Origin of the sequence: Aeromonas sp. 3P (assembly GCF_051919745.1) — a bacterium.
GTDB lineage: Bacteria > Pseudomonadota > Gammaproteobacteria > Enterobacterales > Aeromonadaceae > Aeromonas > Aeromonas veronii.
The window spans coordinates 1,440,270-1,555,612 of the sequence record NZ_JBQBED010000001.1; the positions used below are offsets into that span (position 1 = coordinate 1,440,270).

Sequence of the window (115,343 nt, forward strand, 5' to 3'; positions counted from 1 at the left end):
CTATATGCTGCTGGCCGGGCTGCTGCTGCTCACCACCTTCTGGAGCCTCAGCTCCCTGCGCACCATCGCCCGTCAGATCGACGATATCCGGGCCGGCAAGCGCGATGACCTTTCAAGCGATTTTGAGCGGGAGCTGGCCCCGCTGACCGACTCCATCAACCAGCTGCTGGAAAACGAACGCCAGCAGACCCAGCGCTACCAGCACGCCCTCAACGATCTCGCTCACAGCTTGAAAACCCGGCTGGCGCTGATCCAGATCACCACCCGCGAAGTGAAGCTGGGGCGGGAGATCCACGACAACATCAACGAGCAGATCCTCACCATGGATCAGATGATCCAGTATCAGCTCAGACGGGCCGTGACCGGCCGCCAGCGCCTTGCCAGCAAGGGCACCGAGCCGGTGCCGCTGATTGAAAAACTGCTGGCCAGCCTGACCAAGGTCTATCGCCACAAAAAACTGCAAACCCACTTCAAGTTCGATGATGACGCCCTCTTCCACGGCGAACAGGGCGACCTGATGGAGCTGATGGGCAACCTGCTCGACAACGCCTGCAAGTTTGCCATCAGCGAAGTGAAGGTGACGGTGCGCCGTCATCTCGAGCGGCTGCGCATCGAAGTGGAAGATGATGGCCCGGGAATCGATCCGGCCAAATCGGAGCAGATCTTCCAGCGCGGCGTGCGGGCAGACAGCTCGCCCGGTCAGGGCATAGGTCTGGCGGTGGTGACCGAAATCGTCCACAGCTACGGCGGCCAGATCCGGGTCGATGAATCCCCCCTCGGCGGCGCCCGCTTTACCCTGGATCTGCCCTAATCGGCATTACCCTGCCCAGCCTCACCAGTGATGGCCCTACCACAAGGCCTCCGACCTCGGGTGCCTTGTCGTTTCTACCACCCAAGTTGTTTTAATTTATTGATCCGGCACTGATTATCGCCCCTCTGCCCTTCCACCACCGGCTTCAATCGGTATCATGGAAGCGCGGCACAAAGCCTCTTACGGATCTACGCCATGAGCATTCGCTGTCAGAAGGGAGTTATCCGCAGAACATGGGTTAAAAGCAGCAAGCCAGGGGCGGCGGCATTTTTTACAAAATATATTCATAACAGTATTTTTATTAATGGAGGTGGTTTTGGGAGATTATATTTTCATCGTCCCACTTATCGGTTTATGTGGAGTAATAATCGGTGCAATAATTCAAGCAGCTCTTGGCAGAAGAAATCAAAGATCAATGCATCTTTCTGAACTACAGAACAAATCTTATGCAGATTTTTTGAATTCAATTTCAAGAATCGCTGTTGCACAGAGAAAAAATGACTCAAAAGAAATCAGAGATGCACTATCTCAACTAGCAGATGCAAAATCTCGCATTTGTATTTATGGTGAGCCAACCGTAATTCATAATCTTGCTAAATTCTTACGCTTAGGTGGCACCCTGCAAACAGAACAAGAAATTTTAGCATTCACCAATCTGTGCTTAGAAATTAGACGTTCAAATGGGATATTAGATAAATCCATTTCGCCTCAAGACATATCACAGCTACTGTTTAACGTTGATATTAAAGATTGACAGCGATAAATCAATAACATGCGAAATCAGGAATAATTAATGAGCCACGCAATATTAAAAGGATTTATTATCGTTCCCCCCAACGATTTGGCTGCGGTCAAGGATGAGCTTGATAACCATATCCAGCTCACTCGTGCTGAAACAGGCTGCCTAATCTTTAAGGTGACTCAAGATCCTCTCAATCCCTGCCGATTCGATGTCTATGAAGAGTTTGTTGATGAGGCGGCTTTTCAAGCGCATCAGGCCAGAGTCAAATCCTCCCGCTGGGGGGAAATAACCGTCAATGTCGAGCGACACTATACGGTAACAGGGATTGTATAAATCACAGCCTTGCCATTTTGGCCAAGGTGGCGAACTGGGAGTGGCGCAGAACTCTCCCCCCTCTCGCTACCGCGAATGCCCGATTACGCTGCGCTTATCGAGCCTGCGTTACTTCCACCCTTTGTTATTAAGGCCACTATGATCCGCCCATTATTAACAACCGATCTGGATGCCGCCGTCGAGCTCTGGTATCAGGCATCGGTGCAAGCCCACGACTTTATTCCCACCGCCTTTTGGCATGAGCAACGGGCAGCGATGCGGGACATCTATCTGCCCGCCAGCAAGAGCTGGGTCTATGAGGAGGATGGACAGCTACTGGGCTTTATCTCCTGGTATCAGGGCTCTGTTGCCGCCCTGTTTATCTCCCCTGCTCACCAATCACACGGGCTGGGTCACCAACTGCTCGATCACCTCAAGGCACACTATGACCGGCTCGAGTTGACGGTCTACGCCGAGAATAAGCAGGCGCGGCGCTTCTATTCCCGCAACGGTTTCAAAGAGGGCGAGCAGCAGTTGTGCGAGCATAGCGGCCCCCCCGAGCTGGTGATGCATTGGCAACGAGGATAAGCGGGTCGCCCATAGCGATGGCGAGCACGCTTTGCCTGTTTTGTGGCCGCCTTGAATGCCATGGCGGCATTCTCTACAATGACCCACTTTTTATTCATTTCGGGTTATATCGATGAGCGATACCAGCACCAAACCGGCTCTGCCGGATCACCTATCCTGCAATCCCCGCAGCCCTCACTATGTGGCCGCCTGCTTCGAGCACCCGATCGGTATTCGCCTGAACGGTAAAGAGCGCACCGATGTCGAGGAGTACTGCATCAGCGAAGGTTGGGTAAAGATCCCCTCCCCCAAAGCGCTGGATCGCCGTGGTCAGCCCATCCTGATCAAGCTCAAGGGCACCGTTGAAGCCTTCTACAGCTAATCAGCGCGCTGCTGCTTGATAACAATAAGGCCACCCTCGCGGTGGCCTTGTTGTTTCCGGCATTGCTGCTGGCGTCAGCGTTATCTAAGCGGCACCCACCAGCCCACATTTCTCGCAGAGCGGCTCTTATACCCCCAGCCGGTCGCGCAGGGTGTACCAGGCGGCGCCCGCGGCGGTGAAGGGGATACGGAACAGGCGGCCACCCGGGAAGGGGTAGTGCGGCAGTTTGGCAAAGGCATCGAAGCGCTCCGCCTGACCGTTCAGCACCTCGGAGAGCAGCTTGCCTGCCAGATGGGTACAGGTGACGCCGTGGCCGCTGTAGCCCTGCATGTAGTAGATGTTGGGCCCGATGCGACCAAACTGCGGCAGCCGCGACAGGGTGAGCAGGAAGTTGCCAGTCCAGGTGTACTCCACCTTGACGTCGGCCAGCTGCGGGAAGGTTTTGAGCATCTTGGGGATGATCAGCCGCTCGATATCCGCCGGATCCCGCGCCCCATAGACCACTCCGCCGCCATAGAGCAGCCGGTGATCGCCGGAGGTGCGGTAGTAGTCGAGCAGGTAGTTGCAATCCTCCAGACAGTAGTTCTGTGGCAGCAGTGAACGGGCCCGCTCCTCTCCCAGCACTTCGGTGGCGATCACCTGGGTGCCGCAAGGCATGCTCTTGCTGGCCAGTTCCGGCACCAGATTGCCGAGGTAAGCGTTGCCCGCCACCACCACAAAGCGTGCCTTCACCGCCCCCTTGGCGGTCTTGACCAAGGCTGGCTGCCCCGGGGTGATACTGGTGACGGCGGATTGTTCGAAGATCTGCCCGCCCTGGATGCGGATGGCTTCCGCCTCCCCCAACGCCAGATTGAGGGGGTGAATATGGCCGCCACTCTTGTCGAGCAGGGCGCCGACGTAGCGATCGCTCGCGACCACCTCGCGCACCCCCTTGGCATCGAGCAGCTCCAGCTGGTCGTTGCCCCACTTCTGCCAGCGGGCGTATTGGGATTTGAGCTCGTGCAGCTGCTTCTCGGTCTCGGCGGCAAAGACACCGCCCTCCTGCAGATCGCACTGGATGTTGTAGCGCTTGATCCGCTCGCGGATGATCTGTCCCCCCTCAAACAACATGGAACCGAGCAGCCTGGCCTGATCCGGCGGGCAGTTCGCTTCTATGGTGTCGATGTCGCGGCTGTAGGAGTTGACGATCTGGCCGCCGTTGCGGCCGCTGGCGCCAAAGCCGACTCGTGCGGCCTCCAGCACCACCACCTTGTAGCCCTTCTCTACCAGATGCAGGGCGCTGGAGAGGCCGGTATAGCCCGCACCGATGACGCAGACATCGCACTCCAGCTGCTCGGTCAATGTCGGATAGGGCGCGTGTTTATTGGCGCTGGCTGCGTAGTAACTGTTTACATGTTCGGTCATGATCCCTGTTTCCTTACCGGTTCGGTTGCCAAACTACTGTCAGGATTAAAAGCTCGCCGGGGTGTGGGCGCTGACGATGCGACAGGTCTCCCCCGACGGATTGCTGAAGCTGTGGGGCTCGCCGGTGTCGATCACATAGCTGTCGCCCGCCTCCAGCTGATAACTCTGGCCCGCCACCGTCAGGATCACCGACCCCTCCAGCACGGTGCCGACCTCCTCCCCCTGATGGGTCACCTGACCGCCGGTGTCGGTGCCGGGGGGATAGGTCTCCAGCATAAAGCCGAGCTGGCGGCGGTTGTTGCCGTTGTGCACCAGCTTGAGGGAGACCCCCTGACTGCCCAGCTCGATCAGCTGATCCGCCTTGATCACCACCTCCGGAGTGCGGCTCTCCTCCTCGGCGAAGAAGCGCGACAGCGGCAGGCCGTAGATGGTGAGCAGCTTTTGCAGGGAGGCGACCGAGGGGCTCACCTTGTCCTGCTCGATCATGCAGATGGCGCCATGAGTCAGGCCACTCAACTCGGCCGCCCGCCGCTGGGAGAGCCCCAGCTGATGGCGTACCGCCGCCAGCCGTTCCCCCATGGTGCGCGCCCCGGCGTCAGCCCCACTCAACGGCCGAGCCACGCTCTCCCGGCTCTGCGGCCCGCTCACCGCAAGCCTCCTCTTGCTGCGCTATCTCTGCATCCTTGCATCATCAGCCTCTCCTGCTTGCGCGTGATCGCATCGGATCAGGCGCTGCCTGTTTACCCTGCTGGTTAAAATAGCCGACCAGCTTTCCCTTGCCGTTCACTATGTTACACAGCGAAACCGTTCATTATTTTGCACACCTGATTTACCATCCCCCAGTCGTCTGCCCACTTGCAGCCTGCAAGCGAACTGGAGAAAGCGCGCTACACAGCCCATTTTCTAGCATGGCGCCCCCCAGCAATTCAAATATATTTAACACTTGAAAAACATTTCAGCTCAAATTATGGTCTTCCTGTGCTTATTATTTTATACGGCAGCGGCGCAGGAAGGGTCGGCTCACTCCGGCAACCAGCTGCTCTGACCCACACTCGAGGCTTCTCATGTCAGGAACAACATCCCACTCCAGCTTGATCACATCCCGCGCCTATATAGATGGACAGTGGTGCGAGGCCGCCAGCGGCCGCACCTTCGAGGTCACCAACCCCGCCAGCGGTGCCGTCATTACCCAGGTGCCCGACATGGATGCCGAGGATACCCGCCGCGCCATCGCGGCCGCCCACGCGGCGCAACCCGCCTGGGCAGCGCTGACCGCCAAGGAGCGCAGCAACAAGCTCTACGCCTGGTTTGCCGCCATCACAGCCCACAGCGACGAACTGGCCCGCATCATGACCTGCGAGCAGGGCAAGCCACTGGCGGAAGCAAAGGGAGAGGTGGCCTATGGCGCCAGCTTTATCCAGTGGTTCGCCGAGGAGGGCAAGCGCGCCTATGGCCGCACCATCCCGGGCTTTAGCGGCGATCGCCGGTTGGCAACCATCAAGCAGCCGGTCGGGGTCGTCGCCGCCATCACCCCGTGGAATTTCCCGATTGCCATGATCACCCGCAAGGCGGGCCCGGCGCTGGCAGCCGGTTGCACCATCGTCATAAAACCTGCCGCCGAGACCCCGCTCTGCGCGCTGGCACTGGCGCTGCTTGCCGAGCAGGCGGGCATCCCCGCCGGTGTCATCAATATCGTCACCAGTCATCAGGCTAGCGCGGTAGGCAACGAGCTGTGCAGCAATCCGGTGGTGCGCAAGCTCTCCTTCACCGGCTCCACCCGCATCGGCAAGCTGCTGATGCGCCAGTGCGCCGACACCATGAAAAAGCTGTCGCTGGAGCTCGGTGGCAACGCTCCCTTTATCGTCTTTGACGACGCCGACCTCGATGCCGCGGTGGCCGGGGCGCTCGCCTCCAAATACCGCAACGCCGGGCAGACCTGCGTCTGCGCCAACCGCATTCTGGTGCAGGCCAGCGTCTACGACGCCTTTGCCGAGAAGCTGACTGCCGCCGTCAAGGCCTTCAAGGTGGGGGATGGCATGGCGGAGGGCACCCAAATTGGCCCGCTGATCAACCCGGCTGCCGCCAGCAAGGTGGCCGAGCTGGTGCAACAATCGGTCGCCGCCGGTGCCGAGCTGCTGCTGGGGGGCGAAGCCCATCCCGCCGGCCCCCTCTTCTACCGCCCCACCATTCTGGGCAAGGTGGATAAAACCAACCCCATCCTGCAGGAGGAGATCTTCGGCCCGGTCGCCCCGCTGGTGCGCTTCGAGACGGAAGCCGAGGCCATCGCCATTGCCAACGACACCCCTTATGGCCTGGCAGCCTACTTCTATGGCCGCGATATCGCCCGGGTCTGGCGCGTCGCCGAACAGTTGGAATACGGCATGGTCGGCATCAACGAGGGGATCATCTCAACCGAGCTGGCCCCCTTTGGCGGCATCAAGGAGTCGGGTCTGGGCCGCGAAGGCGCCGCCGAGGGGCTGGAGGAGTATCTGGAGACCAAATACCTCTGCTTTGGCGCCATTCGCTAGGGCTGCAACAGAGAGACAAGGCGCCGCCGAGCTGGCCCGATGGGCTGATCGGCGGTGATGGGCGCCAAAACGCCTGCCACATTTTCAGGGAATATCGGGGGCTGCGGCCCCTCAGGGAGGAAAGATGAGTCAGTCAGAATCAAACAAGGCGTGGCAAGCGCGCCGCGAAGCGGCCGTGGTCAATGGCGTCGGTACCCTGCTGCCGGTCTTTATCGACCGTGCGCAAAATGCCGAGCTGTGGGATGTGGAGGGCAACCGCTACATCGACTTTGCCTCCGGCATCGCCGTGCTCAATACCGGCCACAACCACCCGAAAGTGGTGGCGGCAGTGCGTGAACAGCTGGAAAAATTCAGCCACACCTGCTTTCAGGTCACCCCCTACCCGGGCTATATCGAGCTTGCCGAGAAGCTCAACGCCCTGGTGCCCGGCCCGACGCCGAAGCGCACCCTGTTTCTCTCCACCGGCGCCGAGGCGGTCGAGAACGCCATCAAGATTGCCCGTGCCCACACCGGTCGCAGCGGCACCATCGCCTTCAGGGGGCTTTCACGGCCGCACCATGATGGGGATGGCGCTCACCGGCAAGGTGGTGCCCTACAAGACCGGCTTTGGCCCCTTCCCTGGGGAGGTCTACCACATCCCCTTCCCCGCCGATTATCTCGGGGTGAGTGAAGAGGATGCCCTGCACGCCCTCGAGCTCTGCTTCAGCGCCGATATCGAGCCGAATCGCGTCGCCGCCATCATCATCGAGCCGGTACAGGGCGAAGGGGGCTTCTATCCCGCCTCCCCGAGCTTTATGCAGAAGCTGCGCAGCGTCTGCGACCAGCACGGCATTCTGCTGATCTGCGACGAGATCCAGAGCGGTTTCTGCCGCACCGGCAAGACCTTCGCCACCGAGTATGCCGGCATCGAGCCGGACATCATGACCCTAGCCAAGAGTCTGGCGGGTGGCTTCCCCCTATCAGCCGTGGTGGGCAAGGCGGAGATCATGAACTCAGCCAAACCGGGGGGCCTGGGTGGCACCTATGCCGGTTCCCCCATCGCCTGCGCCGCCGCGCTGGCGGTCTTGCAGGTGATCGACGAGGAGAAACTCAACCAGAAAGCGCTGGATCAGGGGGAGCAGATCAAGGCGGGGCTGGAACGCATAGCTGAGCGTTTTGACTGCATAGGTCAAATTCGCGGCCCCGGTGCCATGGTGGCCATGGAGCTGGTGAAACGCCGTGATGCCAGTCAGCCCGATCCCGACCTTACCAAGCGACTGGTGGCCGAGGCGGGCAAACGAGGTCTGGTCCTGCTCTCATGCGGGGTGCGCGCAAATGTCATCCGTTTTCTCGCCCCCCTGACAGCCCCTGCGGCAGTGATTGACGAGGGGCTGCAACTCCTTGAAAAATCACTGGAGGCCGTGCTGGCCTGACCAGCAGGAAAGTGACCACTTACCTGTGCAAATAAATGCAATTTTGCCCCCTTTTTTTCTTGTCAAGGGGGCCCTGCAAATGCACAATGCGCCGCCACTGAAAGAACCGATGTAAAACAATGGCATCGGTTCTTTTTTAGACAGTGAACAAACCCATAAACGAGGCCGGATCACCCCCGGAAAAGATAGCGAGATTGGCAGCAGTCTCCCGACACCAAGTCTAGTGAGGAACAACATGGGGCATCTCAATGCTTTCCAACCGGCTATGGCCGGTGTGCGCCGCCCTGGCGCCCTTGATTCCCGGGCCTCTCTCCCGGTTTCGTTGATGGACCGTGCCACTCTGGCACTGCATGAGGAACATGCATAATGGCGGCCCAGCAGGTTGGTCTGAAAAAGACCCTCAAACTGTGGCAGGTCGTGGTTATGGGACTGGCGTACCTCACCCCCATGGCGGTGTTCGACACCTTCGGCATCGTTACCGAAATCACCGAAGGCCATGTGCCGACCGCCTACCTGTTTGCCCTCATCGGCATGCTGTTCACTGCCCTGAGCTACGGCCATCTGGTGCGCAAGTTCCCGTCAGCCGGCTCTGCCTATACCTATGCCCAGAAGGTGTTTCACCCCTATGTCGGCTTTATGGTGGGCTGGACCTCCCTGCTCGACTACATGTTCATGCCGATGATCAACATGCTGCTGGCCAAGATCTATCTGGAAGCCCTCTTCCCGAACGTAGAGCCCTGGACCTATATCTTCGGTCTGGCGGCGGTGATGACCGCCCTCAACCTGCGCGGCATCAAGCTGGTGGCCAACTTCAACAGCCTGATCGTGGTGATGCAGTTCAGCATCATCGCCATCTTCATCGGCCTGATCGCTTGGGGCGTTCACAACGGTGAAGGGCTGGGGACCGTGGCCAGCAGCCGTCCATTCTTCTCCGAGCAGATCCAGGTGTCACCGCTGCTGATGGGGGCCTCCATCCTCTGTCTGTCGTTCCTCGGTTTTGACGCCATCAGTACCCTGTCGGAAGAGACCCCGGACGCGGATCGGGTGATCCCCCGCGCCATCGTGTTGACGGCGCTGATCGGCGGTGTGCTGTTCGTAACCACCTCCTACTTCCTGCAGCTCTACTTCCCGGACATCTCCCGCTTCCAGCATCCGGATGCGGTACTGCCGGAGATCGCCCTCTATGTCGGCGGCAAGCTGTTCCAGGCGGTGGTGCTGGTCTGCACTACTGTGGCGGTGCTGGCCTCGGGGCTCGCCTCCCACGCCGGTGTATCGCGCCTGCTCTACGTGATGGGTCGTGATCGCGCCCTGCCCGCCCGCTTCTTCGGTTACATCCATCCGAAGTGGCAGACCCCGGCGTTCAACGTGCTGCTGGTCGGCCTGCTGGCCCTCTCCGCGGTGTCGCTGGATCTGGAGATGGCGCTGGCGCTGATCAACTTTGGCGCCCTGGTGGCCTTCACCTTCGTCAATCTGGCGGTGATTGCCCACTTCTATGTGAAGCTGGGCCGCAACAAGTGTCTCAAGGATCACCTGATGTACCTGCTGCTGCCGCTCTGTGGCGCCGCCTGCATCGGGGTACTGTGGCTCAATCTCGAGCCCTCCTCCTTCGAGCTGGGGCTGATCTGGGCAGCGCTGGGGGCCATCTACCTGTTCCTGCGCCTGACCGTGTTCCGCATCCCGCTGCATACCGCCGACAAGGTGGAGATCGCCCAGTAACCGCTGGCGCCCCTCCCCCCGATAGCGAACAAGGAGCCTGCGGGCTCCTTGTTGTTTTTGCGGTGTTCTGGTTGCCAGCTGCACGGGTTGCCAGAAATGCGGTTTCTGCAGGAAGTGTGACTGATTTCAAATAACTACCCAGCCGGGCTGCTCCCCGTGCCATGGCCCGAGCCGCGTTGCCTTCTATCCTCAGTCATTAATGTGAATGGATATGCAATAGATCTTTTTCCACTTCACCCCCTCCCATCCCCCGCCAGTCGGTAAGCTCGCAGGACTCGAGCCCGGGGGAACACCGCCAAATATGATCAGGATCAATGTTGAGGCGCTATGCACCCTGCAGCCCCGATTTGCCGATTTTTCATACGCCATGACAGGGTTCTCTTCTCCCCCGAAAAAGGGGGAGCGGCTCGGGGACAGCTGCAGGGGGCGAGTGACCACTTACCTGCCACCCGGTTATGCAAAAAAATGCGGTTTTTCGGCCATTATTGCTTGTCAAGGGGGCTGACCGAATGCACAATACGCCGCCAATAAAGGACCGATGTTCACTGCGACATCGGTTTTTCTATTTTGAAGTGCAGTACAAACCCACCACAAGAGGCCGGAACGTTTCCGGAAGTGATATTCGAGATTGCCAAACAATCTCCCGACGTTGAGAGGATAACAATGGGGCGTTTTAATGCTTTCCTGCCGGTACAGCCCGGTATGCGCCTCCCCGGCGCCCTTGATGTACAGGCTTGCGAATCCATCGTATCCCTGTGCTCGTTGCAAGCACGTGCTGCGGCACTGATTGAGGAGAAAGCGTAATGGCATCGCAAAACGCCAAGCTGCTCAAGACCCTTACCCTGACACAAGTGATTGTGATGGGTCTGGCCTATCTGACCCCCATGGCTGTCTTCGACACCTTCGCCATCGTCGGTGACATCACCGAAGGTCGGGTCGCCACCGCATATCTGCTGGCTCTGGGTGGCATCCTGCTCACCGCCTTCAGCTACGGTCATCTGGTACGCAAGTTCCCCTCTGCGGGCTCCGCCTATACCTATGCCCAGAAGGTGTTCAACCCCTACGTCGGTTTCATGGTCGGCTGGTCATCCCTGCTCGACTACATGTTCATGCCGATGATCAACATCCTCTTGGCCAAGATCTACCTGACCGCCATGTTCCCGGGCGTCGAGCCCTGGGTGTTCATCTTCGGTCTGGTGACCGTGATGACCTTCCTGAACCTGCGCGGCATCAATCTGGTGGCCAACTTCAACGGTCTGATCGTGGTGATCCAGCTCGCCATCATCACCCTCTTTATCGGCCTGATGGCGTGGGGCATCTACCACGGTGAAGGCGCGGGCACCCTGATGAGCAGCCGTCCGTTCCACTTCGACTCTGCCCAGATGGTGCCGCTCTTTACCGGTGCGACCATCCTCTGCTTCTCGTTCCTGGGCTTTGACGGTCTGAGCTCTCTCTCCGAAGAGACCCCGAACGCCGGCAAGGTGATCCCCAAGGCGATCGTGCTGACGGCCCTCATCGGTGGCGTCATCTTCGTGGTGGTCTCCTATTGCCTGCAGCTCTACTTTCCGAGCCTCTCCCGCTTCCAGCATCCGGATGCGGTACTGCCGGAGATCGCGCTCTACGTTGGCGGCACCTTCTTCCAGTCCGTGGTACTGGTCTGCACCACGGTTGCGGTGCTGGCCTCCGGCATGGCGGCTCACGCCGGTGTCTCGCGCATCCTCTACGTGATGGGGCGTGACCGGATGATCCCGGAGCGGGTGTTTGGCTACATCCACCCGAAATACCGCACCCCGGCCATCAACGTGCTGATGGTGGGCGGTCTGGCCCTCTCCGCCGTGTCGTTTGATCTGGATACCGCGCTGGCGCTGGTCAACTTCGGGGCGCTGGTGGCATTCAGCTTCGTCAACCTGTCGGTGATCGGTCAGTTCTGGGTGCGCGAGAAGCGCAACAAGACCCTCAAGGATCACGTCATCTACCTGTTGATGCCGCTGCTCGGCGCCGCCACCATCGGTGCCCTGTGGATCAACCTGGAGCAAAGCTCGCTGGAGCTGGGCCTGATCTGGGCTGGCCTCGGCGTGACCTATCTGTTCCTGCGTCTGGCGGTGTTCCGCATCCCGTTCCGTCAGTACGAGGAAGCGGCTGACGCCTGATCCTCTGCGGATAACGGATACACAGAAGGGGAGCCATGGCTCCCCTTCTTGCTATTTGACGGGCTGAATATGGGGTTCGACTATTGCCACTCTCCCGCACTTGCTTGGTCGGCAAGGAACAGACAGGGTGGATGGCGCCACCAGCCATATTTCTCGCCATCCCCATCATCTATTGACGAGCAAACCACCAAAGCAAGTCATAAAACCATCATAAAAGTGTCACCTTGTCATATTTCTGTCATTAACCACTGATTAAATGCGCGGGTCATCAACAACCCAAGACGGAACGACCGTCTCAAGAGGCTTTATGCAACACCATCACTCCTTGTCACAGCCGCCCGCGACCCGCGCCCTGTTCAACTGGATGAGTGTCATCGTACTGGTCTACCTGATCCTGGTTGCCGTGGGCGCCATCTCCCACGGCTTCAAAGATTTCTCCGGCGGGGCCGAGGGCGCAGCCCAGATCTTCGCCTTTGCCAACAACCCCTTTGTCGCCCTGCTGCTGGGTATTCTCGCTACCGCGCTGGTGCAATCCTCCAGCACCGTCACCTCGGTGATCGTCGGTCTGGTGGCTGGCGGCCTGCCCATCGGCATGGCCATCCCCATGGTGATGGGTGCCAACCTCGGCACCACCATCACCAACACCATCGTCTCCATGGGCCATGTGCGGGATCGCGCCGAGTTCCGCCGCGCCTTCGCCGCCGCCACCGTGCACGACTTTTTCAACCTGCTGGCGGTGTTCATCTTCCTGCCGCTAGAGCTGATGTTCGGCCTGCTGCAACACAGCGCCGAGTGGCTGGCCAACCTGCTGGTAGGCTCCGCCAATATGTCGATGAAGGGCATGGACTTCATGAAGCCGCTGACCGCACCGGCCCAGCAGCTGATTGACAGCGCCGTTGCCTTCCTGCCGGGCAAGGGTGCCGCCATCGCGACCATCATCATCGGTATCCTGCTGATCCTCGCCTGCGTCACTTATCTCGGCAAAGTGCTGCAACAGGTATTGGTTGGTCGTGCCAAAGAAGTGCTGCACAAGGCGCTGGGCCGTGGCCCGCTGACCGGCATCACCTCCGGTGCGCTGGTGACCATCATGGTGCAGTCCTCCTCCACCACTACCAGCCTGATGATCCCGCTGGCCGGCGGCGGCGTGTTCAGCACCCGTCAGCTCTACCCCTTCACCCTGGGGGCCAATATCGGCACCACCATTACCGCCCTGCTGGCTGCCACCGCCATCAGTGGAGCCGGTGCCCAGCTGGCCCTGACCATCGCGCTGGTCCACGTGCTGTTCAACCTCTTTGCCGTGGTCATCATCTATGGCATCCCCTTCCTGCGTGACCTGCCGGTGCGCGCCGCCGAGGGGCTGGCCCGGGTAGGCAGCGAGAACAAGCTGCTGGCTCTGGGTTATGTAACGGGTCTCTTCTTCGCCCTGCCCGCCCTGATGATGGTGGCCGCCAAGTAAGCGCAGCTGCCATGAAAAGGGGCGAGTCACCGACTCGCCCCTTTTTGCGTCTGCGTCACCGGGCTTTGCCTGCCCGCTCACATCCTCCCGCCCTGTGGCTCGCCATCAGGGGCGGTGCGCGATAAGATGGCGCCCTCATTGCACTTTTTACATTTCATGGAACAGGAAAAACCGATGAAATTCATACTGATCGCGCTGCTCATCGCCGGTGTGGCCTACTACTTCTACTCCAGCAGCAACAACAAGAAGCTGGCGGCCGACAACGTGCGGATTGGCGCCGAGTTCCTCGCCAGCAACAAGGACAAACCGCTGGTGACCACCACCGCCTCCGGCCTGCAGTACGAAGTGCTGACCCCGGGCACCGGCACCGTTCACCCCACCGCCACCAGCAAGGTGAAGGTGCACTACGAGGGCAAACTGCTGGACGGCACCGTCTTTGACAGCTCGGTCGCCCGTGGCGAGCCCATCGAGTTTGGCCTCAATCAGGTGATCGCTGGCTGGACCGAAGGGGTACAGCTGATGGTGGAAGGTGAGAAGACCCGTTTCTACATCCCCGCCAACCTCGCCTACGGCGACCGCGCCGCTGGCAAAATCCCGCCGGGATCCGTCCTGATCTTCGACGTGGAGCTGCTGGGTATCCAGTAACTCGCTCTGCCATGCACCATCAGCAACAAGGCCAGCATCATGCTGGCCTTGTTGCTATGGGAGCCTCACTCCCCCTTGGCGATCCCTTCCCGGCGCGGATCCGCTGCGCCAAACCAGCCGCCAGCGTTGCGCTCAACCCCCTGCAGGCCGGAGGTCTGCTCGTTCAATACCACCTCGTGTCCCCTCGCCTTCAATCCCTCGACCACCGACAGGGGGGTGCGCCCCGCTTCCAGCTCGGTGGGGCCGTTGCGGCTGCCAAAGTTGGGCAGGTTGATGGCCTGTTGCAGGTTCAGGCCCCAATCCTGAGTGCCGAGCAGGGTCTTGCCCACGTAGTTGATGATGGCGGAGCCCCCCGGCGAGCCCAGCGTCATGGTCAGCTCGCCGCTTGGCTTGTCAAACACCAGCAGGGGTGACATGGAGGAGCGGGGCCGCTTGCCCGGCTCCACCCGGTTTGCCACCGGCAGACCGGCGGCATCCACCGAGGTGAAGGAAAAATCGGTGAGCTGGTTGTTGAGCAGGTAGCCGTTGACCATCTGACGCGATCCGAAACCATCCTCGATGGAGCTCGTCATGGAGATGGCCATCCCCGCCTTGTCGACGATCGAGACATGGCTGGTGGAGGGAAGTTCCGGAGTCGCATCCTTGCCGCGCGCCAGCGCCAGTGGCGGCGTGCCGGGCTTGGCAATCCCCATGGAGTGCTGACCGACAAGCTTGCCCCGCTCGGCCAGATAGCCCTTGTCCAGCAACCCCTGCACCGGCACCCTGACAAAATCGCTGTCGGCGACGTACTGGTTGCGATCGGCGAAGGCCAGACGCGCCGCTTCGCTGTAGAGGTGGATGGCCTCGCTGGAAGCAGCCAGTCCCCCCTCCTTCGTGGTGATCGGCTTGAGGGCCGCCATATCGCGGCTCTCCAGCATGCCGAAGATCTGGCCGAGCGCCAGAGTGCCGGACGAGGGAGTGGGAAAGCCGCAGATCTTGCTCTGGCGATAGTCAAAGCAGAGGCCATCCCGCACTTTGGCCTGATAGCTGGCCAGATCGGTGGCCGCCAGTACCCCGGGATTGGTGGGATGTTGGCGTACCTTGGCCACCATGGCATCCGCCAGCGGCCCCCGATAGAAGGCATCCGCCCCCTCTGTGGCCAGAGTGCGCAACACCCTGGCCAGCGCCGGATTGGTCAGCCGGGTACCCGCCGTTTTGGGGCTGCCACCCGCCTGATAGAAGTAGGCACGCGCCTCCGGATCCCGTGCTAGATAGGGATCCTTGGCCAGCAATGTGGCCAGCCGTGGACTTATCACAAATCCTTGTTCTGCCAGCGTGATGGCGGGCTCGAACAGCGCAGCCCAGGGTAGCTTGCCATAACGTTGATGGGCCAGTGCCAGAGCGCGCAGGGTGCCGGGAACGCCGACCGAGCGGCCCCCCACCACCCCGTCATAAAACGCCAGCGGCTTGCCATCTTGCATAAACAGCTGGTCGGTGGCAGCGGCCGGCGCCGTCTCGCGACCATCCACCGCACTCACCGTGCGGCCATCCCACACCAGCAGCAGGGTCCCGCCACCGATCCCGGAGGATTGCGGCTCCACCAGCGTCAATACCAGCTGCACCGCAATGGCGGCATCGACGGCACTGCCACCGGCCTTGATGATCTGGTAGCCCGCATCCACCGCCAGCGGGTTGGCGGCCGCCACCATGAAGTCATGGCCCTGCCAGCCCTGTTTGTCGGTCCAGCCACTGGCGGCTTCCGGCGCGATCAGGGTCTGGGCTGGCGGGGTGTAGTGAAAGCCGTTGTCACTGGCACAACCGGCCAGCAGAGCAAGGGCAACAGCCAGCCCCAGAGGTTTGCGCAACATGACACTCTCCTTGTCTGTTTTATGACCATGAAGAGGGACTATGTCACGATTGGCGCTGACAGCTCAAGTTATTGAACAAGATCAATATCTTACTCATCTATCAATAATGGCTATCCGCAATAGATATTAAAAAACCGCCCGAAGGCGGCTTTTACGATGGGATGGCAGAGGCCAAACAGGCGCAAGTCCGGTTAGATGGACTGCTCTTCGCCACCCAGGGCGGCAAACAGCGCCGGGATAAACTGGGCCAGCTCAGCGGTGACCAGCGCGAAGTCCGCATCCAGACGGGCGGCCGGATCTTCGCTGGTGACGTCGTCGTTCTGCTCGCGCAGCTCTTCGCTGAATTTCAGGCGCTTGATGGAGAGATCATCCCCCAGCACGAAGCTGACGGTCTCGCCCCAGTTAAGGGCCAGCTTGGTCACCAGCTTGTCGTTTGCCAGATGGTTCTTGATTTCATCCGTCATCAGATCCTGCTGCTTGCAGCGGATGATGCCGCCGTGCTCCATGGCACTGCGCAGCTCGGCTTCATCTTCCAGCGTGAAGGAGGCAGGCAGGTTGCCCTCGTTCAACCACTCGGTCATGGTGATCTCCGGCGGGTTCTTGAGAGCCACCGGCACTACCGGCAGGGAGCCGATGGATTTGCGCAGCAGCGCCAGCAGATCGTCTGCCTTCTTGGCAGAACCTGCGTCCACCACCATCAAATTGTCGGCCGGATTGATCCAGGCGAAGGTCTGGCTGGTACGACTAAAGGCACGGGGCAGCAGAGTGTGGAGGATCTCCTCTTTCAACGCCTCCTTCTCTTTCTTCTTGGGGCGCGTCCCTGTTCGAACTCGATCGCTTCTACCTTCTCGGCCAGCATCTCCTTGACCACGGTACCGGGCAGCATCTTCTCCTCTTTGCGGGCGCAGATGAGGATGTGGCCGGAGGCAGAGTGGGTCAGGGTTGAGCCGAATTTGCCAAGGGGCTTGACCCACCCGAAACGGGAGATGTCCTGACTGCCGCAAGGGGTGAAGGCACAGGCTTCCAGCTGGGTTTCCAGCTGATCTACGGTCAGGTCAAAGGGGCGGGTAAAGCGATAAATCTGCAGGTTTTTAAACCACATGGCGTCCTCGGTCTCTAGATTGTCCGGCGGGCATTGTACTAGAGAGGCGCTTTGTGATCAGCCAATCATTCTCGCTAAATAAAGGGCGATCGACCTCACAGGGTCTCATTTATGTCACCTGTTTGTTCATCAAGTTCTCCTAGACTGCGAAAGTAAATTGTTAATAAGGATGAAGGTATGTTGCGGCCCAGTCGCCCGGAAGACATGGAAGAGATCGTCGAAATCTGGTTGCTGGCCTCCCTGCAGGCCCACGATTTCGTCGATGCCTCCTGCTGGTGGCAGGCCCAGGAGGATCTGCGTACCCGCTATCTCGATCGCGCCGCAATCTGGGTGTTCGAGGAGCGTGGCGATCTGCTCGGTTTCATGGCGATGGTGGACAACTATCTCGCCGCCCTGTTCGTACGCCCCGACCGTCAGGGCCGCGGCGTCGGCCACGCCCTGCTGCAGGAGGCCAAGCGTCAGGGGGCGTCGCTCCACGCCCGGGTCTTCGTCGAAAATGATCAGGCGGTGCGTTTCTATCGCCGCCACGGTTTCGTTATCGAGGCCGAGGAGTCCGATCCCCTTACCGGCCACCCCCAATACCGGATGTGCTGCGAACCTGCCTGAATCGATGCCAGCCCCCTGTTTTACTTGAAAAAAGCACGGGGCATCCTCATCTTGTCCTCATCGGGTGCCACAGGCACCGTCCCTGCAACCGGGCTGCTTTCCAATGAAAATCCTCCATACCGCCGACTGGCACCTTGGCCACCAACTTCATGGTCATGACCGCCGTTTTGAACACGATGCCTTTCTCGACTGGCTGAGCGACACCCTCAAGGCGCGCGAGATTGACGCTCTGCTGGTAGCGGGTGATCTGTTTGATACCGCCAATCCCCCCGCCAGCGCCTGGCAACAGCTCTACCGCTTTCTGGCCAGACTGCGCGCCGAAATGCCCCGCCTCAACATGGTGCTGATCGGCGGCAACCACGACTCCCCCTCCAAGCTCGATGCCCCCCACGAGCTGCTGCGCGCCTTTGATCTGCATCTGGTGGGCAGCATCAGCCGCGACAGTGAGGGCAAGCTCGAGACCGACCGCCTGCTGGTACCGCTGCAAGACCGGGAGGGCAACATTGCCGCCTGGTGTGCCGCCGTGCCGTTCCTGCGCAGCAGCGATCTGCGGGTGGAACAGCTGGCTGAGGGGCAAGACAGGCTGATCGAAGGGGTACGGCAGGTCTATGCCGAGGTGCTGGCTGAAGGGCGCGCTCGCTGTGGGGAGGCGCTGCCACTGATTGTCATGGGCCACGCCTATCTGGCGGCGGGCCAGCTCTCGGAACTGTCAGAGCGGCGGGTGCTCGGCGGCAACCAGCACGCCCTGCCCGCCGAACTCTTTGCCGGTGCAGACTACACGGCGCTCGGCCACCTCCATCTGGCCCAGAGCCCGGCCGAGGGGGTGCACTACAGCGGTTCGCCACTACCGCTCTCGCTTGCCGAAGCGAACTACAACCATCAGGTGCTGGAAGTGACCTTTGCAGAAGGCAAACTGACCGGATTGGAGCGGATCCCGGTGCCCCGCGCGGTGGAGATGATCCGCCTGCCCCAGAGCACCCTCGACGACGCGCTGAACGCCATCGCATCGCTCGAGCTGCCTGCTTGTCCACAAGAGGCACAACCCTTCCTCGAAGTGCGGCTGCTGCTGCCCAAGCCCGAGGCGCGCATCCGCGAACGCATTCTGGCCGCCATCGCAGACAAACCGGTGCGTCTGGCCCGCATCAGCACCCAATATCAAGGCTCCGGTGAAGGGCTGGCCGATGGCCGCGAGCGGCGCAGGCTCGATGAGCTCTCCCCCACCGAGGTGTTTCGCCTCTGCTATCAGCGCCAGTTTGAAGGGGAGCCCGAGGCGGGGTTGGTTGCCTCGTTTGAAGAGATCCTGGAGCAGGTGAAGGAGTCAAACCAATGAAAATCTTGTCTCTGTCAGGTGAGAATCTGGCCAGTCTGACCGGCCCCTTCACCATCGACTTTACCAAGGGGGCGCTCGGCGCCGCCGGCCTGTTTGCCATCACCGGCAACACTGGCGCGGGCAAGAGCACCCTGCTCGACGCCATTTGTCTGGCTTTATACGACGAGATGCCGCGCTTTATCGCCAATCGCAAGAATGTGGCCGAAGTGGGCCGCATGGATGACGAAGAGAAGCTCAAGGCCAACGACGTGCGCGGCATCCTCAGTCGCGGCCACGCCAGCGGTTTTGCCGAGGTGCAGTTTCGTGGCTGTGATGGCCGCATCTGGCTGGCCCGCTGGGCGGTGCGCCGGGCGCGAAACCGCTCGGAGGGGCGTTTTCAGGCGCAAGAGCGCACCCTGACCGATGTGGAGTCAGGGCAGGTTTTCTCCGGCAGCAAGCGGGAGCTGCAGGATCGCATCGACGAGCTGGTGGGACTCTCCTGGGAGCAGTTCCGCCGTGCGGTGATCCTGCCGCAGGGGGAGTTTGCCGCCTTCCTCAAATCGGACGCCAACGAGCGCTCCGCCCTGCTCGAACGGATGACCGGCACCGAGCTCTACTCCGCCATCTCCATCCAGACCTATGAACGGGCGCGGGAGGAGCAGCAGAAGCTGGCCACCATCGCCCAGCGCCTCGGCGACGTGGCGCTGATGGACGAAGCGACCCGCGAACAGTGGGTGAGCCAGCAGATGAGCCTCTCCACCACCCTCAAGCACGAGCAGCAACAGCAGCAGCTGATGCAGGACTTGCGCGACCTCAATAGCCGCATTGCCGCCCAGCTGCAGGGCTGCGCCGAGGGGCAGGCGGCGCTCGATGCCGCCCTGCAGGCCCACGGCGCTGCGGCCCCCGAGCGCGAGGAGTTTGCCCGTGCCGAACAGGCCCAGGTGGCCCGCGCCGATCACGACGAGCTGGCCCGCCTCACCCTTGAGGTACAGCAGCAGGAGAAGCTGATCGCCGAGCTGGTACCAGAGCTGGCCAAACTCGAGGAGCAGACCCAGCAGAGCGCGCTGACCGAGCAGCAGTTGCTGGCGGAGAAGATCGCCGCCGAGCGGGAATGGGGTGCCCTGCAACCCGAACTCAAGCGGGCACAAGAGCTCGATACCCGCATCCGGGAGAAAGTGCAGCAGTTGCAGAAGATCCAGCAGGAGGGGGCACAGGAGCGAGAAGTGCAGCTCACCCTGGAGCAGGGCTGGCGCGAGCAGAGCAGACAGGTGGAACTGCTCAAGCAGCAGCACCAGCAGTGGGGCCTTTGGCTCGAAGAGCACAAGGAGCTGGCACCGGTTGCCCGCCAGTGGCAGCCCCTGCTCACCGCCATGCAGGATTGGGCCGAGGATGCCGACAAGCTGCAGCAACTGCTCACCCTGCGGGATCACAAGCTGCGCGCCCTGCAACAGTTGCAGCGCCAGCTGGAGCAAGGCCAGCAAGAGCGCGACTACTGGCAACATGAACAAGCTCGGCTGCAACAGCAACAGAACGAGCTGCAGGAGCAACAGTGGGAGAGCCGCCTCGCCAAGGCGCAGGAGCAGTGGCAGCAGCAGACCGAACAACTGGGTCAGCTGCGCCAGCTGCTGGAGCTGGCCGATTACGGCCGCAACCACGGCGAGCAGCATACCCGCCTGCAACAGGAGATTGGCCAGCTGGAGCAGGCCCTTGGCAAGCTCGCCACCCTTGGCGAAGAGCTGGCCCCCGCACGCGAGCGGCTCGCCCTGCAGCGGGACGAGGCGCGCCATGCGCTGGAGCAGTCCCGCGCCATCGCCAGCTTCGAGCAGTATCGCCATATCCTGAGCGATGGCGAACCTTGCCCGCTGTGCGGTTCTGGGGAACACCCCTACAGCCAGAGCCAGCCCCAGGTTGCGGGGATCCTGGGTCAGCTGGCGGAACGGGCCCGCAGCCTCGAACTGGAGTGGGATCGGCTCAATCATCAATACATCCAGTGCGAGAGCGAGCGTCAGGAGCTGGCCCGCCAGCTGGCGGTGCGCCAGCAACATCTGCCGGAGCTGGAGGCACGCGCCGAGCAGCTGACCCAGCGCTGGCAACAGCTGGGGGGCGATACCCTGCTCGGCCATCCGCTGCCGCTGCGCCAAAGCCCCATTGAGTGGAACGAGCTGATGAGCACCCTGCTTGGCCGTGGCCAGGCGCTGGAGCAGGGGTTGGCCCAGAGCCAGCAGCAGCTGCGTCAGGCCCAGCTTGGTCAACAACAGCTGCAAGGGGTGCGTCAGCAACTGAGCCAACTGGCTGCCCAGCACCAGCAGTTCGAGCAGCAGTGGCAGGAGGCCGACCGTCATCGCATTGCGCAGGAAGGGGAAGTGAAGGCAATGGGCGAGCAGGAAGCGACCCTGCGCCAGCGCCTCGAACAGGGGGGCAACCGTCTCGATGAACAGATGGCTGGCCAACCCTGGCGCCAGTGGCTCGGCAGCCAGCAGTGGCACGAGTGGCAGCGAGCCTGCGAAGCCTGGCTGCACGGCCAGAGCGAGTGGGAGCGGCTGGCCAGCGAGATCGCCAGCCTCACCCCGGCACTAAGTGCGCAGGAGGCGCGCCTGCAGACCCAGCGCGAGCTGCTGCACAAACTCGAGCGGGACTACAAGGAGCACGAGCAGCAGCGGCAGGGGCTGCTCACCAGCCGCAGCGGTTGTCTCGGTGGCGAGGAGATCCCGCAGGTCGAGAGCCGCTGGCAACAGCGGCTGCAACAGCTCGCCAGCGAACTGGAGCTGATGCAAAGCAGCGCCCGCGTTCTGCGGGAGCGGCAGACCGAACTCAAGACCCGTCTCACCCATGTGGAGCAGGAAAAGCAGACCAGCAGTCGCCGCAAGCGGGAGGTGCTGGGGCGCTGGGCTGCCCACGCCAGTACCCTCGGCATTGCCGAATACGACCTGCGCCGCCTGCTGGCCATCACTCCCGATGAACTCAAGGCTCGCCGCACCGCCCTGCAAGGATTGGAAGATGCCCTTGGTGAGGCGCGTACTCGTCTTGCCGAGCGGCAACGGGCGCTGGCGCTGGAGGAGAGCAAGCGGGATCGCTATCGTGAGCATCACCCCGAGCTGGCCGCCCTGCCGGATGCAGAGCTGAGCGATCTACTGGCGGCACTCGATGCCCGTTGTCGCGCCCTTGAAGAGCAGCTGTTCGAGTGCAAGAGCAAACTGGCACAGGCCGAAGCCGCCGCCCTCAAGGCGGGCAGCCTGCAACAGGAGCTGGCCGCCCAGCAGGCGGTGGCCGACCACTGGCAGCAGCTGTGCGATCTGATTGGGCAGGCCAACGGCGCCAAGTTCCGCACCTTCGCCCAGAGCCTCACCCTTGAGCGCCTGTTGCTGGAGGCCAACGCCCAGCTCGCCGAACTATCACCGCGCTACCGGCTGGAGCGGGTACCCGGCACCGATCTGGCGCTGCAAGTGGTGGATCTCGACATGGGGGATGAGGTGCGCTCGGTGGACTCCCTCTCCGGTGGCGAGAGTTTTCTGGTGTCGCTGGCGCTGGCGCTGGCCCTCTCCAGCCTCTCGTCACGGCAGACCCAGGTCGAGTCGCTCTTTATCGACGAGGGATTTGGCACCCTGGATCCGGACAGTCTGGATCTGGCGCTCGCCAGCCTCGACTCCCTCCAAGCCGCCGGTCGCCAGATCGGGGTCATCTCCCACGTCCAGACGCTGGTGGAGCGGATTGGCGTGCAGATCAGAGTCGAAGCCCTCGGCGGCGGCGAGAGCCGGGTAGTGGTTCCCTGAGAGCCTTCGGCTCAATCACCAGTATCATCGGCACCCCCACGCCGTAAATAACAAGACCCCGCCAATTGGCGGGGTCTTGTTGAGAGGCAATCAACCGAAGCGGTAGGCGCCCATATAGAGGCTGCCGCCATCCCAGCTCTCGTGCAGCCGGGTGGGCGCCACACCATCAGCGGCCCCCAACGCCACAAAGAGTGGGCGCAGATGATCGTCGTGGGGATGGGACTCCACCGCGCCTGGAGCCTGCTGGCGATAGTTGAGCAGCGCCAGCCGATCCTCGTCGGCCATCTTCTGCTCCAGCCAGTCGACAAACTGGCTGGCCCACTCTGGCACCGGCGAGCCTTCCGGTGCCAGCGCCCGCAGGTTGTGGGTGATGGCGCCAGAGGCGAGGATGCCAATCCCCTGACTGCGCAGCGCCCCCAATACCTCTCCCAGTTGCCACAACTGGGCCGGAGTGAAGCTCGCGGGAATGGAGATCTGCACCAGCGGGATCTCGCTGTTTGGGTCGATCAGAGATAGGGGCGACCAGACTCCGTGATCCAGCTCGCGCCGCACCGGGGTGGCGGTCAGTCCGGCCAGTGCCAGCTGGTCGCTCACCCCCTGCAGCAACCACTCGGGGCTGCTGGCAGGCCAGCGCATCCGGTAGAGGGGCTCGGGGAAGCCGTAAAAGTCGTACATCAAGGCCGGTTTGGGCTCGACGTTGATCTGTAGCTCGCGGCTGAACCAGTGGGCGGAGATGACCACCAGCCCCTTTAGCTCACCCAGACGCAGGGTTCGCAGAAAGCGGGTGGCGGGTTGCTCACGCAGCACCAGATCCGGTGCGCCGTGAGAGATAAACCAGACAGGGGCGAGGGACATAAAGCGGACTCCAACAAAATATCAGGGGGCGATACCGGAGGGGATATCGCTGTTGGAATCGATTATCCTCCCGCCATGAAAGGTGGACAATCCAGCAAGATAGATAAGAACTATCAACTAATTGTTGATAATTTCACGCCTTCACGACCGGTAAGCAGCAATAGATATCAAGGCTGCGGAGCATCCGGCAGCGGTCGGGCTGCACGAAGCGCCATCCGGGTCGCAGCACTGTGATCCTGCCACTCTCGCCACGCCAATCCCTCGGTGGCCGCCTCCCCTTTCACCGGATGGGAGAAAATCGCCAGCAGTCGCGCATTATCAGGCCAGTAGCGGGCTGGCAGCATCTGAACCAGCAGCAGGGCGGCGCCCAGCAAGAGCAGAGCCCATCCGGTTTCATGGCTGTTTTTCATCCCGGCCTCCTTCACCCGTGCGCCAATGAACTAACATTTTTGCGCAAGCCGGTGACAAGACGGTGACAGCGGACGGGTGGTCATTTTACAACATCTGAACCTCAACCCGGCCAAACAACCACAGATGGCAACATTTGTATCCCTTCAGCCCGAACCTGTGGCCGTATGCTCTAAAATGTGACTCACAGGAAAACGTTATCCCTGAAAAGAAAACGTTATCTGGTCAAAACGTTGTTTCTGGATCATAAAAAGATTCCAAAAACTGGTGTATATTGCTCGGCGGAAATTCCTTAACCATGAAGATTGACATGAAAAAGACCAAAATTGTCTGCACCATCGGTCCGAAGACCGAATCCAAAGAAATGCTGGCCAAAATGCTGGACGCCGGCATGAACGTCATGCGCCTGAACTTCTCCCACGGTGACTACGCCGAGCACGGCAGCCGCATCAGCAACCTGCGCGCTGTGATGGCCGAGACCGGCAAGCACGCAGCTATCCTGCTGGACACCAAGGGTCCGGAAATCCGTACCATGAAGCTGGAAGGCGGCAACGACGTCGCGCTGGTCGCTGGCCAGACTTTCACCTTCACCACCGACCAGACCGTGGTTGGCAACAAAGACAAAGTGGCCGTGACCTATGCAGGTTTCGCCAACGATCTGCGCGTCGGCAACCGCATCCTGGTTGATGACGGCCTGATCGGTCTGGACGTTATCGAAATCACCGAGCGCGAAGTTATCTGTAAAGTGCTGAACAACGGTGACCTGGGCGAGAACAAAGGCGTTAACCTGCCGGGCGTCTCCATCAAGCTGCCGGCCCTGGCCGAGAAAGACAAGCGCGACCTGATCTTCGGTTGCGAGCAAGGCGTTGATTTCGTAGCAGCTTCTTTCATCCGTAAGAAAGAAGACGTACTGGAAATCCGTGAACACCTGAAAGCCCACGGTGGCGAGAACATCCAGATCATCTCCAAGATCGAAAACCAGGAAGGTCTGGACAACTTCGACGAGATCCTGGCTGTTTCCGACGGCATCATGGTTGCTCGTGGCGACATGGGTGTAGAGATCCCGGTTGAAGAAGTTATCTTCGCCCAGAAGATGATCATCGCCAAGTGCAACAAAGCCCGCAAAGTGGTTATCACTGCCACCCAGATGCTGGACTCCATGATCAAGAACCCGCGTCCGACCCGCGCCGAAGCTGGTGACGTGGCCAACGCCATCCTGGACGGTACCGACGCAGTGATGCTGTCCGGTGAATCCGCCAAGGGTAAGTACCCGCTGGAAGCAGTGACCATCATGGCCACCATCTGCGAGCGTACCGATGCCGTGATGCCGTCCAACCTGTCTGCTGCCAACGACAGCAACAAGCTGCGCATCACCGAAGCCGTATGTAAAGGCGCCGTAGAGACCTCCGAGAAGCTGGACGCCCCGCTGATCGTGGTCGCTACCGAAGGCGGCAAGTCTGCCAAGGCCATTCGCAAGTACTTCCCGAAAGCCTGGATCCTGGCTATCACCACCAACAAGAAAACTGCTGCCCAGCTGGTTCTGACCAAGGGTGTGGTTGCTCACGTGGTTGACAGCATCGCCTCTACCGACGATTTCTATCGCATCGGTAAAGAAGCCGCGCTGGAAATCGGCATGGGTCTGAAAGGTGACGTTGTTGTGATGGTCTCCGGTGCTCTGGTACCGAGCGGCACCACCAACACCGCTTCTGTTCACGTTCTTTAATCAGAGCTGAACGAGTTGAAAACGGCGCCTGCGGGCGCCGTTTTTTTTGTCCCTCCCCCCTGCTTACCTGACAAGCCCGGTGTTAGAATCCACGCGAATTTAATCTATGCGGGAAATCTCCCGAATATCGCGTAATAACCCGGAAGTTATATGCCCTCAATACGTTTTAAAAGAGTCTCGGCCACCCTGTTGCCGCTGCTCTGTCTCCTCGCCAGCCTCTGCATGCCGCAAGCCATGGCGCAAGATGTCCCCTCTCGCAACGCAGTTCAGCGAGCGCTGGATGGTCTGGGTAAATCAGAGACCCTGACCGTCAGTCAGCAAGCGGATCAGAAGTTGCTGACCGAAACCCTCGGACTGCTCGACAGCATCGACAAGGAAGAGGCGAAGGCCAAGACCCAGGCCCAGCGGATCCGCAACCTGCCCACCGAGCTCAGAGAGATCAGCGCCAAGCTCGATGCCCTGACCAAGGGCAAGAGTGCCGAGCAGATCAAGAGCGAATACGCCAGCATGAGTCTGGCAGAGCTCGACAGCCGTCAGCCAGAAGTGCTGGCCAACATGCAGGCGGCCCAGGAGGCCCTCGGCGCCATCGGCAGCCAGCTCACCAGCTTGCAGACCCTGCCGGAGCGCGCCCAGGCCAGCATGAGCCGCGCCTACCAGCGCAGTCAGGAGATCCGTACCCGCCTCAACGCAGGTGAAAGCGTCTCCAGCGCCGAGAAGATGAAGCTCGGTGCCGAGCTGGCCCTGCTCGACCTGCAACTGGCCCACCTGCAAAAGGAGCTGGATAACCGTACCAGCATGCAGGATCTGGCGATCAAGCAGCGCGACTACCAGAGTGCCCGTCTCGCCAGCGAAGAGCAAAAACTGCAGCTGTTGCAGGATCAGAGCAGCGCCAAGCGCCTCGGCGACACCGAAAAAACCGCCGAGCAGACCGGTGAACTGGTGGCGACCGAAGACAGCCCGCTGGTGCAAAAAGAGCAGGAGCTCAACCACCAGCTCAGCCAGCAGCTGATCGGTGCCACCACCAGCCTCAACTCGCTGGTACAGAAAAACCTGCAAGCCAAGAGCTGGCTGGAGCGCGGCATCCAGACCGAACGCAACCTCAATGAACAGGTGCAGATGCTCAAGGGCAATCTGCTGCTGTCGCGCATCCTCTATCAGCTCTACCAGCAGCTGGAAGCGGCACCCACCATCGCCGTCAAAAACCTGGAAGAGCAGATCGCCGATCTGCATCTGGCTCAGTTTGAACTGAGCCAGCAGCGTGACCAGCTGTTCCAGAAGAACCTCTATCTGGACAATCTGATCGCCGGCAGCAAGGATCCGGTCAGCGAGGAGGACAAGCAGAGCCTTGCCAAGCTGCTCGATACCCGTATCAATCTGCTCGATCAGCTCAACCGCCAACTCGACAGCCAGCTCACCAACGCCATCAGCCTGCAGCTGACCCAGCAGCAGCTGGCACGGGTCTATGCTTCTATCGAATTTACCCTGCAGCAACACATCTTCTGGGTAAGCAGCAACAAGCCCATCGACAGCAAGTGGTTTATCAGCTGGCCCGCCCAGGCCTACAAACAGGCCTCCGACTGGGTATTGAAACCGGACTGGAAACGCTGGCGCGAAGAGCTGCTGGGGATCTCCCTGCTCGCCTTCCCGCTGCTGCTGATCGGCGGCTTGCTGGTCTGGAAACGTCCGGCGCTGGTTGAGCGCGAGAAGAAGATCACCAAGGACCTTGGCCGTTTCCGTCAGGACAGCCAGTGGCACACCCCGCGCGCCCTGCTCTATACCGTGCTGCAACGCCTGCCGGGCAGCATGTTCATTCTGGCTGGCGGTCTGCTGCTCACCTACTGCGGTCTGCTCAGTCCCAAGCTGATGTTCCAAATCACCCTGAACCTCGCCCTCGGCTATCTGGTGTTCAGCGTCTATCTGGCGGTGATGCGCCCGGGTGGCATCGCCGAAACCCACTTCCGGATCCCGAAAGCGGAGCTGCAGGCCAAGCGCAACAGCATGCGCTACATCTGGTTGCCACTGCTGCCGCTCATCATGCTCGCAACCAAGGCGGTGGTTGAACCCTCCACCCTGGGCAACGATGTGATCGGCCAGGCCATGACCCTGACCCTGCTGGGGCTGGCCGCCTATCTGGTGTTCCCCATCTCCCGCGCCCGCATCAAGGGCGAGGCGAGCATGCAGAAGTCGCTGATCGCCATTGCCCTGGCGCTGGCACCGGTGGCGCTGATTGTGCTGGCCGTGCTCGGTTACTACTACACCGCGCTGAAGCTGACCGGGCGCCTGATCGAATCCTTCTACCTCATCATCATCTGGAGCCTGGTCTACCGCACCGCCCTGCGTGGTCTGGAGCTGGCTGCCCGTCGTCTGGCCTACCGTCGTGCGGTGGCCAAGCGTGAGCACAAATCTTCGGAAGATGCGGAAGGTGGTGAATCCATTGAAGAGCAGCCCATGGATCTGGAGGATGTCAGCCAGCAGTCCCTGCGTCTGACCCGTACCGTGCTGATGCTGATCTTCGGCGTCGCCTTCTACTGGCTCTGGTCCGATCTGGTCGCGGTCTTCTCCTACCTCGACAGTATGGTGCTGTGGCACCGCAGCGAAGGCACCGGCGCCAACGCCGTGCTCTTCCCCATCAGCCTGAGTGACGTGCTGATCGGCTTCCTGCTGCTCGGCGGTGCCTGGTCACTGGCGCGCAACCTGCCGGGCTTGCTGGAGGTGCTGGTGCTCTCCAAGCTCAACCTGGCTCAGGGGACCGCCTACGCCATCACCACCATGCTCAACTACGTGCTGATCGGCTTTGGCTCCCTCACCGCTCTCTCCATGATGGGCGTGCAGTGGGACAAGCTGCAGTGGGTAGCGGGTGGTCTGTCAGTCGGTATCGGTTTCGGCATGAAGGAGATCCTCTCCAACTTCGTCTCCGGCATCATCATCCTGTTCGAGCGTCCGGTGCGGATCGGTGACACTGTCACCATCGGCTCCTTCTCCGGTACCGTCTCGCGGATCCGCATTCGCGCCACCACCCTGACCGACTTCGACCGCAAAGAGGTGATCATCCCCAACCAGCAGCTGATGACCGAACGGCTCATCAACTGGTCGCTGAGTGACACCGTCACCCGGGTGATCGTGCGGGTGGGCGTGGCGTATGGCTCGGATCTGGAACTGACCCGTACCCTGCTCAAACAGGCGGCCGACGAAAACAGCCGCGTGCTGAAAGATCCGGCCCCCATCGTCTACTTCCTCACCTTTGGCGCCAGCACGCTGGATCACGAGCTGCGCTTCTTCGTGAGCGAACTGGGTGATCGCAACCCGGCGGTGGACGAGTTGAACCGCAAGATCGACCAGCTGTTCCGCGAGAACGGCATCGAGATCGCCTTCAACCAGATGGATGTCTACATCAAGAACATGCAGGGCGAAGAGCAGAAGGTGGAGTCCAACTCCGCCGCCCTGCCGCCGCCCGCGGAAGATGGCAAGCAGCCAGCCTGATAGCGAACTGCACTGATCTGATGACAACAGCCGCTCACCCAAGTGAGCGGCTTTTTTATGCCCTGTTTATGAAGATAGAGACTGTTATCCATTGCCAACATGGCTGGCCGCCGCACAACAGGCAGCCATCACCCTTGATAAAATATAAAGAGAAATAAAAGTCTAAAAACAAACACTTGCCCCACACCACTACTTACCGCACAGATGAAACCTGCGCCCTTCTCCCCTCACCGCTTACCCATACCGCGCTCGCTCCGGCTCCCGGATTTTTATAACTTTTTTTAATTTTATTTGAGTGTCCTCTTCATCCTGTCCATTGCAAAGTGGCGCCATTCCAGCGCCGGGCCCTGTGACCACCACCCGGCTGACACCGACTTGCTCATTTGATAATTGAAAGGATCCGAGAGATGAAACACCCCTTGATGGTAATGGGAATAGCCGCCTGTCTGGCATTAAGCGGCTGCCAGAATATGGACACCAAGAAAGTCCTGATAGGTGCAGCTGCGCTGGGGGCCATCGGCGCCGCTGGCTATTACGCCGGGAAAAAGCACCGCGATAACAAACACGAGCATGATGGCCAGCATGACGATAGCGATGACCAGCATATGGCCACCAGCAAGATGCCCCGTTACTGCTCGGGGGAAGCGGCCAGCAAATTCCATGTCTCCCCGCGCGATATCACCACCGCGTCGGCAGAAGAGAGTGGCCACAGATACAAGGTCTATGGCCAGTACGAGACCGACGATGATGCGGTCGACTTTACCTGCACCTTCAATCACGACGGTCGCTTCCTCTCGGTCGTTCGCAGCTGATTGACCATCAGGTATAGCCAATTCACCACCGACTCTCCATACAGGACACACACGATGAAACAGCAACGCAGCATGATCGCCAGCCTCATTGTGCTGGCCCTGCTCGGCCTCGCGCCATGCGTCGGTGCCGCCAGCGGCCACTCCGGGGTGGATCTGGCCAGCATGGATAACAGCGTGCGCGCGGCGGACGATCTGTTTCGCCACGTCAACGGCAACTGGCTGGCCCAGACCCAAATACCGGATGACCTGCCGGGGCAGACCATCGGCAATCTGCTGGCGGACAAGTCGCTGAAGGATCGCAAGGGGTTGCTGGAGGCGCTGCTCAAGCGCCCGCAACAGGCCGGAACCCCTCGCCAGCAGATCGCCGATCTCTACGCCAGCTATCTGGATCAGGCCGGGCGGGATGCCAAAGGGCTGACGCCCATTCAACCACTGCGCGACGAGATCATGGCCATCCATGATGGCGCCTCGCTGGCCACCTACTTTGCCCGTGTTAACAAGCTGGGGGGCGGCGCTCCCTTTGGTATCGGGATCATGGCCGACAAGAAGCAGCCTGACAGCTACGGGATCTACCTGCAGCAATCCGGTCTCGGTCTGCCGGATCGGGACTACTACCTGAAAGAAGATGCCGCCAGCAAGGCACTGCGGGCCAGCTACGAGCAGTTCATTACCGCCCTGCTCAACCATGCCGGCGTCGAGGGGGCAAGCGAACAGGCCCATCGCATTCTGGCGCTGGAGACCCGCCTCGCCAGCCTGCAGTGGGGCAGAGTCAAGCGGCGGGATGACAACCTCACCTACAACAAACTGCCCCTCACCCGCCTCCGTCAGTTGCTGCCTACCCTGGATTGGCAACGCTACTTGGCAGAGGCCGGTATCGCCGGGGAAACGGAGATCATCGTCAGTGAGCCGGACTATCTGGAGAAGCTGACCGCCGTGATGCAGGAGACCAGCATCGCGCAGTGGCAATCCTACTGCCTGTTCCATCTGCTACGCACTTATGCGCCCTATCTCGACAGCCAGAGCAATGCCCTGCACTTCGCTTTCTACGGTACGACCCTGAGCGGCATCCCACGGCAGAGGGAGCCCTGGAAGCAGGCCATGGAGGTGCTGGACGACTATCTGGGTCAGGCGGTGGGCAAACTCTACGTGGAGCGCTACTTCCCGGCCGAAGCCAAGGCACAGATGGCGACCATGGTACGCAATCTGATCGCTGCCTATCGCCAGGAGATCGGTGGGCTCGACTGGATGTCTGCCCCGACCAAACAGCAGGCGCTGGCGAAACTGGAGAAGGTACGGGTCAAGATCGGCTATCCCGACCAGTGGCAGGATTACAGCGCAATCGAGATCCGTCCCGATGATCTGGTCGGCAATGCCCAGCGCGCGGCCACGGTGCGTTACAATGAGCACCTTGCCCGCCTCCATCTACCGGTGGATCGGGAGGAGTGGTTCGACAATCCGCAGACGGTGAACGCCTACTACAACCCGAACAACAACGAGATCGTCTTCCCGGCAGCCATACTGCAACCGCCCTACTTCGATCTGAAGGCGGATGATGCGGTCAACTATGGCGCCATCGGCGCGGTCATCGGTCACGAGCTGAGCCATGGCTTCGATGATCAGGGGGCCAAATTCGATGGCAACGGTGCCTTGCACAACTGGTGGGCTCCGGCCGATCTCAAGGAGTTCACCGCCCGAGCACAAAAACTGGCGAAACAGTACGACCGTTTCGAGCCCATCAAGGGGGAGCATGTCAACGGCCAGCTGACCCTTGGCGAGAACATCGGCGATCTCGGCGGCCTGACCATCGCCCACAAGGCGTACCAGCTCGCCCTGGGCAGCCACCTGCCAGCGGTGCTCGATGGCTTTACCGCCGAGCAGCGCTTCTTTATCGGCTGGGCGCAGGTGTGGAAAGGGAAGTACCGGCCCGAGCTCGCGGCCGTTCTGCTCAAGACAGATCCCCACTCGCCGCTGGAGTACCGGGTCAACGGCGTCGTCGTCAATATGCCGGCCTTCTATAGCGCCTTTGCCATCAAGCCGGGAGACAAGCTCTATCTGCCACCTTCCGAGCGCGTGAAGATTTGGTGACCACCAGCAGGGGCCCTGGCCCGAAAAGCTCCAGCAGATGGACCACCTCCACCTGAGCTGAAGATGACCGACACAGGGAATGTCTGTTTTACCCTGGCTGGTTTTTCCCGACCTACATGTGCCTGACCATGTGGGTTTTTTTGACCCTTTTGCCCCGCCCCTTCTCCTCAGCCTGCCCAGCTTTCACCCGATACGGCCACGGCAAACAACTCCGCCGTTTTCTCGCCTTTGCCATTGGCTGAAAAACCGGCGGCGGAACCGCTATAAATCGGTTTACCACCAAACAGGTCTGACCTATGGTAAAGCATGTAAAAGATGCATCGTGGAGCCGCTTTTCCTATGAATGACCGAGAACTGCAACAGATCCTGTTTCGCTCCTTCGATGTGATCCCGCTGCCTATTCTGGTGTCAGAATCTATTGCCCGTCACGATGGCTGCTCACCCGACATGATCCCGCAGCGGCGCCACCGCTTTCTGAATAAAGCCTTTATTGAGCAGCTAGGCTACAACCTTGACGATCTGCCGGACATGGCCTCCTGGTTTCAGGTCGCCTACCCGGATGAAGGGTATCGCCGCACCATCATCGACTCCTGGCACTCCCAGGTGGAACAGAGCTTGTCGCAAGGGCTGGAGGTCGCCGAAATGCCTGCGCTGATCCGCTGCAAGAGCGGTCAGTCACGCTGGTTTATCGTCACTGCCCAGCTGGGAGCCGATGCCATCCCGGATGGCCATATCGTCACCTTTCGCGATATCCACGACCTGCAGTGCATGGTGGAAGAGGTGAGCCGCCTCTCCTGCACCGATCCGCTCACCGAACTGACCAACCGGCGTGGCGCCCAGCAACAGCTGCAGGCCCTTTGGTTGCAAGGTGAGCCCCTCTCGGTGGTGTTGGGAGATATCGACCATTTCAAACAGGTCAATGACCGCTACGGCCACCCTGCGGGCGATGCCGCGCTCTGCGCCGTCGCCCACGCCATGGCGGGCCAGCTGTTGCCGGGGGAGAGTCTGGCCCGTTGGGGCGGGGAGGAGTTCCTGCTGATCCTGCCTGGTTGCGATATTGAACAGGCGGCACGGCGCGCCGAACAGCTGCGCCAGCATGTCAGTACCACCCGCTTGCCATGGCAGGGGAAGCAGCTCTCCCTCACCATCAGTCTGGGGTGTGCCAGCATGAAGGGGCAGGAGAGCATCGACTATCTGCTGATGATGGCCGACCGGGCCCTTTATCAGGCCAAGGATCAGGGGCGTAACCGGGTTGTCATCTCGACGGAATAGAGTGATCACCAGAAAGGAAAGCCGACTCGCGGCCATAAAAAAACCGAAGCACAAGGCTTCGGTTTTTTACTGCGCAACTGGCGTGAGCCAGCCTGGCATTACTTCTTGATACGGATAACCGGGGTCTCGCCCACAGTCACGGCACCAGTCATTTTGATCAGCTCTTTGATCTCGTCCATGTTGGAGATGACAACCGGAGTCAGGGTAGACTTGGCTTTCGCTTCCAGAACGGCCAGATCGAACTCGATGATGGTGTCGCCGCGCTTGACCTGTTGACCTTCCTGAGCGATACGCTTGAAGCCTTCGCCTTTCAGTTCAACGGTGTCGATACCGAAGTGAACGAACAGCTCGATACCGGAGTCGGATTCCAGAGAGAACGCGTGGTTGGTCTCGAAAATCTTGCCGATGGTACCATCGCACGGAGCAACCATCTTGTTGCCAGCCGGCTTGATGGCGATACCGTCACCAACGATCTTCTCGGCGAAGACAACGTCAGGCACATCTTCGATCGGCACGATTTCGCCAGACAGCGGAGCAAAGATTTCGATGCCGCCGGTGTCAGAGCTATCGTCGGAAACCAGTTTCTTCAGTTTATCAAACAGACCCATATAAAGCTCCTAGAGATGATTTGTCGCTGTTTGCAGCCGATCTTAGCAGACTGCTTTCTGCTTAATAAAGTTATCTACGCATGCTTCGATTTCAGCGGCGGTGGCAAAGCTCAGTGCTTGATCAGCCATTGCCTTCACATCTTCGAAGTTGGTGTTGCGGATAAGCTTCTTGATACGCGGTACAGAGATGGCGCTCATGGAGAACTCATCCAGACCCATACCCAGCAGCAGCAGGGTAGCGCGCTCGTCACCAGCCAGTTCACCACACATACCGGTCCACTTGCCTTCGGCGTGGGACGCATCGATAACCATCTTGATCAGGGTCAGGACGGAGGGTGAGAGCGGGTTGTACATGGCGGAGATCATCTCGTTACCACGATCGACAGCCAGAGTGTACTGGGTCAGGTCGTTGGTACCGATACTGAAGAAATCCACTTCCTTGGCCAGATGATGAGCCATCACGGCAGCGGCCGGGGTCTCGATCATGATACCCACTTCGATGGATTCATCAAAGGCTTTGCCTTCGGCACGCAGTTCGGCTTTCAGCGTCTCTACGGTAGCTTTCAGGCTACGGAACTCTTCGACAGAGATGATCATCGGGAACATGATGCGTAGCTTGCCGAAGGCAGAGGCGCGCAGAATGGCCCGCAGCTGAGCGTGCATGATGTCTTCGCGGTCGAAGAAAATACGCACGGCACGCCAGCCCAAGAAGGGGTTCATCTCTTTCGGGAAATTCATGTACGGCAGCTCTTTGTCGCCGCCAATGTCCATGGTACGCACGATGATCGGCTGATCCGGCATCGCTTCGGCCACTTCTTTGTAGGCTTTGAACTGCTCTTCTTCGGTCGGCAGCGCGTCACGGTCCATAAACAGGAACTCGGTACGGTACAGACCCACGCCTTCGGCGCCATTGCGGATGGCACCTTCGGTATCCTTGACGGTACCGATGTTGGCGCACACTTCGACCTGGTGACCATCCAGCGTGATGGCAGGCAGATCTTTCAGCTTGGCCAGCTCATCTTTCTCGGCCTGGAACTGAGCCTGGAACTTCTTGGCTTCGGTCAGCTGTTCAGCGGTCGGATTGATGATGATCTGGTTGTTGATCGCATCCAGCACCAGCATGTCACCGTTCTTGACGCGCTCGGTGATGTCGTTGGTGCCTACCACGGCCGGCAGCTCCAGGGAGCGGGCCATGATGGAGGTGTGAGAGGTACGGCCACCGATGTCGGTGACGAAACCCAGCACATATTTCAGGTTGATCTGAGCGGTTTCAGACGGGGTCAGGTCTTTGGCGACCAGGATCACCTCTTCGTCGATGGTGCTCAGGTTGACAACGGCGATGCCCAGTACGTTCTTGACCAGACGGGTACCGATGTCACGGAAGTCGGTAGCGCGTTCGCGCAGATAAGGGTCATCCAGCTCGGCCATCATCTTGGCGTACTGTTCGATCACCTCATAGATGGCTTTGTCAGCGGAAGCCTTGTTCTCTTTGATGAAGGATTTGATATCCCCTTCCAGCTCCTCATCTTCGAGCAGCATGATGTGGCCTTCGAAGATGGCCTCTTTTTCCTCACCGAAGGTGCGACCGGCCATCTCTTTGATGGCTTCCAGCTGGGCAGCTGACTTGGTACGAGCTTCGAGGAAACGGTTGATCTCGACATCAATCTGGTCAGCAGAGATTTTGCCCTGATTGATAACGATTTCATCTTCTTTCAGAAGAAGCGCCTTACCGAATGCGATACCGGGGGACGCAAGAATGCCAGATATCATAATCCTTCCTATTAAAACGACTGTGGGGGAGGAATCTAAAGCTGGATTACTCCAGCTCGTCCATCAGGGCAACCAGCTTCTCAACAGCTTGCTGAGCATCCGGGCCATCAGCCTGGATAGTTACGTTGGTACCCTTGGTCAGGCCCAGGGTCTGCAGCTTGAACAGGCTCTTGGCGCTGGCGGACTTGCCACCGGAGACCACAGTGATCTCGCTTTGGAATTCTTTGGCTTCTTTCACGAACTGAGCTGCCGGACGGGTGTGCAGGCCGTTTTCAGCAGTAATAACAACAGACTTCTCGTACATGGTTTCACCCCATATTATTGATATTTTTTGGTGGGTTGGTCGTTTTTGAAGCAACCTGACCCACCGTGTCAGTATGGATATGTTGTAAAGTAACGAAAGCAGACCCGCAATGGTTTAATCCAGGTCAAGTTTCTGTGCAGTAATCGGCGCGCTGGTTGGCAATTTTCAGTTATTGGGCTACAAGCCGCATCAGGACTGGCCTGAAATTATTTTATAACGAAAAATAACACTTTGTTACTTTGTGATACCCAGCCAGCAAACACCGCGTGACGCCGCACAGGATATGAGATTTAGAGCGGAATGTCTGCTTTTTTTCTCACTCCGGAACTTGTTATTTTACCCCAAAAAATAAGGATCAAGTGACACTAACAGGGGTTGAGTCTAGCCCATAAAGAAGCGGCGCTCCTGGGAGCGCCGCTGTTTTGAAAGATTCCGATCAGTTACTGCTGCAGTTCCTGCTCGCTGAACACCCCGGCAAACAGGGCGCTGGAGAGGTAACGCTCCGCCGCACTCGGCAGGATGACCACAATGGTTTTGCCCGCAAATTCCGGCAGCTCGGCCAGACGGCTGGCAGCCACCACCGCAGCACCGGAGCTGATACCGGCCAGGATCCCCTCCTCCTCCATCAGGCGGCGAGCCATCTCGATGGCTTCATCGCTGGTCACCTTCTCCACCCGATCGATCAGGGAGAGGTCCAGGTTGCCCGGAATAAAGCCGGCGCCGATCCCCTGGATCTTGTGGGGGCCGGGTTTAATCTCTTCCCCGGCTAGCTTCTGGCTGATGACCGGCGACTCCGCCGGTTCGACCGCGACAGAGACCACCGCCTTGCCCTGGGTCTTCTTCAGGTAGCGGGAGACACCGGTAATGGTGCCGCCGGTACCTACTCCGGCCACGAACACATCCACTTCGCCGTCAGTGGCATCCCAAATCTCGGGGCCGGTGGTCTTTTCGTGGATCTCCGGGTTGGCCGGGTTTTCAAACTGTTGCAGCAACACATACTTGCCCGGCTCGGATTCGAGGATCTCGTTGGCCTTGGCAATGGCCCCCTTCATGCCGAGGGGCCCTTCGGTCAGCACCAGATTGGCACCGAGCGCCTTGAGCAGCTTGCGGCGCTCCAGGCTCATGGTGGCCGGCATGGTCAGGGTGATGGGATAGCCGCGAGCTGCCGCGACAAAGGCCAGAGCAATACCCGTGTTGCCGCTGGTGGGCTCGATGATCTCCTTACCCTTGGTCAGGATGCCGCGCTTCTCGGCATCCCAGATCAGGTTGGCACCGATACGGCACTTGACGCTGAAGCTGGGGTTGCGGCTCTCGATCTTGGCCAGCACGCGACCTTTGGTAACACGGTTGAGACGAACCAGCGGGGTGTGACCGATAGTCTGGCTGTTGTCCTCAAAAATTTTGCTCATGGCGCTATCCCTGTGTTTGTTACGACGATGAAACAAGATTACCCTGTGGTTTCTGAATGAGAAGTGACTATTCGTTATAACCATATGGTATTACAACATATAGAGCTTATTCTCTCTGGCCCCTGACTCCGGGTGCCAATCGTCAAAGGAACCGACGTTATGGGATTTTCAGGAAGCAGCCAGTATCTCGCCTCCGATGCATTGAAGATGGCGGTCAATGCCGCCATCACCCTCGAAAAACCGCTGCTGATCAAAGGGGAGCCGGGCACCGGCAAGACGGTGCTGGCGGAAGCGGTCGCCGACCATCTTGGCACCGATCTCATTGCCTGGCATATCAAGTCCACCACCAAGGCCCAACAGGGACTCTACGAATATGATGCGGTGGCCCGGCTGCGCGACTCCCAGCTCGGCGATCCCAGAGTGGCCGATATCAGTCACTACATTCGTAAAGGCAAGTTGTGGCAGGCCTTCAGCGCCGAGCAGCGACCTGTGCTGCTGATCGACGAGATCGACAAGGCCGACATCGAATTCCCCAACGATCTGCTGCTGGAGCTGGATCGGATGGAGTTCGACGTCTACGAGACCGGCGAGCGAGTCAAGGCGCGCCAGCGGCCGGTGGTCATCATCACCTCCAACAATGAGAAAGAGCTGCCGGATGCTTTCCTGCGCCGCTGCTTCTTTCACTACATCCGCTTCCCCGACAAGGCCGAGATGCAGGCCATCGTCAAACTCCACTACCCCGACCTCAAGGAGAGCCTGCTTGGCGAGGCAATGGATCTCTTCTTCGAGCTGCGCGAGGTAGAGGGGCTGCGCAAGAAGCCCTCCACCTCGGAGCTGCTGGACTGGATCCGCCTGCTCTTGGCCGACGATATCGCCCCCGAGGCGATGCGTGCCCGCGAGCCCGGCAAGCTGGTGCCCGCGCTATACGGTGCTCTGCTCAAGACCGAGCAGGATCTGCATCTCTTCGAGAAGCTCGCCTTTCTGGCCCGGCGCGGCAGCTGACCCATGCTGATCGACTTTTTTACCCACCTGCGCCGCCACAAGCTGCCGTGCAGCCTGCGCGAGCTGCTGGACTTGCACGCTGCACTGGCTGCTCGGCTGGTCACCATCGATATGGACGAGTTCTACCAGCTATCCCGCTGCCTGCTGGTAAAAGACGAGGCTCACTACGATCGCTTCGATCGTGCCTTCGCCGAATACTACGAGGGTCTGGATGCCATTCCCCTGCTGCCGGAGAGCCTGTCCGAGGAGTGGCTGCGCAAGGAGTTCGAACGGCTGTTGAGCCCAGAGGAGAAGGCGCTGCTCAAATCCCTCGGCGGACTCGACAAGCTGCTGGAGACCCTTAACCAGCGATTACGCGAGCAGAAAGAGCGCCACGCCGGTGGCAACAAGTGGGTAGGGACCGGTGGCAGCAGCCCGTTTGGCCACGGCGGTTTTCACCCCGAGGGCGTTCGAATGGGTGGAGAGGGGCAGCACGGCAAGGCGGCCAAGGTATGGGAGGCCCGTCACTATCGCAACTTCAGCGACGACTCGCCGCTCGGCCAGCGCGCCATCCAGCTGGCGCTGCGCAAGCTCAGACGTTGGGTGCGCAAAGGCAATCCCGACGAGCTGGATCTCGACGACACCATAAAAAGCTCTGCCCGCCAGGGTTGGCTCGATGTGAAGTTACGGCCCGAGTGCCACAACGGGGTGAAGCTATTGGTTTTCTTCGATGTCGGAGGCTCCATGGATGCCCACGTAGCAGAGGTGCAGCGCCTCTTCTCCGCCCTGCGCCACGAGTTCAAGCATCTGGAGCTTCTATTTTCACAACTGCCTCTACGACTTCGTCTGGAAGGACAATAACCGCCGCTTTGAGGAGCGATTCGATACCCTGCGGCTGCTGCGCACCTACGGCAGCGACTACCGGGTGATCCTGGTGGGGGATGCCACCATGGGCCCCTACGAGATCACCTGGCCAGGCGGCAGTGTCGAGCAGTGGAACGAGGAGTCGGGTCAGGTGTGGCTTACCCGCTTGCAGCAGCACTTTCCCAAACTGGTGTGGATCAACCCCACCCCACGGCGGGAGTGGCTCTGGCATCCCTCTATCAAGCTGATGAATGACGTGGTTGGCGGGCGGATGCATCCGCTGACCCTGGCTGGTCTCGCTGCGGCGATCGACCAGCTGTAACCCTCTCTACCCTATAAACCGACAAGCCGGGAACGCACCCGGCGAGGAGCAAAGATGACCTCTATCGTGATCAGTGGCTCAGGCCTCTATAACCCACCCTTTGTCGTCAGCAATGAAGAGCTGGTGGCCGCCTTCAACCAGTATGTGGATCTCTACAACGAGGAGAACGCCTCCGCCATCGACGCCGGCCAGCTTCCCGCCAAGCAGCACTCCAGCTGCGAGTTCATCGAGAAGGCATCCGGCATCAAGAGTCGTTATCTGGTGAGCCGAGAGGGAGTGCTCAACCCCGACATCATGCAGCCGCTGCTGGCGGAGCGGCCCGACGAGATGCCCTCCATCATGGTGGAGATGGCGGTGGCCGCCGCCGAGCAGGCACTGATCGCCGCCGGCCGCGAGCCCGGCGAGATCGATCTGGTGATCGTCGCCGCCTCCAACATGCCGCGCCCCTACCCGGCTCTGGCCATCGAGCTGCAGCACTATCTGGGGGCGAGCGGCATGGCCTTTGATATGAACGTGGCCTGCTCGTCTGCCACCTTCGGCATCAAGACAGCCGCCGACATGCTGGCGGCAGGCACAGCCAAACTGGCACTGGTAGTCAATCCGGAGATCTGCTCGGGGCACCTCAATTTCCGGGACAGAGACAGTCACTTTATCTTCGGCGATGCCTGCACCGCTGTGCTGCTGGAGCGGGAGGCCGATTGCAAGATGGCCAATCCGTGGCAACTGGTGGCCAGCAAGCTGGTGACCCAATACTCCAACAACATCCGCAACAACTTCGGCTTTCTGAACCGGCTGAGCCCGCGCACCCGCTACGGCGACGACAAGCTGTTTCGCCAGCAGGGGCGCAAGGTGTTCAAGGAGGTGTTGCCGCTGGTGTGCGACCAGATAGCCAACCAGCTCGATGAGCAGGGCTGGCCTGCCGAGAGCCTGAACCGGCTCTGGCTCCATCAGGCCAACCTCACCATGAACCAGTTCATCGGCCGCAAGCTGCTCGGTCACGATGCCAGCCAGCAGGAGGCGCCGGTCATTCTTGATAGCTATGGTAATACCAGCTCGGCGGGTTCCATCATCGCGTTTCATCTGTACAATCGCGACCTTCCTGCGGGTGCTCGCGGCGTACTGTGCTCCTTTGGCGCTGGCTACTCCATCGGTAGCCTGCTGCTGCGGCGCCTGTAATGGCGGGCCTCCCGCCGACATAACAATAACCAGCAACATGGGTGGGAATATGCAGAGGATCACGGGGCGCTGCGCCCTGCACTACGGGGTAACCCTGTCACTATTTTGTCTCTATGGCTGGCAGGTTTGCCCGTTTCTCGAGAGTCTCACCCTGCCCCAGTTGCTGGGGCCGACCCTGGTGACGTTCGCCATCATGTTCGCCGTGCGCAATTGGCTGCTCTCAAGAAGGCCCTTGGCGCGCAACGGGCTGGACGGGTTTGGACTGGAGGTGGGTTTCTACCTGCTGGGAGCACTGCTGCTCTCGGGCTACAACGCCCTGACCCACGACTTCCCGCTGGAGAGTCACCTCAAGGTGCTGCTGGGGATGACCACCCTCGGCTTTCTGGTGGCGGCCGATCTGACCCTGGAGCGGGATTGGAATCGGGCCAGAACACGGCAAGCCGAGCAGAGCCTGGCACTGAGCCACCCGCTGGCCATGCCGCTGCCACGCAAGTTCACTCTCTTTACCCTGGCGACCCTCACCCTGCTGGGGGGCGTCTTCTTCTTGCTGTTCAACAAGGATCTGGAGTGGCTGGTGACGGTGGAGCGCAGCCTGCCGAGGGTCGATGCCCAGCACTACATCCTGTGGGAGATCGCCTTCGTAATGACGGTGACCTTCTGTTATCTCGCCCTCATTATTCACGGTTATGGTCGCAATCTCGGCCTATCCCTGCGCCAGCAGACCCGCACAATGGCCAGAGTACAGTGTGGTGACTTCGACGCCCGGGTGCCGGTCACCCGGGATGACGAGTTCGGTCTTATCGCCGCCAGCACCAATCAGATGATCGGCGAGCTGAAATCCCGCAGCGACGAGCTCAACCTGACCCGCGATGTGGCTATCCTCGGCCTCGCCTCGCTGGCGGAGACCCGGGACAACGAGACCGGCGCCCATATCATTCGCACCCAGCACTACGTCAAGGCGCTGGCGCAATACCTCAGTCGCAGCGATTGGGATCGCTATCCGCTCGATGACGCCACCATAGATCTACTGTTCAAGTCGGCTCCCCTGCACGATGTGGGCAAGGTGGGCATTCCCGATGCCATCCTGCTCAAACCGGGCAAGCTGACCGACGAGGAGTTCGCCATCATGAAGCGCCACCCGCAGATCGGCGCCGATGCACTGGCGAGTGCCGAGGCGCAGCTGGGCTCCAACTCCTTCTTGCGGCTGGCCCGGGAGATCTCCCTCACCCACCACGAAAAGTGGGATGGCAGCGGCTATCCGGCAGGGCTGGCGGGTGAGGATATTCCCCTCTCCGGGCGCTTGATGGCGGTAGCGGATGTCTACGATGCCCTCATCTCGAAACGGGTCTACAAACCTGCTTTCAGCCATGAGGAGGCGAGGGAGATCATCGTGAAGGGGAGCTGCAGCCATTTTGATCCCGGCATTGTCGCGGCGTTTCTCGCCTGCGAAGCAGTTCAGGGAGATTGCCGCGCAGTTTCAGGATCACCACTGAGCAAGTACATGCCGACCAGCTTGCCCTGATGGCTGACAGGGCAACCGGCGTCATAAATTGTACACAAACAGGTCTGACCATGGCCGACTCAGCACCATGCTGACGGCCTTTGCCACGCCGCACCCATATTGATATTTCCCTTTATTTACAGCTATTTTTTGTCATTTTGTGATCCGGATTCGTGCCAATGACGCAACCGGGATCACAAGATGGCAGGAAAAGGCCGCAATTTGCCCTCCGGCGCCAATGATGGCTTCCAATGAAAGCGAGGTTTGCTATCATCCGGAGACATTTTTCATCTGTCGCCGGCTACAAAAGAATACCCTCATGTACACACAGTTCTTCGGCCTCTCGGAACACCCGTTTTCCATCTCGCCCAATCCCAAGTACCTCTATATGAGCGAGCGCCACGGCGAAGCCCTTGCTCATCTCAACTATGGATTGCAGGATGGCGGCGGCTTTGTGCTGCTGACCGGCGAAGTGGGCACTGGCAAAACCACCGTCTCCCGCTGCCTGCTGCAACAGCTGCCCGCCGAGACCGAGATCGCCTATATCCTCAATCCCTCTCTGACCGAACGGGATCTGCTGGCCGCCATCTGTGACGAGTTTCAACTCCCCTATCCCGAAGATGCCGGGATCAAGCGGCTGTTCGACCTTATTCGCGATCACCTGCTGGCCAACCTGGCGGCAGGCAAGCGCAGCGTGGTACTGGTGGATGAGGCGCAGCACCTGCTGCCCGGCGTACTGGAGCAGCTGCGTCTGCTCACCAACCTCGAAACCGACGAACGAAAACTGCTGCAGGTGGTGCTGATCGGTCAGCCCGAGCTGCAACAGATGCTGCGCCAACCCCTGCTGCGCCAGCTGGCCCAGCGCATTACCGCCCGCTATCACCTGCTGCCGCTCTCTCACAGCGATGTGGATGCCTACGTCCGCTTCCGGCTGCAGGTCGCGGGTTGCGTGCAGCCCATTTTCACCCCGCGCGCCATCAAGACGCTCCATCGCCTGAGTGGCGGCATCCCCCGTTTCATCAACCTCATCTGCGACCGCGCCCTGATCGCCGCTTTCGCCCGTGGCAGCTACAAGATTGTCCACAGCGATATCAGCCAGGCCGCCTTCGAGGTCAATGGCGTTCGGGACGAAGGGAGCTGGGCCTCCGGTCTGATGGTGACGCTGGCGGGCGCCCTGCTGGTGGCCGCAGGCTGGTGGGGCTGGCAATTTTTCGGCGTGTTCCCTACCCGTCCGGTAGTCAAGGTCGAGGTGCCGGTCACCATCGACGAGACCGCCGAGCAGCAGGAGCAGCTGACCGAGGCAATCAATCAGGCCATCGACCCCGACAGCGCCATGCAGAATCTCTATCGGGTCTGGGGTTATGAACCTGAACCGTTCGAAGCAACTTGCGATAACGCCCCCCGTGCCGGTCTGCGCTGTCAGGAGGGGGAGGCAAGCCTTGACGAGCTGCGCGCCCTGCAGTATCCCGCCATGATCACGCTCACTGACCAGACTGGCGGCCTCTACTATGCGACCCTGGTCAATCTGGGGCCGAACAAGGCCAGCCTGATGATCGGCGACCAGAGCTGGCAGGTGGATCGCCAGTGGCTCAGCGACAACTGGGGCGGCAGCTACACCCTGCTCTGGCGCATGCCGAAAGGGGGCGTCAGCCTGATCGCCAGCAATGCGGGTCAGACCCAGATCCAGTGGCTCGACAACGCCCTCAGCCGTGCGCTGCAGCAACCCGAGCGCAAGGTGCGCCGTTTCGATGGCGAGCTCAAGAACAAGCTGCAGCAGTTCCAGCGGGATCAGGGGCTGACCCCTGATGGCATCGCGGGCAGCAACACCCTGCTGCGTCTCAACGCCCTCTCCGGTGAACCCATGCCCAGACTGGAGGAGGCCTCCTGATGTCTACCCTGCTCAAGGCGCTGCGCCGCGCGCAGCAACCGCAACTCTCCGCCCATATTCCGGCCATGGACTTGCCCATGCCCCGGGAAGAGGAGCGCAGCCCACGCCGCATCGGCTGGCTGCTGGCCCCCCTGGCCCTGTTGCTGGGGGCGGGCGCCAACTATGGCTGGCATCTGCTCCACCTGCGCCCCATCGAGGAGAAGGTAGAGGTGAAAGAGGTGATCACTCCACCCTTCGTGCGGGTCGAACCCAAGGCGATGGTGACCCGTCCGCTACCCCCGCCCCTGCCGGAGCCGGTGGTACAACCCAGAGCAGTGGCCAAAAACGAGGGGACCAGTCAGGGGAATACCCCCGCGCTGAGTCTGGCCGAGCAGCTGATGAAAGCCCTCAATGAAACCCCATTGCAGGAGACGCCACACCCCACCGGCCAGAACGTGCAACCAGCCCAGTTGATGGCGCTGGGCTCGGCACCCCAGTCGGTGCGCCAGCAGGTGCCGCAATTGAGCTACGGCTCTCATGTGTTCTCCTCCAACCCCGCCAAGCGCGCCGTGGTGCTCAATGGCCGGGAATTCCGGGAAGGGAGCGAAATCGCCCCGGGGGTCGTGCTCGCCACCATCGACCAGCAATACATAGTGCTGCAGGTCGCCGGACAGAGCGTGACCCTCAAGGCGCTGCAGGATTGGCGAGGATGAGTACGCACCGTACCCTGATGTTCGCAGGCAAGCAGGATGCACCTTACCTGAGTGCCACTTTTGTGAGCATTCAAAGGTTTACGGTGTGATGAAATATCCATTTTTACGGTTTGGCGCGCCCGGACCCGTTGTGTCACAGCACTCCGCCGTACACAATACGCAGCCGCCCCAGAGCCTGGAATTTGTTGATTAATATGACGCTACGATTCAGGGATGACATCTTGACCATGCTGTTGGCCCAGTGCCGGCGGCTTCCCATGACCAGAGTCACCCAGGTGGCCTTTCTGGCGCTGCTGATCATGCTGGCCCAGCAGAGCGCCGCCCTCACCTGGCGTCTGCTCACCCTGGCAAGCCCGCAAACCAGCCAACCGTGGCAACCCTCCGCTGTGGCGATCAGCGGCCAGAGCAACCCGCGCCTTGAACTGGGCGAGGTAAGCCGACTGGCGCTGTTTGGCAAGGCGATCCCCAAGGCGCAGGCCAAAGCCGCCGTGGCCGCCAATGCGCCGCGTACCCAACTCAATGCCCAGCTCAACGGGGTGCTGGCCAGCTCTGATCCCGCCAAATCCATCGCCATCATCGCCATGTCCGGCATCCAGAACTCCTACGGGATCGGTGACATGATTGACGGCACCCAGGCGCGGATCCGGCAGGTCTATCCGGATCGGGTGATCATCGAGCGGGATGGCCGCGACGAGACCCTGATGCTGGATGGCGAGGAGTATGGCAAGCCGCTGCCGCAGACCAACGCCGCCCCCATTGGCTCCCTGCGCAGCGAGCTGATGGCCGATCCGGGCAAGATCACCGATTACCTCAATATTTCACCGGTTCAGGTGGATGGCCGCATGACCGGCTATCGCCTCAACCCGGGCAGCAATCCTGAGTTTTTCAACCAGAGCGGGCTGCAGGCCAATGACCTGGCCATCAGCATCAACGGGCTGGATTTACGGGACAACATGCAAGCCATGCAGGCGATGCAGCAGATGGCTGGCGCAACGGAAATGACAGTGACCGTCGAGCGACAGGGCGAACAGTTCGACATCTTTGTGCGCTTGTCAGAATAATGATTTGGAGTCGTACCAATAATGACCACTAAAGGGAAAAGCTGGCGTCTGGCCACTATCGCAGCGGCACTGATGATGGCGGGCTCAGCTTGGGCCACCGAATACTCTGCCAGTTTCAAGAACACCGAGATTGAAGAGTTCATCAATACGGTGGGCAAGAACCTCAATAAAACCATCATCATAGAGCCCTCGGTGCGCGGCAAGATCAACGTACGCAGCTACGACCTGCTCAATGAGGATCAGTACTACCAGTTCTTCCTGAGCGTGCTCGACGTCTACGGCTTTGCCGTGGTACCGATGGACAACGGGGTGCTCAAGGTGCTGCGCTCGCGGGATGCCAAGACCTCCGCCATTCCGGTGGTGGATGGCAGCAACCCGGGCTCCGGCGACGAGATGGTGACCCGGGTAGTGCCGGTGCGCAACGTCTCGGTCCGTGAACTGGCGCCGCTGCTGCGCCAGCTCAACGACAACGCCGGTGGTGGCAACGTGGTGCACTACGAGCCCTCCAACGTGCTGCTGATCACCGGCCGCGCCGCCGTGGTCAATCGTCTGGTAGAGGTGGTGAACCGGGTCGACCGCGCAGGCGATCAGGATGTGGACATCATCAAGCTCAAGTTCGCCTCGGCGGGTGAAATGGTGCGGCTTGTAACCAACCTCAACAAGGATGGCAACCCGCAGGGGGGCACCGCCTCCCTGCTGCTCTCCCCCAAGGTGGTGGCCGACGAGCGCACCAACTCTGTGGTGGTGAGTGGTGAGCCGAAAGCGCGCGCCCGCATCATCCAGATGGTGCGCCAGCTCGACCGCGACCTGCAAAGCCAGGGCAACACCCGGGTCTTCTACCTCAAATATGGCAAGGCCAAAGACATGGTCGAGGTGCTCAAGGGGGTCAGCTCCAGCATCGAGGCCGACAAAAAAGGCGGCGGCGCAACCACAGGTGGCGCCAGCATCGGCGGTGGCAAGCTGGCTATCTCCGCCGACGAGACCACCAATGCGCTGGTCATCACCGCCCAGCCGGACGTGATGTCCGAACTGGAGCAGGTGGTGGCCAAGCTCGATATCCGCCGCGCCCAGGTGCTGGTGGAGGCGATCATCGTCGAGATGCAGGATGGCGACGGCCTCACCCTTGGCGTCCAGTGGGGCAATGCCAACGGCGGTGGCACCCAGTTCACCAACTCAGGTCTGCCTCTCGGCAGCGCCATTGCGGCGGGCAAGGATTACCAGAATGGCAAGACCGACACCGCTGCCGGTCTGCTGAAAGAGTTCAACGGCATGGCCGCCGGTTTCTATCACGGCGACTGGGCCATGCTGGCCACGGCGCTGGCCTCCAATACCAAGAACGATATTCTCTCCACCCCGAGTATCGTCACCATGGACAACAAGGAGGCCTCTTTCAACGTCGGTCAGGAGGTCCCGGTCCAGAGCGGTTCGCAAAGCTCCACCACCAGCGATCAGGTGTTCAACACCATCGAGCGCAAGACGGTGGGCACCAAGCTGGTGGTGACCCCGCAGATCAACGAAGGGGATTCGGTGCTGCTCAATATCGAGCAGGAGGTCTCCAGCGTCGCCCAGACCCAGGCGACCGGTACTGCCAACCTTGGCCCCACCTTCGACACCCGTACCGTCAAGAACGCGGTGCTGGTCAAAAGTGGCGAAACTGTGGTGCTGGGCGGTTTGATGGACGAACAGACCAAGGAGCAGGTCTCCAAAGTGCCCTTGCTGGGCGATATCCCGGTGCTGGGTTATCTGTTCCGCTCTACCTCCAACACCACCTCCAAGCGCAACCTGATGGTCTTTATCCGGCCGACCATCTTGCGTGATGCGGACGTCTATACCGGTGTCTCCAGCAACAAATACAGCCTGTTCCGCGCCGAGCAGCTCAATGCCGCCTCGCAGGAGGGGTATCTCACCTCCCCCGCCCGTCAGGTATTGCCTGCCTATGGCCAGGATGTGATGGTGTCGCCCGAGCTGCAAAAAGAGATCCAGAAGCAGATCAACGAGATGCGGAGCAGACAGCAAAGCACTGTCGAGACCACCGCCCCGTTTGTGCAGAGTAAGCCCTGATGAGTGCCTACCATCTGGATGGAAGCGTCGGGCCTGCGCCACTGCCCGAGCTCCCCTTTGTCTTTGCCCGCAATTTCGGGGTGATCCTGATTGAGCGGGACGGCGCCCCCGTGCTGCAGTGCCGCCCCGGCGTCACCCCGCAGGCCCTGCTGGAAGTGCGGCGGGTCGCGGGTTGCAGCTTCGCGGTGGAGCAGCTCGACAACGAGGCCTTCGAAGAGCTGCTGATGGCCCACTATCAGCGCGACTCCTCCGAGGCGCGCCAGCTGATGGAAGATCTCGGCAACGAGATGGACTTCTTCGCCCTGGCCGAAGAGCTGCCCCAGAGCGAAGATCTGCTGGACGCCGATGACGACGCCCCCATCATTCGTCTCATCAACGCCATGTTGAGCGAGGCGATCAAGGAGGAGGCCTCCGATATCCATATCGAGACCTTCGAGCGGGCGCTGGTAATCCGCTTTCGCATCGATGGGGTGCTGCGGGAGATCCTGCGCCCCCATCGCAAGCTGGCATCACTGCTGGTCTCGCGGATCAAGGTGATGTCGCGGATGGATATCGCCGAGAAACGGGTGCCGCAGGATGGCCGTATCTCGTTGCGTATCGGCGGTCGCGCCGTCGACGTGCGGGTCTCCACCATGCCGTCCAGCTACGGCGAGCGAGTGGTACTGCGTCTGCTCGACAAGAACAACGTGCGCCTCGAGCTCAAGCAGCTGGGGATGACCGCGGCCAACCGCACCATCATCAGCGAGCTTATTCGCAAGCCCCACGGCATTATTCTGGTCACCGGCCCGACCGGTTCCGGTAAGTCCACCACCCTCTATGCGGCGCTGTCTGAAATCAACTCGCGGGATCGCAACATTCTGACGGTGGAAGACCCTATCGAATACGACCTCGAAGGGGTGGGCCAGACCCAGGTCAACACCAAGGTGGACATGACCTTCGCCCGCGGCCTGCGCGCCATCCTGCGTCAAGACCCGGATGTGGTGATGGTGGGGGAAATCCGAGATCTGGAAACCGCTCAGATCGCGGTACAGGCGTCGCTGACCGGTCACCTGGTGATGTCGACCCTGCACACCAACACCGCCATCGGCGCTATCACCCGGATGCGGGACATGGGGATCGAGCCCTTCCTGCTCTCCTCGTCCTTGCTGGCGGTGCTGGCCCAGCGGCTGGTACGCACCCTCTGCCCCGATTGTCGCGCCCCGCGCCCCATCACCGAGCAGGAGCGCCTCGCCATGGGCATCGAGCTGGCTCCCGATCAGCAGGTGTGGCGCCCGGTCGGCTGCGAGCTGTGCAACCACACCGGCTACCGTGGCCGGACCGGCATCCACGAGCTGGTGGTGATCGACGAAGCGGTGCGTGAAGCCATTCACAGTGCCAGCGGCGAGCTCGCCATCGAGCGGCTGATCCGCGGTCATACCCCCAGCATCCGCCGTGACGGCATCGACAAGGTCCTCAAGGGGCAGACCAGCCTCGAAGAGGTACTGCGCGTGACCCGGGAAGATTGAGATGGCGGCATTCGAATACAAGGCTCTCGACAACAAGGGGCGCAGCAAGAGCGGCGTGATGGAGGGGGATTCCGCCCGTCAGGTGCGCCAGCTGCTGCGCGAGCAGGGGCTCACCCCGCTCGAGGTAAACGAGACCACCGAGAAGGCGAAACGGGAAGCTACCCGCTTCGCCCTTTTTCGTCGTGGCGCCAGCACAGCCGAGCTGGCCCTGATCACCCGCCAGCTGGCGACTCTGGTGGGGGCCGGTCTCACCATCGAAGAGGCGCTCAAGGCGGTGGCCGAGCAGTGCGAAAAAGCTCACCTACGCAGTCTGGTGGCGACCGTGCGCAGCAAGGTGGTGGAAGGTTATTCGCTGGCCGACTCGCTGGGGGCTTTTCCCCATGTGTTCGACCAGCTGTTTCGCTCCATGGTGGCGGCCGGTGAAAAGTCGGGCCATCTGGAGAAGGTGCTCAACCGCCTCGCCGACTACACCGAGCAGCGCCAGCATATGCGCACCAAGTTGTTGCAGGCGATGATCTACCCCATTGTGCTCACCTGCGTCGCCATCGGGGTTATATCGATCCTGCTCACCGCCGTGGTGCCCAAGGTGGTGGCCCAGTTTGAACACATGGGCCAGCAGCTGCCGGGCACCACCCGTTTTCTCATCGGTACCAGCGAGCTGATGCAGGCCTATGGCCTCTGGTTCCTGCTGCTGCTCTTTATCGCCAGCTTTGTTTGGCGCTGGTGGCTCACCGACGAGAAGCGCCGTCGGCGCTGGCATCAGGTGCTGCTCGGCCTGCCGGTGATTGGCCGGGTCAGCCGCGGTCTTAACACCGCCCGCTTCGCCCGTACTTTAAGCATCCTCAACGCCAGTGCGGTGCCGCTGCTGGAGGGGATGAAGATCGCCGGCGAAGTGCTCTCCAACGACTTTGCCAGAATGCGCATTCTCGAGGCTGCCGAACGGGTGCGCGAGGGGACCAGTCTGCGCAAGTCGCTGACCGAGACCAAGATTTTCCCGCCCATGATGCTGCACATGATCGCCTCCGGCGAACAGAGCGGCGAGCTCGACAGCATGCTGGAGCGGGCGGCAGACAACCAGGATCGGGAGTTTGAATCCCAGGTCAATATCGCCCTCGGGGTGTTCGAACCCATGCTGGTGGTCTCCATGGCCGGGGTGGTGCTGTTTATCGTGATGTCGATCCTGCAGCCGATCCTCGAGCTCAACAATATGGTGAATATGTAAGTTTCCGGCGTTCGGTGGTGCCGCTAGAGGCCCGTCGAACCCACCCAGTGATCACTCTCTGATGGGCTATCCCATCTCATTCGTTACGGAGCAACTCATGAACAAACGTCGTCAATCCGGTTTTACCCTGCTGGAAGTCATGGTGGTCATCGTGATCCTCGGCATTCTGGCCAGTCTGGTGGTGCCCAACCTGATGGGCAACAAGGAGAAAGCTGACCAGCAGAAAGCGGTCTCCGATATCGTGGCGCTGGAAAATGCCCTCGACATGTACAAGCTGGACAACAACCGCTACCCGACCACCGAACAGGGTCTGGACGCGCTGGTGACCAAGCCCTCCATCGATCCGGCGCCGCGCAGCTACCGCGATGGCGGCTACATCAAGCGCCTGCCGCAAGATCCCTGGGGCAACCCGTACCAGCTGCTGAGCCCGGGCCAGTTCGGCAAGATCGACATCTTCTCCATGGGTCTGGATGGTGAAGCCGGTACCGATGACGACATCGGCAACTGGAACCTGAAGGATTTCCAATAAGTGATATGTCGCCACCGCACTCCTTGTGAGCTGACTGCATGAAGCGATCTCTCTCCTTTCATCGCCAATCCGGCTTTACTCTGCTGGAAGTGTTGCTGGTCGCCATGCTGATGGGACTAGTGGCCACCGCCGTCACTCTCAGCATGGGAGGCGCCAGAGGAGATCGGGAGCTGGACAAGCAGGCGCGTCGCCTGATGGCGACGCTGCAGCTGGCGCAGGAGTATGCGGTGATGGATGGTCGGCTGGTAGGCATTCGCATCGAGGATAACGGCTGGCAGTTTATGCAGCGTCAGGCCAAAGATCGCAAGTGGCTGGCCCTGACTGGCGACAAGCAGCTGGGGCCGGTGCAACTGGCCGAGAACATGACGCTGGCGCTTGAGCTGGAAGGCTTTGGCTGGCAGCCGGACTCCGACGAGAAAACCGAACAGAAGCGCGACGAGAAGGAGCGCACGCCGCAGTTGCTCATCTTCCCGGGCGGCGAGCTGAGCCCGTTCGTGCTCACCTTCACCCAGCAGGATGACGATGCCCGCTACACCCGCATCGTCAAGGGGGACGAGTTCGGCCGCCTCACCCTGCTCACCGGCGATGAAGATGAAGAGGTGAGCGAATGAACGCCCGCGGCATGACCTTACTCGAAGTGATGGTAGCGCTGGCAGTCTTTGCTATCGCAGGTCTCGCGGTAATGAAAACCGCCAGCGAACATCTCTCGGCCCTCAACTATCTGGAGCAGAAGACACTCGCCACCTGGGTGGTAGAGAACCAGCTGGTGCAACAGAAGCTCGAAAACAAGTGGCCCGGCGACAGCTGGGTGGAAGGGGATGAGCAGATGGCGGGCAGCACCTGGTACTGGCGCTATCGCGGCGTCGCCACCGCCGACAACAACTTCCGGGCGCTCGATATGGAAGTGCGCACCGAGGCCAAGGCCGAGAACCCGGTCGCCATGATGCGGACCTATATCAGCCGATGACCCAGCTATCCGCCCGCACGCCTCGTACCGTCCGTCACGCCGGTTTCACCCTGCTCGAAATGCTAGTGGCGATCGCCATCTTCGCCACTCTCAGCATGGGCGCCTATCAGGTGCTGCAAGGGGTGCTCACCAGCGACGAGGTAGCCAAGCGCAAGGAGGTCCGCCTCAACGAATTGCAGCTCGCCTTCACCCTGCTGGAGCGAGACATCACCCAGATGGTGCCGCGCAGCGGTCGCATCGAGGGGGAGAACAACAAGGTGCTGCTGGCGGCCTCCCGCTTCGGCCAGCAGAGCGATGACTGGGGCATGGCCTTTATGCGCAGCGGCTGGCTCAACCCGGACGGCATGCTGCCCCGCTCCCATCTGCAACGGGTCGGCTGGCGACTCAAGGATCAGAAGCTGGAGCGCCTGAGCTACCTCTATCCGGATCCGGTGATCGGCACCGAGCCACGCATCCAGCCGGTGCTGGCGGGAGTCACGGCGTTTCGCCTCTACTTCTTCGACAAGGGCAACTGGAAAGAGGAGTGGAGCCAGCGCAGCGTGCTGCCACACGGGCTGGCAGTGGAGCTGGATCTGGAAGATTACGGCACCATTCGCCGCCAGTTCCTGATTGGTGCCGGTGGCCAGCGCGCCGAAGAGAACAGCCAGAGCAGCAACCCCGACCAAGGTGGCAACAACAACGGGAACAACGGGAACAACGGCGGCAACGGCAATACCAATGGCGGTAATGGTGACAGCCAGAACGGAGGGGGCGCCAATGCGGGCTAATCTCGCCGCCCCCGGTCACCAGCGCGGCATGGCGCTGCTGGTGGTGCTACTGATCCTCTCGGTGATGGTGATCATCGCCAGCAATATGAGCGGCCGCCTGCAGCTTGAGCTGCGCCGCACCGCCAACATCACCACCGGCAAACAGGCATGGTGGTATGCCCTCTCGGCAGAAGCGCTGGTGAGCAAGGTGCTGACGCAGGATTTCAAGGACAACCCCGAGGTGGTCAACCTCAGCCAGAACTGGGCCCGCAAGAACACTGTATTTCCGGTGGACGATGGCCAGCTCAAGGGCGAGGTGACCGACCTGCAATCCTGCTTCAACCTCAACAGCCTGAGCGTGGCCTCCAAGGCGGGGAGCGGCGAGGAGCTGGCTCAGCAGCCCTATCCGGTGCAGGTGTTTCGCGAACTGCTCAAGCAGCTGGCGATGGATGATTACGAGGCGGCCCAGCTCACCGACGCCATCCGTGACTGGACCGACAAGGATACGGTGCTGGTCTCCAGCCTTGGCGCCGAGGACGCCTATTACGAGGGTCTCAAGCCACCCTACCTGACCGCCAACCAGTGGATGCTTGGCAAGGATGAGCTGCGGGCGGTGCGCGGGGTGACGGCCCGGGTCTATGCCAAACTGGCCCCCTATGTCTGCACCCTGCCCAACGACAAGTTGAAGATCAATATCAATACCCTTGCCCCCCAGCGCCCCGAGCTGCTGGTTGCCCTCTATCTGGGCACTATCGGGCTGGATGACGCCAAGCGAGTACTGAACGAGCGGCCACAGAAGGGGTGGAAAGAGAGCAAGCTGATGACAGACATGCTCGCTCCGGTCGATGCGGTGAAAGGGCTGAAAGAGGCGCTGGCGGTCAAGAGCGACTTCTTCGAAGCCCGAGTCGTGGCCGAGGTCGGCGACAACCGGGCCTGGCTCGAAACCCTGTTCCAGCGGGGCAAGGACAATAAACTGGTGATGCTGCGCCGCCTCAGTAGCGGCGCCGAATAAACAGCGCACCTGCAGGCCATCGCCCGCGGGTACGAGAGATGTTGGATGCAGCCTGCGGGCTGCGCACCGGTTGCCTGGGCGCACAAAGCCCTTTGCAAACCGGTATCGCAGGAGAGAGATGCGTGAGCGAAAGTCTGGTCATCCGACTGGGGACCAATAAACAACAACCCGTGGCCTGGCTGGTCTGGTCCGGTCAGGAGCAGGAGATCATCGCCTCCGGCACCCTGCCTTCGGCCGATGCCCTGAGCGAGCTGCAGGAGCGGGCCGGTGGCCGCCCCGTGGTCACCCTGGTGCCGGGCAGCGATCTGATCTTCCGGCGCGTCACCCTGCCGGGTCGCTACAACCGCCAGTCGGCAGCGGCCCTCCCCTACCTGTTGGAGGAGCAGATCGCCTCCGACGTGGACGAGCTCCATCTGGTGGTGCTGGCTCATGAAGGTCAACAGGTCGACCTGATGGCGGTGGATCGGCAGAAGATGGCCGAGTGGCTCGACTGGCTCGATGCCGCTGGCCTCAAGAGCCTGCAACTGCTGCCCGATGTGCTGGCGCTGCCACAGGCCGCTGATGGCTGGTCTGCCCTGCAGCTCGGCAGCGAGTGGCTGGTACGCCAGGGCCCCTGTCAGGGGATCGTAGCCGACGAGCCGCTGCTGGCTATCTTGCTGGCAACCGAAGTAGAGCCGATCACCATCCACAGCCACACACCGGTGCCCGCCATTGCCGCCGCCAACTGGCAGGCGGCGGAGCCTGAACTCCCCATGCTGCTGCTGGCCAAAGGGGCCCTCATCTGCCGGGCCAACCTGCTGACCGGTCCCTACCGACCGCAGACCGAATATGCCCGCTACTGGTTGCAGTGGCGCAAGGTAGCCATCACCGCGGGTCTGTTGCTGCTGGTGGCCCTCGGCCAGCGCGGGGTGCAGCTTTATCAGCTCACCGAGCAGGACAAGGCGCTGAAAGCGGAGATCCGTGCCGTCTATACCCGCATCTTCCCGGGTGAGAGCCGCATCGTGAACGTGCGCAGCCAGATGAACCAGCATCTGCAACAGATGGGACAAGCCCCGCAAAACGGCGTGCTGCTGATGCTCACCGAGCTGGCCCCCACCTTTGCCGAAGTCCCCGGTCTGAAACCACAGGTGATGCGCTTTGATGCCAGTCGCCGCGAGCTGAGGCTGCAGGTGACCGCCCCAGGCTTTGCCGAGATCGAGCGGTTCCGTGAGCTGGCTGGCAAGCAATTCGAGGTACAGCAAGGCGAGGTGCGCAGCACCGAGGGCAAGGTAGAGGGCGCACTGGTGCTCAAGGGTAAATCATCATGATGGAAAAATTGCAGAGCTGGTGGCACGGCATCACAGCACGGGAACAGCGGCTGGTGGTCGCAGGTGGCGCCCTGTTGCTGGTTGGTCTCTTCTACTGGAGCGTCTGGCAGCCCATCGCCAACCGCATCGCGGAGCGGGAGCGGCAGGTGCAAAACCAGCAGCAGACCCTCGCCTGGCTCAAGGAGAAGGGGGAAGAGGTGCTGGCCATGCAGGGTGGCTCGGGTCGCCAGATCGATACTAGCGGCACCCTGGAAGGGGTGGTCAACCGCACCGCCTTCAACCACAAGATCAAGATTGCCCGGCTGCAACCCCAGGCGCAGGAGCTGCAAGTGTGGATCGACACGGTCCAGTTCGATGACTTGCTGCTCTGGCTCTCCACTCTGGTGGAGCAGCACGGCATTCAGGTTCAAATCATCGAGATCGCCCGCGAGGATCTGGCCCCGGGTCTGGTCAAGGTCAGACGTTTGCAGTTGAGTCGTCCACAATGAAAAAACGCATCCTGATTGCCAGCCTGTTTCTGGCCGCCTATCTGCTCTTCCTGCTGGCCACCCTGCCCGCGGCACTGGTGGCTCGCCATCTGCCGCTGCCTGCCAACGTCGCCAATCTGCTGAAACTGGAAGGGGTGAGCGGCACCCTCTGGAGTGGCCAGATTGCCCGACTGCAATATGCCAGCGAATCGGTGAACCAGCTGCGCTGGGATCTCAACGGCTGGTCGCTGCTGCGCTTCGCCCCCGAAGTGGCCATACGCTTTGGCGATCGCAACGGACTCAATGGTCAGGGCGTTGTCGGCTGGAATGGCGCCGCCTTCGGCCGGGATCTAACCCTCAACGCCCCCGCCCCTTGGTTGCTGAGCCGGGTGCCGATGCGCCTACCGATCCCGATCACCGTCAGCGGCCAGCTGCAGCTCAAAGTGGAGCAATTTGCCCAGGGCAACCCCTGGTGTGACAACCTCTACGGCAACCTCGACTGGTACAACGCCAGCGCCGATACCCCGGCGGGCAAGCTGGATCTGGCCGATCCTGAGCTGAAGCTCACCTGCCTCGACTCCAAACTGGTGGCCGAACTCAAGCAGGGCTCCGATGCGGTGCAGACCATGGGTCGCCTCGAGCTGCAACCCAATGGCCAATACCTGTTCCAGGGCACCTTGAAGCCGGGCCCAGAATTGCCGCCACAGATGCAACAGGGGCTCCCCTTCCTCGGCCAGCCCGACAGTCAGGGCCGCTTCCCCCTGCGCTATCAGGGGCGGATCTAACTCCTATCCCGCTGACCCCGGAGCCACTCCGGGGTCAGCTTGTTTATCCCTTTGTGCCTTCTCCTCTCACTGCACTGACCCCCTCAGCCCTTACTCATTTAACTCTGACGTACCGCCACATCCCCTGTAAGAGTGTCTGATCCCCCTCTCTTTCAACCCGCTCTGCGCAGCAACAACCAGCCTCACTCGTCAATCCACTTGCCGCAAATGGTCAATGAGCACACACCCTGCTCAAAAAGTGGCAACTCGCCATAGCAAAATTAAATATCAATAAGATTGCATCATTTGATAAATGTGAGCTGTCACCCGTTATTGATCTTTTCCAGCCACATTACAGCCGCCCACAAAAGCATAAAAATAACTAACTGAAAAATAACGATTAAAAAAGAAAATCATCCTCTTCACGCCCCATTCAATCTCATTTCCTTTGTGCCAACCCATCAGAAATGTGAGCAACGGCAAAACAACAGGTCAACCAGAGACTATTGATAAAAAATCGAAATACCAGATGGAACCCAGAGACCGATACAATGAAGTCAATTTGAGATGATTGATGTGTCTTGATAACACAACAGGCAACCATCTCGACCGATCTGTTCATTTGGTTTTCAAGCGTTGAGGGAAGGGTTATGGAAAAGAAGCGTATCTACCTGTTTTGCTCTGCCGGGATGTCCACTTCACTGCTGGTTTCAAAGATGAAGGCGCAGGCGGAAAAATATGATGTGCCGGTGCTGATCGATGCCTATCCGGAGACCCTGGCTGGCGAGAAGGGACAGGATGCCGACTTGGTGCTGCTGGGCCCGCAAATCGCCTACATGCTGCCGGAGATCCAGCAGCAACTGCCGGGTAAGCCGGTCGAGGTGATCGACACCCTGCTCTACGGCAAGGTCGATGGCCTCGGCGTACTGAAGGCGGCGGTAGCCTCTATCAAGAAGAGCCTCGCGCAGTAAGGAGATCCCTGTGAGCAACATCATCGCATCGTTGGAGAAGGTCATACTGCCCATAGCCGTCAAGCTGGGCAAACAACCTCATGTCAACGCCATCAAGAACGGTTTTATCAAGCTGATGCCCCTGACGCTGGTCGGGGCCATGTTTGTTCTCATCAACAACGTCTTTCTGAGCTTTGGCGAAGGCTCCTTCTTCTACTCTATCGGCGTGCGGATCGATCCCGCCACCATCGCCACCCTTGATGGCCTCAAGAGCATCGGCGGCAACGTCTATAACGGTACCCTGGGCATCATGTCCCTGATGGCCCCCTTCTTTATTGGTCTGGCACTGGCCGAAGAGCGCAAGACCGACCCCCTGGCCTCCGGTTTGCTGTCGGTTGCAGCCTTTATGACCGTCACGCCGTTCAGCGTGGGCGAAGCCTATGCGGTCGGCGCCAACTGGCTGGGCGGAGCTAACATCATCTCCGGCATGCTGATCGGTATCGCCGTGGCCGAAATGTTCGCCTTTATCGTCCGTCGCAACTGGGTCATCACCCTGCCAGACAGCGTTCCAGCTTCTGTCTCCCGCTCCTTCTCGGCTTTGATCCCGGGCTTTATCATCCTCTCCATCATGGGGGTGCTCTCCTACCTGCTGAACAATGCCGGCACCAACTTCCACCAGCTGATCATGGACAGTATCTCCACCCCGCTGGCCAATATGGGGGGTCTGGTGGGCTGGGTCTATGTGATCTTCTCCTCCTTCCTCTGGTTCTTCGGTGTACACGGCATGCTGGCGCTCACTGCGCTGGAGTCAGGTGTACTTTTCCCCTTCGCCCTGGAAAACGTAGCCCTCTACAACCAGTACGGTTCGGTCGAAGCGGCGCTGGAGGCAGGCAAGCAGTTCCACTTCTGGGCCAAGCCGATCACCGACTCCTTCGTCTTCCTCGGCGGTACCGGTGCCACGTTGGGCCTCATCATCGCCATCTTTATGGTCTCCCGTCGCGATGACTACCGTCAGGTCGCCAAGCTGGGTCTGCCCTCCGGCATGTTCCAGATCAACGAGCCCATTCTGTTCGGCTTGCCGGTCATCATGAACCCCATCCTGTTGGTGCCCTTCATCCTGGTGCACCCGGTACTGATGGGGATCACCATGGCGGCCTACTACGCCGGGATCATCCCGCCCATCACCAACATAGCACCATGGACCATGCCGACCGGCCTGGGTGCCTTCTTCAACACCAACGGCAGCGTGGCCGCCTTCTGTCTGGCGATATTCAACCTGGGTGTCGCGACCATGATGTATATCCCCTTCGTGCTGATTGCCAACAAAGCGCAGAACGTCATCGATGAAGAAGAGGAGAGCGAAGAGGATATCGCTCTGGCTCTGAAGTTCTGATAACAGCCATTCCAATGACAGCAAGGGAGGAGCAAAACTCCTCCCCTAACAGCCTGGAGAAGTAACCCATGCAGTATCGTTTTCCTGATAACTTCTGGTGGGGCAGCGCCAGCTCGGCCCCGCAGATGGAAGGCGCCGCCAACCGCAGCGGCAAATCCGCCAATATCTTTGACTACTGGTTCTCCATCGAACCGCAGCGTTTCCACAACGGGGTCGGCCCGACCGACACTTCCACCTTCTATGACAACTTCGAGAGCGACATCAAGCTGCTCAAGCAGCTGGGGCACAACAGTTTTCGCACCTCCATCTCCTGGTCACGGCTGATCCCGGACGGGGTGGGCGAAATCAACCAGGAGGCGGTCAGCTTCTACAACACCGTCTTTGACCGGCTGCTGGCCGAGGGGATCACCCCGCTTATCAACCTCTACCACTTCGACATGCCGATGTGCATGCAGGAGCGTGGCGGCTGGGAGAGCCGGGAAGTGGTGGCCGCCTATGTGCGCTACGCCACCCGCTGCTTCGACCTGTTTGGCGGTCGCATCAAGCACTGGTTCACCTTCAACGAGCCGATTGTGCCGGTCGAGTGCGGCTACCTTGGCCACTACCACTACCCCTGCGTGGTCGATTTTGGTAGGGCGGCCACCGTCGCCTACCACACCGCGCTGGCCCATGCCGGTGCCGTGCAGGCCTATCGCGCCTGCCAGCATGATGGCGAGATCGGCATCATCCTCAACCTGAGCCCGACCTATCCCCGCTCGCAGGATCCGGCAGATCTCGCCGCCTCCCGCATCGCGGATCTGCTGCTCAACAAGAGCTTCCTCGATCCGGCCCTGAAGGGGAGCTACGACCCCGAGCTGGTCGCGCTGCTAGAGCAGTACGACTTGCTGCCGCAGATCGAAGAGGGTGACAAGGCGCTGCTCGCCGCCGGCAAGGTGGATATCCTCGGCATCAACTACTACCAGCCGCGCCGGGTCAAGGCCAAAGAGGTGGCGTGGCAGGGTGTACCGCGCACGCCGGAAGATCTGTTCGACTACTACGAGATGCCGGGCCGCAAGATGAACCCCCACCGCGGCTGGGAGATTTACGAAAAAGGGATCTACGACATCCTCACCGACCTGCGAGTCAACTACGGCAACCTGCCCTGCTACATCTCGGAAAACGGCATGGGGGTCGAAGGGGAAGAGCGCTTTATCGGTCCCGAGGGACGGGTGGAGGATGACTACCGCATCCAGTTCATTCGCGAGCACCTCCAGTGGCTGCATCGCGCACTGGAAGAGGGCAGCGCCTGTCGCGGCTATCACCTGTGGACCTTTATCGACAACTGGTCGTGGCTCAACGCCTACAAGAACCGTTACGGCTTCGTCCGCCTCGATCTGGAGAGCCAGCAGCGCACCATCAAGAAGAGCGGCTACTGGTTTGCCGAGGTAGCGCGCAACCATGGTTTTAATTAACGGTTTCAATTAACGCATTTACGTAAGGAACGACACATGTTCGATCTGGACAACATCACTGAAGAGGCCACCACCAGCAACGATCTGGAAGAGGTGGTAATGGGGCTTATCATCAACTCCGGGCAGGCCCGCAGTCTCGCCTACACCGCGCTGAAAAAGGCCAAGGAGGGGGATCTGGCCGCCGCTCACCAGCTGATGGCCCAATCCCGCGAGGCGCTCAATGCCGCCCATCTGGTGCAGACCCAGCTGATCGAGGACGATCAGGGGGAAGGCAAGATCCCGGTCACCCTGGTGCTGGTTCATGCCCAGGATCACCTGATGACCTCCATGCTGGCCCGTGAGCTGATCAGCGAGCTGATCGAGCTGCACGAAAAGCTGCAGAACAAGTAACCTCCGGACGGGGCGAGAGGCCCCGTCATCGGCCCGCAGATCAGGAAGCGACTCATGAGCGTTAAAACAATCCGGGAAACCGAACTGTTTAACAACAAACCGTTCCACATGTTCATCTACAACAAACAGGTGAGCGGAACCGGTTTGCACCAGCATGACTACTACGAGTTCACCCTGGTACTGACCGGTCGTTACTATCAGGAGGTCAACGGCAAGCGGGTGCTGCTGGAACGGGGGGATGTGGTGTTTATCCCGCTCGGCTCCCGCCATCAGAGCTTCTACGAGTTCGGCACCACCCGCATCTTCAACGTCGGGATCACCCGTACCTATTTTGACGAGCACTTCAAATACCTGTTGCCGGAACACTTCGTCGCCTCACAGGCCTATGCGCTCAAGAGCGAGTTCCTCAGCTACATCGAGTCGGTACTGGTCTCCCCGGGCTTTAGGGAAGAGGCACTGACCGAATTTCTCGAAGTGGTGACCTACGCGGTAATGAACCGGCTGCGTCACTACAAGGACACCTCCGCCAGCGATGATCTTCCGCTCTGGCTCCATGAAACCGTGGAGCGGATGCACGATCGCCCCCTCTTTGCCGATGATGCGCTGGCCAACATGGTCTCCCTCTGTGGCAAGAGCCAGGAGTATCTGACCCGGGCCACCCGGCGTTACTACAACAAGACGCCGATGCAGATCATTAACGAGATCCGGATCAACTACGCCAAGATGCAGTTGGAGGTGACCAACAACTCGGTGGCCGATATCGCCTTCGAGACCGGCTACAACGACGTCAGCCTCTTTATCAAAAACTTCAAGAAGCTCACCTCGTTTACCCCGGGCAGTTACCGCAAATATCTCTATCCGAAATTCGAAAGTTCAGCCTGAGACCAGCGAGTTACTGACCTAAACAACCCGGTTCAAGAGAACCAATCCATTGTGACCAGCCCCTGCCACAGGCGGCTGCGGCCCCTCTCACCATGAAGACAGAGCGGCCACCATCAAACCTAGAAAGATCGATGAAGAGGGATTTATGAGCGAGAAGATCAAGGTAGTCACCATTGGCGGCGGCAGCAGCTACACCCCCGAGCTGGTCGATGGTTTCATCAAGCGCTATACCGAGCTGCCCATCAGCGAGCTGTGGCTGGTGGATATTCCCGCTGGCGAAGAGAAACTGAACATCATCTTCGAGCTCTGCCAGCGGATGATCCGTCAGGCAGGCATCCCCATGACCCTGCACAAAACCCTGGATCGCCGCGAGGCACTAGTGGGCGCCCACTTCGTCACCACCCAGCTTCGCGTCGGCCAGCTGCAGGCGCGGGAGAAGGATGAGCGCATCCCGCTCAGTCACGGCATGCTGGGGCAGGAGACCAACGGCGCAGGCGGCCTGTTCAAGGGGCTGCGAACCATACCGGTCATCTTCGACATCATCCGCGACGTCGAAGAGCTTTGCCCGGATGCCTGGCTGATTAACTTCACCAATCCGGCTGGCATGGTGACCGAAGCGGTGCGCCGTCATACCAACTTCCGCCGTTTTATTGGGGTGTGCAATATTCCGGTCGGCATGCAGATGTTTGTACGCGATGCCCTCCAGCTGACCGAGCATGATCACCTCTCCATGGATTTGTTCGGCCTCAACCATCTGGTCTTTATCGGCGATGTGCTGGTCAACGGCGAATCACGCTTTGACGAGCTGCTGGAAGGGGTCGCCGATGGCAGCCTGACCCGCGCCAGCTCGGTCAAGAACATCTTCGACCTGCCGTTCGATCCCGGTTTTATCCGCGGCTTGCGCCTGCTTCCCTGCTCCTACCTGCGTTACTACTTCAAGGAGAAAGAGATGCTGGGGATCGAGATGGGTGAGTTCTACAAGGGCGGTGCCCGAGCTCAGGTGGTACAGCAGGTCGAGAAGAAACTGTTCGAGCTCTACCAGAACCCCGAGCTGTGCGAAAAGCCCAAGGAGCTGGAGCTGCGTGGCGGCGCCTACTACTCCGATGCAGCCTGCGAAGTGATCAGCGCCATCTACAACGACAAGCAGAGCGAGCACTACGTCATCGTGCCCCATCAGGGCCATGTCACCAATATCCCGGCCGACTGGACGGTGGAGATGAGCTGCCTTATCGGGCGTGACGGTGCCATCCCCCACCCGCGCCTCACCCGCTTTGACGACAAAGTGAACGGGCTGGTGCACCTCATCAAGAGCTTCGAGATAGCCGCCGCCAAGGCTGCCATCAGTGGCGACTTCGATGACCTGCTGCTGGCGATGAACCTCAACCCGCTGATCCACTCCGACAACGATGCCCGCATCGTCGCCCGCGAGCTGCTGCTGGCCCACCGCGAACACCTGCCCAGCTTCGCCGCCGCCATCGACGCCCTCGCCTGAGGCCAACACGCCCCACCCGAACTGGCGGGGCGCTTAACCGCAAGGGAATCCTCATGAGCAAGAGATTGATCATTAACGCCGACGACTTCGGCCTCTGCCGCGCCCAGAACTACGGCATCGTAGAAGCGTTCGAGCACGGGGTCGTCAGCTCCACCAGCGCCATCGTCACCTCCCCCGCTATCGCGCACGCCGCCTGGCTGGCCGAACGCTTCCCCGAATTGCCAGTCGGGCTGCACTTTATGCTCAGCTGGGGGAAGCCGCTCACGCCGCTCACCTCGCTGGTGAACGAGCAGGGCGAGCTCAACAAGGGGATCTGGCACAAGAGCGAGGCGGGAGAGCTGGATCTGGCCGAGATATCCGGCGAGCTGGCGAGTCAGTATCAGCGCTTTGTCGAGATCTTCGGCCAACGGCCGACCCATATCGACAGCCACCACCATGTTCATATGTTGCCGACTATCTACCCGCTGGTGGAGGCTTTCGCCAAGGCGCATGGCCTGCCCCTTCGCATCGACCGGGGCGAAATAGCCCGCCACGGACTGACCGTCAACCATCCGCAGAGCTGCGATCGGTTCGACGACCGCTTCTACGGCGCGCAGCTGACCCAAGACAGCCTGCTGCAACTGCTCGATGAGGCCAGTGAACAGGGGGCCCATTCGCTCGAGATCATGTGCCACCCCTCCTTTATCGATCTGGAGATGCAAGGCAGCTCCTACTGCCAGCCCCGCCTCAACGAACTGGCAATCCTGACCGACCCGTCCCTGCCCGCCCTTATCGCCGAGCGCGGCTACCGCCTCGCCAGCTATCGGGAGTGGCAATAGCCAGCACGCCATCAGGTGGACCGGTAAAAACCGCAGATGCAAAAAAACCCAAGCGGGTGACCGCTTGGGCTTTCTCTTTGAATATGGCGGAGGAGGTGGGATTTGAACCCACGGATGGTCGCCCATCGCCGGTTTTCAAGACCGGTGCATTCAGCCGCTCTGCCACCCCTCCGAACGGCGTGCATACTACGCTAAGCCCTTGTTCATATGCAATACATATTTCCTGTGGAATAGTGTGCGGGAGCAAAAGGGCAGGTGGCTTGAAATTGTTCCTCGTCATCCCTATTTGTTCTACATACAATGCGTAAACATGCAGTAACAAACAGCGATCACGAGGCGGCTGCTCGCCGTCTCACCCGGACATCAAGAGGACACCCAAGATGGATACCCGTTCTATCTACACTGGCACCCAAAGTGCCGTACGCGATACCAACAAGGTACTGCGTAACACCTATATGCTGCTCTCCCTCACTCTGGGCTTCTCTGCCGTGGTGGCGGGGGTCGCTACCGTGATGAACATGCCGCCGCTGCACTGGGCCGTGTTCCTGATCGGTGTCTACGGTTTGATGTTCCTGACCGAGAAGAATCGCAACAACGGCATGGGGCTGGTCTTCACCTTCGCCCTGACCGGTCTGCTGGGCTATAGCCTGGGCCCCATCATCAACATGTACATGAACAATGGTGGTGGCGAGATCGTGATGACCGCCCTTGGCGGCACCGCGCTCACCTTCTTCGGTCTGTCGGCCTATGCCCTGACCACCAAGCGTGACCTCTCTTTCATCGGCGGCATGCTGTTCGTCGGTTTCTGGGTACTGCTGGTGGCCATGATTGCCAACATCTTCCTGCAGATGAGCGCCCTGAGCCTGGCCCTGTCCGCCATGTTCATGCTGTTCTCTTCCGGCGCCATCCTGCTGACTACCCAGCAGATCGTGCGCGGCGGCGAGACCAACTACATCTCCGCCACCGTCACCCTGTATGTCTCAATCTACAACATCTTCCTGAGCTTGCTGAGCCTGCTTGGCGGCAACCGCAACTAATCAGAAACCCCGCTTCGGCGGGGTTTTTATTGGCTCCTCTTTCTGTCAGGATAAGTTGTAAATCAAGGATATGAAGCGAAGTGGCCCTGATTTGGATCAGGGCCACTTCGCGCTTGGCGGGTTACTATCTCGCTCTCGTTTCGATCAAGGGTTTCACCTGTCTCATGCCGATGGATCTCTCTGGCCTGCTGCGCCGACTGCTGATTGATAGTCACATCGATTTTGCTTCGCTCAAGGGTGGTGCCTAGCATGCCCATGGAATTCTCCGGTTTGTTACGCCGACTGCTGACCGATAGTCACATCTACTTCGCTCTCAAAGTGCTGCTGGCCATTCTCGGTCTGCTCGCCTTTACCCTGGCCACCGGCAATATCCAGCTCACCGTGCTGCTCTCCCTCGGAGTCGTGGCGGGCGCCATCGCCGAAACCGACGACAGCCTGTGGGGACGGCTCAAAAACCTCGCCATGACGCTCATCTGCTTCATGTTCGCGTCCCTGTGCGTCCAGTATCTCTACCCCACCCCCTGGCTGTTTGCCATCGGGCTCGCCAGCTCCACCTTTATCTTCGTGATGGTGGGGGCGCTAGGTGCCCGCTACGCCACCATCAGCTTCGGCTCGCTGCTGATCGCCATCTACACCATGCTGGGAGCCGCCAAGGCGCCAGATCTTTTCTACCAGCCGCTGGCCCTCGGCGCCGGCGCCCTCTGGTACGGGCTGGTCTCGTTTATCTGGCTCTGGCTGCTCCCCTACAAGACCCTGCACGAGCAGCTGGCCCAGAGCTACTTCGCCCTTGGTCGCTACCTGCTGGAGAAATCCCGCTTCTTCCCGGCGGACGAGCACGGCGCCCAGGCCATTCGCCACAATCTGGCCCAGCTCAACATCAATCTGGTGAGCGCGCTGACCCTCACCAAATCGGCCCTCAACGCCCGCCTGAGTCGCCGCCATCCGGCGAGCCCAGAGCTGGCCAGCCTGCTGCGTCTCTACCTGCTGGCACTGGAGATTCACGAGCGCGCCACCTCCAGCCACTACCCCTACAGCCGGCTGGAAGCAGAGCTCAAGCAGGGCATCGTACTGGAAGGATTTCAGGAGGTGTTTCTGCAACTCTCCGAGGCGTGCCAGCGGCTCGGTTACGCCATTCTGGTGCACAAGCCCTACTCCCATAACAAGCGCATCCACTGGACGCTGGAGGCCCTCGGCGATCAGCTGGAGTTCACCAATCTCAAGCAGCACTACCCGAAAACCCTGCTGACGCCGATGAAGTTCCTGCGCCGCAATCTGGCCAGCATCAACCAGCTGCTGGGCAGCGCCGAAGTGCTGCAAAACCCCGAGCAGCCAGAGCAGGAGCTACCCGCGCTGGCGCGGCCGCCCCGCCTGCCGCTGCTGACCCAGCTCAAGCAGCACCTCACCTTGCACTCTATGGTGTTTCGCCACGCGCTGCGCCTCTCCTTGGGGCTGGTGATCGGCTACGGCATACTGCAAGCCTTTGATCTGGAAAAGGGCTACTGGATTTTGCTGACCGTGCTGTTTGTCTGCCAGCCCAGCTACAGCGCCACCCGCCGCCGACTGGTGCAGCGGATGCTCGGCACCTTCGCCGGCATACTGGTGGGCATTCCGGTGCTCTGGCTCTTCCCCGAGCTGCACGTCCAGCTGGTGGTGATGGGGCTGGCCGCCTTCCTCTTCTTCACCCAAGTGCGCAACAACTACAGCGCCGCGGTCTGCTTTATCACCCTCTACGTGCTGATGGCGTTCAACCTGCTTGATGGCATCGGCTTTGCCATTCTGGGGCCGCGCTTGCTCGATACCCTGCTCGGCTGCCTGATCTCCTACGGGCTGGTGGCCTGGCTCTGGCCGGACTGGCAGTACAAGCGGCTGCCGACGCTTATCGCCAATTCGCTCTCGGCCAACGCCCGCTACCTCTCGGCGGTGCTGGCGAGCCTCAAGCAGCAGCGCGATGAGTCCATCGACTATCGGGTGGCGCGCAAGAGCGCCCATCTGGCGGACAGCGAACTGGCCACCGCCTGGCAGAGCATGCTGGTGGAGCCGCAAAAGCGCCGCCGCTTCCTCGATCTCTGCTTTACCCTCACCTGGCGCAATCACGCTCTGCTCTCCTACATCTCGGCGCTGGGGGCCCATCGCGACAAGCTGGAGGCCATCAGCGGACTGGATGAGGTACGCCACCATATCTGCCACACCCTTGAGCAGGCCGCCGGTCATCTGGCGGGCAACCCCTCCAGCTCCATCGGAGGTCAGTGCCCGGTTATAAGTCCGGATAGCAGCGAGGAGCAGCTGATGCTGACCCAGCAGCTCAACCTGATCAGCGAGCTGGCGGATCAGCTGCTGCATCTGGCCAACGAGAGTCGGTTGCTCACCGGGGATCAAGGCGCTACCATGCCCGCCCAATCCTGATAGCCCCATTAGCGAGGAGCCCCCATGTCTGCGTCCGAAAAACATCAGCTGGAATTCAACGGCCAACTCATCGAGACCGATGCCAAGGGCTACCTGCTCAACAGCAACGACTGGAGCGAGGAGCTGGCGCTGGTGCTGGCTGCGCAGGAGGGGATCACGCTTGAGGAGCCGCACTGGGAAGTGGTGCGCTTTGTGCGCGCCTTCTATCTGGAGTTCAACACCTCCCCTGCCATCCGCGCGCTGGTCAAGGCGATGGAGAAGCAGTACGGCCCCGAGAAGGGCAACAGCCGCTATCTCTACAAGCTGTTCCCGGAAGGGCCCGCCAAGCAGGCAACCAAGATTGGCGGCCTGCCCAAGCCGGTAAAGTGCATCTGATCCCATGCATCTCATCCCATAACAACGGGGGGCCGCAACTGCGGCCCCCCGTTGTGTTTGGTGCGCTATCTTCGCGCACCTCGCATTCATATCCCTCAGGCTTCCAGCCAGCCTTACCCCCGCTTGTCAGCCAGCGCCACCAGCTGCTCAGCCAGCCGGTGACCGTGCAGGTAGGAGGTAATCAGCTCGCTATCCGCTTTGCCGATTTCAATCTGCTGATACCAGTGCTCCAGCATGGCGGCAAAGCCACGCTGGGCCAGCACTGGCTGCCAGTCGCTGGGGGCAAGCGTCTGGGCCTGCTTGTCGCGGGCGATGATGCCGCGGGTGCAGTTCTCAAGGTGCAGGGAGAGATTGTCGCCGTAGGCATCGATGCGCTCCTCGGTGATCCCCGCGCTGCGGTTCATGCTGCCGCTGATGGCGCGATCGCCGCTCTGCCAGCTGACGCTCACCCCGGCCAGCAGGCTATTGTCCTTCATATCCGGTCGCAATACCGCATGAAAGTCGCCGTCCGGCACGCCGCCATAGAAGCAGAGGCTGTCGAGCACATGGATAAAGTCGTCGAACATAAAATCCCGCGCCTTGCCCGGCAGGGCGAAGCGGTGTTTCTGCCAGTTAAGCTCGGTGAGCGGCTGGGCGCGGGCCTCGGCCATGGCGGGCAGATAGCGGCGGTTAAAGCCGGTAAAGAGGGCGCAATCTTGCGCGATGGCAAGGTTGGCCAGCGCTTCTGCCTCGGCCAGCGTGTCGCACAGGGGTTTGTCGACAAAGGTGGGGATCCCCGCGCGCAGGCACTGCTCGGCCAGCTCGCGATGAACGGCGGTGGCGGCATGGATCATCACGGCGTCGGGGCGGCTGGCCAGCAGGGCCGCCACATCGGTAAAGCACTCGGCGACCCGATACTGGCGGGCCAGCTGCTCCAGCACCGCCGGATTGCGGGTGCAGAGCAGCGGGGTGACCCGCTCGTCACTCGCCAGCAGCGGCAGATAGGCTTTTTGGGCGATATCCCCCAGACCAATCATGGCAATGCGCATCTCAACTCCTTTTCACTCGATAACGGGACAAGCGGATAACTGCCCGCACCATCGCAGGATTTGTCCCGCAGATCCAGCCTGCCGTTAGCGCGCTGGCTGGCGGCGGCCGCTCTGTGCAAACTGCGGCGTTATCCGGGCATGGCAAGATCGCAGACCGACTTGATCACCTCGGCCAGCCACTCGATGGCGAGATTGCCCTGACTTTTGCGATGTCTGCCGACCACCACCTCGAACGGCTGGGGCGCCCCGGCCAGCGCCAGCACACGAAAATCCCCGAGGGCGGCGATGGCCGACGGAATGCAGGCCGCAACATCATTGACCGACATAAAGGCTTGCAGCGAGGTGTAACAGGGGAGCGTCGCCACCGCCGCGCTGGCGACCTGCTGCGGGCTCATCTGCCCTTCGAAATTGCCGACGCTGTTGGCGAACTGCACAAAGGGGATGGCCGCCAGATCCTGCGGGGCCTTGTCCGGAAGATATAGGGAGTCGCGGCGCAGCACGCAGCAGTAGTGATCCCGACGCAGGGTGGCGCGCAGCAACCCCGGGTCGAGATAGGCATCAAAACCAATCACCAGATCGACCTCGCCACTGGCCAGCGCGTCCAGATGGAGTTCGGCCTGAAAGTCCACCACATCGAGCCGAATGGAGGGCGCCTGAGTGCGCAGGGCGCTCGCCAGCCTTGGGATAATGGCGAGCTGGGCATATTCGTTGGCCATCACCCTGAAGGTGCGCTGGCTGCTGGCGGGATCGAAGGGGGCAGCCACAAAGACCCCGTCGATATCGGCCAGGATCTGCTCGAACTTGTCGGCCAGCTGGCAAGCGTAGTCGGTCGGCTGCAACCCGGCGCTCTGGCGGATAAACAGCTCCGCGGGAAAGAGATCGCGCAGCTTTTTCAGATGGCTGCTCACCCCCTGTTGGGAGATCTCCATCAGCTCAGCCACCCGCGACACGCTCTTGTATCTCACCAGCAGCACCAGCACCCGCATCTGCCTGATATCGATCTTCTCCACCCTTACCTCACCAATTTCAGTTGTATCACATACAAATCACCCATGATTTACATTGTATCAGTGGCTCTCTAACCTTGCAGCTCTTCCAGCAAAGCGAGGTTAACGATGAAAACTGTCATTCTGATTGGTGCTCAGGGGAAAATGGGGCAAGCCGCCCTCAGTGGTCTGGGCAAGCACAAGGTCATTACCGCCAGCCGCTCCGGCGAGGGATGTGATTTTCAGGTGGATATCACCAGCAGAGAGTCCATTGAGCGCCTCTACCAAAACGTGGGCTCCTTCGATGCGGTGGTCAATACCGCAGGATTTTGCGAATACGCCCCCTTTGGCGAGATGAGCGACGAGCAGTGGCAAACCACCATCCAGAGCAAGCTGATGGGGCAGATAAATCTGGTCAATATCGGCCTCAACTACATCAATCAGGGGGGCTCCTTCACCCTGATCTCCGGCATCCTCAATATCAAGCCGATCCCGCTGGCCATTGCCGATGCCACCACCAGCGGCGCCATAGATACCTTTGTCCAGTGCGTGGCCCACGAGCTTCCCCGCGGCATTCGCATCAATGTGGTCAACCCGACCGTACTGGAAGAGGCGTGGGACGTATATGGCGAGATGATGCCGGGCTTCCAGCCGGTGCCGGGCGCCCTGGTCGGCAAGGCGTTTGAGCGCTCCGTCGATGGCTTTATTAGCGGCCAAGTGCTCTATGTCGATGCCTGATCCGGTTCAGGTGTGGCCCCAATGCCTTTGTAATTCCTTGTCGATATTTTTCCTCTTCCCCGACAGCGCCAGCTCTCGGGGCTTTTTGTATGACGGGGGCCAAAGCTGCAACAGAATGGGTTTCGTATTGAGCCCACTTTGGCTAACATGCCGCACTTCACGAAGCGACAAGGGCAAGGACGCGATGAGCAACAAGACACTGCAATCCCTCTTTCACTACAAACGCTGGGCCGATGGCGAACTGCTGGATGCGATCGCCACACTCGATGCGCAGCAATATGGCGAGGCACACCACACCTGCCTCAGGATCTTCAACCATATCCATGTGGTCGATGCCATCTTCAAGGCCAATCTGCTGGGGGAAAACCACGGCTTTACCGCCACCAATACCCCGGAGACGCCGACCCTCACCGCCCTGCGCAGCGCAGTCACCGAGCTGGATAACTGGCTGGTGGATTACGTCGCGGCGCTGAGCCCGCAAGAGGGGGCAACCCCGCTCTCGTTTCACTTTGTCGATGGTGACAAGGGGCAGATGAGCCGCGATGAAATGCTGCTCCATCTGGTAACTCATGGTGGCTATCACAGGGGCGCCATCGGGCGGATTCTGGTGCAGTGCGGCATCACGCCGCCGCGCGATACCCTGACCACCTTTTTGCATCGCAGCGAGCCGGAGCGACGTGGCCAAGATAGCGCGTCACTGGCGCAATAACGGAGTCTTGCCCTTATGAATCGTCTTGTATGTATTTCTCATCCGCTGCTGCTCGCGCTGCCATTGCTGCTAGGTGGCTGCGCTGCCGCCATCGATCACTATTCGGGGCGCTTTCGCGAGACCCTGACACAGGGACAACCCCGAGAACATATCCGTGCCGAGTTGGGCGAACCGCAGCCTTGTACACAAGGCCAATATCTGGATACGCCGCAGGTCAAAGGGTGCGATCGCTTTACCGTGCTCGGCAAGATCCACAAGCGCGCTGACGGCAATGGTCAGGCCACGGCAAGCGCCGTGGGGAGCTGATCCTGATACCGATGACAGTAGCTGGGGTCGCGGCGGACTATACCCAGCGCCACACCATTACCGTCTATTACGATCGGGACGATCACTACCTGTTTCACACCCTGCAGAACGCCAAGGGGCAGGAGGTAAGACAATAAGCCCCCATCCCAAACGCGCTCACTGACCACTCAGCCGTGACCGGCGCAGTGGTTGGTTGAGCCTCTATTGCCTTCCCTATAGCCATCTCCTGCCCCTCCCCTTGCTTACTGCTTTATCAGAAGTCATCAGCCTGTCATCTGGCCGACATCCCGCGGTCATTTTCAAGTCATAGAGTTTTTCACTTATTTTTCATATGGATAGATAAGGAACATCATGACTTTCCCGCGCTCTTCTTATGTGGCTTTGGCCGTCTCGCTGGTCTTGCTTGGCGGCTGCCAGTCAGAGAACGAATCGTCTACCGACAGCCAGGGCAAAACCGCCTATCAATACAGCACCAAAGCGGTCTACAGCCCGCAGCAGCAGGCGGAGAGCTACGAGCCAGCGCCTCAGGGGTTCAGCCCGGTCTTTACCGAGATGGTGGCGCGCCACGGCTCGCGCTCCCTCTCCAGCCCGAAATATGACGTACTGACCAAGCTGGTATGGGAAGAGGCGCAGCGTCAGGGGGCGCTTACCACCCTCGGGCAGGGGCTGGGAGGCAAGGTCGATCTGGTGACGGCCGCCAACCAGAAACTGGGCTATGGCCTGCTCTCGGCGCTGGGCAAGGAGGAGCACGCCAATCTCGCCACCCGGCTGGCGGCGCGGCTGCCGACCCTGCTCAACAGCAGCGAACCCCACTGCATCAAGGTGGTCACCTCGGGCAAGGACAGGGCCAACGAAAGCGCCTTCTACTTTATGGAGAGCCTCAAACGCGACGTGAGCTATGTCAGCGACTCGGCGCAGTGCTACCTCACGCAGGATGACCCCTCGAAAATCGACAAAAAGCTGGTCAACAAGTTCGAGCTTTACTTCCACAAGACCACGCCCGAGGGGGATTACGCCCGCTTCCTGCCCGCCTATGAGAGCTACCAGCGCTTTATCGGCGACGAAGATGCCGGAATCGCCCCGGCCCCCGAGCTGGCCAGGGCGCTGGATCAGCTTAAAAACCTGAGCAAAACCAAAGAGATGGCCCGCAGCATGCTGGAGCGTATCTACAGCAAGGGCTTTGTCGACTATCTGGCGGGCGGCGTCGAGTTTGTCGCCGTCAATCCGGAAGATGGCGGCATGACCTATGTGCGCGACGAAGTGGATGCCGCCCTGATGCTCTACAACCTCTTTATCATCGGCCCCGGCATGATCCGCGAAGCGCAGGCACAGGGCAGCGAACCTTGGGCGCTGGAGCAGTTCCTCACCCCGGAAGAGTCTGCCTGGTTCTCCTACCTCTCCGATGCGGAAGATTTCTACGAGAAGGGGCCGAGCTTTGCCAACCAGAGCGCCCCCTACGCCATTGCCCAGCCGCTGCTCGACGGCCTGTTTGGCGAGGTGCAGCGTCAGGTGGTGGAGGGTGAGCAGAGCCGACGGGCCACCCTGCGCTTTGCCCACGCCGAAGCCATTATCCCCCTCGCAGCCCTGATGAAGCTGGAAGGGAGCCGTCAGGGGGCCAGCCCGGATCAGCTGTTCAGCCAGCAGAACAACGAGTGGCGCGGCGGCTGGGTCTCCCCCTATACCGCCAATATTCAGTGGGATATCTATCAGAACGGGCAGCGGCAAGTGCTGGTCAAGATGCTCTATAACGAAAAGGAGATCGCCTTTAAGACGGGCTGCCAACCCTACCAGAGCAGCAGCCACTACTACGACTTCGAGGAGCTCAAGCGCTGCTACGGCTATAACGGCTAACCCTTAGCGCGCCGGTCGCTTGGCACCACTCCCTTTGGCCGTTGGCTTGCCGCCCTGAGCAGCGGGTTTGGCACCCGGCTTGGCAGAGCCGGCGCGGGTTGGCGCGTTGCCCTTATGGGCGGTTTTTCCGACAGGTTTACCCTTACCAGCACTCTTGCCTTCGCCCTGTGCGGCCGGTTTGCCGTTAGCCGCCCCTTTCTGCAGTTGGGAACCCACCGGCTTGCCGCCCGTCGGTTTGTTGCCTGCACCATTGCCACGCTGGTGTTCGCCTCTTTGTTGAGACATTGGGCTATGGCGAGTCAGGGCAGGTTTCAGCCCCTTGCCGCTGGCGGCACGTTCATTGCGTCCTTCCACTGGCACCAGACAGCCTGGGCCGTTGCCAATCAGGTGGCCCTTGCCCATGGCGAGCAGGGCTTCGCGGATCATCGGCCAGCCAGCGGGATCGTGGTAGCGCAGCAGCGCCTTGTGCAGGCGGCGACGGCGCTCGCCTTTGGCGACAAACACATCGCCACCGCTGCGGCTCACCTTGTTTAATGGGTTTTTCTCCGTGTAATAGATTGTCAAAAAGGTGGGTGTCCCAGATTTACCCTAAGGTGGAAAACTGTACGTCATCATTCTACTATTAGATGGCAACAGGAGTTTTTACAAAAAAAACACGTAATTTGAGCCGGAGGTAATAAACATGAAGAAAAACATTATTTTTTTGTTGGCATCATCAATTATCTTACTTGGATGTACCGCTAATGATGGTAAACTTTTGCGTAGTATGATGCCAGAAATAGCAGACACCTTACAAACAACTGGAATAAACACTAATAATGATTCGATGACCCAATCAGGAATGGTATTAGAAGCCATTCACGAAGCTCTCCCTGAAAATACCAGCTCAGAAGACATAAATTCATCAGCGTCTGATCCTGATCCATCAGAACATTCATTGATATTAACAGCCAGTGCAGAAAATACCAGAATAACTTTACCTTCAAGTATTTTACAAAAAGCTAGTTGCAATGGAGATTTATCATTTCTTTCTCCACTGCTACCTAACTATCAGGACAGTAACCTTAATAGTGTAAGAGATATAATATTAAATTCATCCATATCTGATGCTATTCAAGCCGCCAAGTCACAAGGATATACAAAAAGTGAAGCCTTAATCTCACTCGAGCAACAGGCGATTGAACATGATAATACTGCAGCGGAGGCAGCATCAAGCGCAGATAACACACAGGGAGCTGGATCTGCCATCGAAAGAGCAAAAAATGATACTTTGTCATTAAACTTTACATGTGAGGGTGTTTACAATAGCAGTGTTTGTGCATTTATAATGAACAGATGGGGTTCGCTAGGATCTCGAGCAAGTGGAGCTTTGTTTTCAAAATGTTGGTAGAAAAAACGCTATTTTCTAAAAAACTTGCATGTTCCTGAATAACCTTAACTCCAGACGCCGGCTTCAAGCCGGTGCCTTCTTTACACCACTTTAATACGCACTTAATTTATAAATCCTCTTAGATTTTTAGGAAAGAAATTTAAGTATCCATCATCCAGTTATAATGTGACTGATTAGCATAGTAGTTCTTAAAGTTATTATTTAAGCTTGTAAATACTCAAGCAAGCTGATATCCATATTACTATCTGTAAAATTATAAAAAGATGCCCATCTGGTCGTAATGCCAATCAGTTAAGGAGCCATTTACAGTGCCTCCTGATGTGTAAAAATCTGAAGCCTGTTTGTACAGATCTAGTTATCACATGGCATCGGTCTATCTCATCCATGAACTGAGCTGCATTCCGTACCTGTCATCGGGGAGTATTCCGAAGCGGGTGGCAGAGCTGGAGAAGCAAGCGGGGCAGTTTGTGTTGCGGGAACGAAGAGCGCGGAGTTACCCCCATAGTGTGAAGGCATGGCCACTGACGTATGCGGTACAAAAAGCCAATAAAAACAATGTCAGTCAGGCTTGACTGACTGGCATTGCTCCTCCGGTCGCCTTTTTATTTTCTATCGCTTTCCAATCAGGAAATATTACCGAGCCGGTCGCTTGGCACCATTACCTTTAGCCGCAGGCTTGCCGCCTTGAGCAGCGGGTTTGGCACCCGGCTTGGCAGAACCAGCACGGGTCGGCGCCTTGCCCTTACCAGCCGGTTTGCCCTTGCCTGCACTCTTACCGGCATTCTGGCCTGCGCCTTGTCCGGCGGGCTTGCCGTTCCCCAGCTTGAGCTCGGAGCCCAGCAGCTTGCCATTGCCCTTGCCGCTCTTGTTGGCGCTGCTGTTGGCGTGCTGGCCGTTGCTCAGGCCCGCAGCCTTGTTGCCTGCGCCATTGCCGCGCTGATGGGCAATGTTACTGTGGCGAGTCAGGGCCGGTTTCATCCCCTTGCCAGTGGCGGCACGCTCGTTGCGCCCTTCCGCAGGCACCAGACAGCCGGGGCCATTGCCAATCAGGTGGCCCTTGCCCATGGCGAGCAGGGCTTCGCGGATCATCGGCCAGCCAGCGGGGTCGTGGTAGCGCAGCAGCGCCTTGTGCAGGCGGCGACGGCGCTCGCCCTTGGCGACAAACACATCGCCACCGGTGCGGCTCACCTTGTTTAACGGGTTTTTCTCCGTGTAATACATGGTGGTGGCGTTGGCGAGCGGCGACGGATAGAAGTTCTGTACCTGATCGAGCTTGAAGCGGTTCTCTTTGACCCAGAGCGCCAGATTGATCATGTCTTCATCGGTGGTGCCCGGGTGGGCGGAGATAAAGTAGGGGATCAGGTACTGTTGCTTGCCCGCCTCTTTGGAGTATTTGTCGAACAGCTCCTTGAACTGGTAATAGCTGCCCATGCCCGGCTTCATCATCTTGGAGAGCGGCCCCTCCTCGGTGTGTTCTGGCGCGATCTTGAGGTAGCCGCCGACGTGGTACTTGGCCAGCTCCTTGATATAGCGGGGATCTTCCACCGCGATGTCGTAACGCACGCCGGAGGCGATGAGGATCTTCTTGATCCCCTTGAGGTCGCGCGCCTTGCGATAGAGGTTGATGGTCGGGCTGTGGTCGGTGTCCATGTGCGGGCAGATGGTGGGCCAGACACAGGAGGCGCGACGGCAGGTCTGCTCGGCCTTGGGGCTCTTGCAGCGCAGTTTGTACATGTTGGCGGTGGGGCCGCCGAGATCCGAGATGACGCCGGTAAAGCCCGGCACCTTGTCGCGGATATCTTCGATCTCTTTCAAGATCGACTCTTCCGAGCGGCTCTGGATGATGCGCCCTTCGTGCTCGGTGATGGAGCAGAAGGAGCAGCCGCCAAAGCAGCCGCGCATGATGTTGACCGAGGTCTTGATCATCTCGAAGGCGGGGATCTTCTCGTTGCCATAGGCCGGGTGCGGCACCCGCTGGTAGGGCAGGCCGAATACGCCGTCCATCTCCTCGGTTTCCAGCGGGAAGGCGGGCGGGTTGACCCAGACGATGCGATCACCGTGAGCCTGCGACAGGGCGCGGGCGCAGCCGGGGTTGGTCTCGTGGTGCAGAATGCGCGAGGCGTGGGCGTAGAGCACCTTGTCCTCTTTCACGCGCTCGAACGCCGGCAGCTTCACATAGGTTTTTTCCCACGGCTTGGGCTTGGCCGGCTGCACCAGCACAGGCTGGGCCTCCTGCGCGGCAGGGGCCGCTTCAGTGGCGTCATCCGAGCAGGGTGCCCCTTCCATATAGGGGTTCATGATGGGATCGATGCGGCCAATCTGGTCGAGCTTGCTCGAATCCACCCCTTTCCAGCCCGGCAACGGCTCCTTGCGGATAACGGCAGTGCCGCGAATATCCTGCATGGTCTCGATGGTCTCCCCCGCTGCGATGCGGTGGGCCACTTCCACCAGCGGCCGCTCGGCGTTGCCGTAGATGAGGATATCGGCCTTGGCATCGAGCAGGATGGAGCGGCGGATGGTCTCGGACCAGTAGTCGTAGTGGGCGATGCGGCGCAGGGAAGCCTCGATGCCGCCGATAACCACCGGCACCTCCTTGAAGGCCTCCTTGCAGCGCTGGGTATAGACCAGGGTGGCGCGATCCGGCCGCTTGCCGCCCACATCCCCCGGGGTGTAGGCGTCGTCGTGGCGCAGCTTTTTATCGGAGGTGTAGCGGTTGATCATGGAGTCCATGTTGCCCGCGGTCACCCCGAAGAAGAGGTTCGGTTTGCCCAGACGCATAAAGTCATCCTTCGATGACCAGTCCGGCTGGGCGATGATGCCGACCCGAAAGCCCTGCGCCTCCAGCATGCGGCCGATGACCGCCATGCCGAAGCTCGGGTGATCCACGTAGGCATCCCCCGTCACCAGAATGACGTCGCAGCTGTCCCAACCGAGCTTGTCCATCTCTTTGCGGGACATGGGCAGGAAGGGCGCAGTGCCGTAGCACTCGGCCCAATAGCGGGGATAGGAGAAAAGGTTGGGTACCGGCTGCATTTTGAACACCTGGAAAAATTCGGGTCGCGCATTATACCGGTTGCGGCCAAGGGGAGCGATGGCTTTTTGTCCCTATAGATCCCGCGGAATAGGCCGCCGCCCGCAATAGCAAGGGCGCCCGCAGGCGCCCTTGTGATGATGGAGGCTGATTTACTGGCCTCCGTCAGGATTGAGGTCAGAGCGCCGGAGGCTGTGACTCCCCTTCCCCCTTGGCGGCCAGCGCTTCGTCTACCTGCTGATCCCGCGCCCCTGTCATGCCAGCGTGGCGGGCGATCAGATGGTAGATGGCGGGCACCACCAGCAGAGTGACCAGGGTTGCCAGCGACAGTCCGAAGAAGACCACGGTTCCCACCGCCATCCGGCTCTCGTAGCCTGCCCCCATGGAGAGCATCAGCGGCACTGCGCCGATAATGGCGGTGAGCGATGTCATCAGGATGGGGCGCAAGCGGCGCACCGAGCCTGCGATGATCGCCTCCTCGAATCCTTCCCCGCGCTGGCGCAGCTGGTTGATGAACTCGACGATGAGTATGCCGTTCTTGGTCACCATGCCGATCAGCATGATCATCCCGATCTGGCTGTAGATGCTCATCTCCTGCCCCGTCAGCCAGAGGCCCAAAAGACCGCCGAAGATGCCGAGCGGCACCGTCACCATCACCACCGCCGGGGTCAGAGTGCTCTCGAACTGGGCCACCAGCACCAGATAGACCACCAGCAGGGCGAGGCCAAAGACCAGCACCATCTCCCCCTGATTGTCGCGGTAATCCTTGGAATCACCGGCGTAATCCACCGTCATACCGGTGGGCAGGTTGGCGTTGGCCCAACCATCGAGGAAATCAAGTGCCTCACCCAGGGTGTGGTCGGGGTGGACGTCAGCAGTCAGGGTGATCGCCTTCTGCCGCTGGTAGTGGTTAAGGCGGTTGGCAGTCGCCACCTGCTTGACGGTGGCCAGAGTCGAGAGACTGACCATCTCGCCGTTGGCGGCCTTCAGGTAGATGCGGCCGAGATCCGAGATGCCGTTGAACTCGGTCTGGTTGCCGCGCAGGTAGACGTCATACTCCTCGCCCCTGTCCACATAGGTGGTCTTGCTCGCCCCGCCCAGCAGGGTCTGCAAGCTGTTGGCCACGGTGGAGACCGGAATGCCGAGCTGGCTGGCACTGTCGCGATTGATGGTCACCTGCAGCTCGGGAGTCTTCTCGGCGTAGTCGAGATCCGGGCTCAGCATCAGGCCGCTGCCCTGCGCCGCCTGTTGCAGCGCCAACCCTTGCTGGTAGAGCTCGGCATAGTCGTTGCCCTGCAGCACGAACTGCACCGGCGCGGTGGAGCCGCCCCGGAAACCGGGCTGGAAGGTGCGGATCATCACATCGGGAATGCCGGAGAGCTTGGCACCCAGCGAGCGGGAGAACTCGGTGGCGGTCACGTCGCGCTCGGCCCAGTCGGTGAGCTGGATGATCACCATACCGGTCTGATCGCCGCCACGGCCAAAGGCGGGAGTACTGAAGCTCAGCGCCTGCACCACCCCTTTGCCCAGCATCGGCATGATGGCGGACTCCACCTGCTGCATGTTGCGCTTCATCCGCTCGATGCTGGTCCCCTCCGCCCCCTTGACGAAGACATAGATGACGCCGCGATCCTCGGTCGGGGTGAGGCTGGTCGGCAGTTGGGTAAAGAGGGCGCCGATACCGCCCAGACAGAGCAGCAGCACCAGCGGCGTCCAGCGGGAGCGACGAAGCACCCACGCCAACAGGTGGCGATAGTGCCCCTCCAGCCAGCCGAGCCCGCGATCGAGCCCGGCGGTGAGTCGGTTCGGTTTATCCAGCGGGCGCATCAACCAGGAGCCCATGGCCGGGGTGAGGGTCAGCGCCACTAGCGAGGAGCAGAGCACCGCCAGCGATAGCAGGATGGCAAACTCGGTAAAGAGCCGCCCCACCATGCCATCCATAAAGGCGATGGGGACAAACACCATCACCAGCACGGCGGTGGTAGCAATGACCGCAAAGCCCACCTCGCGGGTGCCGTGCCAGGCGGCGAGCAGCGGCGGTTCACCCCGCTGCAGATGGTGGTGGATGTTCTCCACCACCACGATGGCATCATCCACCACCAGGCCGATGGCGAGGATCAGCGCCAGCAGGGTGATGAGGTTGATGGAAAAGCCGAAATACCAGGCGCCGATAAAGGCGGAGATGAGCGACACAGGCACCGTAATGGCCGGAATGAGCGTGGTGCGCCCCTGCCCGAGGAACAGATAGAGCACCGCCACCACCAGCACGGCGCAGATGGCCAGGGTCTCGTACACCTCGTCGATGGCCTGCTTGATAAAGATGGTGGAGTCGTAATCCACCTCGAGCTTGGCCCCCTCCGGCAGGAAGCGCTGCATCTCGCCGAGTTTCTTCTCGATCCCCTGCGCCACCGCCAGCGGGTTGGCGGTGGACTGGGCGACGATGCCGATACCCAGACTCTCTTTGCCGTTGCGCTGATAGGCGCTGTCTTCGTTCTTGGCTCCCACCTCCACGTCGGCGATATCGGCCAGATAGACGCTCTGGCCGTTGGCGGCTGTGGTGACTTGCAGCTGCTGGAAATCTTCCGCTGTGTGGTAGAGACGGGCGATCTGCACCGCCATGGTCATGGAGTTGTTGCGGATCTCGCCGCCCGGCAGCTCGATATTCTCCCGCTTGAGGGCCTCTTCCACATCGCTCACCGTGATGCCACGGGCGGCCATGTCGGCCGGGCGCAGCCGCACATACATCACCTGGGTGAGATCGCCGGAGAGCGCCACTTCGCTCACCCCGTCCACCAGACTCAGGGGGTCGACCAGCACCCGGTTGGCGTAGTCGGTCATGGCGGTGCGATCCATCTGGCTGCTGCTGAAGTTGAGCCAGATCGCCACATCGCCGTTGCCGCTGTCCTTGGTCACCAGCGGCTCGTCCACATCATCGGGCAGCCGTGGCCGCGCGCGGGAGAGGGCATCGCGCACATCGGAGATCCCCTCCACCATGTTCCAGCCGAGCTTGAACTCGACGGTGATCATCGAGCGTCCCTTGCGGGTCATGGAGTTGATGTTCTTGATGCCGCTGATGCCGGAGAGCTGATCCTCGATGGGCTTGGTGACCTGGCTCTCCATCACCGAGGGGGCCGCCCCCTCATAGGTAGTAGTGATTGAGACCGACGGGATCTGCACATCGGGCATCTCCCGCACCGTCAATTTGCTGAAGGCGACCAGACCAAACACGGTGAGCAGGGCGCTGAGCACCACCGCCACCAGCGGGCGACGTACTGAGATATCGGAGAGCCACATCAGCCGTTCACCTCGGCCAGATCACGCACCTGCACCCCATCACGCAGATTGACCAGCCCCTCGACCACGATGCGATCGCCGACCTTCAGCCCCTCGGTGACCCAGACGGTCTCCCCTTCGGTCTCGCCGAGCACTACAGGCACCCGCTTGACCCGGCCATCGGCCTCAAGACGGTAAACAAAGCGCTGCTCACCGGCGTACTCCACCGACTGGGCGGGGATCAGGGTAAGCTGCTGGGCAGGCAGTGCCAGCTCCACATTGAGCAGCATGCCCGGACGCAACTGACCGTTGCCATTGGGGATCATCACCCGCGCCTTGATGTTCTGGGTATCGTTGGAAATGCGGCTGTCGAGGGTGGTCAGGGTGCCGTTGAATTGCTGATCCGGCCAGGCAGTACTGGTGGCGGTGACCGCCATGCCCGGTCGCAGCAGGGAGAGGTAACGCTCCGGCACCGCCAGATCGAGGCGCAGTTTGTCGAGTTCATCGAGATGCAGCAGGGTATCGCCGCTGTTGACCAGCGCCCCTTCGCTCAAGTCAATCAGGCTCACGGTACCGGCAAAGGGCGCCTGCAGGGTACGCAGGGAGAGCTCGTAGCGGGCGGCATCGAGGCGTGCCTGCACTTGGGCCACGGTGGCCTCCTGCCCCTCCAGCTCGGATTGGGTCACGGCGCCACGGGCCACCAGCTTGCGCATATCACTCAGCTTGCGGTTCTCGTCGCGCAGACTGGCGCTCTGCTCGGCCAGCTCCGCCTGCTGCTTGCCCGCATCCAGCGCGATCAGGGTCTCCCCCTTCGCCACGCTCTGACCCGACTGCACCGCAATCTTGACGATGCGACCGGTCACTTCGGGGCTGATGATGACAGAACGATTGGCCGCCAGCTTGCCCACCAGCTTGAGGGTCGGCTCGGCCAGACTCTGTTTGACGGTTTGAGTGCGGATATTGACCTGTCTGGTCGGTGCTTTGGCGGCGGGTTCGCTGTGACGCAGCGCCCAGACGCCGGCAACCACGATTAGAAGAAGGCCCAAGCCGAGCCAGATACGCATTTTCATCGAACAGTCCATGAAGAGTGAGAGGGTAAATCCAGATTGGGGCCATTTTAGCCCCAGACTATGCCGTGACTATGTATAAATGTGACAAAACGTAACAAGAGCGGGATAAGCTCACTCTGTTTCAGGTCGCGCCGTTTGTTTTCACGCCACATCGCATACACTAACGACAATTTCCTTCGCAACCCGACTGACTGCCTATGCCCAAAATGTCTGACCACCGCTTTCTCACACGCCTGACCTGGCTCCTGTTTGCCGTGGTCATCCTGCTGATTGGTCTGACCTTGCGGCAAAGCCTGAAACAGATAGAACGCCTCTACCAGAGTGATACCCTCAACAGCGCCATCTACCTGCGGGATCGTTTCAAACAGACCGAAGTATTTCTGGAGGCAATGCGCGGGCAGGCCGAAGAGCGACTGCGCAGCGACCCCCAGTCGGTGCTCACCCGCCAGCTCTATCGCCATATCGAGGCGCTGCCAGAGGGGCTGGCCCTCGACAAGCTCCCCGGCGATTTACCGGCCGGACTGGCGGGCAACCTCACCGGTGACGGCTCGCTGCCGCCCCCCGGCAGTGCGCGGGAGGCGCAACTTCATTTGGCCCTGAGCCTCTCCCCCTTGCTGGCCACCGCCAGTCAGCGCCTGGGCAGCGAGATCGCCTGGGCCTACTTCACCGGCGTGGACAACTTTATCTACCTCTATCCCTGGATCCCCTCCAGCCAGTTTCGCTTTGCCCGCAGCATCTATGACAAGCACTACTGGCAGGATGCGCTGATGTCACCCAACCCCAGCCGGGACACCATTCTCTCCCGCCCCTACGAAGATTTTGCCGGACTGGGCACCATGGTCACCATGTCCCAGCCTCTCTACAAGGACGGCTCGCTGGTAGGGATGATCAGCATGGACATCCTGCTCTCACGCTTGCAATCGCAGCTCAATCAGCTGGCACCGGCGCTGGGTGAGTATCTGCTGCTCAATCAGTACCATCAGGTGCTGGCCAGCAGCGCGCACCAGCCCGTGGTGCCGCAAGACCCCGAGCCGACCGACGAATACCAGTGGCAACAAGGGGCATTGCAGCTGACCATGGCAATCCCAGATACCCCGTTGCGACTGGTGCACAACGTCACCCTGCTGCCGCTGGTGTGGGCCATGCTCTGCCAGTCCACGCCGACCCTGCTCGCCATCCTCTTTATGCTGCTGGCCGCCCTCTCCAACCTGAGATCCCACCGCCTCAACCAGCGGCTCAATTACCTTTCCTGCCACGATGCCCTCACCGGCGCCTTCAACCGCCACTATCTGGTGCTGCTGGAACAGGCGGGCGATCTGGCCCGGTTGCAAGCGGGGATCCTGATGTTCGATGCGGATCACTTCAAACGGGTCAATGACAACTTCGGCCATGCCGTCGGCGATATCGTGCTGATCCGGCTGGTGCAGATCTGCCAGCAGCAGCTTAGGCCCACTGATCGCCTGATCCGCTGGGGGGGTGAAGAGTTTCTGCTGCTGATTGGCCGCGCAGATGCAACTCAGCTCGGCGAGCTGGCGGAGCGGCTGAGAAAGTCGGTGGCAGATCATGACTGGGCCGCCATCGAGCCCGGGCTGGAGGTCACCATCAGTCTCGGCTATCTGCCCCACCAGGAGAACCTTCCCCTGCACGAAGCGGTACGCCGCGCCGATGTGGCGCTCTATCAGGCCAAGGCCAACGGTCGCAACCGCAGCGAAAGATGGCAGGGTGACGCCTCCTGACTCTCGGAGTAAGCTGAGCCCTCAACCCCTTTTTTGGAGGACTGTCGTGCCACGTAAACCCCGCGTAGGGCTCGCTCTCGGGAGCGGCGCCGCCAGAGGATGGGCCCATATCGGTGTCATCCGCGCCCTTGAACGCCTCGGCATCAAACCGGATTTGATCGCTGGCTGCTCCATCGGCAGCTTTGTCGGTGCCGCCTATGCCGCCGGAGAACTGGATCGGCTGGAAACCTGGGTGCGCGGCTTTACCCGCCTGCAGGTGGTCAGCCTGCTCGACCCGGCCCTCTCCGGCGGGCTGTTTCGCGGCGAAAAGGTATTTGGCCTTGCCGCCAGCCATCTGGGGGATCCCGATCTCGAGAATCTGCCCATCCCCTTCGCCTGCATCGCCACCGAGCTCGATACCGGCCGCGAGATCTGGCTGCAACAGGGCCCGCTGCGCCAGTCGGTGCGCGCCTCCTGCGGCATGCCGGGGATCCTCACCCCGACCCGGATCAACGACCGCTGGCTGGTCGATGGCGCAGTAGTCAATCCGGTGCCCATTTCGCTGGCCCGCGCCATGGGGGCCGAGGTGGTGATTGCGGTGAACCTCAACACCGACATGCACCAGCCCTGGACCGACGAGCCGGATCAACCCGGCAGCGGCGGTCTGCTCAGCCAGTGGCTCAATCGCGGTGAATCCGCGCCAGCCACCCCGGGTCTGTGGAGCGTGATGAGTGGCTCCATCAACATCATGCAGGAGCGGATCACCCGTGCCCGGATGGCCGGTGACCCGCCGGAGATCCAGCTCTGCCCGCGCCTTGGCAGCTTCTCCATCATGGATTTTCATCGTGCCAGCGATGCCATCAACGAGGGGGAAGCCTGTGTCGAGCGCAACCTCGATCAGCTCAAGGATGAACTGGGCCGCCTCGGGTTGCTGGGCAGTTAGTTGTCGGCATGCTGCGGTTTACACATGAAAAAAGCGCCATTCGGCGCTTTTTTTTCAACTTACTTACCCGGTTACTCCTTACGGTAGAAGAGCAACCCGAGCAGAATCACCCCCACAGAGACCAGCAGATAGAGCCCCAGACTGGGATTGGTGATACCGCCATACAGAATGATGAGCGCGCCCAGGGTGGCACAGGTCGGGATCACGAACCGCTTTATCCAGCCCAACTCGGTAAAGGTGCGCATGTACCAGACATAGAGGAACAGATAGAGGCCATAAATCAGCACGATCGGCATCTCATCCAGGGCGATGTAACGACCGAATGTCTCGTTGATGCTGCAGTACCACAGCACTGAGTAGATCACCGACAACAGCGCTGCCGCGAGGGCCGAGTTGATTGGCATGTGGTGATGCGGTTCGATACGGCTCATCCACTTGGGGGCTGGCCCCTGATTGCGGATCGCCAGCGAGTAGGGAATGCGCATGGTCGCCAGCACCAGACCATTGAGGGTGCCGAGGCAGGAGATAATCACGAACACGGTCAAAATGGTCGAGGCAGTCCCGCCAAACAGGCTGGTTGTCGCGAGATTTACCGCGTTATCCCCTTGCGCCACTATCTCGTCCGTCGGCAAGACACTGGCGATCCCCAGAAAATAGGTGACATAGACCACAAAGACTATCAGGGTGCCAATCACCAGCGCTCTGGGCAGATTCTTCTTGGAATCGCGAATTTCGCTGTTGATGGTCACGGCGGCAATCCACCCCTCATAAGCGAAGGCGGTGGCAACTACGGCCGTGGCCAGCGTGCCTCCGGTGCTTCCTATCCCATCCATTGCCTGCACAAAGTTGGTCACGGTGACACCATTGAGCAACCCTGAAATGGTGCCCACAATGGCAACCAGGATCAGCGGGATCAACTTGATCAGGGTAGAACCCACTTGCAGCTTGCCCGCCAGAACCGGGGTATAGAAGTTGATCAGATAGGTGACCGTCATATAGACAGCCGCCAGTATCCAGGTCGCACCAGAGTTGGTCGGATTATCACTACCGAGCAAGATCATGGTGTACAGAGCGGCGACCCAGGCAAGGATGGCGGAAAGAGGGGCGTAATAGAGTACGCCTTTAAACCACCCCACCAGATAACCAAACATTTTGCCGTATGCCGCTTCGGCATAATCGACGATACCGTTGGACTTTTCGATCCGCTGGGCAAACTCGGCAAACACCAGCGCGCCGAAGATCATCGAAAATGCCCCCAGCGCCCATGCCAGCAGCGCAATGGCCAGATTACCGCCAGTCAGACGCAGTACATCATCGGCCTTGAAGAAGACTCCGGAGCCGATCACCACGCCGACCACCATCGCAATGGCAGTCATCAGGCCATAGCGTTTATCCAACTCATTACTGCTCATACCCATACTCCATACGATTGCTCATATCATCCTGAATGTAATAGTGTTCAGGTGGCCAGATACCACCAGGGCCCACTTTTCGGGGCCGCTTATTCTCGTTGGCCTGCATGGATAATTCAAAGCGTGTTAGATCAAAATATCGATCGGCAACCCAAAAAAAATACCGCCCGAAGGCGGCATTTCTATTCACATCGATGATCACGCCTTGGCGAGGTCATCCGGGCCAATCTGGCCGATTTCGGCGACTTTCTTGTCTGCCAGCAGCCAGAGGGTGAACTTGTGCAGATCCGGGTGGTGCGCCAGGGCAACCAGGAAGGCGCCCCCAACTTCACGGTAACCCAGCTCGTAGTTTTTCAGCGTGGTGGGAGGAACACCCAGCAAATCTGCAAACTTCGGACGGCTCAAACCGACCGCTTCACGGATCTGACGGATCTTCTTGCCAACAGTGACGATATTTGAATTCATAATGTTCCATACTCCGTTTGGCGGATTTACTCCGCCTTTTATTTTTCGCGACGACTCGTAGTCAAGTGTATCAGTTTTGTTCGGACTCGTTATGGTCGAGCCTCTATCTTATGAGCGCCTTTCGGCGACAACCCTTGCCTTCAAGGGGGGATGGTAATCGCTCAGCCGCCTCAGGTAAACAGTCTCGAAAAGAAACCTTTATTGTGGCCCCCCCAATAACTCGTATAATCCGCCGGATACCCATTAAGAGGAATAAGTATGGCGTTTCCCGGCATTATCTCTCGCCTGCACCCCGTATCCAGCACAGAAGAACTGGCACAACAGCGCCTGCAAGGTGAACAATATCGCGCCGAAGCATTCTGGCTTCCGGCCTTGATGTCCAGCCACGCCAGCGAGCTGCTGGCCGCCCTGCCGGAGAGCTGCAGCCTGTTTCTTGAACAGGCATGCCCAAACCTTGCCCTGCGCAGCCACGACGGCACCCTGCATAACAATGAGCAGCTCGTCACGGTAAACGGTCAGGCGATTGCTCTGGCAACCACTCAAGGTGATGGTGGTCTGGTGCCCGAATCGGGTATGTGCGAAATGGCCGACTGGCTGGAGGCGGGACACCGCCACTTCATCTGTTCAGCTGCGGTTCAGCCTGTGGCTCGCGCCATCCTCAACATCTGGCCCCTTGACCCCTATCTGGCCCGACATTTCTTGATGACATTTACCCCCTTGCTGCAGAGCGCAACCCAGGCAGATTACCTCGCGGTCTTTGCCGCCAGAGCGAATCCAGCCAACCCGCATAGCGACTGGGTTCAGGCTTATATGAAGCTGGAGAAGAAACTGCACAGGGCCTATCTGGATCACTAATTAATCAAAATAAACAGCCAGTTAAGGGCACGACACAATTTGCCACAAGGCTCATTTGTGAGCTTGATCATGTTTTAAAATCGGCATAGAGTGCGCCTCGTCATCGGAATGACATCAGTTGCCTGGCAGTGGTTTCTCACGCATTGCGTGCCATGCCAGCGCACTCGACACACCAGGAGAGTGTGCAACCCGGTTCTGCCGGGTCATCTGCCAGACTCGACGCCAGCCGTACGGCGGAGCCTGCAGCTTACATAAATTACAAAGTGTGAAGCACGTGAATAACGTGCGATCTCAACGAGGATTTTTTTATGATGAAAATGGCTCCTTCCATGATCGCCATCGCCATGGCTGCTCTGGGTGCTACCGCTGCTCACGCCGCTGACGACATCTACTTCGGTGCCGGTGTCGGTGCTACTCACTTCAACGGCCTGAACAAGCTGGAAAACACCAATGTAGGCCAGGAAGACGCGGCTGCCGCCAACGCCTTCATGGGTTACAACTTCACCGAAAACTTCGGTACCGAACTGGGCTACCAGTACACTGGTCGTGGCAACACCAACGGCAACCGTTACGAGAGCCAGGGTGCCACCCTGTCCGGTATCGCCCGTCTGCCGGTTGGCAACGACTTCTCCCTGTTCGCTGAAGGCGGCGCCTACTGGGGTCACACCGATGGTCTGGGTACCAGCGACACTAAAGTTTCCCCGCTGGCCGGTGCTGGTGTGACTTACAAGGTAAATGACGCGCTGGATCTGCAAGCTCGCTACCGCTACATGTGGGACGTGGCTGACCTGCACGCCAACGGTGAGCGTTACAAAGCCAACCAGAGCATCGCTACTCTGGAAGCGGTATACCACCCGTTCCGTACTTCCTACGTAGCTCCGGTAGCTGCTCCGGTAGTTGAAGAAGCTCCGGCTCCTGCTCCGCAAGTGGTAGAGAAGAACTTCGCCCTGAACTCAGACGTGCTGTTTGCCTTCGGCAAAGACACCCTGAAGCCGGAAGGCGTTGCAGCCCTGAACGGCCTGTATCAGCAAATCGTTGAGTTCCAGCCGAAAGATGGCAACGCTGTTGTTGTTGGTTACACCGACCGTATCGGTTCCGACGCTTACAACCAGAAGCTGTCTGAAGCCCGTGCCCGTACCGTTGCCAACTTCTTGGTGAGCAAAGGTATGGCTGCCAGCAAAGTTGCCATCGAAGGTCGTGGCGAAGCTAACCCGGTTACCGGCACCAAGTGCAACGGCGTAACTGCTAAAGCTCAACTGATCTCCTGCCTGGCTCCGGATCGTCGCGTAGAAGTTCGCGTATCTGGCGTACAAGAAGTTCAGCAATAATCTGACCTCGTTCAGATAGTGCGAAAAAAAGGGATGCTGCGGCATCCCTTTTTGTTTGTCTCGTTCTCGCTTGCATCCCTCACTCCCGCCTCCCTGCCCTTGCCTGCCCCGTCTCGAAAGCATAAAGTAGTTGCGCCTGTAAGGTATTGGATAAGCACTAAAAAGCGCTTCTTGTCCGGTCTGTTGTCCATGACGCCAATGCATCATGAGAGTCCAAAGCCTTCGCTATCCACTTTGCTGGCGATTTTTCGCAGCAATAAAAACAAGTGCATTGCCCGACATGGGCTAACACAACGAGGATAAACCGATGAAACTCAAAATGGCTCCTACCCTGATTGCACTGGCGCTCGCCGCCGCAGGCACCACAGCTCAGGCTGCCGATGACTGGTACACCGGTGTTGGTGCAGGTTGGGCATATGCTCACAACCTTGACGATGTACAAGGTCTGGATACAGACAAAGACGCCACCGCGCTGAGCCTGTTCGGCGGTTACAACTTCAACGACTACTACGCAGCGGAACTGGGCTACCTCTACGCCGGTAAAGCGGGCGTTGACGGTGCCGATTTCAAAACCCAGGGTGCAACCCTCTCCGGTATCGCCCGCCTGCCGCTCGGCGACATCTTCTCGGTGTTTGCTGAAGGCGGAGCCTACTTCAATCACGTCAACGGCAATGGCAACAGCGACAACGGCACTGCGCCGCTGGCGGGCCTGGGTCTGACAGCCAAGCTCTCCGACCTTATCGATGTGCAAGCACGCTACCGCTATCTTTGGAATCTGGGTGACGAGCAGAAAACCTGGGAGAGCGACATGAGCGTCGCGACCCTGGAGCTGGTGATGCACCCGAACCGCACCTCTTATGTTGCCCCGGTTGCCGCCCCTGCGCCTGAGCCGGTTCCCGAGCCGGTACTGGTCGACAAGAACTTCGCCCTGAGCTCTGACGTACTGTTTGCCTTTGGCAAATCCACCCTCAAGCCAGAAGGTGTCGCAGCGCTGAACACCCTGTATCAGCAGATCGTTGATGTTCAGCCGAAAGATGGCAGCGCCGTGGTCGTCGGTTACACCGACCGTATCGGTTCTGATGCCTACAACCTGAAACTCTCCGAAGCGCGTGCCCGTACCGTAGCCGACTTCCTGGTTGGCAAAGGTCTGCCGGCTGGCAAAGTTGCCATCGAAGGTCGCGGTGAAGCCAATCCGGTCACCGGTACCCAGTGCAACAGCGTCAAGGGCAAGGCTCAGCTGATCTCCTGCCTAGCGCCGGATCGCCGTGTAGAAGTTCGCGTCACCGGCGTGCAGCAAGTGACCCAGTAATCACGTCTGACAACACCAAGGGGATGAAACTGCATCCCCTCCGGATGCAAAAAGGGATGCCGAGGCATCCCTTTGTTTTTACGGTGATTTAGCGCTGAGCTGTATCAGAAGGAAGTGCGGCGGTAGCGGCGATATTCCGGATGCCAGAAGTTGGCGTCGATGGCCTGATCGATCACCTCGTCCGGGGTCTGCACCGCCTTGCCCTGCAGCATGGCGGTCTTGGCCACCATCTTGGCGATGTAGCGGGAGACCTGATGGATATCCGCCAGATCCGGCAGCAGCGAGCCCTCCTCCCCTTTCACCAGCGGCGAGCACTCCGCCAGCGCGCGGCTGGCCGACATCAGCATGGCGTCGGTTACCCGGGTGGCGCCGGAGGCGATGACGCCAAGGCCGATCCCCGGGAAGATGAAGGAGTTGTTGCACTGGGCGATGACGTAGCGCTTGCCCTTGTGCTCCACCGGTGCGAACGGGCTGCCGGTGGCCACCAGCGCCTGGCCGTCGGTCCAGCGGATGAGGTCTGCCGGCGTCGCCTCGACCCGGGAGGTGGGGTTGGAGAGCGGGAAGATGATGGGACGAGCACAGTGCTTGTGCATGGTCTTGACCACCTCTTCGGTAAACAGCCCCGGCTGGCCGGAGACCCCGATTAGGATGTCCGGGCGGCCGTGCTCCATCACCTCCAGCAGGGAGATGTTGTCCCCCACCGGCCAGTCAGCGATGCGCTCTACCGGTTGGGAGAGACGGCGCTGGAAGTCGAGCTGGTTGGGGATCTTGTCGGTGATAAGACCAAAGCGGTCCACCATAAAGACCCGGCTGCGGGCCTGGGCATCGGTCAGCCCTTCGGCCTTCATCTGTGCCACGATCTGCTCGGCGATACCGCAACCGGCGCTGCCCGCACCGAGGAAGGCAACCCGCTTCTCGGAGAGCTTGGCGCCGGAGGCCTTGCAGGCGGCGATGAGGCTGCCCAGGGTCACGGCAGCAGTACCCTGAATATCGTCGTTGAAGCAGCAGAGCTCGTTCTTGTAGCGGTTGAGCAGCGGCATGGCGTTGTTCTGGGCGAAGTCCTCGAACTGCAGCAGGATATCGGGCCAGCGGCGCTTGACCGCCTGAATGAAGGCATCGACAAACTCGGCGTACTCATCCCCCGAGATACGCGGATTGCGCCACCCCATATAGAAGGGGTCATTCAGCAGTTGCTGGTTGTTGGTGCCGACATCCAGCACCACCGGCAGGCAGTAGGCGGGCGAGATGCCACCACAGGCGGTGTAGAGGGAGAGCTTGCCGATGGGAATGCCCATGCCGCCGATACCCTGGTCACCCAGACCCAGGATCCGCTCGCCATCGGTCACCACGATCACCTTGACGTTCTGCTTGGTGGCGTTTTGCAGCATGTCATCGATCCTGTCCTTGTCCGGATAGGAGATAAACAGGCCACGGGCGCGGCGATAGATGTTGGAGAACTCCTCGCACGCCTTGCCCACCGTCGGGGTGTAGATGATGGGCAGCATCTCGGTCAGGTGGTTGTGCAGCAGACGGTAGAACAGTGTCTCGTTGGTATCCTGGATGTTGCGCAGATAGATGTGCTTGTCCATGTCGTTGCCAAACGCCATGAACTGGCGATAGGCGCGCTCGGCCTGCTCTTCGATGGTCTCGATATTCTGGGGCAACAGACCTTCGAGATTGAAGTTGCTGCGCTCTTCGCTGGTGAAGGCGCTGCCCTTGTTGAGCAAAGGGGTCTCCAGCAGGGCGGGACCGGCGTAGGGAATGTAGAGAGGACGTTTCTGGTTATTATCTTCAAACATGGATCTTGGTACCTAAACGGTTAGCTAGACGCAGGGACCCGCCGATCCTAGGGGCTTGTCTCATTAATTTCAAAGAGTTTGCACATCCGTTGCAAAAGGTTTGCGACCCAGTCGACGAAAGGCGCCGGGAGTCTGACCAGTCAGACGACGAAAGCGGTTGGCAAAGTTGGCCCCATCGCTGTAACCGACCCGGGCCGCCAGCTCGCCAAGTGGCCAGTTGGTATAGAGCAGCAGCTGGCGCGCCTTGTTCATTCTGAGCTCGGTCACCCTCGCCATCGGCCCCATACCGAACGCTTGCTGACAAAGCCGGTGCAGATGGGGTACAGAGCAAGCCATCTGTCGGGCCAGCAGGGCGACACTCCAGGGTTCGTCCAGGCGCGCCTCCACCCGGCGAAACAGTGCCTGCAATCTAAGTTCAGGGGTGCCGCGTACCTCCCCTTGCAGGGTGCGCTCCAGCAGCGCCAGCAGCAGGCTGAGCAGTTGAGGTTGCAGCGAAGAGCGAACCCCCTCCCCCTGCATCAGGCTGAGCAGATGGTAGAGCTGATCGCCGCCATCCCCTTGCCAGATACGGTGACCAAGGCGGTGCAGATGCTGCCAGCGCGGCACGTCATCGAGCAAAATCCAGCTGATCTGCCAGCTTTCGCCAATCAGCTTGAGCCCACCGGGCACGGCGGCGGGCAGGAAAATCAGCGACCCGGCCGGAATGGCTTGCTCCCCCTCGTCGGTGAGCAGCGCGCCCCCCTCATCATGACTCATCATCAGGATGTGAAACTCGGGGCAATTGCGGCGGATGAGGTAGTGATCCCGCACCCGGGAGAGGCCGGTCAGGAAGATCCCTGCCTCGCCGAGCAGGGGCAGCCCTTCACGTCCCAGCATCTGCTCTTCACAGGCTGGCGCTATCTCCAGACACTCGCTGGCAAATGGCATAACACCTCAACAGGATAGTTTTACACAAGAAAACCGAGAGCTACTCACAGTGAGAAGAACCTCGTCAGCCCCTATCATACCCCTGACAAACCTTGCTTTTCTCATACCCGGTTAACAACTATGAATTATTGGCAAGCGATTTTAAAACAAACCACCGATCGCGAGTTCATGACCCGATTGTGGCGGCTGGCTCTGCCTGTCTCGCTGCAATCCATGATGTTCTCCCTGCTCGGCCTCATCGATATCATGATGGTGAGCCAGCTTGGCACCACGGCTGTGGCGGCGGTCGGCTTGGGTAACCGGGTCTTCTTCTTCAATCTGCTGGTGATAGCGGGCCTCGCGGGCGGGGTCTCGGTATTGGCAGCACAATACTTCGGGCGCGGGGAGATGGCCGGGGTGCGCCGCTCCCTGGCGCTGGCCATAGTGGGCGCCCTGCTGGTCACCCTGCCCTTTGCCTTCATCTATGTGTTATCACCGGGCAGCGTGCTGGGTTTTGCCAGTCAGGATCCGGCACTGCGCGAGCTGGCGGATCAATTCTTGATGATCACCGGCGCCACCATCCTCTGTACTGCCATCGTAGTGCCGCTGGAGTCAGCCCTGCGCTCGGTCGGCAATGCCGCTGCGCCAACCCGCATCGGCATTATCGCCATCATCGCCAACGTCATCCTCAACTACGCCCTCATCTTCGGTCACTTCGGCTTCGAGGCGATGGGGGTCGCCGGTTCGGCCTGGGGCACCACCATTTCCCGGCTGCTGCAGACAGCCCTGCTGCTGCTCTACGTAAAGCGTTATGAGGCGCGCCTGATCCCGCGTGCACCAGACTGGCTGGCCGCCTTCAAGCGCAAGGAGGTGGTGCGCTTTACCCTGATCGCCCTGCCGCTGCTGTTCCATGACGGCCTCTGGGCCTTCGGCATGCTGATTTACGGCTTTCTCTATGCCCATCTTGGCACCGATTCGCTGGCCATCATGACCACACTTGGCACCCTGGAGAGCATCCTTATCTCCCTCTTCTTCGGACTGGCGGTGGCCTGCTCCACCCTGCTCGGCCACCGGCTCGGGGCCGAGGAGTACGAGATTGCCTGGCAGCACTCCCAGCTCTTCCTGCTGCTGGCACCGATTGGCGCGCTGCTGGTGGGGATCATCGTCTGGCTGCTGCAAGCCAACCTGCTGCAGTGGGTCGGCAACCTGCCCCCCGAGCTGATGACGGAGGCGGGACAGGTGCTCGGCATCATGTGCCTCGGGATGCTGCTCAAGGTGTTCAACATGGTGGGGATCATCGGGGTGCTGCGCTCTGGCGGTGATGTGAACTACAGCATCTTCATCGACATCGTCGGCATGTGGTGCATCGGCATCCCGCTCGCCTGGGTGGCGGTCACGCTGCTCGGCTGGCCCCTCTCCTGGGTGGTGGCGGTGGTGCTGCTGGAGGAGCTCAGCAAGGTACTGCTGGTGCAGCGCCGTATTCGCCAACGCTGCTGGTTGAAGAATCTGGTGATCGGATAAACAACCACAAATCGGGGTCATATCAATGACAGAAAAACCCTGTTTGCAGTATGCTGGGCGCCTCTTCAATCAGAGGCAGGGATCCACGGTTTCCCTGTCCAGTAGTCGTTTAAGGAGACGAGCATGCAACCACAGAAAGAGCTGATCACCGAGACGGCCCTGCTTGAGATGGCCAACAAGATCATCAAAGAGCATGAAGACTTCATCCACGGTATGCGCGCCGATTCGGTGGAGCAGAAGGGGGATATTCTGGTGTTCAAGGGGGAGTATTTCCTGGCCGAAGACGGCACCCCGACCGGCAAGACCATGGCGGTCTTCAACATGTTCAAGCTGCTGGCCCAGCAGCTCTCCGGCAAGTACAAGCTGGCCTGATCTCGCCAGCTCATTGCCAACAGGATGCCGCCCTCAGGCGGCATCTGTTTTTGCGCGGTTCTGCCCCTCGACCACCACGCAGTTGCGTCCCGCCATCTTGGCCTGATAGAGACACTCGTCGGCACGGTTGATCAGAATATCGATGGTGTCATCGGCACGAGCCATGGCAATCCCGATACTCACCGTCACCTCCAGCAATTCGTCCGAGGTGGGACTCTTCACCAGCCGCGCCTCGACGGCAATGCGCAGCCGCTCGGCCATTTTGCTCACCAGCGCCGGATCTGCGCAGTTGTGCATCAGGATGGCAAACTCTTCGCCGCCATAACGCCCCAGCACCATGTCAGGCTCCAGCTGCTCCCCCAGGGTGGTCGCCACCTCCTTGAGCACCGCATCCCCCGCCAGATGGCCGTAGATATCGTTGATCCGCTTGAAGCGATCGAGATCCAGCAGCATCACCGCAAAGGGCTTCTTCTTGAGTTGCAGCCGGATTCTGGCCTGCTCCAGCTGCTTCATCAGCAAGCGGCGGTTCATCATGCCGGTCAGCTCATCGGTGGTCGATTCCCGATAGAGCCGCAGCAGCATGTTGAGCTGGCCGCACTGCACCCAGCAACTGGCCATGGTAAACATGCCGAGCACCCACACCTGATTCAGAGTGGCCTGACTCCAGATGCTCTGGCCCACCAGCAGCCAGTGACCCAGCAGCATGGTCACCAGTACCACGCCTGCCAGTTGCAAGCCGAGGGAGAGGGGGATGGGGAAGATGGCAAACAGGGTGATCAGCAGATAGGGAAAGGCCGCATAACCCGCCTGCAACTCCTGTCCGGCGCCAAAGCTGTTCAGGCAGAAGAGGGAGAAGAGCATTATCACGGCCATCAGGTAGCCAAGGGCCAGCTTCATTCGCTCTCGCTTGAAGTGGATGAGGTACGAGAGCGGAATAAGTGGCGAGAGCGCCAGGGTGCAGAAGATCCTGGCCTGGAACAGCTGCTCGAAATGAACGGCGGGCAAGGTCAACCAATCCACCACGGCCCAGGCGGGCAATCCAAGCATCAGCAAGCAGGTCAGCAGGCGCAAACGCACCGTCATAAATCCCATGCGAGTACGAGTAAAGTCTTCGGAGTGAACCCTCGCACTCCAGAACTCTGACAACTTGAGCATCCAGAGTCTCCACGATGAATACTGAGGGCTCATTCTACACCTACAAAGTGGTAAAATTGTCATTAGCGGGGAGAATAAAAAGGAGAGGTCGGTCACACAAACCGACAGATGATAATCGCAGCACGCAAACGTTTCAACCCATCAAAAAATAAACCTTTTTTTGCATAATTAGCGCTGGTCAGGCTCATTTCAATCACTACAATAGCGCCCAATTTTCTCCCCCTCCCCACACAATTCGAGGTACTTATGGAACAGGCTGCTGTCACACGCGCCAATCGAGAGGCACATCCCCCCAGGCGAGCCCATAGCGAACTGGTCTATGGCATAGAGGATGTCCCGCCTCTGCCCCAGACGCTGTTCGCCGCCCTGCAGCATATGCTCGCCATGTTTGTCGCCATCATTACCCCGCCCCTGATTATCGCCAATGCCCTCGGCCTCCCTGCCGCCGACACCCGTTATATCGTCTCCATGTCGCTGGTCATGTCCGGCATCGCCTCCTTCATTCAAACCCGCCGCTTCGGCCCCATCGGTTCCGGCCTGCTCTCGGTGCAAGGTACCAGCTTCAACTTCCTCGGCCCCATCATCGCCTCCGGTCTCGCCCTCAAACAGGCGGCCATGCCCACCGAGGATCTGTTGGGCACATTGTTTGGCACCATGATGGTTGCCGCACTCACTATCGTGGTGATGAGCCGCTTCCTCCATCTGGTGAAACGGATCATCACCCCGCTGGTCACCGGCATAGTGGTGCTGCTGATCGGCCTGACCCTGATCAAAGTGGGCCTGATCAGCATGGGCGGCGGCTATGCAGCCCTCTCTGATGGCAGCTTCGCCAGTCACACCAACCTCTTCCTCTCCCTGCTGGTGCTCGGCCTGATCGTGTTGCTGCAACGCAGTCGCAACCCCTGGTTGCGCCTCTCCGCCATCATGATCGCCATGCTGGCGGGCTATGCCGTGGCGCTGTTGCTGGGCAAAGTGAGCGCCCCCACCTTCGACGGCCCGCTGGTGATGGTGCCCATTCCGCTCCACTATGGTCTCGGCTTTGACTGGCAGCTGTTCGTGCCGCTCGCCATCATCTTCGTGGTGACGGCGCTCGAAGCGATCGGCGACATGACCGCCACCTCGGATATCTCCGGCGAGCCACTGGAAGGGCCTGTCTATATGGAGCGGATCAAAGGCGGCGTGCTGGCTGATGGTGCCAACTCCATGCTGGCGGCAGTTTTCTCCACCTTCCCCATGTCCACCTTCGCCCAGAATAACGGCGTCATTCAGCTGACCGGCGTCGCCAGCCGTCACGTCGGTCTCTTTATCGCCGCCATGCTGGCCCTGCTTGGCCTGTTCCCGGCGGTCGCCAGCCTGGTACAGCAGATCCCCGAGCCCGTGCTGGGGGGCGCCACTATCGTGATGTTCGGCACCATCGCCGCCGCTGGCGTGCGCATCATTGCCCGCGAGGAGCTGGATCGCCGCGCCCTGATGATCCTGGCAGTGTCGCTGGCCATGGGGCTGGGAGTCGCGCAGGTGCCGGAAGTGCTGCAACACCTGCCGGAGCTGGCCAAGAGCGTGCTCTCCTACGGCGTCGCCACCGGTGGCATCACCGCCATCGTGCTCAACCTGCTGCTGCCAAAGCGCGAAGCGCGCCACTCCTAAGAGATCGCCTACCGATAGCCAACAGCCCCGCACTGCGGGGCTTTACCTTGCCAGTCGCCACGGGTAGTGTGCTGGGCAGCCTTTTTTGAGGATGCCGCCATGCCCTATCGCTTGCTCTCCCCCCTCCCCGATACCGCTTCACCCGTACAGATACTGGCGCAAGAGCAGCACTGGCTGCGCGACTGTGCCCATGACGGCCAGCCCCGCGCTCACCTGTGGCAAGCGCCCCAATGCCTGATTGTCACTCGCAAGGATACCCGCCTCCCCCGTTACGAAGCCGCCTGCCAGCAACTTGCAGATGAAGGCTGGCCGGTGCATGTGCGCGACAGTGGCGGTACCGCCGTGCCCCACGGGGCGGGGATCCTCAACCTATCTCTGCTGCTGCCCCGCACCACCACAGATCTCGCCCACTACTACCGGCTGCTGGGGGCGCCGCTGCTGACCCTGTTGGCGGAGTACGGCCTTGAGGGAAGCTATGACTTCGTGCCCGGATCCTTTTGCGATGGTCAGTACAATCTGGTGATCGGGGGACGCAAGATCACCGGTACCGCCCAGCGCTGGCTGGCGCCAGGGCAGGATCACCAGGGCGCCGTGCTGGCACAAGCCATGCTGCTGGTGGCGGGTGATGTGGATGAGGGAACCAGAATGGCGAGCCGCTTCTACGAGCTGGCGGGCGGCGAACTGCGTTTTATGACGGGAACCTCCACCACGCTGGCAAGCTGCATCGATTGGCACGGTAGCGATCAGGCACTGGTAGAGAAAGTGCGAGCACGTCTGGATAGCCTGCTGAGCGAGGGGCTATCCCCCTCGTCCTGACCTTATCCCGAAGGGAGAGGGAAAGTCCCCATCCAGAGACACTGCGCACAAAAAAGCCACGACCGGAGTCGTGGCTTGTTCTTTTCAAGGGGAGCGTGAAACGAGCTGAGGCGCTCAAGCCGTCTGCGGCTCCGGTTCAGCTTCGCTATCCAGATCCCGGCTAAAATAGGCGCGGGTCTCGGCGATCACCACATGGCGTAGACCAATCAGGCCGATGAGGTTGGGCACCGCCATCAGGCCGTTAACGATATCGGCCAGCAGCCAAATCATGTCCAGATGGAGGAAAGCACCGCTCGCTACCAGCGCCAGATAGACCAGACGATAGGGCTTGATTGCCTTCACCCCGAACAGGTACTCGGTGCAGCGCTCGCCGTAGTAGTTCCAGCCAAGGATGGTGGTAAAGGCGAAGAACAGCAGGCCAATGCTCACCAGATACTGGCCAACATGGGCATCAAGCCCCTGGGCAAAGGCCAGACTGGTCATGGCCGCGCCGCTTGCATCGCCGCTCCACACCCCGGTCACCACCAGGGTCAGGCCGGTCATGGTGCAGATAATGATGGTGTCGATGAAGGTACCTGTCATGGAGACCAGCCCCTGCTCCACGCACGAATCGGTCTTGGCTGCCGCCGCCGCGATGGGCGCAGAGCCCAGCCCCGACTCGTTGGAGAAGACCCCGCGCGCCACCCCGGACTGAATGGCCAGCATGATGCTGGCACCGACGAAGCCGCCGGTCGCCGCATGGCCGGTGAAGGCACTCTCGATCACCAGCATAACGGCATCGGGCAGGGCGCTGGCGTTGTTCACCAGCACGCCCAGACAGGCGACGATGTAGAAGATGGCCATGAAGGGCACCACCTTGCTCGACACGCTGGAGATGGACTTGATCCCTCCTAGGGTCACCAGCGCCACGATCAGGGTCAGCACCACGGCGGTCGCTTCACGGGGCACAGAGAAGGAGAGGCTCATGGCGTCGGAGATGGCATTGACCTGCGGGAAGGTACCGATCCCGAAGAAAGCTACGCCGATGCCGAACAGGGCAAACAGCTTGGCCAGCGGCTTGGAGCCAAGCCCCTTCTCCAGATAGTACATGGGGCCGCCAGCCATCTGGCCGTTGGCATCCTGCTCGCGATATTTGACCGCCAGCAGACACTCGGCGTACTTGGTGGCCATGCCGAAAAGGGCTGCCATCCACATCCAGAACAGGGCACCGGGGCCGCCGAGCTTGATGGCGGTGGCCACCCCGACGATGTTGCCGGTACCAATGGTGGCAGAGAGGGCGGTACAGAGGGCGCCGAAGCTGGAGACATCCCCCTGCTTGCCCTGCCCCTGATCGCGGCCAAAGACCAGCCGCAGAGCGAGCGGCAAGCGCACCACCTGAAGCAGACCCAGACGCAGGGTGAGATAGATACCGGTCCCGACCAGCAGGATCAGCAGGGGCGGCCCCCAGATAAAGCTATCGATGGCGGTTAACGCCGATTGAATTGATGACATGCATCCTCCTTAAGAAACAGAAATTAAGGAGGAGAAGGATGATCTTCCCATAGGTGTCGCGATCGGTCAGAGGCGATCGGATGCGGGCTAAGCCAAAGTACAACCCAAAGTACAACCATCCCATCCCCTCTGTCCTTTTGCCTGAGAGTTTCCGGCGCCAGCCTGCCCTTGCGGGTAGTCATGGTGCCTTGCTCCTTCGGCGCCCGATTTAACGGGTCTCTCCAGAGTATCGTCCAGTAGCAGTCCACACCGGTTGCCCAGTACCTGAAAGATTCACTTCTTCGGTGGATGGTTGCCCATCGCTCTCCTGCTACCTTCATCCGAACTAGTTTGGATTAGGAAGTCGGCATGTTAATCCAAAAAATGTGAGCTGTCTCGCACTTGGCTGCCCCCATTTATATTTTTTTAGTGACCGCCAGAACCGCGACAAGAATGTTAAATGTTAGTTAACTATCAACAAGTTAGGCTCTCACGGATCAAATGTGGCCCAAACGGGAAAAATGGCGGATAGAGAACAGTGATCCCTCTCGTTTCGCCAAGAAAATCTTGCCAACATATCCAATCAAAATGCTTGCACACAGAATCAATAAGCCGATAATCCGCTGCATAACCAAGCACTTTGCCATCAATTTATGCACTGTGTTCGGTTGGTCCCACCGGACCGCTCGCCTGACCCGGCCGTCGCCGGTTCAATCGCATATGGCTTGGGCATATCACGCCCCCTAAGGATGACCAAAAGAGAATGAACGAGACCCTGGTTGCAAAAGATGTGGTCGCACAAGATTACCGTCAGCTGGTTGAACAATTCGGCTCCCCCCTGCTGCTGCTCGACAAGGCAGCCGTCCGCAAACAGTATCGGGCCCTGGCCGCCGCCCTGCCCGATGTACGATTGCACTATGCACTCAAACCCCTGCCCCATGAGGCGGTGGTCTCTGTCTTGAAGGAAGAGGGGGCCTGTTTCGATCTGGCCACCAATGGCGAAGTGGATCTGGTGCGCAGTCAGGGGGTTCGCCCGGGACGTTGCATTCATACCCATCCCATCAAGCGCGACAGCGATATCCGTTATGCGCTCGAGTTCGGCTGCACCGTGTTTGTCTACGACAACCCGCTGGAGCTGGAAAAGTTCATTCCCTACAAGGACGAAGTGAAACTGCTGCTGCGGGTCAGCTTCCCCAACCCCGAGACCAAGGTCGATCTCTCCAAGAAGTTCGGCTGCACTCCGGAGCAGGCGCTGCCGCTGCTGCAACTGGCCCACGCCAAGGGGATCAAGGTGATGGGGCTGTCGTTCCACGTCGGCTCCCAGGTACCCCACGCCCGTCGCCATGTGCAGGCCATCGACGCCTGCCGCGAGATCATGGAGCAGGCCTGGGCGCTTGGGCTCAAGCCCTGGGTGCTGGATATCGGCGGCGGTTTCCCGGTGGATTATGAGGGGGGCGAGTTCGATATCGACGGCTTCTGCGCGCCGATCCGCGAAGCGCTGGCCAAGTTGCCCGCTACCGTGCAGAAGATTGCCGAACCGGGCCGCTTTATCAGCGCACCGGCCATGACTTCGGTTTCAAGCGTGATGGGCAAGGCCCACCGCGGCGACAAGATCTGGTACTACCTGGATGACGGTCTCTACGGCAGCTACAACGGCCAGCTCTATGACCACGTCACCTATCCGGTGAGCACGCCTTATGCCAGTGGCGAGCAGCACAACTCGGTGCTCTCCGGCCCCACCTGCGACAGCGTGGATGTGATCCGCGATGGCATCATGCTGCCGGATCTGGCTATCGGCGAGTTGGTGGTTGGCAAGGTGATGGGCGCCTACACCTGGGCCTCCGCCTCCACCTTCAACTTCTTCCCCAAGGCCAGCATCCTCATTCTGGACAGCAGCCAGAAGGGGCAGAAGCTGGTGGCAGTAGCCTGAGCACACCGCTCGCTCGCCAACAGATTCACTGGGCAAAAACAAGAGGGGGAAGCTTGAGCTTCCCCCTCTCTCATTTCTCCAACCCCTATCAGATAAACTGACTGGTCAGCAGCCAGCCGGTGTAGGCGACGAAGCAGGTGAGCAGCACGCCCCCCTCCAACCGGTTGATGCGGCCCTGCCCCTTGCGGCCCAGACACATCACCAGCAGCAGCAGGGTCAGCCCCATCATGATGCTCCAGTCACGGGTGAGCACCTCCGGCGCCACATCGAGCGGGTGGATGCCCGCCGCAATCCCCACCACCGCCAGGGTGTTGAACAGGTTGGAGCCGAGCACGTTGCCAAGGGCCAGATCATGCTCGTTCTTGCGAATGGCGATAAGCGAAGAGGCCAGCTCCGGCAGAGAGGTCCCTACCGCGACTATGGTGAGACCAATCACCAGATCGCTGATACCAAGTGCCTGAGCGATGGTCACCGCCCCCCACACCAGCAGGCGGGAAGCGCCGATCAGCAGCACCAGCCCGACCACCAGCCAGAAGATGGCGCTCTTGAGGGACATCCCCTCGCTCTCGATATCCTCGGCGGTCTCGGTATCCAGCGCATCTCCCTTGCCATTCATGCCAGCCCAGATGGACCAGCCCATCAGGGCAACGAAGACGGCCCCCAGAATGACCGCATCCATCCGGCCCAGATGGCCATCCATCAGCAGGGCGCCGGAGAGCAGGGTAATACCGAGCAGGATCGGGATCTCCTTGCGCACCACCTGAGAGGCCACCGCGATAGGGCTGATCAGTGCCGTCAGACCCAGGATCAGCGCGATATTGGTGATGTTGGAGCCATAGGCGTTGCCGAGCGCCAACCCGGGATTGCCCTGGGACGCCGCCAGCGCCGAGACCACCATCTCCGGGGCCGAGGTACCAAAACCGATGATCACCATGCCGATCAGCAGCGGCGGCATCCCCGCATAACGGGCAGTGGCGGCGGCACCGTCGACAAACTTGTCTGCACTCCAGACCAGCAGCGCCAGTCCGGCAATCAGGGCAACAAAAGCCAGGGTCATAGGATCTTCATCTCTTGTTATCTGCAACGAAGCGCCAGCCCAAACGGGCAGGCACCATGGGAAAGTGGCGCCAGTGTAGCTGTGCCACCTCCCATTTCAAGGGGAAATCAAACCGTGATTAACATTTCACAGTGCAGCCAGCAGGCTCGCGGCATCGGAGACCTCGAACTTGCCCGGCGCCTCCAAAAACAGCTGCTCGACCACACCATCATTGGCGATCAACGCAAAGCGCTGGGCGCGGATGCCGCCAAAGGCGCCGGTATCCTTGGCCAGACCCAGCGCCCGGGTCCAGCTGCCATCGCCATCCGCCAGCATGGTGATCGCCTCGGCATTCTGGGCCGTCTGCCAGGCCCGCATCACGAAAGCATCGTTGACCGAGAGGCAACAGATGGCATCCACCCCTTTGGCCATAAACTGATCGGCCAGCACCACATAACCGGGCAGATGAGCATTGGAGCAGGTGGGAGTAAAGGCGCCGGGTACCGCAAACAGCACCACTTTTTTACCGGCGAACAGCGTCTGGCTATCCCGCAGCTGCTTGCCCTCGGCGGTGATAAAGGTAAATTCGCCAGCAGGCAGGGGGTGTCCTACAGCAATCATGATTTCTCGTCCTGAGTCGTGATGGGAAGTCGCCAGTTTATCCCAGAGTGATGATGCCGCCTAACAGCGGCTCTGAGCCTGACCATGGATAGCGGCAAGCATTTTCCCCTTGGGCAGACTACTCTTGAGCTGGTTTCACGGCGCCAGGAGGCCCCATGCAACACTATTACGATGGTCTGGAAATTCGTCCCCCCGCCATGCGCGAACAGCAACAACTGGACCAGCTCAATCATCAGCTTACCCATGTCAGTCAATATTGCGCCGGTTACTCCAGCGCCTATCGCCAGTGCCGCCTCGAGGATCTGGCAGAGCTGGCCACCCTGCCACTGCTCGACAGCAAAGAGCTCTTTGCCGCCCAGCAAGCTCATCCCCCCTTTGCCGGTCTCACCGGCCGTCCGGCCAGTCAGGCGCTGCGGGTATTCTCCTGTCCGGGCCAACTGGCCATCCCCGAATATGCCGGGGCAGACTGGTGGGGCGCCGCCCGAGCGCTGTTTGCCGCCGGTTTCAAGGCGGGGGAAGTGATGCTCAACGGCCACGACTATCATGCTGGCCCCACCGCCTTTATTTTCGATAACGGCGCCCGCCAGCTGGGGGCTCCCGTGGTACCCTGCGGCCCCCACGATACCCAGCGCCAGCTGGAGGCACTGCTGCGCTATCAACCCACCGGCTATGTCGGCCCGCTGGTGACCCTGCTCGACCTGCTGGAAGCGGCCGAGGCGGCGGAGATCCCGAGCGACTCGCTGCGCCACGCCCTACTGTGCGAAGCAACCCATCCCGAAACGGCACCGCTGCGCGCCATTCATGGCATTGCGGCCCTCAACTGTCTGGTGTGGCAGGATGTGGGGGTGGTGGCCTACGAGAGTCAGCCCGGTCAGGGCTTTATCGTCAACGAGAGCTGCATCGTCGAAATCATCGATCCCGCCAGCGGCAATCCCGTCAGTGGCGACGAGACCGGCCAGCTGGTGGTGACCCGGCTCGATCTGGAGTATCCATTGTTGCGTCTGGCCACCGACTGGCAGGGGCACTGGATCGCCAAGCAGAGCGCTTGCGGGCGCACCAACCGGCGCCTTAAGCTGGTGTAGCAGATCAACTAAATGCACAAAGGCAGACGGGCAGCCATCAGGCTGCCCGTCTTGTCTCTGAACTGGAAAAGAAAATATCTAAAGGGAGACGTTAGCGTCTCGCCTGCCAAATGGCGATGGCGAGCAGGGAGTCGGGGGTAAATTCACTGGCGCGCTCGGCAATCTCGGCCAGGCTCATCCAGTGCACCGCGCTCACCTCTTCGGCCTGCAACTGCAGCGGCCCCTGATAACGGCAACTGAAGAGGCCACCCCAGACCCGGTAGCCCTCCCCTTCCGCATAAAAGCTGCCAAAGCCCTGCAGAGGAACATCCATAATCCCCAGCTCCTCGGCCAACTCGCGGCGGGCGGAGCGCTCCATCTCCTCACCGGTGGTGACCACGCCACCAGCGCAGGCATCCAGCATGCCGGGGCAGAAATCCTTGCTGAGGGTGCGTCGCTGCACCAGGATCCGATCCGCGTCGTCGAGCACCAGAATATAGCTGGCGCGATGGCAGAGATTCTCCCGCCGCACTTTGGCTCGCTCGGCCACGCCAATCACCCGGTTATCCTCGTCCACCACATCAACCCATTCCACGCACAGGCCCTTTTATTTGTTCCATTCAAGCCCGCAGTATATCGGTGCGGTGGTTTGCCATGGCACAACTTTTTCGATGATGCCGTCAATTTGCCGAGCTCACTGGCAAAATAAGGATTCATGCAAATCTTTATAAACCGTCATATCAGTGTCATCGACCGACACCATAGTGTGCCCTGTCCAGGCAATCAGGGAACCGTGTGATGAAGGTATTCAAGCAGTTATCCCCACGGCAGATCGCTCGCTACATCAAGAGCTTTCATCGAGGCTATTTTGCCATCGAGTCGCTGGGGACATTTGAATTCAACGCGGGCAGGATCAGCCTCCATGGCCTGACCTGCCGCCAGCGGCTAAGACTGGCTCGTCAGATCAATCAGGCCGTCAGCCAGCTTCGTCACAACGACCCCTTGCCGGACATGTGAGTCAAAGGGTCTTGCCCTACTGTCTGTTGTGCATCCATGCTTTGCCCGCCGGCTACTGGCCGCGCGGGCCGTTTTCGATGTCAGTCACCTTTCCATTGCGCACCGTCACAAAGCGCATGAACTCGTTCTTGCCGAAGTTGTAGGTCCAGCGTTCGCCATATTTGACCTCAACCACAGTGCCGTGCAGATTCTCCTCGTTACGGGTAATATCTTCCCGCAACATCGGCTCGCCGCACTTGAGCAGCATCTCGGCGGTACTGTCACCCTCGCTGATCAGGGCATTCTTGCAGCGCATGGCATCGGCACTGGCCGGAATACTCAGCAGCAACAGAGCAAGCCCCGCTACATTCTTCATCTTATTGCTCATCGGGTTCTCCTTATCCTCTCTAATGAGTCGCAGTATGCCTGTTCCCGTTTCTGAAAAAACCAGTCAATGGCGCAAAAAAGCCGCCCTTTTCTGCTCTCCAACCTGCTGACCGCGACAAATACTGTCTATCACATAACCCAAAAACAAACGGCGACCCGAGGGTCGCCGTTTGCATCAAGCCAGCAGGATCACAGGATGTCCAGCAGCTCGACTTCAAATACCAGTGCAGAGTAAGGCGGGATGGAGCCCGCGCCACGGGCACCGTAGGCCAGATCGTGGGGGATGTAGAGCTTCCACTTGGAACCAACCGGCATCAGCTGCAGCGCTTCAACCCAGCCAGCAATCACGCCAGTCACCGGGAATTCAGCCGGCTGGCCGCGAGCGACGGAGCTGTCGAATACACCACCGTGGGTGAAGGTACCGTGGTAGTGCACACGCACGGACTGACCGGCTACCGGAACGGCACCGTTGCCTTCTACCAGCACTTCGTACTGCAGACCGGAGTCGGTCACCTTCACTTCAGCGCGCTTGGCGTTGTCAGCCAGGAAGGCTTCGCCGTCAGCAGCGGCGGCCTTGGCGGCGGCTTCCTGCTCTTCTTGCATACGCGCAGTGATCACCTGGAAGGCATCATTGATATCGTCACGGCTGACCGCGAACTCCAGACCATTCAGGGCATCTGCCAGACCTTGTTGCAGAGCCGGGATATCCAGACCGGCGAAGGCTTGCTGCGCCAGCTGATCACCCATGTTGCGGCCGATGCCATAGCTGGCCTTCTGTTCGATAGAGTCGTATTGGGACATTGAGATGTTGCTCCAGATCCATGTAGTAAAGAGGCGGGATAATATCAGACTTTTGGCCGGGGTGCTGCCGGGGGCGCCCCTGATTTCCCCGTCAGTGGGAGGAACTTCACACAAGATACGGATGAACGCCGCCCAACGGCGGCGATCTGCTTAACCGCGATCCAGCAAGGCTCTGACCGCGGCCACCTTGGCGCCATCGGTGATATTGACCCGGCCATCATCCGAGGTGCCCATATTGACGCCATGGGGCACATGCCGCCGCGCCAGCCCATGCCGGACATATGCACTTCGCTCACTCCGGTGAACTCGATGATGGTACGCACATTGTCGGCATTGACCCCGGCCCCCGGCATCAGGCTGGCACGCCCCGCCAGCGCCAGCTGCATCTCCTGCAGGGTCTCCAGCCCAGCCAGCGCGGTCGGCGCATGGCCCGAGCTCAGAATGCGCTCGCAACCGGCCGCGACTATGGTCTCCAGATCGAGGCGCCAATCGGAGGAGAGGTCGATGGCGCGATGGAAGGTGACTCCCAACGGGCCTGCTGCATCCACCAGCTGTTTGAGCTTGGCGGCAGGCACCCGCCCCTCCTCATCCAGCAAACCGACCACCACCCCTTGCAGCCCCGCAGCGCGGGCCGCCGCGATATCTTGCAGCATCATCTCGAACTCGCCGTCGTTGAAGCAAAAATCCCCGGCGCGCGGGCGGATCATGGCATAAACCGGCACGGTGGCATGGCGGGCAGCCTTCTGCATAAAACCGTAGGAGGGGGTCAGGCCCCCCAGACCCAGCGCAGAGCAAAGCTCGATGCGATCAGCCCCGGATTGCTGGGCGGTGAACAGGGATTCCAGGTTGTCGATACAGATTTCAAGACGGGTCATGAGGACTCCTTTTTCGGGGAGATCAGACCCCACATCTGATCTCATAGATTGAGCAAGGCTGCGCCGCGCACACCACCGGCACCGCCGAAGCGGGCCTGGCGGATCTCGGGCAGGGCGACCCCGGGCAGCAAGTGACCGGGCAGACGCAGCGGCAGCTGTTCATAGAGGGCGGGCAGGCCGCTCAGGCCGCCCCCCAACACCACCACTTCGGGATCAATCACCGAAATGGCGGTGGCAAGCCCGGCTGCCATGATCTCCAACCAGCAGTCGACCGTCTCGACCGCATGGGGTTCATGGGCCTCGAAGCGTCCCACAATCTGGTGACCCGTGGCGCGCTGGCCATGGAAATGGTGATAGAGACGCTCCAGACCGGTGCCGGAGGCATAGGTTTCAAAACAGACCAGACGGCCGCAGCCGCAACGGGGACGGGGCAACTCGGGGTACTTCATCAGCATGGTCGCGGGCAAGGGGTAGTGACCAATCTCGCCAGCCAGCCAGTTGCGCCCCTGAATAAGCTTGCCTGCCAGATAGACGGCGCCGCCGATGCCGGTGCCGATGGTGACGCCAAGCGCACTGCCTGCGCCGTCGGCTGCCCCTTGATGCACTTCGGACCAGAGGAAGCAGTTGGCGTCGTTATCCACCTTGACCGGCCGCTCCAGCAGTTCGGCCAGATCTGCGCCCAGATGGCGACCATTGATGGAGGGCAGATTGGCCGCCACTATGCTGTGATCCTGGCTATTGATGACACCGGGAAAACCGATACCGACCGAGCCCCGTGCGCCGAAGCGGGCATCCGCCTGCTCGACCCGGGAGCGGATCAGCTGCTGCAACCCCTCGTAATCGTTGCCCGGGGTGCTCATGCGCTCCTCGTGGCAGAGGTTCAATGCACCGTCATAGACCGCAAAGGCGATCTTGGTGCCACCGATATCAAAGCCGTAATACATGCCAGCACTCCCTTGTCAGCCCGTGTTTATCCAACTCTGTTTCAAGGGGGACATTGTATTAATTCGCAAAAAAAATAAAGTGACCGAAGGCGAAAAACGGGAGAGTGATCAGAGCAAACGGCTCATTTGTCGCTGCAGGCAGGGCTGCCCGAGGCTTATCAGGGTGCGCTCCTCGCCATCAAAGACGAAGCCACGGCGCAGGTAGAACCCCTCGCCGATGTGGTTGCCATCGAGCAGCCACAATTTGACGCTATGGCAGCCGGCGCGGCGCATCTGCATCGCCACCGCCTGCCACAGCCGTTTGCCATAGCCTTGTCGCCAATGGTCGGGATGGAGGTAAAAGGCGCGGATCAGGGCGCTGCTCTGCCCCGCTTCCTGCTGTGGTTGCCAGTAGAGCAGGCCAATCACCACCTCATCGAGACAAAGCAGCATGGGCCTTGGGCCCGGCTCGGCCAGACGGCTCTGCCAGATCTGCAGATGGGCGGTGACGTCCAGCTGCTCCAGCAGGTCGGCACCGAGCACCTTGCCATAGGCAGCGAGCCAGCTGGCTCGCTGCATCACCGTCATGGCAGCAGCATCGTCGCTGCGCGCCATGCGCAGGCTTATGCCTTGCATTGGGGCACCAGACCGTTGGCGCGGGCCTGCTCATAGAGCGGCAGCACTTGCGCCTGTTGCGCCTGCAACTCGGCGATCCGGTTCTCGTTGCTCGGGTGGGTAGAGAGCAGTTGCGGCGGAGTGTTGCCACCGGCGGCGGCACTCATGTTTTGCCACAGGGGGATCGCCTCGGCCGGATTGAACCCGGCGCGCGCCATCAGCTCAAGTCCGAGCCGATCCGCTTCGCTCTCCTGAGTACGGCCATAGGGCAACATCACCCCCACCTCGACCCCGAGGCCAAGGGCAGCCATGGTGGCGCCGCGATACTCGCTGGTGCCCATGGCGATGTCCGCAGCCGCAAGACCAATCCCCGCCAGCTGGCTGCGCGAGAGTCGCTCGTTGGAGTGCTGGGCCAGCACGTGAGTCAGCTCGTGGCCGATGACGGTCGCCAGCTGATCCTGATTCTTGGCCACCTTGAGCAGGCCGCTGTAGACCCCGATCTTGCCGCCGGGCAGGGCGAAGGCGTTGACCTGTTTGGAGTCAAACACCACCACTTCCCAGTTGGTGATGCCATAGCTGGCCGGCACCTGGGCGGTCACCGCCTTGGCGACACAGGAGACATAGGCGTTGAGTTTGGCATCCTTGCTCACCTTCTCCTGCTTTTTCATCTGCTCGAAGGAGTCAGCGCCCAGCTGGTTCATCTGCTGGGGAGAGTAGAGCAGCATCTGGCTGCGGCCGGTCGGCGACTGGGCGCAGGCGACCAACAGGGAACTACAGAGGGCTACCAGGCCAAACTTGGTGAGGGACGCAATCATGAAGGGATCCTTTGCCATAACGTTGCCCTATTCTCGGAAATGCCGCCCTGCTGCGCAAGGGAGCCAGCCCCCGGCTGGCGGAAAAATATCCATCCTGCGCTATTAACAAAACTGACAGCCGCCAAAAACAAAACGAGCCCGCTTGGGGCTCGTTTTATCAGGGCATGCTGACTGCAGGCAGTTACATGATACCCAGCTTTTTCAGGTCAGCCTGTACCACCTTGGCCGGCACCGGCACGTAGCCATCTTTGGCAACGATGTTCTGGCCCGCTTTGGAGAGCATCATCTTGACGAACTCTTGCTCCATCGGGGAGAGCGGCTTGTTGGGGTGCTTGTTCACGTAAACGTACAGGAAGCGCGACAGCGGATATTTACCGGTGATGGCATTATCAGCCGTGGCATCGACAAAGGTCTTGCCATCCTTGGAGAGCGGAATGGCACGCACGCCGGAGGTAACGTAACCAATACCGGAGTAACCGATACTGTTAAGGGAGGCAGAGACAGACTGCACCACGGAGGCAGAACCCGGCTGCTCGTTCACGCCGCTCTTGAAGTCGCCGTTACACAGGGCGTGCTCCTTGAAGTAACCGTAGGTACCGGATACGGAGTTGCGACCGAACAGTTGCAGATCCTTGCTGGACCAGCTGCCATCCAGACCCAGATCAGACCACTTGGTGGCAGCCTTGGCTTCGCCGCACTTGAGGGTGCTGGAGAAAACGGCATCAACCTGCTGCATGGTCAGCCCCTTGATGGGGTTGTCCTTGTTGACGAACACCGCCAGGGCATCGACGGCCACGCGGATGGCGGTCGGCTTGTAGCCATAACGCTTCTCGAATGCTTCCTCTTCACCAGCCTTCATGGCGCGGCTCATCGGACCAAACTGGGCAACCCCTTCGGTCAGGGCAGTCGGCGCGGTAGAGGAGCCAGCGGCCTGGATCTGCACGTTGACGTTGGGGTACAAACGCTTAAATTCTTCTGCCCACAGGGTCATCATGTTGGCCAGAGTATCAGAGCCTACCGAGGACAGGTTGCCAGAGATGCCGCTGGTCGGGGTGTAATCCGGCAGATCCTTGTCGACACCGTAGGCCAGGGCGCTGGCAGAAAACAGGGTTGCTGCGGTAAATCCGATTACACCAGCCAGTTTGTTGAGTTTCATCCAATCTCTCCAAAGTTACAGAAGGTCCGTTCTTAAGACGGGGCCAGTATCTGACCTGGCAGTGACAAATTTATGGATTTAATGTGACACTTTAATGACATGGCGACAGATTTGAACAAATGAAAAGAGGGCCCGTTCAAAGGCCCTCTTTTTGCAGCTAACTCATTGCCATAAAAGACTATTTAATCACCACCATACGGCTCGGGATGAGAAAGCTGAAGCGGCTGCCAAGGCCGACCCGGCTCTCGATATCGAGCTGGCAGTCGTGATGACTGAGGGCATGCTTGACAATGGCAAGGCCCAAGCCTGAGCCGCCGGTGTGGCGCGAGCGTGCCTTGTCGACCCGATAGAACCGCTCGGTCAGCCGCGCCAGATGCTCGGGGGCAATCCCCTCCCCTTCATCGCTCACGGCAAACAGCGCCATCGCCCCCTGCTTGCGCCACTCCACGGTAATTTTTCGCCCCGCCGGGGTGTAGTGAATGGCGTTGTAGACCAAGTTGGAGACAGCACTGCGCAGCTGCTCCTGATCCCCGCGCACCAGCAGATTGGGCTGCACCACAAATTCGAGCTGGTGGGCCCGTTCGCCCGAGAGCGCCCGCGCCTCCTGCTCCAGCAGCCCCAGCATGGCAGGCATGTCCACCAGGTGGGAGAGATCCACGGTCGGAGCCGCCTCGATACGGGAGAGGGTGAGCAGCTGATTGACCAGATTATCCATCCGGATGGTCTGCTCCATCATCACCCGATGCGCCTTGGCCCACATGGCGGGCGGGGGCGGCTCCTCGGTCATCTCCAGATAGCCCTTGAGCACGGTCAGCGGGGTGCGCAGCTCGTGAGAGACGTTGGAAACGAAGTGCTTACGGGTCTTCTCGAGACTGCGCAAGCGGGTGACATCCCGCACCACCAGCATCGCCTGATCCGAGGCGTAGGGCATGATGCGAAACTCGAGAAACTTCTCCTCGTTGACCGGGGAGTGCATCTCGAGGGGCTCGTCATATGCCCCCTTGCCCAGATAGGCGTTAAAGGCAGGATTGCGAATGAGGTTACCGATATGCTGGCCGGCATCCTCCGGCCAGCGAAAACCGAGCAGTTGCTCCGCCAGCCGGTTGCACCAGAGGATGCTGCCATCGGTGCGAAACACTACGGCGGCATCGGGCAGCGCCTCGGCACCCTCCCGGAAGCGGCGGATCAGCCCCGCCAGCTCGCGGCGACGGGCGCGGTGACGCTGCTGCAGCTTGTAGATACCGTTGAAGATGTACTCCCAGCTGCCATTGCCGCTGGGGGGCACCAGGCTGCGGTCGTGCCACAGCCAGTCAGAGAGCCGCTTCTGGAAGCGATAGTGCCAGCCCAGATGCAACACGGCCGCCACCAACAGGCAGAGGGCAAGATGATCAATCAACCAGCCAACCAATGCGAAGGGGGCGTAAAAAAACGCCATTCGCCACAACTGTCGCCGCCAGGCGTAAGGTTGCAACATAACTGCCTCTAGAGACGGGTTGAGAAGCGGTATCCGGCTCCACGCACCGTCTGGATCAATCTGTCGTGCCCTGTCTCTTCAATCGCCTTGCGCAGGCGACGAATATGCACATCCACGGTTCTGTCCTCGACGTACACATTGGTACCCCAGACATTATTGAGCAGCTGTTCACGGCTGTAGACCCGCTCAGGGTGAGTCATGAAGAAGTGAAGCAGCTTGAATTCGGTCGGCCCCATGTCGAGCGCCTTCTCTTCGGCACTGACCCGGTGGGAGACAGGATCGAGTTTCAGCCCCTGCACCTCGATCACCTCATCCACCGAGGTGGGTGACACGCGGCGCATCACCGCATGGAGGCGAGCGGTCAGCTCCTTGGGCGAGAACGGCTTGGTGATGTAGTCGTCGGCTCCGGCCTCCAGACCACGCACCTTGTCCTCCTCTTCACCGCGAGCGGTGAGCATCACCACCGGGATCTGGCGCGTCACCTCATCTTGCTTGAGCTGCTTGATAAACTGGATGCCACTGCCGCCCGGCATCATCCAGTCGAGCACGATGAGTTCGGGGTAGGGTTCGCGCACCTTCGCCAGTCCATCGGCGTAATCTTCCGCTTCAATCGTCTCATATCCCTTCTGCTCCAACACGAAGCAGAGCATTTCGCGGATCGGTGCTTCGTCCTCGACCACCAGAATTCGCTTAGCCATTCCCTTCTCTCTCCTCTGTGAAGATGGGTGCGCCAATTATTAGAATTTTCTGTGACACTTTTATGACTTTATGACAGGCGGGATGATAAACGTTTTCAGATTCAGTTGGCAGCAGTACGTTGCAACAAGTCCCACCGGTTGCCGCTGATATCCTCAAACACCACCACAGTGCCATAAGGCTCGTCACGAGGCTGTTCACAAAAATGAACACCGTACGCCTGCATGCGCTGGTAATCCCCCCAGAAATCAGTGGTCTCGAGGAACAGAAATACCCGGCCACCGCCCTGCTGGCCGATGGCGGCCTGCTGCTGCGCATTGGCCGCTTGTGCCAGCAGCAACGCGGAACCGGGGGCACCTTTGGGGGCAACCCGTACCCAGCGCTTGCCCGGTTTGCCCGGTTCATCGAGCCGAGTGTCTTCCAGGAGCGCAAAGCCAAGTCCCTCGGTAAAAAAGCGAATGGCCTGATCGTAATCAGCCACCAGCAGAGTCAGCGCCCCTATGTGTTGTGACATGGCAGAAAAACCTCAACGGATGAGTCAACGGGCGCAATGCCCCGGCCAAGGCGCATCATAGCGGCTGGATGGGCAGGGCTCCAGCCGTCATGTGCGTCTTGAAAACGACCGGTGAGGGGGAGTGAGCACTCAAGGGGCTTCGCGCAGCGTCCGGTAGAGGGTGGTTCGGCTGATCCCCAGCTGGCGCGCGGCCTCGCTGACGTTGCCGCCGCATGCCGCCAGCGTTTGCTGCACCTGCCGCCGGGTTTGTTCACGCAAGCTGGTCGCCTCCCCCATCGGCAAGACGCCGGGCTCTGTGGCCACACTGGGCAGATGCAGGTGGGCGGGTTCTATCCAACCCAACCCCTCTGCCAGCACACAGGCCACTTCCAGTGCCTGCTTGAGCTGGCGCACGTTGCCGGGCAGCGGATGGGCCAGCAGCTGTTGCTCCGCATCGCGGGTCAGACGCAGGGTCCGGTCCATCTCCGCCAACAGTCGCTGGATCAGCCCCAGACGCTCAGCGGCAGGCCAACGGCGCAGCGGCATCAGCTGCTGGCGCCAGCCGCAGATCCGGTAATAGAGGTCTTCGCGAAATGCGCCACTCTGCACCATGGCCGCCAGATTCCGGTGGCTGGCACTGACCAGCCAGAAATCCACCGCCTCCGGCTTGTGACTGCCAACCGGCGTCACGCTGCGCTCCTGCAATACCCGCAGCAGTCGGGTTTGAGCCTGCAGCGGCAGTTCGCCAATTTCATCGAGCATCAGCATGCCGCCGTGGGCTGCGCGCAGATAACCCTGACTGCCCTGGCTGCGGGCACCGCTGAAGGCCCCGCCCACATAGCCAAACAGCTCGGCTTCCACCAGATCTGCTGGTAACGCGCCGCAGTTGACGCACACCAGTGGCTGCTCCCGCCGACTCGACGCTCGGTGCAGGGCCCGCACCAGATGCTCCTTGCCGCTGCCGGTCTCCCCCTCGATAAGCAGAGAAATGCCGCGCTCCAGCATCTTGAGCGGCACCTGCTGCGGATGTGGCATCGGGCTTGAGTGACCCGGCAGCGCGGTGCAGGAAGATGTCGCGTCCGCTTCTGGCACCAGCCGCAAGCCACGCCCCTCGCGCAGCAGTTGCCTGCCATCGAAAGGGTGTTGGCCGAGCCAGAGCCGGCCTGCCCGGTTGGCGCCGAGCAGTTCCCCCTCCTCTCCCAGCAACAGGCGAGCGGACCAGAGGCTCTGGGGCTCGAGATCCACCAGCCAGCCCGGCTGGCGTGCCAACAGCGCGTTTTCGAGGGTCATGGCCAGCAGCCGCACCGTGCCCAGCATGTCGCCATCGTGATGGGCAGCGTCGGTGGAGATATCGAGCACCCCGAGCAATTGCCCATCCGGCCCGAGCAACGGGCAAGCGCTGCAACTGAGGAAGCTGTGCTGGGCGAAGAAGTGCTGATTGCCGAGCACCTGTACTTCACTCTGCTCGGCCAGCGCGGTACCGATGGCGTTGGTGCCCTTGCTCGCCTCACCCCAGCGGGCGCCACTGCGCAAAAAGATACGCTCGGCATGGCGGGCGAACCCCTCATCACCACTGGCGGCCAGAATGGCCCCCTCACCGTCACACAACAACAGGCGACAAGGGCGACCCG

92 protein-coding genes, 1 tRNA gene, 9 pseudogenes and 1 riboswitch (2 of these 103 cut by a window edge) are annotated in these 115,343 nt (G+C 60.2%); of the genes and pseudogenes, 65 read left to right on the forward strand and 37 right to left on the reverse strand.

Annotated features, from left to right (window positions below; all coding sequences use genetic code 11):
- The 5 genes from ACTG19_RS06410 to ACTG19_RS06430 all read left to right on the forward strand — a co-directional run.
- Nucleotides 1-811, forward strand: the 3' portion of a protein-coding gene (locus tag ACTG19_RS06410; protein ID WP_005338217.1) for an ATP-binding protein. 575 nt of this gene lie to the left of the window's left edge; only the last 811 of its 1,386 coding nucleotides appear in the window; the start codon falls outside the window, past its left edge; the stop codon is at nucleotides 809-811.
- 316 nt (nucleotides 812-1,127) lie between these two features.
- Nucleotides 1,128-1,565 carry a hypothetical protein gene (locus tag ACTG19_RS06415; protein WP_218972497.1) on the forward strand — a complete coding sequence of 146 codons (438 nt, stop codon included), beginning with the start codon at nucleotides 1,128-1,130 and terminating at the stop codon, nucleotides 1,563-1,565.
- Between the two features lie 39 nt (nucleotides 1,566-1,604).
- Entirely contained in the window at nucleotides 1,605-1,886 is a 282-nt protein-coding gene (locus tag ACTG19_RS06420) for a putative quinol monooxygenase (RefSeq protein WP_267517212.1), read from the forward strand.
- A gap of 138 nt (nucleotides 1,887-2,024) precedes the next feature.
- A complete protein-coding gene (locus tag ACTG19_RS06425) occupies nucleotides 2,025-2,453 on the forward strand; it encodes an N-acetyltransferase (protein ID WP_439988895.1) in 429 nt (142 codons plus the stop codon).
- Nucleotides 2,454-2,565: 112 nt separating this feature from the next.
- Complete coding sequence (locus tag ACTG19_RS06430) at nucleotides 2,566-2,814, forward strand: DUF3297 family protein (RefSeq protein ID WP_005338226.1); 249 nt, start codon at nucleotides 2,566-2,568, stop codon at nucleotides 2,812-2,814.
- Between the two features lie 126 nt (nucleotides 2,815-2,940).
- Here the strand turns inward: ACTG19_RS06430 and ACTG19_RS06435 are convergent, their stop codons facing one another.
- Nucleotides 2,941-4,218, reverse strand: coding sequence for an NAD(P)/FAD-dependent oxidoreductase (locus ACTG19_RS06435; RefSeq protein ID WP_439988896.1), 1,278 nt, complete (start codon nucleotides 4,216-4,218; stop codon nucleotides 2,941-2,943).
- Between the two features lie 45 nt (nucleotides 4,219-4,263).
- Entirely contained in the window at nucleotides 4,264-4,866 is a 603-nt protein-coding gene (puuR, locus tag ACTG19_RS06440) for an HTH-type transcriptional regulator PuuR (protein ID WP_101529797.1), read from the reverse strand.
- 416 nt (nucleotides 4,867-5,282) lie between these two features.
- Between puuR and ACTG19_RS06445 the strand changes: the two genes are divergently transcribed.
- The 6 genes and pseudogenes from ACTG19_RS06445 to ACTG19_RS06470 all read left to right on the forward strand — a co-directional run bounded on the left by ACTG19_RS06445 (nucleotide 5,283) and on the right by ACTG19_RS06470 (nucleotide 14,125).
- The gene (locus ACTG19_RS06445) at nucleotides 5,283-6,746 is read left to right on the forward strand and encodes an NAD-dependent succinate-semialdehyde dehydrogenase (protein WP_113738865.1); all 1,464 of its coding nucleotides are present in this window, start codon (nucleotides 5,283-5,285) and stop codon (nucleotides 6,744-6,746) included.
- 124 nt (nucleotides 6,747-6,870) lie between these two features.
- A pseudogene (gene gabT / locus ACTG19_RS06450) lies at nucleotides 6,871-8,158 on the forward strand (4-aminobutyrate--2-oxoglutarate transaminase).
- A gap of 366 nt (nucleotides 8,159-8,524) precedes the next feature.
- Nucleotides 8,525-9,874, forward strand: coding sequence for an APC family permease (locus tag ACTG19_RS06455; protein ID WP_005359067.1), 1,350 nt, complete (start codon nucleotides 8,525-8,527; stop codon nucleotides 9,872-9,874).
- 803 nt (nucleotides 9,875-10,677) lie between these two features.
- Entirely contained in the window at nucleotides 10,678-12,024 is a 1,347-nt protein-coding gene (locus tag ACTG19_RS06460; RefSeq protein WP_058054339.1) for an APC family permease, read from the forward strand.
- Nucleotides 12,025-12,331: 307 nt separating this feature from the next.
- Nucleotides 12,332-13,480: a Na/Pi cotransporter family protein gene (locus ACTG19_RS06465; protein ID WP_139732559.1), complete on the forward strand. Its 1,149-nt coding sequence runs from the start codon at nucleotides 12,332-12,334 to the stop codon at nucleotides 13,478-13,480.
- 174 nt (nucleotides 13,481-13,654) lie between these two features.
- On the forward strand, nucleotides 13,655-14,125 hold the full coding sequence (locus ACTG19_RS06470; protein ID WP_005338245.1) for an FKBP-type peptidyl-prolyl cis-trans isomerase: 471 nt from the start codon (nucleotides 13,655-13,657) through the stop codon (nucleotides 14,123-14,125).
- A gap of 65 nt (nucleotides 14,126-14,190) precedes the next feature.
- On the opposite strand, the gene ggt is transcribed toward ACTG19_RS06470, so the two are convergent.
- Both ggt and rdgC read right to left on the reverse strand, forming a co-directional pair.
- The gene (ggt, locus tag ACTG19_RS06475) at nucleotides 14,191-15,972 is read right to left on the reverse strand and encodes a gamma-glutamyltransferase (RefSeq protein ID WP_439988897.1); all 1,782 of its coding nucleotides are present in this window, start codon (nucleotides 15,970-15,972) and stop codon (nucleotides 14,191-14,193) included.
- Nucleotides 15,973-16,163: 191 nt separating this feature from the next.
- Nucleotides 16,164-17,074: pseudogene (gene rdgC / locus ACTG19_RS06480) on the reverse strand (recombination-associated protein RdgC).
- Between the two features lie 177 nt (nucleotides 17,075-17,251).
- On the opposite strand from rdgC, the gene ACTG19_RS06485 reads away from it, so the two are divergent.
- The 3 genes from ACTG19_RS06485 to ACTG19_RS06495 all read left to right on the forward strand — a co-directional run bounded on the left by ACTG19_RS06485 (nucleotide 17,252) and on the right by ACTG19_RS06495 (nucleotide 22,759).
- Nucleotides 17,252-17,680: a GNAT family N-acetyltransferase gene (locus ACTG19_RS06485; protein WP_040065867.1), complete on the forward strand. Its 429-nt coding sequence runs from the start codon at nucleotides 17,252-17,254 to the stop codon at nucleotides 17,678-17,680.
- Nucleotides 17,681-17,783: 103 nt separating this feature from the next.
- On the forward strand, nucleotides 17,784-19,010 hold the full coding sequence (locus ACTG19_RS06490; RefSeq protein WP_439988898.1) for an exonuclease SbcCD subunit D C-terminal domain-containing protein: 1,227 nt from the start codon (nucleotides 17,784-17,786) through the stop codon (nucleotides 19,008-19,010).
- On the forward strand, nucleotides 19,007-22,759 hold the full coding sequence (locus ACTG19_RS06495; protein WP_439988899.1) for an AAA family ATPase: 3,753 nt from the start codon (nucleotides 19,007-19,009) through the stop codon (nucleotides 22,757-22,759). Before ACTG19_RS06490 ends, ACTG19_RS06495 begins: the two co-directional genes overlap by 4 nt.
- Before the next feature lie 90 nt (nucleotides 22,760-22,849).
- On the opposite strand, the gene ACTG19_RS06500 is transcribed toward ACTG19_RS06495, so the two are convergent.
- Both ACTG19_RS06500 and ACTG19_RS06505 read right to left on the reverse strand, forming a co-directional pair.
- Nucleotides 22,850-23,614: a DODA-type extradiol aromatic ring-opening family dioxygenase gene (locus ACTG19_RS06500; protein WP_439988900.1), complete on the reverse strand. Its 765-nt coding sequence runs from the start codon at nucleotides 23,612-23,614 to the stop codon at nucleotides 22,850-22,852.
- A 167-nt stretch (nucleotides 23,615-23,781) separates the two neighbouring features.
- Nucleotides 23,782-24,024 carry a hypothetical protein gene (locus ACTG19_RS06505; protein ID WP_113738871.1) on the reverse strand — a complete coding sequence of 81 codons (243 nt, stop codon included), beginning with the start codon at nucleotides 24,022-24,024 and terminating at the stop codon, nucleotides 23,782-23,784.
- 308 nt (nucleotides 24,025-24,332) lie between these two features.
- Here ACTG19_RS06505 and pykF point away from each other — a divergent pair, with 308 nt between their 5' ends.
- The 5 genes from pykF (at nucleotide 24,333) to ACTG19_RS06530 (ending at nucleotide 33,394) form a co-directional block, all read left to right on the forward strand.
- The gene (gene pykF / locus ACTG19_RS06510; RefSeq protein WP_031227651.1) at nucleotides 24,333-25,745 is read left to right on the forward strand and encodes a pyruvate kinase PykF; all 1,413 of its coding nucleotides are present in this window, start codon (nucleotides 24,333-24,335) and stop codon (nucleotides 25,743-25,745) included.
- 150 nt (nucleotides 25,746-25,895) lie between these two features.
- A complete protein-coding gene (mscK, locus tag ACTG19_RS06515) occupies nucleotides 25,896-29,225 on the forward strand; it encodes a mechanosensitive channel MscK (protein ID WP_201974877.1) in 3,330 nt (1,109 codons plus the stop codon).
- A gap of 407 nt (nucleotides 29,226-29,632) precedes the next feature.
- Nucleotides 29,633-30,037 carry a hypothetical protein gene (locus ACTG19_RS06520; RefSeq protein ID WP_439988901.1) on the forward strand — a complete coding sequence of 135 codons (405 nt, stop codon included), beginning with the start codon at nucleotides 29,633-29,635 and terminating at the stop codon, nucleotides 30,035-30,037.
- 54 nt (nucleotides 30,038-30,091) lie between these two features.
- Nucleotides 30,092-32,122 carry a M13 family metallopeptidase gene (locus ACTG19_RS06525; protein WP_439988902.1) on the forward strand — a complete coding sequence of 677 codons (2,031 nt, stop codon included), beginning with the start codon at nucleotides 30,092-30,094 and terminating at the stop codon, nucleotides 32,120-32,122.
- Between the two features lie 339 nt (nucleotides 32,123-32,461).
- Nucleotides 32,462-33,394 (forward strand): GGDEF domain-containing protein, encoded by a 933-nt coding sequence (locus ACTG19_RS06530; protein ID WP_103251314.1) that lies wholly within the window; start codon nucleotides 32,462-32,464, stop codon nucleotides 33,392-33,394.
- Between the two features lie 98 nt (nucleotides 33,395-33,492).
- Here ACTG19_RS06530 and crr read toward each other — a convergent pair whose 3' ends face one another.
- The 4 genes from crr to cysK form a co-directional block, all read right to left on the reverse strand.
- Nucleotides 33,493-34,002: a PTS glucose transporter subunit IIA gene (gene crr / locus ACTG19_RS06535; RefSeq protein WP_005338264.1), complete on the reverse strand. Its 510-nt coding sequence runs from the start codon at nucleotides 34,000-34,002 to the stop codon at nucleotides 33,493-33,495.
- A 42-nt stretch (nucleotides 34,003-34,044) separates the two neighbouring features.
- Nucleotides 34,045-35,772 carry a phosphoenolpyruvate-protein phosphotransferase PtsI gene (ptsI, locus tag ACTG19_RS06540; protein WP_101529807.1) on the reverse strand — a complete coding sequence of 576 codons (1,728 nt, stop codon included), beginning with the start codon at nucleotides 35,770-35,772 and terminating at the stop codon, nucleotides 34,045-34,047.
- Between the two features lie 46 nt (nucleotides 35,773-35,818).
- Nucleotides 35,819-36,076 (reverse strand): HPr family phosphocarrier protein, encoded by a 258-nt coding sequence (locus tag ACTG19_RS06545; RefSeq protein ID WP_005338266.1) that lies wholly within the window; start codon nucleotides 36,074-36,076, stop codon nucleotides 35,819-35,821.
- A 440-nt stretch (nucleotides 36,077-36,516) separates the two neighbouring features.
- Complete coding sequence (cysK, locus tag ACTG19_RS06550) at nucleotides 36,517-37,485, reverse strand: cysteine synthase A (protein ID WP_047440293.1); 969 nt, start codon at nucleotides 37,483-37,485, stop codon at nucleotides 36,517-36,519.
- Between the two features lie 159 nt (nucleotides 37,486-37,644).
- Between cysK and ACTG19_RS06555 the strand changes: the two genes are divergently transcribed.
- From ACTG19_RS06555 to chbG, 25 genes and pseudogenes are all read left to right on the forward strand, one after another.
- Nucleotides 37,645-38,487 (forward strand): AAA family ATPase, encoded by an 843-nt coding sequence (locus ACTG19_RS06555; protein WP_013723987.1) that lies wholly within the window; start codon nucleotides 37,645-37,647, stop codon nucleotides 38,485-38,487.
- A gap of 3 nt (nucleotides 38,488-38,490) precedes the next feature.
- Nucleotides 38,491-39,652 (forward strand): annotated as a pseudogene (locus ACTG19_RS06560) (vWA domain-containing protein).
- Between the two features lie 54 nt (nucleotides 39,653-39,706).
- Entirely contained in the window at nucleotides 39,707-40,828 is a 1,122-nt protein-coding gene (locus tag ACTG19_RS06565; RefSeq protein ID WP_201947974.1) for a beta-ketoacyl-ACP synthase III, read from the forward strand.
- Between the two features lie 49 nt (nucleotides 40,829-40,877).
- Nucleotides 40,878-42,321, forward strand: a pseudogene (locus ACTG19_RS06570) (HD domain-containing phosphohydrolase).
- A 327-nt stretch (nucleotides 42,322-42,648) separates the two neighbouring features.
- A complete protein-coding gene (locus ACTG19_RS06575) occupies nucleotides 42,649-44,217 on the forward strand; it encodes an ExeA family protein (protein ID WP_040065846.1) in 1,569 nt (522 codons plus the stop codon).
- On the forward strand, nucleotides 44,217-44,909 hold the full coding sequence (exeB, locus tag ACTG19_RS06580) for a GspB family T2SS assembly factor variant ExeB (RefSeq protein WP_201947971.1): 693 nt from the start codon (nucleotides 44,217-44,219) through the stop codon (nucleotides 44,907-44,909). The genes ACTG19_RS06575 and exeB overlap by 1 nt, the downstream gene beginning before the upstream one ends.
- Nucleotides 44,910-45,136: 227 nt before the next feature.
- Nucleotides 45,137-45,970, forward strand: a complete 834-nt coding sequence (gene exeC / locus ACTG19_RS06585) for a GspC family type II secretion system variant ExeC (RefSeq protein ID WP_320643256.1) — start codon at nucleotides 45,137-45,139, stop codon at nucleotides 45,968-45,970.
- A gap of 21 nt (nucleotides 45,971-45,991) precedes the next feature.
- The gene (gene exeD / locus ACTG19_RS06590) at nucleotides 45,992-48,031 is read left to right on the forward strand and encodes a GspD family T2SS secretin variant ExeD (protein ID WP_421296026.1); all 2,040 of its coding nucleotides are present in this window, start codon (nucleotides 45,992-45,994) and stop codon (nucleotides 48,029-48,031) included.
- Nucleotides 48,031-49,536 carry a GspE family T2SS ATPase variant ExeE gene (gene exeE / locus ACTG19_RS06595; RefSeq protein ID WP_005338295.1) on the forward strand — a complete coding sequence of 502 codons (1,506 nt, stop codon included), beginning with the start codon at nucleotides 48,031-48,033 and terminating at the stop codon, nucleotides 49,534-49,536. Before exeD ends, exeE begins: the two co-directional genes overlap by 1 nt.
- Before the next feature lies 1 nt (nucleotide 49,537).
- Nucleotides 49,538-50,758, forward strand: a complete 1,221-nt coding sequence (gene exeF, locus ACTG19_RS06600; protein ID WP_113738879.1) for a GspF family T2SS innner membrane protein variant ExeF — start codon at nucleotides 49,538-49,540, stop codon at nucleotides 50,756-50,758.
- Between the two features lie 97 nt (nucleotides 50,759-50,855).
- Nucleotides 50,856-51,287 (forward strand): GspG family T2SS major pseudopilin variant ExeG, encoded by a 432-nt coding sequence (exeG, locus tag ACTG19_RS06605; RefSeq protein ID WP_005338297.1) that lies wholly within the window; start codon nucleotides 50,856-50,858, stop codon nucleotides 51,285-51,287.
- A gap of 38 nt (nucleotides 51,288-51,325) precedes the next feature.
- Nucleotides 51,326-51,898: a GspH family T2SS minor pseudopilin variant ExeH gene (gene exeH / locus ACTG19_RS06610; protein WP_005350046.1), complete on the forward strand. Its 573-nt coding sequence runs from the start codon at nucleotides 51,326-51,328 to the stop codon at nucleotides 51,896-51,898.
- On the forward strand, nucleotides 51,895-52,254 hold the full coding sequence (exeI, locus tag ACTG19_RS06615; protein WP_005338301.1) for a GspI family T2SS minor pseudopilin variant ExeI: 360 nt from the start codon (nucleotides 51,895-51,897) through the stop codon (nucleotides 52,252-52,254). The genes exeH and exeI overlap by 4 nt, the downstream gene beginning before the upstream one ends.
- Nucleotides 52,251-52,898 (forward strand): annotated as a pseudogene (gspJ, locus tag ACTG19_RS06620) (type II secretion system minor pseudopilin GspJ); the annotation flags it as partial. The gene exeI and the pseudogene gspJ, both read left to right, overlap by 4 nt.
- 112 nt (nucleotides 52,899-53,010) lie before the next feature.
- Nucleotides 53,011-54,012, forward strand: a complete 1,002-nt coding sequence (exeK, locus tag ACTG19_RS06625; protein ID WP_113738881.1) for a GspK family T2SS minor pseudopilin variant ExeK — start codon at nucleotides 53,011-53,013, stop codon at nucleotides 54,010-54,012.
- 122 nt (nucleotides 54,013-54,134) lie between these two features.
- On the forward strand, nucleotides 54,135-55,319 hold the full coding sequence (exeL, locus tag ACTG19_RS06630; RefSeq protein WP_113738882.1) for a GspL family type II secretion system protein ExeL: 1,185 nt from the start codon (nucleotides 54,135-54,137) through the stop codon (nucleotides 55,317-55,319).
- Nucleotides 55,316-55,807: a GspM family type II secretion system protein ExeM gene (gene exeM / locus ACTG19_RS06635; RefSeq protein ID WP_113738883.1), complete on the forward strand. Its 492-nt coding sequence runs from the start codon at nucleotides 55,316-55,318 to the stop codon at nucleotides 55,805-55,807. Before exeL ends, exeM begins: the two co-directional genes overlap by 4 nt.
- Nucleotides 55,804-56,571, forward strand: coding sequence for a GspN family type II secretion system protein ExeN (gene exeN, locus ACTG19_RS06640; RefSeq protein WP_113738884.1), 768 nt, complete (start codon nucleotides 55,804-55,806; stop codon nucleotides 56,569-56,571). Before exeM ends, exeN begins: the two co-directional genes overlap by 4 nt.
- A gap of 629 nt (nucleotides 56,572-57,200) precedes the next feature.
- A complete protein-coding gene (locus ACTG19_RS06645; protein WP_005350034.1) occupies nucleotides 57,201-57,521 on the forward strand; it encodes a PTS sugar transporter subunit IIB in 321 nt (106 codons plus the stop codon).
- 10 nt (nucleotides 57,522-57,531) lie between these two features.
- A complete protein-coding gene (gene chbC, locus ACTG19_RS06650; protein WP_113738885.1) occupies nucleotides 57,532-58,893 on the forward strand; it encodes a PTS N,N'-diacetylchitobiose transporter subunit IIC in 1,362 nt (453 codons plus the stop codon).
- A 68-nt stretch (nucleotides 58,894-58,961) separates the two neighbouring features.
- Nucleotides 58,962-60,344: a glycoside hydrolase family 1 protein gene (locus ACTG19_RS06655; protein WP_113738886.1), complete on the forward strand. Its 1,383-nt coding sequence runs from the start codon at nucleotides 58,962-58,964 to the stop codon at nucleotides 60,342-60,344.
- Between the two features lie 36 nt (nucleotides 60,345-60,380).
- On the forward strand, nucleotides 60,381-60,734 hold the full coding sequence (chbA, locus tag ACTG19_RS06660) for a PTS N,N'-diacetylchitobiose transporter subunit IIA (protein WP_113738887.1): 354 nt from the start codon (nucleotides 60,381-60,383) through the stop codon (nucleotides 60,732-60,734).
- A gap of 54 nt (nucleotides 60,735-60,788) precedes the next feature.
- Entirely contained in the window at nucleotides 60,789-61,616 is an 828-nt protein-coding gene (gene chbR, locus ACTG19_RS06665) for a transcriptional regulator ChbR (protein ID WP_005350023.1), read from the forward strand.
- A 145-nt stretch (nucleotides 61,617-61,761) separates the two neighbouring features.
- Nucleotides 61,762-63,108, forward strand: a complete 1,347-nt coding sequence (locus ACTG19_RS06670; protein WP_113738888.1) for a 6-phospho-beta-glucosidase — start codon at nucleotides 61,762-61,764, stop codon at nucleotides 63,106-63,108.
- Nucleotides 63,109-63,161: 53 nt separating this feature from the next.
- Nucleotides 63,162-63,926: a chitin disaccharide deacetylase gene (gene chbG / locus ACTG19_RS06675; protein WP_113738889.1), complete on the forward strand. Its 765-nt coding sequence runs from the start codon at nucleotides 63,162-63,164 to the stop codon at nucleotides 63,924-63,926.
- A gap of 84 nt (nucleotides 63,927-64,010) precedes the next feature.
- Here chbG and ACTG19_RS06680 read toward each other — a convergent pair.
- A tRNA-Ser gene (locus ACTG19_RS06680) sits at nucleotides 64,011-64,098 on the reverse strand.
- Nucleotides 64,099-64,306: 208 nt separating this feature from the next.
- Here ACTG19_RS06680 and ACTG19_RS06685 point away from each other — a divergent pair.
- From ACTG19_RS06685 to ACTG19_RS06695, 3 genes are all read left to right on the forward strand, one after another.
- Nucleotides 64,307-64,963, forward strand: coding sequence for a Bax inhibitor-1/YccA family protein (locus ACTG19_RS06685; protein WP_005338308.1), 657 nt, complete (start codon nucleotides 64,307-64,309; stop codon nucleotides 64,961-64,963).
- 249 nt (nucleotides 64,964-65,212) lie between these two features.
- Entirely contained in the window at nucleotides 65,213-67,366 is a 2,154-nt protein-coding gene (yccS, locus tag ACTG19_RS06690) for a YccS family putative transporter (RefSeq protein WP_113738910.1), read from the forward strand.
- Nucleotides 67,367-67,390: 24 nt separating this feature from the next.
- Nucleotides 67,391-67,741, forward strand: coding sequence for a TusE/DsrC/DsvC family sulfur relay protein (locus ACTG19_RS06695; protein ID WP_019446869.1), 351 nt, complete (start codon nucleotides 67,391-67,393; stop codon nucleotides 67,739-67,741).
- Nucleotides 67,742-67,854: 113 nt separating this feature from the next.
- On the opposite strand, the gene ACTG19_RS06700 is transcribed toward ACTG19_RS06695, so the two are convergent.
- Together ACTG19_RS06700 and ACTG19_RS06705 are read right to left on the reverse strand one after the other, a co-directional pair.
- Nucleotides 67,855-68,769, reverse strand: a complete 915-nt coding sequence (locus tag ACTG19_RS06700) for a Gfo/Idh/MocA family protein (protein WP_113738911.1) — start codon at nucleotides 68,767-68,769, stop codon at nucleotides 67,855-67,857.
- 128 nt (nucleotides 68,770-68,897) lie between these two features.
- Nucleotides 68,898-69,779 (reverse strand): LysR family transcriptional regulator, encoded by an 882-nt coding sequence (locus tag ACTG19_RS06705; RefSeq protein WP_113738912.1) that lies wholly within the window; start codon nucleotides 69,777-69,779, stop codon nucleotides 68,898-68,900.
- Nucleotides 69,780-69,884: 105 nt separating this feature from the next.
- On the opposite strand from ACTG19_RS06705, the gene ACTG19_RS06710 reads away from it, so the two are divergent.
- The 4 genes and pseudogenes from ACTG19_RS06710 to ACTG19_RS06725 all read left to right on the forward strand — a co-directional run bounded on the left by ACTG19_RS06710 (nucleotide 69,885) and on the right by ACTG19_RS06725 (nucleotide 73,359).
- On the forward strand, nucleotides 69,885-70,493 hold the full coding sequence (locus ACTG19_RS06710; RefSeq protein WP_005347588.1) for a short chain dehydrogenase: 609 nt from the start codon (nucleotides 69,885-69,887) through the stop codon (nucleotides 70,491-70,493).
- A gap of 184 nt (nucleotides 70,494-70,677) precedes the next feature.
- Nucleotides 70,678-71,202 (forward strand): DinB family protein, encoded by a 525-nt coding sequence (locus tag ACTG19_RS06715; protein WP_201914103.1) that lies wholly within the window; start codon nucleotides 70,678-70,680, stop codon nucleotides 71,200-71,202.
- Between the two features lie 15 nt (nucleotides 71,203-71,217).
- Nucleotides 71,218-71,645 (forward strand): annotated as a pseudogene (locus tag ACTG19_RS06720) (hypothetical protein).
- Nucleotides 71,646-71,859: 214 nt separating this feature from the next.
- A complete protein-coding gene (locus ACTG19_RS06725) occupies nucleotides 71,860-73,359 on the forward strand; it encodes a histidine-type phosphatase (protein WP_439988903.1) in 1,500 nt (499 codons plus the stop codon).
- A gap of 3 nt (nucleotides 73,360-73,362) precedes the next feature.
- Here the strand turns inward: ACTG19_RS06725 and ACTG19_RS06730 are convergent.
- Nucleotides 73,363-73,920: pseudogene (locus ACTG19_RS06730) on the reverse strand (DUF3362 domain-containing protein); the annotation flags it as partial.
- Nucleotides 73,921-74,041: 121 nt separating this feature from the next.
- Between ACTG19_RS06730 and ACTG19_RS06735 the strand changes: the two are divergent.
- The gene (locus ACTG19_RS06735; RefSeq protein ID WP_439988904.1) at nucleotides 74,042-74,749 is read left to right on the forward strand and encodes a hypothetical protein; all 708 of its coding nucleotides are present in this window, start codon (nucleotides 74,042-74,044) and stop codon (nucleotides 74,747-74,749) included.
- Nucleotides 74,750-75,102: 353 nt separating this feature from the next.
- Nucleotides 75,103-75,321 (forward strand): annotated as a pseudogene (locus tag ACTG19_RS06740) (IS4 family transposase); the annotation flags it as partial.
- A 61-nt stretch (nucleotides 75,322-75,382) separates the two neighbouring features.
- Here the strand turns inward: ACTG19_RS06740 and ACTG19_RS06745 are convergent.
- The 3 genes from ACTG19_RS06745 to ACTG19_RS06755 form a co-directional block, all read right to left on the reverse strand.
- Nucleotides 75,383-77,782, reverse strand: a complete 2,400-nt coding sequence (locus tag ACTG19_RS06745) for a YgiQ family radical SAM protein (protein WP_439988905.1) — start codon at nucleotides 77,780-77,782, stop codon at nucleotides 75,383-75,385.
- 175 nt (nucleotides 77,783-77,957) lie between these two features.
- On the reverse strand, nucleotides 77,958-81,074 hold the full coding sequence (locus ACTG19_RS06750; RefSeq protein WP_439988906.1) for an efflux RND transporter permease subunit: 3,117 nt from the start codon (nucleotides 81,072-81,074) through the stop codon (nucleotides 77,958-77,960).
- Entirely contained in the window at nucleotides 81,074-82,123 is a 1,050-nt protein-coding gene (locus ACTG19_RS06755) for an efflux RND transporter periplasmic adaptor subunit (RefSeq protein WP_005338352.1), read from the reverse strand. The genes ACTG19_RS06750 and ACTG19_RS06755 overlap by 1 nt, the downstream gene beginning before the upstream one ends.
- A gap of 197 nt (nucleotides 82,124-82,320) precedes the next feature.
- Between ACTG19_RS06755 and ACTG19_RS06760 the strand changes: the two genes are divergently transcribed.
- Together ACTG19_RS06760 and ACTG19_RS06765 are read left to right on the forward strand one after the other, a co-directional pair.
- Complete coding sequence (locus ACTG19_RS06760) at nucleotides 82,321-83,859, forward strand: sensor domain-containing diguanylate cyclase (RefSeq protein ID WP_439988907.1); 1,539 nt, start codon at nucleotides 82,321-82,323, stop codon at nucleotides 83,857-83,859.
- Between the two features lie 46 nt (nucleotides 83,860-83,905).
- On the forward strand, nucleotides 83,906-84,781 hold the full coding sequence (locus ACTG19_RS06765; protein WP_005338362.1) for a patatin-like phospholipase family protein: 876 nt from the start codon (nucleotides 83,906-83,908) through the stop codon (nucleotides 84,779-84,781).
- Between the two features lie 71 nt (nucleotides 84,782-84,852).
- Here ACTG19_RS06765 and ACTG19_RS06770 read toward each other — a convergent pair whose 3' ends face one another.
- Both ACTG19_RS06770 and ACTG19_RS06775 read right to left on the reverse strand, forming a co-directional pair.
- On the reverse strand, nucleotides 84,853-86,193 hold the full coding sequence (locus ACTG19_RS06770; protein ID WP_005338365.1) for an APC family permease: 1,341 nt from the start codon (nucleotides 86,191-86,193) through the stop codon (nucleotides 84,853-84,855).
- Between the two features lie 198 nt (nucleotides 86,194-86,391).
- A complete protein-coding gene (locus ACTG19_RS06775; protein ID WP_005338367.1) occupies nucleotides 86,392-86,658 on the reverse strand; it encodes a helix-turn-helix domain-containing protein in 267 nt (88 codons plus the stop codon).
- A 258-nt stretch (nucleotides 86,659-86,916) separates the two neighbouring features.
- On the opposite strand from ACTG19_RS06775, the gene ACTG19_RS06780 reads away from it, so the two are divergent.
- The 3 genes from ACTG19_RS06780 to ompA (ACTG19_RS06790) all read left to right on the forward strand — a co-directional run bounded on the left by ACTG19_RS06780 (nucleotide 86,917) and on the right by ompA (ACTG19_RS06790) (nucleotide 90,150).
- Complete coding sequence (locus tag ACTG19_RS06780) at nucleotides 86,917-87,513, forward strand: hypothetical protein (protein WP_439988908.1); 597 nt, start codon at nucleotides 86,917-86,919, stop codon at nucleotides 87,511-87,513.
- 308 nt (nucleotides 87,514-87,821) lie between these two features.
- Nucleotides 87,822-88,841, forward strand: coding sequence for a porin OmpA (gene ompA, locus ACTG19_RS06785; protein ID WP_139443255.1), 1,020 nt, complete (start codon nucleotides 87,822-87,824; stop codon nucleotides 88,839-88,841).
- A gap of 307 nt (nucleotides 88,842-89,148) precedes the next feature.
- Nucleotides 89,149-90,150: a porin OmpA gene (gene ompA / locus ACTG19_RS06790; RefSeq protein ID WP_113738922.1), complete on the forward strand. Its 1,002-nt coding sequence runs from the start codon at nucleotides 89,149-89,151 to the stop codon at nucleotides 90,148-90,150.
- 104 nt (nucleotides 90,151-90,254) lie between these two features.
- Here the strand turns inward: ompA (ACTG19_RS06790) and ACTG19_RS06795 are convergent, their stop codons facing one another.
- Together ACTG19_RS06795 and ACTG19_RS06800 are read right to left on the reverse strand one after the other, a co-directional pair.
- Nucleotides 90,255-91,949 (reverse strand): NAD-dependent malic enzyme, encoded by a 1,695-nt coding sequence (locus tag ACTG19_RS06795; RefSeq protein WP_005338379.1) that lies wholly within the window; start codon nucleotides 91,947-91,949, stop codon nucleotides 90,255-90,257.
- Nucleotides 91,950-92,018: 69 nt separating this feature from the next.
- Entirely contained in the window at nucleotides 92,019-92,876 is an 858-nt protein-coding gene (locus tag ACTG19_RS06800) for a helix-turn-helix transcriptional regulator (protein ID WP_201990795.1), read from the reverse strand.
- A gap of 120 nt (nucleotides 92,877-92,996) precedes the next feature.
- Between ACTG19_RS06800 and ACTG19_RS06805 the strand changes: the two genes are divergently transcribed.
- Complete coding sequence (locus ACTG19_RS06805; RefSeq protein ID WP_005343930.1) at nucleotides 92,997-94,376, forward strand: MATE family efflux transporter; 1,380 nt, start codon at nucleotides 92,997-92,999, stop codon at nucleotides 94,374-94,376.
- A 123-nt stretch (nucleotides 94,377-94,499) separates the two neighbouring features.
- Nucleotides 94,500-94,748 (forward strand): YciN family protein, encoded by a 249-nt coding sequence (locus ACTG19_RS06810; RefSeq protein ID WP_005338382.1) that lies wholly within the window; start codon nucleotides 94,500-94,502, stop codon nucleotides 94,746-94,748.
- A gap of 33 nt (nucleotides 94,749-94,781) precedes the next feature.
- On the opposite strand, the gene ACTG19_RS06815 is transcribed toward ACTG19_RS06810, so the two are convergent.
- On the reverse strand, nucleotides 94,782-95,903 hold the full coding sequence (locus ACTG19_RS06815; RefSeq protein ID WP_201990794.1) for a GGDEF domain-containing protein: 1,122 nt from the start codon (nucleotides 95,901-95,903) through the stop codon (nucleotides 94,782-94,784).
- A 246-nt stretch (nucleotides 95,904-96,149) separates the two neighbouring features.
- On the opposite strand from ACTG19_RS06815, the gene ACTG19_RS06820 reads away from it, so the two are divergent.
- Together ACTG19_RS06820 and ACTG19_RS06825 are read left to right on the forward strand one after the other, a co-directional pair.
- Nucleotides 96,150-97,547, forward strand: coding sequence for a nucleobase:cation symporter-2 family protein (locus tag ACTG19_RS06820; protein ID WP_040066712.1), 1,398 nt, complete (start codon nucleotides 96,150-96,152; stop codon nucleotides 97,545-97,547).
- Between the two features lie 99 nt (nucleotides 97,548-97,646).
- Nucleotides 97,647-98,363, forward strand: coding sequence for a lipoyl protein ligase domain-containing protein (locus ACTG19_RS06825; protein WP_439988909.1), 717 nt, complete (start codon nucleotides 97,647-97,649; stop codon nucleotides 98,361-98,363).
- Between the two features lie 114 nt (nucleotides 98,364-98,477).
- On the opposite strand, the gene ACTG19_RS06830 is transcribed toward ACTG19_RS06825, so the two are convergent.
- The gene (locus ACTG19_RS06830; RefSeq protein ID WP_005338391.1) at nucleotides 98,478-99,854 is read right to left on the reverse strand and encodes an alanine/glycine:cation symporter family protein; all 1,377 of its coding nucleotides are present in this window, start codon (nucleotides 99,852-99,854) and stop codon (nucleotides 98,478-98,480) included.
- 119 nt (nucleotides 99,855-99,973) lie between these two features.
- Nucleotides 99,974-100,089: riboswitch (glycine riboswitch) on the reverse strand.
- 507 nt (nucleotides 100,090-100,596) lie between these two features.
- On the opposite strand from ACTG19_RS06830, the gene ACTG19_RS06835 reads away from it, so the two are divergent.
- Nucleotides 100,597-101,763, forward strand: coding sequence for a type III PLP-dependent enzyme (locus tag ACTG19_RS06835; protein WP_043818871.1), 1,167 nt, complete (start codon nucleotides 100,597-100,599; stop codon nucleotides 101,761-101,763).
- A gap of 88 nt (nucleotides 101,764-101,851) precedes the next feature.
- Here ACTG19_RS06835 and ACTG19_RS06840 read toward each other — a convergent pair whose 3' ends face one another.
- Entirely contained in the window at nucleotides 101,852-102,820 is a 969-nt protein-coding gene (locus ACTG19_RS06840) for a calcium/sodium antiporter (protein WP_043818872.1), read from the reverse strand.
- Between the two features lie 126 nt (nucleotides 102,821-102,946).
- Nucleotides 102,947-103,420 (reverse strand): peroxiredoxin, encoded by a 474-nt coding sequence (locus tag ACTG19_RS06845; protein WP_216949474.1) that lies wholly within the window; start codon nucleotides 103,418-103,420, stop codon nucleotides 102,947-102,949.
- A gap of 155 nt (nucleotides 103,421-103,575) precedes the next feature.
- On the opposite strand from ACTG19_RS06845, the gene ACTG19_RS06850 reads away from it, so the two are divergent.
- A complete protein-coding gene (locus ACTG19_RS06850) occupies nucleotides 103,576-104,502 on the forward strand; it encodes a phenylacetate--CoA ligase family protein (RefSeq protein WP_113738928.1) in 927 nt (308 codons plus the stop codon).
- A gap of 91 nt (nucleotides 104,503-104,593) precedes the next feature.
- Here the strand turns inward: ACTG19_RS06850 and yfcD are convergent, their stop codons facing one another.
- Nucleotides 104,594-105,076, reverse strand: a complete 483-nt coding sequence (gene yfcD, locus ACTG19_RS06855; protein ID WP_216948183.1) for an NUDIX hydrolase YfcD — start codon at nucleotides 105,074-105,076, stop codon at nucleotides 104,594-104,596.
- A gap of 203 nt (nucleotides 105,077-105,279) precedes the next feature.
- Here yfcD and ACTG19_RS06860 point away from each other — a divergent pair, with 203 nt between their 5' ends.
- On the forward strand, nucleotides 105,280-105,498 hold the full coding sequence (locus tag ACTG19_RS06860; protein ID WP_287866291.1) for a DUF1107 family protein: 219 nt from the start codon (nucleotides 105,280-105,282) through the stop codon (nucleotides 105,496-105,498).
- Between the two features lie 52 nt (nucleotides 105,499-105,550).
- Here ACTG19_RS06860 and ACTG19_RS06865 read toward each other — a convergent pair whose 3' ends face one another.
- The 11 genes and pseudogenes from ACTG19_RS06865 to ACTG19_RS06915 form a co-directional block, all read right to left on the reverse strand.
- Nucleotides 105,551-105,865: a DUF2845 domain-containing protein gene (locus ACTG19_RS06865; protein ID WP_139741800.1), complete on the reverse strand. Its 315-nt coding sequence runs from the start codon at nucleotides 105,863-105,865 to the stop codon at nucleotides 105,551-105,553.
- A gap of 188 nt (nucleotides 105,866-106,053) precedes the next feature.
- Nucleotides 106,054-106,665 carry an FKBP-type peptidyl-prolyl cis-trans isomerase gene (locus ACTG19_RS06870; RefSeq protein ID WP_005338405.1) on the reverse strand — a complete coding sequence of 204 codons (612 nt, stop codon included), beginning with the start codon at nucleotides 106,663-106,665 and terminating at the stop codon, nucleotides 106,054-106,056.
- Between the two features lie 150 nt (nucleotides 106,666-106,815).
- Nucleotides 106,816-107,540 (reverse strand): annotated as a pseudogene (locus ACTG19_RS06875) (copper homeostasis protein CutC).
- 41 nt (nucleotides 107,541-107,581) lie between these two features.
- Nucleotides 107,582-108,484 (reverse strand): ROK family protein, encoded by a 903-nt coding sequence (locus tag ACTG19_RS06880; RefSeq protein WP_005343908.1) that lies wholly within the window; start codon nucleotides 108,482-108,484, stop codon nucleotides 107,582-107,584.
- 108 nt (nucleotides 108,485-108,592) lie between these two features.
- Nucleotides 108,593-109,099 (reverse strand): GNAT family N-acetyltransferase, encoded by a 507-nt coding sequence (locus ACTG19_RS06885; RefSeq protein ID WP_058059158.1) that lies wholly within the window; start codon nucleotides 109,097-109,099, stop codon nucleotides 108,593-108,595.
- The gene (locus tag ACTG19_RS06890; protein ID WP_005358873.1) at nucleotides 109,087-109,893 is read right to left on the reverse strand and encodes a M48 family metallopeptidase; all 807 of its coding nucleotides are present in this window, start codon (nucleotides 109,891-109,893) and stop codon (nucleotides 109,087-109,089) included. Before ACTG19_RS06890 ends, ACTG19_RS06885 begins: the two co-directional genes overlap by 13 nt.
- A 181-nt stretch (nucleotides 109,894-110,074) precedes the next feature.
- Nucleotides 110,075-111,049, reverse strand: coding sequence for a PstS family phosphate ABC transporter substrate-binding protein (locus ACTG19_RS06895; RefSeq protein ID WP_439988910.1), 975 nt, complete (start codon nucleotides 111,047-111,049; stop codon nucleotides 110,075-110,077).
- Nucleotides 111,050-111,227: 178 nt separating this feature from the next.
- Entirely contained in the window at nucleotides 111,228-112,523 is a 1,296-nt protein-coding gene (phoR, locus tag ACTG19_RS06900; protein WP_005338413.1) for a phosphate regulon sensor histidine kinase PhoR, read from the reverse strand.
- A gap of 8 nt (nucleotides 112,524-112,531) precedes the next feature.
- The gene (gene phoB / locus ACTG19_RS06905) at nucleotides 112,532-113,221 is read right to left on the reverse strand and encodes a phosphate regulon transcriptional regulator PhoB (protein ID WP_005338414.1); all 690 of its coding nucleotides are present in this window, start codon (nucleotides 113,219-113,221) and stop codon (nucleotides 112,532-112,534) included.
- A gap of 101 nt (nucleotides 113,222-113,322) precedes the next feature.
- On the reverse strand, nucleotides 113,323-113,733 hold the full coding sequence (locus ACTG19_RS06910) for a VOC family protein (protein ID WP_107682390.1): 411 nt from the start codon (nucleotides 113,731-113,733) through the stop codon (nucleotides 113,323-113,325).
- Nucleotides 113,734-113,862: 129 nt separating this feature from the next.
- Nucleotides 113,863-115,343: the 3' portion of a sigma-54-dependent Fis family transcriptional regulator gene (locus tag ACTG19_RS06915; RefSeq protein WP_257687137.1), read on the reverse strand. Its footprint extends 199 nt past the window's final position; only the last 1,481 of its 1,680 coding nucleotides appear in the window; its start codon lies off the right edge, out of view; it ends in the stop codon at nucleotides 113,863-113,865.

Bases quoted from the DNA above. Each gene is read 5' to 3' on its own strand.
- ACTG19_RS06420 (WP_267517212.1), top strand. From the start codon at position 1,605: ATGAGCCACGCAATATTAAAAGGATTTATTATCGTTCCCCCCAACGAT.
- ACTG19_RS06425 (WP_439988895.1), top strand. From the start codon at position 2,025: ATGATCCGCCCATTATTAACAACCGATCTGGATGCCGCCGTCGAGCTC.
- ACTG19_RS06430 (WP_005338226.1), top strand. From the start codon at position 2,566: ATGAGCGATACCAGCACCAAACCGGCTCTGCCGGATCACCTATCCTGC.
- ACTG19_RS06435 (WP_439988896.1), bottom strand. From the start codon at position 4,218: ATGACCGAACATGTAAACAGTTACTACGCAGCCAGCGCCAATAAACAC.
- ACTG19_RS06445 (WP_113738865.1), top strand. From the start codon at position 5,283: ATGTCAGGAACAACATCCCACTCCAGCTTGATCACATCCCGCGCCTAT.
- ACTG19_RS06455 (WP_005359067.1), top strand. From the start codon at position 8,525: ATGGCGGCCCAGCAGGTTGGTCTGAAAAAGACCCTCAAACTGTGGCAG.
- ACTG19_RS06460 (WP_058054339.1), top strand. From the start codon at position 10,678: ATGGCATCGCAAAACGCCAAGCTGCTCAAGACCCTTACCCTGACACAA.
- ACTG19_RS06465 (WP_139732559.1), top strand. From the start codon at position 12,332: ATGCAACACCATCACTCCTTGTCACAGCCGCCCGCGACCCGCGCCCTG.
- ACTG19_RS06470 (WP_005338245.1), top strand. From the start codon at position 13,655: ATGAAATTCATACTGATCGCGCTGCTCATCGCCGGTGTGGCCTACTAC.
- ggt (WP_439988897.1), bottom strand. From the start codon at position 15,972: ATGTTGCGCAAACCTCTGGGGCTGGCTGTTGCCCTTGCTCTGCTGGCC.
- ACTG19_RS06485 (WP_040065867.1), top strand. From the start codon at position 17,252: ATGTTGCGGCCCAGTCGCCCGGAAGACATGGAAGAGATCGTCGAAATC.
- ACTG19_RS06490 (WP_439988898.1), top strand. From the start codon at position 17,784: ATGAAAATCCTCCATACCGCCGACTGGCACCTTGGCCACCAACTTCAT.
- ACTG19_RS06495 (WP_439988899.1), top strand. From the start codon at position 19,007: ATGAAAATCTTGTCTCTGTCAGGTGAGAATCTGGCCAGTCTGACCGGC.
- ACTG19_RS06500 (WP_439988900.1), bottom strand. From the start codon at position 23,614: ATGTCCCTCGCCCCTGTCTGGTTTATCTCTCACGGCGCACCGGATCTG.
- ACTG19_RS06505 (WP_113738871.1), bottom strand. From the start codon at position 24,024: ATGAAAAACAGCCATGAAACCGGATGGGCTCTGCTCTTGCTGGGCGCC.
- pykF (WP_031227651.1), top strand. From the start codon at position 24,333: ATGAAAAAGACCAAAATTGTCTGCACCATCGGTCCGAAGACCGAATCC.
- mscK (WP_201974877.1), top strand. From the start codon at position 25,896: ATGCCCTCAATACGTTTTAAAAGAGTCTCGGCCACCCTGTTGCCGCTG.
- ACTG19_RS06520 (WP_439988901.1), top strand. From the start codon at position 29,633: ATGAAACACCCCTTGATGGTAATGGGAATAGCCGCCTGTCTGGCATTA.
- ACTG19_RS06525 (WP_439988902.1), top strand. From the start codon at position 30,092: ATGAAACAGCAACGCAGCATGATCGCCAGCCTCATTGTGCTGGCCCTG.
- ACTG19_RS06530 (WP_103251314.1), top strand. From the start codon at position 32,462: ATGAATGACCGAGAACTGCAACAGATCCTGTTTCGCTCCTTCGATGTG.
- crr (WP_005338264.1), bottom strand. From the start codon at position 34,002: ATGGGTCTGTTTGATAAACTGAAGAAACTGGTTTCCGACGATAGCTCT.
- ptsI (WP_101529807.1), bottom strand. From the start codon at position 35,772: ATGATATCTGGCATTCTTGCGTCCCCCGGTATCGCATTCGGTAAGGCG.
- ACTG19_RS06545 (WP_005338266.1), bottom strand. From the start codon at position 36,076: ATGTACGAGAAGTCTGTTGTTATTACTGCTGAAAACGGCCTGCACACC.
- cysK (WP_047440293.1), bottom strand. From the start codon at position 37,485: ATGAGCAAAATTTTTGAGGACAACAGCCAGACTATCGGTCACACCCCG.
- ACTG19_RS06555 (WP_013723987.1), top strand. From the start codon at position 37,645: ATGGGATTTTCAGGAAGCAGCCAGTATCTCGCCTCCGATGCATTGAAG.
- ACTG19_RS06565 (WP_201947974.1), top strand. From the start codon at position 39,707: ATGACCTCTATCGTGATCAGTGGCTCAGGCCTCTATAACCCACCCTTT.
- ACTG19_RS06575 (WP_040065846.1), top strand. From the start codon at position 42,649: ATGTACACACAGTTCTTCGGCCTCTCGGAACACCCGTTTTCCATCTCG.
- exeB (WP_201947971.1), top strand. From the start codon at position 44,217: ATGTCTACCCTGCTCAAGGCGCTGCGCCGCGCGCAGCAACCGCAACTC.
- exeC (WP_320643256.1), top strand. From the start codon at position 45,137: ATGCTGTTGGCCCAGTGCCGGCGGCTTCCCATGACCAGAGTCACCCAG.
- exeD (WP_421296026.1), top strand. From the start codon at position 45,992: ATGACCACTAAAGGGAAAAGCTGGCGTCTGGCCACTATCGCAGCGGCA.
- exeE (WP_005338295.1), top strand. From the start codon at position 48,031: ATGAGTGCCTACCATCTGGATGGAAGCGTCGGGCCTGCGCCACTGCCC.
- exeF (WP_113738879.1), top strand. From the start codon at position 49,538: ATGGCGGCATTCGAATACAAGGCTCTCGACAACAAGGGGCGCAGCAAG.
- exeG (WP_005338297.1), top strand. From the start codon at position 50,856: ATGAACAAACGTCGTCAATCCGGTTTTACCCTGCTGGAAGTCATGGTG.
- exeH (WP_005350046.1), top strand. From the start codon at position 51,326: ATGAAGCGATCTCTCTCCTTTCATCGCCAATCCGGCTTTACTCTGCTG.
- exeI (WP_005338301.1), top strand. From the start codon at position 51,895: ATGAACGCCCGCGGCATGACCTTACTCGAAGTGATGGTAGCGCTGGCA.
- exeK (WP_113738881.1), top strand. From the start codon at position 53,011: ATGCGGGCTAATCTCGCCGCCCCCGGTCACCAGCGCGGCATGGCGCTG.
- exeM (WP_113738883.1), top strand. From the start codon at position 55,316: ATGATGGAAAAATTGCAGAGCTGGTGGCACGGCATCACAGCACGGGAA.
- exeN (WP_113738884.1), top strand. From the start codon at position 55,804: ATGAAAAAACGCATCCTGATTGCCAGCCTGTTTCTGGCCGCCTATCTG.
- ACTG19_RS06645 (WP_005350034.1), top strand. From the start codon at position 57,201: ATGGAAAAGAAGCGTATCTACCTGTTTTGCTCTGCCGGGATGTCCACT.
- ACTG19_RS06655 (WP_113738886.1), top strand. From the start codon at position 58,962: ATGCAGTATCGTTTTCCTGATAACTTCTGGTGGGGCAGCGCCAGCTCG.
- chbA (WP_113738887.1), top strand. From the start codon at position 60,381: ATGTTCGATCTGGACAACATCACTGAAGAGGCCACCACCAGCAACGAT.
- chbR (WP_005350023.1), top strand. From the start codon at position 60,789: ATGAGCGTTAAAACAATCCGGGAAACCGAACTGTTTAACAACAAACCG.
- ACTG19_RS06670 (WP_113738888.1), top strand. From the start codon at position 61,762: ATGAGCGAGAAGATCAAGGTAGTCACCATTGGCGGCGGCAGCAGCTAC.
- chbG (WP_113738889.1), top strand. From the start codon at position 63,162: ATGAGCAAGAGATTGATCATTAACGCCGACGACTTCGGCCTCTGCCGC.
- ACTG19_RS06685 (WP_005338308.1), top strand. From the start codon at position 64,307: ATGGATACCCGTTCTATCTACACTGGCACCCAAAGTGCCGTACGCGAT.
- yccS (WP_113738910.1), top strand. From the start codon at position 65,213: ATGCCCATGGAATTCTCCGGTTTGTTACGCCGACTGCTGACCGATAGT.
- ACTG19_RS06695 (WP_019446869.1), top strand. From the start codon at position 67,391: ATGTCTGCGTCCGAAAAACATCAGCTGGAATTCAACGGCCAACTCATC.
- ACTG19_RS06700 (WP_113738911.1), bottom strand. From the start codon at position 68,769: ATGCGCATTGCCATGATTGGTCTGGGGGATATCGCCCAAAAAGCCTAT.
- ACTG19_RS06710 (WP_005347588.1), top strand. From the start codon at position 69,885: ATGAAAACTGTCATTCTGATTGGTGCTCAGGGGAAAATGGGGCAAGCC.
- ACTG19_RS06715 (WP_201914103.1), top strand. From the start codon at position 70,678: ATGAGCAACAAGACACTGCAATCCCTCTTTCACTACAAACGCTGGGCC.
- ACTG19_RS06725 (WP_439988903.1), top strand. From the start codon at position 71,860: ATGACTTTCCCGCGCTCTTCTTATGTGGCTTTGGCCGTCTCGCTGGTC.
- ACTG19_RS06735 (WP_439988904.1), top strand. From the start codon at position 74,042: ATGAAGAAAAACATTATTTTTTTGTTGGCATCATCAATTATCTTACTT.
- ACTG19_RS06745 (WP_439988905.1), bottom strand. From the start codon at position 77,782: ATGCAGCCGGTACCCAACCTTTTCTCCTATCCCCGCTATTGGGCCGAG.
- ACTG19_RS06750 (WP_439988906.1), bottom strand. From the start codon at position 81,074: ATGTGGCTCTCCGATATCTCAGTACGTCGCCCGCTGGTGGCGGTGGTG.
- ACTG19_RS06755 (WP_005338352.1), bottom strand. From the start codon at position 82,123: ATGAAAATGCGTATCTGGCTCGGCTTGGGCCTTCTTCTAATCGTGGTT.
- ACTG19_RS06760 (WP_439988907.1), top strand. From the start codon at position 82,321: ATGCCCAAAATGTCTGACCACCGCTTTCTCACACGCCTGACCTGGCTC.
- ACTG19_RS06770 (WP_005338365.1), bottom strand. From the start codon at position 86,193: ATGAGCAGTAATGAGTTGGATAAACGCTATGGCCTGATGACTGCCATT.
- ACTG19_RS06775 (WP_005338367.1), bottom strand. From the start codon at position 86,658: ATGAATTCAAATATCGTCACTGTTGGCAAGAAGATCCGTCAGATCCGT.
- ACTG19_RS06780 (WP_439988908.1), top strand. From the start codon at position 86,917: ATGGCGTTTCCCGGCATTATCTCTCGCCTGCACCCCGTATCCAGCACA.
- ompA (WP_139443255.1), top strand. From the start codon at position 87,822: ATGATGAAAATGGCTCCTTCCATGATCGCCATCGCCATGGCTGCTCTG.
- ompA (WP_113738922.1), top strand. From the start codon at position 89,149: ATGAAACTCAAAATGGCTCCTACCCTGATTGCACTGGCGCTCGCCGCC.
- ACTG19_RS06795 (WP_005338379.1), bottom strand. From the start codon at position 91,949: ATGTTTGAAGATAATAACCAGAAACGTCCTCTCTACATTCCCTACGCC.
- ACTG19_RS06800 (WP_201990795.1), bottom strand. From the start codon at position 92,876: ATGCCATTTGCCAGCGAGTGTCTGGAGATAGCGCCAGCCTGTGAAGAG.
- ACTG19_RS06805 (WP_005343930.1), top strand. From the start codon at position 92,997: ATGAATTATTGGCAAGCGATTTTAAAACAAACCACCGATCGCGAGTTC.
- ACTG19_RS06810 (WP_005338382.1), top strand. From the start codon at position 94,500: ATGCAACCACAGAAAGAGCTGATCACCGAGACGGCCCTGCTTGAGATG.
- ACTG19_RS06815 (WP_201990794.1), bottom strand. From the start codon at position 95,903: ATGCTCAAGTTGTCAGAGTTCTGGAGTGCGAGGGTTCACTCCGAAGAC.
- ACTG19_RS06820 (WP_040066712.1), top strand. From the start codon at position 96,150: ATGGAACAGGCTGCTGTCACACGCGCCAATCGAGAGGCACATCCCCCC.
- ACTG19_RS06825 (WP_439988909.1), top strand. From the start codon at position 97,647: ATGCCCTATCGCTTGCTCTCCCCCCTCCCCGATACCGCTTCACCCGTA.
- ACTG19_RS06830 (WP_005338391.1), bottom strand. From the start codon at position 99,854: ATGTCATCAATTCAATCGGCGTTAACCGCCATCGATAGCTTTATCTGG.
- ACTG19_RS06835 (WP_043818871.1), top strand. From the start codon at position 100,597: ATGAACGAGACCCTGGTTGCAAAAGATGTGGTCGCACAAGATTACCGT.
- ACTG19_RS06840 (WP_043818872.1), bottom strand. From the start codon at position 102,820: ATGACCCTGGCTTTTGTTGCCCTGATTGCCGGACTGGCGCTGCTGGTC.
- ACTG19_RS06845 (WP_216949474.1), bottom strand. From the start codon at position 103,420: ATGATTGCTGTAGGACACCCCCTGCCTGCTGGCGAATTTACCTTTATC.
- ACTG19_RS06850 (WP_113738928.1), top strand. From the start codon at position 103,576: ATGCAACACTATTACGATGGTCTGGAAATTCGTCCCCCCGCCATGCGC.
- ACTG19_RS06860 (WP_287866291.1), top strand. From the start codon at position 105,280: ATGAAGGTATTCAAGCAGTTATCCCCACGGCAGATCGCTCGCTACATC.
- ACTG19_RS06865 (WP_139741800.1), bottom strand. From the start codon at position 105,865: ATGAGCAATAAGATGAAGAATGTAGCGGGGCTTGCTCTGTTGCTGCTG.
- ACTG19_RS06870 (WP_005338405.1), bottom strand. From the start codon at position 106,665: ATGTCCCAATACGACTCTATCGAACAGAAGGCCAGCTATGGCATCGGC.
- ACTG19_RS06880 (WP_005343908.1), bottom strand. From the start codon at position 108,484: ATGTATTACGGCTTTGATATCGGTGGCACCAAGATCGCCTTTGCGGTC.
- ACTG19_RS06885 (WP_058059158.1), bottom strand. From the start codon at position 109,099: ATGCAAGGCATAAGCCTGCGCATGGCGCGCAGCGACGATGCTGCTGCC.
- ACTG19_RS06890 (WP_005358873.1), bottom strand. From the start codon at position 109,893: ATGATTGCGTCCCTCACCAAGTTTGGCCTGGTAGCCCTCTGTAGTTCC.
- ACTG19_RS06895 (WP_439988910.1), bottom strand. From the start codon at position 111,049: ATGAAACTCAACAAACTGGCTGGTGTAATCGGATTTACCGCAGCAACC.
- phoR (WP_005338413.1), bottom strand. From the start codon at position 112,523: ATGTTGCAACCTTACGCCTGGCGGCGACAGTTGTGGCGAATGGCGTTT.
- phoB (WP_005338414.1), bottom strand. From the start codon at position 113,221: ATGGCTAAGCGAATTCTGGTGGTCGAGGACGAAGCACCGATCCGCGAA.
- ACTG19_RS06910 (WP_107682390.1), bottom strand. From the start codon at position 113,733: ATGTCACAACACATAGGGGCGCTGACTCTGCTGGTGGCTGATTACGAT.